The 85,074-nt window shown below is 46.3% G+C and carries 56 protein-coding genes; 23 read left to right on the forward strand and 33 right to left on the reverse strand.

Features of this window, described 5'->3' with window-relative positions; all coding sequences use genetic code 11:
* The 13 genes from DWW90_RS15335 to DWW90_RS15395 form a co-directional block, all read right to left on the reverse strand.
* The coding region (locus DWW90_RS15335; protein WP_122345583.1) for a FecR family protein at window positions 1-981 on the reverse strand (981 nt) is incomplete at its 3' end.
* Between the two features lie 64 nt (window positions 982-1,045).
* A complete protein-coding gene (locus tag DWW90_RS15340; protein WP_115498857.1) occupies window positions 1,046-1,585 on the reverse strand; it encodes an RNA polymerase sigma factor in 540 nt (179 codons plus the stop codon).
* Between the two features lie 210 nt (window positions 1,586-1,795).
* Window positions 1,796-3,391, reverse strand: coding sequence for a sulfatase (locus tag DWW90_RS15345; protein ID WP_122345624.1), 1,596 nt, complete (start codon window positions 3,389-3,391; stop codon window positions 1,796-1,798).
* Window positions 3,392-3,414: 23 nt separating this feature from the next.
* Window positions 3,415-4,947, reverse strand: coding sequence for a sulfatase (locus DWW90_RS15350; RefSeq protein WP_122345584.1), 1,533 nt, complete (start codon window positions 4,945-4,947; stop codon window positions 3,415-3,417).
* Window positions 4,948-4,981: 34 nt separating this feature from the next.
* Entirely contained in the window at window positions 4,982-6,466 is a 1,485-nt protein-coding gene (locus tag DWW90_RS15355; protein WP_122345625.1) for a RagB/SusD family nutrient uptake outer membrane protein, read from the reverse strand.
* Window positions 6,467-6,484: 18 nt separating this feature from the next.
* On the reverse strand, window positions 6,485-9,781 hold the full coding sequence (locus DWW90_RS15360; protein WP_122345585.1) for a TonB-dependent receptor: 3,297 nt from the start codon (window positions 9,779-9,781) through the stop codon (window positions 6,485-6,487).
* Between the two features lie 216 nt (window positions 9,782-9,997).
* Entirely contained in the window at window positions 9,998-10,993 is a 996-nt protein-coding gene (locus DWW90_RS15365; protein ID WP_122345586.1) for a FecR family protein, read from the reverse strand.
* A gap of 333 nt (window positions 10,994-11,326) precedes the next feature.
* Window positions 11,327-11,881, reverse strand: coding sequence for an RNA polymerase sigma-70 factor (locus DWW90_RS15370; protein ID WP_122345587.1), 555 nt, complete (start codon window positions 11,879-11,881; stop codon window positions 11,327-11,329).
* A 182-nt stretch (window positions 11,882-12,063) separates the two neighbouring features.
* Entirely contained in the window at window positions 12,064-13,038 is a 975-nt protein-coding gene (locus DWW90_RS15375) for a family 43 glycosylhydrolase (protein WP_115499329.1), read from the reverse strand.
* Between the two features lie 22 nt (window positions 13,039-13,060).
* Window positions 13,061-14,791, reverse strand: coding sequence for a RagB/SusD family nutrient uptake outer membrane protein (locus DWW90_RS15380; protein WP_122345588.1), 1,731 nt, complete (start codon window positions 14,789-14,791; stop codon window positions 13,061-13,063).
* Window positions 14,792-14,814: 23 nt separating this feature from the next.
* Window positions 14,815-18,036: a TonB-dependent receptor gene (locus tag DWW90_RS15385; protein ID WP_122345589.1), complete on the reverse strand. Its 3,222-nt coding sequence runs from the start codon at window positions 18,034-18,036 to the stop codon at window positions 14,815-14,817.
* Between the two features lie 48 nt (window positions 18,037-18,084).
* A complete protein-coding gene (locus DWW90_RS15390) occupies window positions 18,085-19,083 on the reverse strand; it encodes a FecR family protein (protein ID WP_122345590.1) in 999 nt (332 codons plus the stop codon).
* 135 nt (window positions 19,084-19,218) lie between these two features.
* On the reverse strand, window positions 19,219-19,833 hold the full coding sequence (locus tag DWW90_RS15395) for an RNA polymerase sigma-70 factor (RefSeq protein ID WP_115499325.1): 615 nt from the start codon (window positions 19,831-19,833) through the stop codon (window positions 19,219-19,221).
* 140 nt (window positions 19,834-19,973) lie between these two features.
* On the opposite strand from DWW90_RS15395, the gene DWW90_RS15400 reads away from it, so the two are divergent.
* Complete coding sequence (locus tag DWW90_RS15400; protein WP_122345591.1) at window positions 19,974-20,768, forward strand: phosphatidylinositol-specific phospholipase C/glycerophosphodiester phosphodiesterase family protein; 795 nt, start codon at window positions 19,974-19,976, stop codon at window positions 20,766-20,768.
* 125 nt (window positions 20,769-20,893) lie between these two features.
* Here DWW90_RS15400 and DWW90_RS15405 read toward each other — a convergent pair whose 3' ends face one another.
* The 15 genes from DWW90_RS15405 to DWW90_RS15475 form a co-directional block, all read right to left on the reverse strand.
* Entirely contained in the window at window positions 20,894-22,366 is a 1,473-nt protein-coding gene (locus DWW90_RS15405; RefSeq protein ID WP_233547775.1) for a sialate O-acetylesterase, read from the reverse strand.
* Between the two features lie 39 nt (window positions 22,367-22,405).
* Entirely contained in the window at window positions 22,406-24,118 is a 1,713-nt protein-coding gene (locus DWW90_RS15410; protein ID WP_122345592.1) for a right-handed parallel beta-helix repeat-containing protein, read from the reverse strand.
* A 139-nt stretch (window positions 24,119-24,257) separates the two neighbouring features.
* Window positions 24,258-25,928 (reverse strand): RagB/SusD family nutrient uptake outer membrane protein, encoded by a 1,671-nt coding sequence (locus DWW90_RS15415; RefSeq protein ID WP_122345593.1) that lies wholly within the window; start codon window positions 25,926-25,928, stop codon window positions 24,258-24,260.
* A 17-nt stretch (window positions 25,929-25,945) separates the two neighbouring features.
* Window positions 25,946-29,470 (reverse strand): TonB-dependent receptor, encoded by a 3,525-nt coding sequence (locus DWW90_RS15420; RefSeq protein ID WP_158582850.1) that lies wholly within the window; start codon window positions 29,468-29,470, stop codon window positions 25,946-25,948.
* Window positions 29,471-29,685: 215 nt separating this feature from the next.
* Window positions 29,686-30,630: a FecR family protein gene (locus DWW90_RS15425; protein WP_122345595.1), complete on the reverse strand. Its 945-nt coding sequence runs from the start codon at window positions 30,628-30,630 to the stop codon at window positions 29,686-29,688.
* Window positions 30,631-30,661: 31 nt separating this feature from the next.
* Window positions 30,662-32,659, reverse strand: a complete 1,998-nt coding sequence (locus tag DWW90_RS15430) for a hypothetical protein (RefSeq protein WP_122345596.1) — start codon at window positions 32,657-32,659, stop codon at window positions 30,662-30,664.
* 110 nt (window positions 32,660-32,769) lie between these two features.
* Complete coding sequence (locus DWW90_RS15435; protein WP_122345597.1) at window positions 32,770-33,327, reverse strand: RNA polymerase sigma-70 factor; 558 nt, start codon at window positions 33,325-33,327, stop codon at window positions 32,770-32,772.
* Between the two features lie 352 nt (window positions 33,328-33,679).
* Window positions 33,680-35,275, reverse strand: coding sequence for a glycoside hydrolase family 31 protein (locus DWW90_RS15440; protein ID WP_122345598.1), 1,596 nt, complete (start codon window positions 35,273-35,275; stop codon window positions 33,680-33,682).
* A gap of 10 nt (window positions 35,276-35,285) precedes the next feature.
* Entirely contained in the window at window positions 35,286-37,439 is a 2,154-nt protein-coding gene (locus DWW90_RS15445; RefSeq protein WP_122345599.1) for an alpha-N-acetylglucosaminidase, read from the reverse strand.
* Between the two features lie 60 nt (window positions 37,440-37,499).
* Window positions 37,500-38,411 (reverse strand): glutaminase, encoded by a 912-nt coding sequence (locus DWW90_RS15450; protein ID WP_115499315.1) that lies wholly within the window; start codon window positions 38,409-38,411, stop codon window positions 37,500-37,502.
* A 51-nt stretch (window positions 38,412-38,462) separates the two neighbouring features.
* Window positions 38,463-40,034, reverse strand: coding sequence for a DUF4832 domain-containing protein (locus DWW90_RS15455; RefSeq protein ID WP_122345600.1), 1,572 nt, complete (start codon window positions 40,032-40,034; stop codon window positions 38,463-38,465).
* Between the two features lies 1 nt (window position 40,035).
* Window positions 40,036-41,223 (reverse strand): family 16 glycosylhydrolase, encoded by a 1,188-nt coding sequence (locus tag DWW90_RS15460; protein ID WP_122345601.1) that lies wholly within the window; start codon window positions 41,221-41,223, stop codon window positions 40,036-40,038.
* An 88-nt stretch (window positions 41,224-41,311) separates the two neighbouring features.
* Window positions 41,312-42,784: a RagB/SusD family nutrient uptake outer membrane protein gene (locus DWW90_RS15465; RefSeq protein WP_115499312.1), complete on the reverse strand. Its 1,473-nt coding sequence runs from the start codon at window positions 42,782-42,784 to the stop codon at window positions 41,312-41,314.
* A gap of 34 nt (window positions 42,785-42,818) precedes the next feature.
* Window positions 42,819-46,298, reverse strand: coding sequence for a TonB-dependent receptor (locus DWW90_RS15470; RefSeq protein WP_115499311.1), 3,480 nt, complete (start codon window positions 46,296-46,298; stop codon window positions 42,819-42,821).
* Window positions 46,299-46,454: 156 nt separating this feature from the next.
* Complete coding sequence (locus DWW90_RS15475; protein WP_122345602.1) at window positions 46,455-47,435, reverse strand: FecR family protein; 981 nt, start codon at window positions 47,433-47,435, stop codon at window positions 46,455-46,457.
* A gap of 38 nt (window positions 47,436-47,473) precedes the next feature.
* Between DWW90_RS15475 and DWW90_RS15480 the strand changes: the two genes are divergently transcribed.
* The 8 genes from DWW90_RS15480 (at window position 47,474) to DWW90_RS15515 (ending at window position 58,953) form a co-directional block, all read left to right on the forward strand.
* A complete protein-coding gene (locus DWW90_RS15480; RefSeq protein ID WP_122345603.1) occupies window positions 47,474-47,656 on the forward strand; it encodes a hypothetical protein in 183 nt (60 codons plus the stop codon).
* 162 nt (window positions 47,657-47,818) lie between these two features.
* Window positions 47,819-48,436, forward strand: coding sequence for an SIS domain-containing protein (locus DWW90_RS15485; RefSeq protein WP_122345604.1), 618 nt, complete (start codon window positions 47,819-47,821; stop codon window positions 48,434-48,436).
* A gap of 4 nt (window positions 48,437-48,440) precedes the next feature.
* Entirely contained in the window at window positions 48,441-49,370 is a 930-nt protein-coding gene (locus tag DWW90_RS15490) for a carbohydrate kinase (protein WP_122345605.1), read from the forward strand.
* A 68-nt stretch (window positions 49,371-49,438) separates the two neighbouring features.
* Window positions 49,439-50,503, forward strand: a complete 1,065-nt coding sequence (locus tag DWW90_RS15495; protein ID WP_115499334.1) for a tyrosine-protein phosphatase — start codon at window positions 49,439-49,441, stop codon at window positions 50,501-50,503.
* Between the two features lie 125 nt (window positions 50,504-50,628).
* Entirely contained in the window at window positions 50,629-52,401 is a 1,773-nt protein-coding gene (locus DWW90_RS15500) for a DEAD/DEAH box helicase (RefSeq protein WP_122345606.1), read from the forward strand.
* 374 nt (window positions 52,402-52,775) lie between these two features.
* On the forward strand, window positions 52,776-54,281 hold the full coding sequence (locus DWW90_RS15505) for a M20/M25/M40 family metallo-hydrolase (RefSeq protein ID WP_122345607.1): 1,506 nt from the start codon (window positions 52,776-52,778) through the stop codon (window positions 54,279-54,281).
* 90 nt (window positions 54,282-54,371) lie between these two features.
* Window positions 54,372-57,524, forward strand: a complete 3,153-nt coding sequence (locus DWW90_RS15510; protein ID WP_233547776.1) for a TonB-dependent receptor — start codon at window positions 54,372-54,374, stop codon at window positions 57,522-57,524.
* A 37-nt stretch (window positions 57,525-57,561) separates the two neighbouring features.
* On the forward strand, window positions 57,562-58,953 hold the full coding sequence (locus DWW90_RS15515; RefSeq protein WP_122345608.1) for a RagB/SusD family nutrient uptake outer membrane protein: 1,392 nt from the start codon (window positions 57,562-57,564) through the stop codon (window positions 58,951-58,953).
* Window positions 58,954-58,981: 28 nt separating this feature from the next.
* Here the strand turns inward: DWW90_RS15515 and DWW90_RS15520 are convergent, their stop codons facing one another.
* On the reverse strand, window positions 58,982-60,265 hold the full coding sequence (locus tag DWW90_RS15520; RefSeq protein WP_122345609.1) for a DUF2851 family protein: 1,284 nt from the start codon (window positions 60,263-60,265) through the stop codon (window positions 58,982-58,984).
* Between the two features lie 111 nt (window positions 60,266-60,376).
* Here DWW90_RS15520 and dapB point away from each other — a divergent pair, with 111 nt between their 5' ends.
* Genes dapB through DWW90_RS15540 form a run of 4 tightly spaced genes read left to right on the forward strand, consistent with a single transcriptional unit; the run spans window position 60,377 to window position 63,998 of the window.
* The gene (dapB, locus tag DWW90_RS15525) at window positions 60,377-61,093 is read left to right on the forward strand and encodes a 4-hydroxy-tetrahydrodipicolinate reductase (RefSeq protein WP_115499332.1); all 717 of its coding nucleotides are present in this window, start codon (window positions 60,377-60,379) and stop codon (window positions 61,091-61,093) included.
* A gap of 16 nt (window positions 61,094-61,109) precedes the next feature.
* Entirely contained in the window at window positions 61,110-62,507 is a 1,398-nt protein-coding gene (gene lepB, locus DWW90_RS15530; protein ID WP_122345610.1) for a signal peptidase I, read from the forward strand.
* A gap of 4 nt (window positions 62,508-62,511) precedes the next feature.
* Window positions 62,512-63,366 (forward strand): signal peptidase I, encoded by an 855-nt coding sequence (lepB, locus tag DWW90_RS15535; protein ID WP_122345611.1) that lies wholly within the window; start codon window positions 62,512-62,514, stop codon window positions 63,364-63,366.
* Window positions 63,366-63,998 carry a WbqC family protein gene (locus DWW90_RS15540; RefSeq protein WP_122345612.1) on the forward strand — a complete coding sequence of 211 codons (633 nt, stop codon included), beginning with the start codon at window positions 63,366-63,368 and terminating at the stop codon, window positions 63,996-63,998. Before lepB (DWW90_RS15535) ends, DWW90_RS15540 begins: the two co-directional genes overlap by 1 nt.
* Here DWW90_RS15540 and DWW90_RS15545 read toward each other — a convergent pair whose 3' ends face one another.
* Window positions 63,999-65,168, reverse strand: coding sequence for an ATP-binding protein (locus DWW90_RS15545; RefSeq protein WP_122345613.1), 1,170 nt, complete (start codon window positions 65,166-65,168; stop codon window positions 63,999-64,001).
* Window positions 65,169-65,442: 274 nt separating this feature from the next.
* Here DWW90_RS15545 and DWW90_RS15550 point away from each other — a divergent pair, with 274 nt between their 5' ends.
* The 7 genes from DWW90_RS15550 to DWW90_RS15580 all read left to right on the forward strand — a co-directional run bounded on the left by DWW90_RS15550 (window position 65,443) and on the right by DWW90_RS15580 (window position 78,955).
* Window positions 65,443-67,158, forward strand: a complete 1,716-nt coding sequence (locus DWW90_RS15550; RefSeq protein WP_122345614.1) for a DUF6377 domain-containing protein — start codon at window positions 65,443-65,445, stop codon at window positions 67,156-67,158.
* Between the two features lie 206 nt (window positions 67,159-67,364).
* Window positions 67,365-70,580, forward strand: coding sequence for a TonB-dependent receptor (locus DWW90_RS15555; RefSeq protein WP_122345615.1), 3,216 nt, complete (start codon window positions 67,365-67,367; stop codon window positions 70,578-70,580).
* 22 nt (window positions 70,581-70,602) lie between these two features.
* Window positions 70,603-72,318 (forward strand): RagB/SusD family nutrient uptake outer membrane protein, encoded by a 1,716-nt coding sequence (locus tag DWW90_RS15560; protein WP_122345616.1) that lies wholly within the window; start codon window positions 70,603-70,605, stop codon window positions 72,316-72,318.
* 68 nt (window positions 72,319-72,386) lie between these two features.
* A complete protein-coding gene (locus tag DWW90_RS15565; protein WP_115499294.1) occupies window positions 72,387-73,190 on the forward strand; it encodes a family 16 glycosylhydrolase in 804 nt (267 codons plus the stop codon).
* Window positions 73,191-73,193: 3 nt separating this feature from the next.
* Window positions 73,194-75,437 carry a beta-glucosidase BglX gene (gene bglX / locus DWW90_RS15570; RefSeq protein WP_122345617.1) on the forward strand — a complete coding sequence of 748 codons (2,244 nt, stop codon included), beginning with the start codon at window positions 73,194-73,196 and terminating at the stop codon, window positions 75,435-75,437.
* 16 nt (window positions 75,438-75,453) lie between these two features.
* A complete protein-coding gene (locus DWW90_RS15575; RefSeq protein WP_122345628.1) occupies window positions 75,454-76,710 on the forward strand; it encodes a glycoside hydrolase family 5 protein in 1,257 nt (418 codons plus the stop codon).
* Window positions 76,711-76,714: 4 nt separating this feature from the next.
* Entirely contained in the window at window positions 76,715-78,955 is a 2,241-nt protein-coding gene (locus DWW90_RS15580; protein WP_122345618.1) for a glycoside hydrolase family 3 C-terminal domain-containing protein, read from the forward strand.
* A gap of 212 nt (window positions 78,956-79,167) precedes the next feature.
* Here the strand turns inward: DWW90_RS15580 and DWW90_RS15585 are convergent, their stop codons facing one another.
* A complete protein-coding gene (locus tag DWW90_RS15585) occupies window positions 79,168-80,685 on the reverse strand; it encodes a potassium/proton antiporter (RefSeq protein WP_115499291.1) in 1,518 nt (505 codons plus the stop codon).
* A 146-nt stretch (window positions 80,686-80,831) separates the two neighbouring features.
* On the opposite strand from DWW90_RS15585, the gene DWW90_RS15590 reads away from it, so the two are divergent.
* Window positions 80,832-83,489 carry a transglutaminase domain-containing protein gene (locus DWW90_RS15590; protein WP_199662204.1) on the forward strand — a complete coding sequence of 886 codons (2,658 nt, stop codon included), beginning with the start codon at window positions 80,832-80,834 and terminating at the stop codon, window positions 83,487-83,489.
* An 87-nt stretch (window positions 83,490-83,576) separates the two neighbouring features.
* On the opposite strand, the gene DWW90_RS15595 is transcribed toward DWW90_RS15590, so the two are convergent.
* Window positions 83,577-83,888: a type II toxin-antitoxin system RelE/ParE family toxin gene (locus tag DWW90_RS15595; RefSeq protein WP_122345620.1), complete on the reverse strand. Its 312-nt coding sequence runs from the start codon at window positions 83,886-83,888 to the stop codon at window positions 83,577-83,579.
* Window positions 83,879-84,238, reverse strand: coding sequence for a hypothetical protein (locus DWW90_RS15600; RefSeq protein ID WP_122345621.1), 360 nt, complete (start codon window positions 84,236-84,238; stop codon window positions 83,879-83,881). Before DWW90_RS15600 ends, DWW90_RS15595 begins: the two co-directional genes overlap by 10 nt.
* A 119-nt stretch (window positions 84,239-84,357) precedes the next feature.
* Between DWW90_RS15600 and DWW90_RS15605 the strand changes: the two genes are divergently transcribed.
* Both DWW90_RS15605 and DWW90_RS15610 read left to right on the forward strand, forming a co-directional pair.
* Window positions 84,358-84,621, forward strand: a complete 264-nt coding sequence (locus tag DWW90_RS15605; RefSeq protein ID WP_122345622.1) for a hypothetical protein — start codon at window positions 84,358-84,360, stop codon at window positions 84,619-84,621.
* Entirely contained in the window at window positions 84,618-84,932 is a 315-nt protein-coding gene (locus DWW90_RS15610) for a type II toxin-antitoxin system RelE/ParE family toxin (RefSeq protein WP_122345623.1), read from the forward strand. Before DWW90_RS15605 ends, DWW90_RS15610 begins: the two co-directional genes overlap by 4 nt.
* Window positions 84,933-85,074 lie beyond the last annotated feature (142 nt).

Here is an 85,074-nt window from a genome sequence, read left to right on the forward strand (position 1 = left end):
TTTAGAGATTATACTTATATGTTTTCCTTTCACATGATAGCTTATATGACTCAAGCGGGACAAGGCTTCCATTACATCCGTCACGGTTTCTTCCTGTATGACACCGTTGTAGCGGATATCTTCGCCCAGGCCGGATTGCAGCGTAATTTCCACATCATACCTTCTTTCCAGATACTTGCAGACAACCGACAACGGCATATCTTCCATGTACAGTTTATTGTCCAACCAACCATACGAATGGGACAATATGCCTCCCACCTGCTTGATCTCATTGGTATTCTTATCAAAGACGGCTATTTCGCCCGGCTTCATGATCAGTTTTTCTTTTCCGCTCTCCAGTTCGATGCAACCTTCGACCAGGGAAGCCTGGACAACCGAATCATCGGTATAGGCCTGCAGGTTGAAGGATGTTCCCCAAACTCTCACATTCAAACCGCCGGCCGTCTTTATCACAAAAGGCTCTTTGCTCTTAGACACATCAAAAAAGCCTTCCCCTTGAAAGGCGACCTCCCGTATTTTCTTTTTCGGGTCATAAGAATAAGCGACTTCCGATCCTGAATTCAGCTTGACGAGCGACCCGTCCGGTAAAACAATCTCCGAACGATTCCCATAATCGGCAGTCATACGTACCAACACATCCGATTTTTTTTGAAAAACGCCCATAAAAGAAAGGGTAAGAACGATTAATAACGAAGCAGCAGCACCGGAAACCGCATAGGATATATTCCGCAAATATTGCCGGGAACTCTTCTTTTGCCCGTTTATCGCATCCACCTTTTCCCAGGCAAGACCGGAATCATAAGCCCCGGATTCCGTATAAAGATGGGATTCTTCCCAAATCTTCTTATACAGATCGAAATCCTTCCTGTTTGATTCATCCTCCGCCAACCATTCCGCCAACACCGGATCGACGGCCTTTCCCGCATCCTCCTCCAACAGATAATCGACAATATAATCTTTGATATGTTTTTGTTCTTCCATTAATCCCGCTTTTATTATATGACACGACAAATAAAAAAAGGTCCTATCGAGGACCTCAATAAATTTATATTCCTTTCAATTCCAGGCAACGCTTCAGCTTCTGGAGTGACGACCAAATCTGATTTTTGATTGTTTTTACAGAGATTTCGAGTTTTTCCGATATTTCTTTCTGCTTCATTCCTTTTATCCGGTGAAGCAACAGTACTTCCCTGCAACGGTCCGGCAGATGGTCTATACAGCCATAAAGAGCGATCCTGAATTCTTCGGATTCGACCCTGTTGTCTTCATAAGAAAATTGATCCTGGCTCTCCGACAGATTATTAAAATGCACCTTTGAACGGAGATGGTTTAAGGCCAAATGTTTAGCTGCCCTATATAAATACCCGCTGACATTTTCTCTAATTTCAATCCGTTCCCGGTTCTTCCATAAAGTAAGAAATAAATCCTGCACGACATCTTCCGCATCGTCCTTGTCCATAAGAAGACTATAGACGTATTGGCAAAGACAAGCATAATAACGTTCGAACAGTTTATTATAACTAACGTAATCACTCTTCCCAATCGCTTTTATCAGCTTTTCATCTGTGGTAAATGTATTAGACATATTCCTCCGGTTTTATCTCCTCAGCCCCCAAATATACGATAAATTTCGGATTGCAATCGAATCAGCCTAAAGAATAGGCTTTTTATACAAACTGATCGACATATCTCTCTATTCCGGAAGGGAACTTATTGTAATCTATTTAACATGAAGATGTGCCATCCTTGTTTCCACACCTTTGGCACATCCTCATGTTTAGAAGGAGTAAGCTCCTTAATATTCATCAACTTTCTGATCCACTCTGAACTGATCCAGCTGTTTCTGCAAACGAGCGGTAACGTCGGCATAATCCGGGTTGCCGTACAGGTTGTTCAGTTCGTTCGGGTCGTTCTGCAAGTCATACAGTTCATCGCAGTTGATCGCCTCGTTGACCTCATTCTTATCGCCGTAGAAATGGATCAATTTATAGCGGCTGTCCCGCACGCCATCATGACGGCGCACCATGTGGATAGCCGGATAATCATAGTAATGATAATACAGGTATTGGCGCCAATCCTGCGGAGTCTCGCCGCCGAACAAAGGTGTCAAAGAGGTTCCTACCATATAATCCGGTTTCTCGATTCCCGCTATATCCAAGTAAGTCGGGGCATAGTCTATATTCTGGACCAGGGCCGTGCATTCGCTTCCCGCTTTGATCTTGGCAGGATAACGGATGATGAGCGGCGTACGGAAAGATTCTTCGTACATGAAACGCTTGTCGAACCAGCCATGTTCACCCATGTAGAAGCCTTGGTCGGAGGTATAAACAATCACGGTGTTATCCATCAGCCCTTCCTTTTCCAGATAGGCGATCAAACGGCCCACCTCATCGTCGATAGACTTGATGCAACGTATATAATCCTTGATATAACGTTGGTACTTCCATTTCACCAACTCTTCGCCTTTCAGGTTCTGGTTGATGAACTTTTCGTTACGGGGTTTATAGGAAGCGATCCAGGCTTCCCGCTGCTCGGGAGTCATACGGTCCAGGGAGCCGTCCCAGCCTTTCAGGTTCCACTCGTTTTGGCAAGCTTCGCTGTGTCTCAACTCATCGACCTTCAAGTCGTAGACTAAAGTCATATTTTTGTCGATACGCATTTCCTGCGTACGGGCGGCGTCGCAACGGGTGGCATAATCATCATTGAACGTATCGGGGTATGGAAATTCCACATCCTCATACAAATCCATATACTTCGTATCCGGCATCCAGTTACGGTGCGGGGCCTTATGGTGGACTAACAGGCAGAAAGGCTTATTCTTATCCCTTTCCTCGAGAAACTCGATAGCATGGTCGGTAGTCAGGGTCGTAGCATACCCTTCTTCCTTTATATACTTGCCGTTTGACTCTTTGCTCTTGAACTCCGGGTTGTAGTAATCCCCCTGGTCCCACAACACATGGTAATAATCGAACCCTTTCGGCTCGCATTGCATATGCCATTTACCGACAACGCCGGTCTGATAGCCGTGTTGCTGCAATATCTCGGAGAAGAAAGTCTTCGTCGTGTCGATACCTTTTCCCAACTGCCGTTGCCCGTTCTGATGGCTGTAAAGCCCGGTCATCAGGCAAGCCCGGCTGGGTGTAGAAAGCGAGTTCTCCACGAAAGCCTGGCGGAACAACATACCTTCTGCGGCCAAACGATCCAGATTAGGCGTAGGCGCCAACTTGCCCAAGGCATGTCCATAGGCGCTGATCGTTTGATACGAATGGTCATCCGTCATGATATGGATGATATTAAGCGGCTTCTCCGCCACCTCCTTTTGCCCCGTTCCGCAGGCGGAAAGCAAAAGGGCGGGAGCTAATAAAGCTCCGTAGTTGATTGTATTTTTCATCTCCATGTGAATTTATTAGATGCTTACCAATAATATTTCTTCGCGATTTCAGTCATCACCGGATACTTACTGTCCTCATCGTCATATTGGCGTTTTAATTCCAGAAGTTTAGTTTTCAGTTCCTTTATTAAAGCCTTATTTGCCGGGTCATTATAGATGTTTTTCATTTCCATGGGATCGTTCTCCAGATCGAACAGTTCCCATTCCGGTGTGATCGAGACATTCTTGGTGCCGGTCATGCCTAAAGACTCTCCATAATAGAATACCAATTTATAACGATCCGTACGGATACCGTAATTTGCGGTAACATTATGGTCGTTATCCGCGTTCATCCAATAGCGGTAATACATGGCTTGCCGCCAGTTGTCCGGAGTCTTGCCCTCCAAATTCGACCGGAAGCTTTCCCCTTGCATTTGCCCGGGTTTGCTCACCCCCGCATAATCGAGAAACAGAGGGGCGAAATCGATATTTAACGTAATGTCCTTGTTCTCCGTTCCCGGTTTAATCTCCTTGGGATAGCGGATCACGAACGGCATACGCAGGCATTCTTCATACATCAGCCGTTTGTCGAACCAGCCGTGTTCTCCCAGGAAAAATCCCTGGTCGCCCGTATAGATGATAACCGTATTATCCGTCAAGCCATTATCGTCGAGGTATTTCAGGATGCGCCCGACGTTCTCGTCGATACCGGCGATGCAACGCAGGTAATCCTTGATGTATATTTGATAAGCCCAATGGCGGAACTCATCCCGGCTCAGATTGGTCGGAAGGTCGGTCTTCACGTCGGACGGGCGGAAATTTTCCATGCTCATCCGAAGCAATTGCGCGTATTGCCCTTTGCCTTCATAGGTATCTAAGAGATTTTCCGGTTCCGGGACCGTCACGTCTTTCAGTAAATCCTTAAACCGTTCCGCCGGAGTCCACGGGCGATGCGGCGCCTTAAAATGGCACATCAGGAAGAAGGGTTTATTTTTATCCCTTCCTTCCATATATTTGATCGCCTGACTGCCGATCACATCCGTAGAGTGTCCCTTGTAGACTTCTCCTGCCCGTGGATCCGCCTTCGGATCATCCCCCCATTTTCCTTTTTCGATAAGCATCGGATCGATATAACGCCCTTGTCCCGGCAAGACATTATAATAATCGAATCCGGTAGGCTCTGCATGCAAATGCCATTTGCCGATAATAGCGGTCTGGTAACCGGCCTGCTGCAAACATTTCGCCACGTTCGGATGGTCCGGGTCCAGAGGGTCTTCCAACGTATATACCCCGTTCTTTTGGCTATACTGTCCGGTGATAATAGCGCCACGGCTGGGTGTACTGATCGAATTCGTAACGAAACAGTTCTGCAGGATTGCACCTTCATGTCCGATCCTGTCAATATTAGGGGTTGGCAAGATATCCGATAGGATTCCACCATAGGCACTTACCGCTTGCGAGGCGTGATCGTCGGACATGATATAAATGATGTTGGGGCGATCCCGGTCTGCGGCAATCATAGTTTGTGTGGCGAAAACGCCACACAAACATACTGTTGTCAGATTATTCCTTTTCATACGCTATATTTATTAGTCACCTGTTCAACTAATATCAATTCCATCCGGGGTTTTGAGTCAGCTCCGGATTCAAATCCATCTCATGTTGGGGGATAGGCATGAGGATCATGTGATCTTTTACGTTACTCGCAATGTCTGTCTTGTTACTTTCCGCGATGGAAGCTTCATAAGCGCTATGTTCCTTCATGCGTTCAACGAACTTGCCCATCCGTACCAGGTCGAACCAGCGATGTCCTTCCAACGGGAACTCCAGCCATCTTTCTTTCAGTATGGCATCCCGGAACGCATCCTTTGATAATCCTGTATAGTTACCGGAAGCATCCCCGTAGGCCCGCTCGCGAACCCTGTTCAAAACCTCGTGGGCTTTCGCCGATTCCCCCAGTTCATTCAAGGCTTCGGCATACATTAACAAGGCATCGGCATAGCGGATGATATGCATATTTATCTCGCATTGATTCTCCGCTTTCAGGCCTTCCTGCCAATATTTTCCGAACAGAGGGATCGAAGATTCCATCTCATGCCCGTTATTGGGATTCGTAAAATGTGTACGGAAATTAACCGGCCAGCGCAAATCATTCTTGTCATAAGCATTATACAACTCCATCGTCGGGATATCCGCCTCATTTGAACCGGCAACACCTATCGGTTCCGGGATAGAGTATTTAGGCCCCGCCAATCCCATTTCCTGGTTGAACACCAGCGGTTGCGGCTTAAACTCCACATACAGGACAGCCTCTTTTCCTGTTTCAGTAGCAGGATTCCAGTTATCCGCATAATTCTGATGCAAGCCATATCCATAAGTTCCTTCATTCTCGATCACTTCTGCCAGTGTGCTTTTCGCATTCGCATAATCCCCTTTAGTCAAGTAGACTTTACCTAACAATATCTTAGCCGCTCCTTTCGTGACACGTCCCAGATCGGTAGAGCTATAATCAGAGGAAACCGGCAATGCCTGAGATGCGTCCGTCAGGTCCGCAATTATTTGTCCATAGACCTGTTCTTTATCTATCCGGGGACCCATTGCATCATCTATATTGTCCAATTTCAAGACAAGAGGGACATCCCCGTAGAAGCGGACCAGGTTGAAGTAGAATAAAGCCCTTAAGCATTTCGCTTCACCGATCAGGCGGGCTTTCAAAGTCTCGTCCATCGTTACTCCCGGGATATTATTGATAGCGGCATTCGCCCTCATCACTCCCGAGTAATTGTTTTTCCACATATCCCGGACAAACGTATTTTCCGAATTATGACGCAGGAACTCCAGGTCTTGCAAAAAAGCATTCGGCATTCCCAATCCGTTCTTCATGGCATCCGTCGGTAAGTCGCACATCAAGTACATCTGACGCTTGTATATCTCATAAAATTCCTGATAAATAGCATCGACTCCTGACTGCGCATCCTTTTGATTCGTATAAAAGTTATTCGTAACCAGGCGATCTGTCGGATTCTCATCGAGGAAAGAACAACCGCTCAACAAACTGGCTGCTATCAAATAGCTATATAGAAATATTCTTTTCATGATCATATTAGATTTCATTTATTTAATATCAAGTTTTAAACCAACCATAAATGTCCGGGCTTGCGGATAACCTCCGTAATCCTCACCGGCTTCCAGTGTGGAGGCTCCCTTATAGCTCACTTCAGGGTCATAGCCGCGATACTTTGTCCAAGTCAATAAATTTTGTCCGGTCACATACACCCGCAAACCTTGTATATGCTTCAGTTTCAACTTGGAAAAATCATAGGATAAGGACAGCGTTTTCAATTTCAGATAAGAGCCGTCTTCCACAAAGCGGTCGCTAACCAATATATTACGGTTCGTAGAGGCTTTCGGATAAACATTACTCGGATGTTCCGGAGTCCACCGGTTCACCAAGTCTGCGTAGGCATTCGTACCTCCTGTCGGTGTTTCCAGCTCCATCGCGTTGTAGTTGTATATTTTGTTTCCTACGGAATACTGTAAGAAAACATTCAGTTCGAAACCTTTATAATAGAACGTATTCGTCATACCCCCGAAGAATTTAGGATTTGCATCTCCCAAGATTTCCCGGTCGTTGGTTGCATCCACCTTACCGTCTCCGTTCAGGTCTTTGTAACGTCTTAGCCCTACGCCGATCGGGGAAGCGGAAGAGGTTTGCTTTTTGCATTCTTCTTCATTCTGGAAAATACCGTCAAAGCGGTAGCCATAGAAGATACCGATCGGTTTACCCACGATAAGCCGACGAATGGCTCCGGTCTTCAAGTGCCCGTCTCCCTCGCTCATCTCTTTGTAATCTTCTCCGCCTAATTCCAGGACCTTGTTCCGGTTGAGTGAGACATTGAATGCCGTTGTCCAGGAGAAATCCCGTCCTGTGATATTATCACTCTCGATAGACAATTCCCAACCGTGATTCTCGACGCTACCGATATTCTTCAGCATGGTCTGATAACCGGAAGTATAAGGTATGGCAACATCATATAGCAAATCCGTTGTCTTCTTCTTATAATAGTCTGTCGTAATACGTAAGCGGTTATTCCATAATCCAATATCAAGTCCCACGTCGAATTGTCCTGTCCGTTCCCATTTCAAATCCGGATTGGGTATTCGATTGGGAGAGAAGCCTGTTACTTGTGAATCCCCGATCACATAGCTGTAAGAATCCAGTGTCGCCAATGATTGGTAAACACCAATCTCGGTATTTCCCGTAAAACCATAGCTGGCTCTTAACTTCAAATTAGGGATCAGGTCTTTTACCGATTCCATAAAAGATTCTTCGGAAATACGCCAGGCGGCTGATGCGGAGGGGAAGAAACCATATTTATTGTTCGATCCGAACCGGGAAGAACCGTCGATACGCGCATTGACCGAGAACAGATAACGATGATCGTAGGAATAGTTTACACGGGCCAGATATGACATCAGATTCCATTGGGTAGCGTTGGATTCCGGCTTGTTATAAACAGCCCCAGCTCCCAAGTTGTTATACAGCATAGCATCGTTCACAAAGTCCGAAGAAGAGGCTAAGGCATGTTCCGTATTGTTCTGCTGCATGGTAAATCCACCCAATACACTCAGATCATGCTTCTCGGCGAATGTCTTATTCCATGTCACCGTATTTTCATTCAGCCAGTTGATACTTTTGTTAATGCCAATATGAGCTGAAGCGGTACCCCGGGCCTGATAAATGGAAACCGGCGTGTACCGATTTACTTTGTGATACATAATATCCGCACCCGCTACGATCTTTACTTTCAGATCGGGTATGATTTCCCATTGCATATACATATCCCCTAATAAACGCGACGTTGCATTATTGAATTTCCGTTCTTTGGCTGTCCCGACAGGGTTTGGGATTAAAAGACCCGGCACATTTATCTGGGTATAAGTTCCCGCCAGCTCGTCTTCATATATAGGAAGCGCCGGATTCATTCTTAACGCACCGGAAACAGTTCCATCCTCTCCACCGGTATCCGTAGCTACTGCATTATTAATCGTGTGAGTTCCCGTAGCATGCGTACCGACCGTGAAATTACTAAAGATATTACGGTCGAAATTCAAGCGAATGGAGTAACGCTTAAAATCCGAATCTAAGATAATACCTTTTTGGTTGGTATAGTTTCCGGAAATGGAGTATTGCGTTTTCTCGTCACCTCCGGAGAAATTCAGTTGGTAGGTTTGGGTAAGGCCTGTCCGGTAAATCTCATCCTGCCAGTCCGTGCCATCCCCAACCTTGGCGATCTCCGCTAAATCGGTCGCACTATAATAGGGGTCCAAACCGTCGTTGGTATAAGCCTCATTGACTAACTTAACATAATCCTGGGCTTTCATCACGTCTATTTTCTTAGAGACATTAGACCATCCGAAAGAAGTCTCGAAAGAAATCACATCACGTCCCTTCTTACCGCTTTTCGTCGTGATCAATACGACACCATTTGCAGCACGCGCCCCGTAGATTGCCGTTGCGGCAGCATCTTTCAAGATTTCGATAGACTCGATATCCGATGGGTTTACGGTCGACAGGCCGCTCATCTGCGTCTTGCCACCGGTGTTACCGAAACCGCTACCGCTATAAACCGGGAAACCGTCGATAACATAAAGAGGCTCGTTTCCTCCCTGCAGAGAACTGCTACCACGTACCCGGATAGAGGCCACGGCTCCCGGCATACCGGATGTTTGGATTACTTGCACACCGGAAGCACGTCCAACAAGGCCCTGGTCGATGGAAGTCATCGGCGTCTGCTGCAATTCCGCTGTTTTGACGGAAGACACGGAACCGGTCAAATCGCTCTTCTTAACAGATCCGTAGCCGATGACAATCACTTCATCGAGCCCCTGCGAATCTTCCGCTAATTTGATAGCAAAGGAGTTTTTGTTGCCAACCGGGATTTCCTGTGTGAGGTATCCGATATAAGAAACCTGAAGTATGGAAGAAGCGGAAACACTGAGGCTGAAGTTCCCGTCCATATCGGTTATAATACCGTTTGTCGTTCCTTTTTCCACGATATTCGCACCAACCACAGGTTCACCTCTTTCGTCCTTCACAACACCTGTTACTTTTTTTACTTGGGATGGGGCGGATGCTTTTTTTGAAATAATAATATGACCGTTACTGAATGACACAGAACAATTCGTCCCTTCCAGGAGTTGTTCCAACACATTTTTCACGCTGTTTTCCTTCGGCAATTGTTTAATGACTTGAGAGTCATTCACCTCTTGTGTATTGTAGTCTACAAACAATTTTGTCTGTTGCTCTATTTGTTTGAAAGCAGACTTTAAGGTTAAACTATTTCCGGACAACCGGACTTGCTGATTTTGAGCAAACACAAACGAGCTGTTGATAAACAATGCTCCCATTATAAAAATACGGAAAAGAGTTTTTCCCGCTTTTATATGTATTAGATTCATAAAGTTTATATCTTTGTATGTTTGAAATTTATTTATTATTTATTTTTCAACGCTTTACGTTGAGTCCCAAAAAGTTATTATTTGATTTCAAACGCCGGAAAGAGGGATTTTCGCACTTTCGTTCTTTCCGGTTTTCTTTTGTTCATGGTCTTTTCCTCCTTTATTTTAGTTTATAAATACTACATTCTCTTTTATTTTATAATGAATACCTATTAATTGATGCAGGACGTTCAAGACATCCTCCAATGTTTCATGCGGAGCAAACTTAACGTTATAAGACTCACCGGCATACTTCTGTGAATTATAATGAATCGTCACATTAAACCTCCGTTCCAAAGAGGCCATCAGAAGACTGAAGGGTACGTTTTCATAAATCAGATAACCGCTACGCTTCAATCTATAAAGCGAAGCATCGACTGGCTGGACCGTCACAGTATGCGCCGTATGTGAATAAATCAACTGTTCATTCGGCTTTAATATCTCAGACTGATGCTCGTCGGATCTCACGTCGACCTTGATGCTCCCTTTTTCCAGAATAGCACTCGTGCATGAATCACCCGGATAGGAAACAACCGTAAAAAGAGTTCCCAATGCTTGTACTGCCAGATAGGTCGTCTTTACGATAAAAGGTTTTTCCTTATCTTTTTGCACGGCAAACGAAGCCTCGCCTGTCAGGTAAACCGTACGTGTTTCCGCATCAGTAAAATCTTTCGGGTAAACAAGCAATGAGCCGGCATTCACCCAAACACGGGAACTATCCGGAAGAATCACCTGCCGGCTTTTGCCATAGGGAACAAACAACTCTGCCATCTCTACATGCCGGGCGGGTTTCAGGCGGTCAGTAGCAAAGAAAGTCGCTGCTCCGGTCAACAACATTAACGCTATCACTGCCGCATATTTCAATTTCCGCTGAAACGACAAAACAGTTTGTTGAAAAACCGTCTCCGGCTGCAGGCATCTCAACAAGCCATCCCAATCCTCCAGGGTTTCCTCCGTCACATCAGTCACCGATTCTTCCCAACAGTTTTGCAACGCGGCTGTCTTTTCCTTCATTCCGTCTTCAGCCCGCAACCAGCGGCCAAACAGAATGCGCCCGGAACGGGAAAAACGCTTCCCGAAATAGAGTTGTATAAGTCGTTTTATATTGTTGTTTTCTTCCATAAAATCCCTGTGCTTTATAATGGAGTCGGCTTGCTAAGGAAATACACACAACCTAATATGCACTTTTTTTCAATTTCTTGTAAAACAGTCAGCAGATTACCTGTAAAATGGTATTGTAGTGCTTCATGGGGTTATTGTGCCGTAAAGGAAGGAACCACCCGGCAGATAGAATGAACGATGCGGAATGTGCGCCCCCTCCATACCGACCCGCTATTCATGTCACAGCCGTGAAACAGAAGAAATCCAACTGTAACATAGAAGGTAGACAATTGTGACATAAAAGGAATACAGCCGTAACATGCAATAGAGGACCGATGTTTATCCGTTATTTATTCAAATATTCATGACAAAGAATAGATAAAGGACTTTGCGAAGAATGGCAAGGGCGGCGGTCAGGTGGTTTTCCACTGTCCGTTTACTGATATCGAGGCGCATAGCGATTTCGTCATTAGACAAACCTTCCTCACGGCTCATCCGGTAGATTTTGCTTCGCTGGGGAGACATTTGATCGACCGTACGGTTGATGATCGATTGCAGTTCGCGAACGAACAAGGCTTCTTCCTCTGATTCGGCCGGAGAGGCTTCCTGCAGGTATTCATTCGTATATTTTTCCGATACAATGAGACGGTCGAAGTAGTCGTACACGGTAAAACGCGCCATCTGGAAAAGGTAGGAGGAGAAAGAACGGACATTTTTAAGTTTTTCGCGGTCTTTCCATAAAGAGCAAAACAAGTCCTGCGCCATATCGCGGCTGGCTTCCTTGTCGTGCGTCAAGCCAATAAGAAAATTTACCAACCTCGGCTGGTATCGGAAAAATAACCGCTCAAATGCAGCTACGTTTCCGGCTGCAATCTTCTTCAAGTCGTTTTGCTCTTCCGGTAATTTCATAATAAATGCGAAGTAGCGAAAAATATCAGAATAATCAAAACAAAAGGCCGAAAGCTTATCTGTCGCTGTTCCGGTTTTACTACGGGATCGTGAGAAAAACAAGTGTATAAAACAGATAAAGCCTATTATTCCTATGCTTCGAGAATTAGGAATAATAGGCCGAAAATACAATCTTTATTTACTTACTTCAGATAGGGTTTCCCATCTTTCCAGAAAACCTCTTCCTGTGTGATATACCAAGTTTTTCCATTATCGTTATTTCCCTGATAAAACAGATATGTCCGCCCATCCAGATCGGTAAATAAATGTGGATGTCCGGATTCACTGGAGTTCCATTCACCCGGTTTGCCATTCCGCAGAAAAGGTTCTTTCGAAAGGCGCTTCCAAACAATACCGTCTTCGCTTTCCGCAACACCTATTTGTTGGGGAGCGTTATTATAAGCTCCGGCATAGAACATAAACAGTTTGCCATCTTTTTTTGCAATCGAAGCACCTTCGATACACTTGCCTTCCCACGGATATACCGGATACAGAATGGAGGAGTCTGCCGCCTGTGTCCAGTCTTCCCGGTTGAAACCGGTGTTAGCCGGTGCGACAGCGACACCCTGCATCTGGATGTCATAATCTTTATCGCGGGTTGCGAAGTAAAGAAAGTAACGGCCTTTAAATTCACACACTTCCGCGTCTATGGCACGCCCGCAGGTCCAGTCTCCGGAAGGATGAAAGATCGGATTCGTCGGATTTCTTTTAAAATGTACGCCATCATCCGAAACTGCGTGGCAAATGGCATCATTCTTTCCATTTCCATACGTCTGGTAAAACAGATGCACCTGTCCATCCTTCACCAATGCACCGGGAGCACATAGTCCTTTTTTCTCATAATCGGCACCGGGAGCAGGCGTTATCTCACCAGCCTTTGTCCAGTTAACCAGATCTTTGCTCTCCGCAATCCCAATATTCCAGCCGGAAGCCTCATCTCCCTTTTTAGGAGGAATGGAATGATACATCAAATACCGTCCTTTAAAGTTTACCACATGCGGATCTTTCGAGTAGGGAACCCCGACTCGGGAAGTATCGCCGTACATCATGCGAGGATGTTGAGCCTGCCCCCAAAGGGGCAGACAAAGTGCTAACAAAAATAATAAACGTCCAATCATTTATTTCGTTTTTAATGAATAATCAATTACCATAACCCGGATTCTGTGTAAACTCTTCCGGATTTGATACATTTGTGAGCTGATCACGAGGTATAGGCCGCAAAACATGATATTCTTTGAATTTTCCGGCTGTAGCCGGGCTCATCTCCGGGTTATTCATTCGTTCATATAACTTTCCTGTACGTTTCAAGTCATACCAACGATGCATTTCCCCCATCAACTCACGAGCCCGCTCATCCAAGATAAAGTCAATTGTTACATCAGCCGGTTTTATTTCCATCTCTGCCTCATGCCCCGGAATAGCCGCACGATGGCGTATTACGTTAATATAGCCAGCTGCTTTCTGAGAGTTCCCAGACAAAAATGCCGCCTCCGCCGCCAATAAATAAGTATCCGCCAGACGGAAAACAAACACATCACGGGAACCGGGGGTCCAGTTAACCTCCGGGCGTAAAGGATCCAAATGCTTTACCAGATAGGCATACATCTTATAATTGGTAAAGCGTGTATTCGACGGCCATTCCGCATCTGGATTGTCTACAGACTGAACATCCTTTTGAGGATCGATCTGTTCACGCATATATTCCGGCTGGAATACAAGCACAGGCCATACCTCTTTGATCTGTTCTTTTGTCCAGGGACGTTTAGGATCAATCATTGCCAATTCTCCTTTTGTCCAAACTTTTTCTTCCATCTTTTTCGTGAATGGGCTAAAGATACTTTCTTTTACCGAATTTTCGGTTACATTCCAACGTGATATAAAGCAATCCTCCCAACGCTTGTCAATTGTTTCATCAAATAAATTCAATGCATAATCGGTCGAGCGTTCACGGCTCCAGGGCCTGCCATATTCAATAACACGTTTCACTGCCGGATGCTCTTCCGAATATGCGGAGCAGAAATACATATGTGCGGTATTTCCATCCCCATTTAATTCTGCATTTTGCGTATATAAAACAGGGAAAATAACTTCTGAATTACGTTTATTATTAATATCCCACAATTCAGCATGGGACTTCACCAATGCATATTTTCCCGAATTGATTACCTGTTCTACATAATCCAATGCTTTTTTCAAATCATCATCACTCCGTTTTACTGTAAGTAGGACTCTTGACAAATGATGCATTGCTGCATATTTGGTAATATGTCCGTATTCAGACACGGGATATGACTCAGGCAAATTGTCAATGGCAAATTCCAAATCCGAAATAATCTGTTTCCAAACTTCATCCGCATTTGTCTTATGTGCTGCCGTTTCAACAGATTCAGTGGGCTTCAACGGCATAGGAATATCATTAAACTGTTGAACCAGGTGATAATAATAATGCGCTCTGATAAACAGGGCTTCTGCCTGATAACGAATCCTTAAACTCTTATCCAAGCCGGGAATCTCATTATTCTCAAGAGCATCTAAAACAGAGTTGCACTGGTTGATAGACTTATAGCCATTATACCATAGGCTCCTAACATTACCATTTGTTGCATCTATCGTCCAGTTTCTCCATTGGTCACCACCATTATAAGCGTTCCAGATATCCGAAGGACCTTCACATAAATAGATCAAATATTCATTGATATACACATTCCTCAATGTAGAATACAATCCGTTCACACCATTTGTAACTCCCTCTTTGGTTGTGTAAAAATTACCGACTGTTACCTTGTTATATGCTGTCTCGTCCAAAAAATCACAAGCAGACAAAGCCAATAAAGATAACACACCAATTAAAATCTTATTTAGTATTTTCATATTCTATATTCCTCATTAGATGATTAAAAAGTTGCATTCACACCAAAAACAAATGATGTCAGCGGGCGATGGTCCGTATAAGCATTACAGTTTTCCGGGTCAAGCCCAACATAATCACTCTTTGTCCATGTATAAGGATTCTCAACCATGAAATACATCCTGAATTTCTCACTGTAGAATTTCCGGGAGATCTCCTTAGGCAGTGTATATCCTAAATTGATATTCTTTAAACGGATGAATGACAAATCCCGATAGGCATAATCACTGGAAGTCAATAAATCCTGCGGATTTGTAATGGCAGGCTTCGGACATTCATTTGCGGGATTATCCGGAGTCCAGAAATCAACATTCAAGTGATTATAACGGGTAGAGCCCGCCTCATCAGTCAAGATACCTAAAACCTGTCCGTATTTCTGACGCGTATAAAAATAGATATTCAAATCGAAATTCTTGTAGTAAAAGCCTGTAGATAAACCGGCTGTCCATTTCGGTATTTTATTATATGTAAATAAATCATCCTGATCATAGCTTCCATTATTATTTACATCTTCCACCTTGGGAGCTCCGGGTTCACGTCCATATCTTGCCGCCTCTTCTTCCTCGCCATACTGCCAAACTCCTGCATATTTATACAGGCGTTCCACATAAAGAGGTTCTCCGATAAACCATTTATTCCCCGGACTGTCTTCTTTTCCATTAAACAGTTCAACTATTTCATTCTTATTATAGCCGAAAGTAAGATCAACAGTCCATCTGAAATCTTTAGTCACGACAGGAACAGTGTTCAAGGCTATTTCTATACCGGAATTACGCGTTTTACCAACATTCTGCCAGGTAAATTCATAGCCAGTGTTGACCGGTAAATTACGTTTCATCAACAAATCGCTTGTATTCCGGATATATCCGTCAATCGAACCGCTAATCCGATTATTCAGGAATCCGAAATCTATACCGACATTATATTCTTCCGTACGTTCCCATCCTAATTGATTATTAGCCAATTCGGTAGGAAGATAGCCCATTGCCGATTGTTCCGTCGTTCCGAAATAATACACATATTTACCTAATGCACCCTGAGTTGCATATTCGGATATTGCCGTATTGCCGGAATTACCCCAGCTTAAGCGCAGCTTTAGGTTCGAAAGCCAATCGACCTCTTTAAGGAAAGCTTCATCATTCATACGCCAAGCCAATGCAGCAGAGGGGAAAAAGTCCCATTTATTACCTTTTGCCAAACGCGAAGAGCCATCATAACGGCCGGTCAAGGTCAACAGATAACGATCCTTAAACGTATAATTAATTCTTCCCATAAATGAAAGAAGCGCCCATTTTTTGATAGAAGAAAGACGCGTATAGACATCCGGTGCTTCATTTACATTATACCAAGAGCCAAAATACGGCATATCTTGTCCGGTCAGGCCCACCAACTCATTTCTGGATGTCTGCATATCGTGTACCAATGAGACATCAAACGCATGTTTATCCAGCACTTTCTTATAATTCAGTACATTGGTGAAAGTAATCTGTTGCTCATTCGTCTTTTTAAATTCAGCAGAAGATGAAGCTAATTGCCGGGATTGCGAAGTTGAGCTCTTATAAACTCCATTCTCAATAGAGGATAAACCATACGTCAAACTCGTGCGAAATTTCAATCCTTTGATTATCTCCCAGTCCGCATACAGGTTTAAAAGGACACGACTACGTTTTTCTTTATTATCCACATTGTTCTTATCAGTATCGAACATGGGATTTGAGTGTAATACAGTCTGATACCAACCGCTATTATAAAAACGCAAATCTCCGTTCTCATCATAAACCTGCGTCAATGGATCGAGTACAGTACCGTATTTCCATACACTGTTGTCCCCGTTATTGCGCGTCGTTAATGCCAACAATGAAGAATATCCGACCGTCAAATTCTTCGCCAATTCCATGTCACCATTGATACGGGCCGAGAAACGTTCATATCCCATATTGTCAATAATGCTTTGATCTTTATTATAGCCTAATACCAACATATTACGGTTACGCCCATTTGACTGGTTAATGCTAACATTATGATCCGTCTTATATCCCGTACCGCTAAACATCAAGTCCTGCCAGTCTACGAACTGCCCTGTATTCAATGCATTCAACTGAATATCGTCAAATATTTCCTTATCGGTCTTCCCGTAATTTGCCACTCTTTTCCAGTCCGCATACTTTTCACCACTCATCATATCGTAATTCTTGAATGATTTGGATACACCGACATAACCATCATAGCTAACAGACAATTTAGCATCTTTACGTGCACGTTTAGTTGTAATGATAACAACACCGTTTGCTCCACGCGAACCGTAGATGGCAGTAGAAGAAGCATCTTTTAAAACGTCGATAGACTCAATTTCTGCCGGATTAATCTCATCTATTTTTCCGCCGAACGGCGCATCATCTACTACGATTAACGGATCATTACCCGCATTGATCGAATTATATCCACGAATCACAATCGTAGAAGACGATCCCGGAGAATTTCCCATCGTAATATCCGCCCCTGCAATCTTACCCTGCAAAGCCTGCATCGGGTCCTTCATTACAGCCTGGTTCTGAATCGATGAAGATGATATTTGCGAGACAGACCCTGTTAAGTCACGTTTTTTGACAGAACCATAACCAACCACAACCACCTCATCCAACGCCTGCGTGTCTTCTTTTAGCTGCACATTCAAGGATGTTTGGTTTTTACCTATTGCGACGTCTTGATTCAGGTAACCGATATACGTCACACTCAACTTTGCACCTGCGGATACAGACAAGGAAAAGCCGCCGTCCATATCCGTAATCGTGCCGTTAGTCGTTCCTTTTTCTACTACATTCGCGCCGGCAACAGGATCGCCGTTTTCGTCTTTCACGATACCTTTTACGATGATCTGTTTTTGCTGGGAAACGGAGGGTTCAGCATTTCCTTTCCTGGATATAACGATCATTTTATCCTGAATGGAATAGGTCAATCCGTTGTCCAATATGGCAGACAGCACTTCTTCCAACGACGCGTCGTTAAAATTGTGCGTGATCTGTTTTCGCTCATTTACTTCGTCTGTCTTATAAATGATGGAGTACTGTAGTTCTTTCTCTACTTCTGCCAATACAGCTTTTAAAGGAACATTCTTAAACTGCCGGGTGATCCGCTGTGCATTCATGGAGGTAGCTCCAGAAAGCATCAAGGCAAGGATCAAAGCCCTTCCTACATGTTTTCTATACATAAACCAATAAATTAAAGAATTAGATTTAATAATATATTAACAATTGCGCTATTGTTTCTTGATATAAATATCCCTGCCCCGCCGTTCGTAGCGGATCGGAATGATCTCAGAAAGAGCCTGGAAAACATCTCCGACAGTTTCTTCATTCCTAAGCGAGACACGGAAAGCGACCTCTTTCTCCAAGTTGTCATCCAGATGAATCCGAACGTCGTACTTACGGGATAAGCGGATTGCCAGTTCGTTGAGCGTGATTTTATCATATTCAACTCTCCCCTCCGTCCACGATTTATATTGGGACGCCTGCACTTTCTGACGGGAAAAACTACCGTTCTGCTTATCGAGACTCAGCAATTCACCCGGTGCAACCGCTATATGTTTACCTTGATATAAGATATCGATCGCACCTTCCAGTAGAGCCGTCTTTGCCAGCATATCTTCAGGATAAGACGACACATTAAATTTGGTTCCTTTCACCAATACACTATAATGATCGGTATTCACCGTAAAAGGCGTGCCATCCGACTGCTTCATTACCTCGAAATAGGCTTCACCGATTAAAAAGACTTCGCGGTTTTTCGTATTGAAATTACCGGCATAACGTAAAGAAGAACCGGCATTCAGCCATACGACTGTGCCGTCTGCCAGAATCAGCTTGCTTTTCTCGCCATAGGCAGTTTCCATTGCAAAGAGATTGCCGGCGGTGTCTGCGGCCCGGTACTGGTAGAGACCGTACGTTCCTCCCAACAATAGGAGAAAAGCAATTGCAGCGACTGCGATAAATCGCTGCAATTGCTTGTGTTTAGGACTAAACACACTGCTTAATGACTGACGTACCTGCATCCGGCGTTGTAGCTGTCTCCATTCATTGGAAACTTCCGGGATAAGTTTACTGGAAAGCATCCATTCTTCTTCCCATCTGCGAAAAACATTCTTATTTTCAGGAACGACATTTACAAACCGGAAAAGAATTTCTTCTTCGGAAGGAGAAATACGTCCTTCAAAATAACGTATTGCCAACTGATGATTATCGATCTCCTGTTCTTTCATTACTTTTGCTTTCTATATGATGTAACAACTCAATTAAATTCTACCCAACCTATGAGGTTTGAATTTTACAAAAAAAATTCCATACCAAGATAAATGTCCAATTATCCTGATATGAAAACAATGACTTCACCCGCATTAATCAGCAAGAAGCCAGGCCAATATCGCAATATATATATCCAATGGATATTTTTCCTTGAAATGTACGGAAAAGCGGGCTAAAGCTTTGGCTATATGTTTTTCGACTGCCGTAGTCGATATCTGGAGAGCATCCGCAATCTCCCGGTTTTTCATTTTCCTGAAGCGGCTCATCTCGAAAACTTCGCGGCAACGCGACGGCAGGTCATTCATTACGATCTTGACCTGTTCTTGCAGTTCTTTATACAGAAGGGTATGTTCAGGTCCCAGATTAAAATCCCAATAATAAAGTTCTTCCTGCCCGGCCACCGCATCCAAATGTTCCAGGCTATGTTGCTCGACCAGCCGCAGATGTTTCAAATAATTGAGACAGGCATTCCGCACCATTGCAAAAAGAAGGGACGAGACGGAGACTGCTTCTATCAGATCGCGTTTCTCCCAGAACTTCAAAAAACTTTCCTGGATAATATCCCGGACAGCTTCGTCGTCATTCACAAAACGAGCAGCATATCCCCGCAATCGAGGATAATAACTGTTGAACAGGAACTCGAATGCTTCGCCGTTTCCGTCTTTTATCTCCTGCAATAATATTTTCTCGTCTGTGAAGTTCTTCATATCAGAATTTCTGCTTATCCCATGAGCGATACCTTATCTCCCTGCTCATGGTTTATTCGATTGATCAAGGCAAATGTAAACAATATTCTTATAAATCAAATAAATCTGTTTATCTTTACCTACATAAATAATCAACCAATATGAGACTCAGAATTATCTTGCTATTCATCAGCCTGCTCGCTTGTTCATTGCAAGCCCAGACAGTCCATTACAATGCATTCTCCCACAATGATTACGAACGTACTCATCCGCTATTCGATGCCCTTTCGTTTAACTTCAACTGTGTGGAAGCGGACTTGTGGCTCATAGACGGGGAATTGTATGTATCACACGACACGGTCGCCCCCAATCCGGATATCACATTCGATAAACTATATCTGCTGCCTTTGGTAGAACGGATCAAAAAAAATAACGGGAAAGTGTATCCCGGCAGCGACCGTCCGTTCTATCTGATGGTAGACTGCAAGACAGACGGTGAAGCGATGTATCTTGTCCTGAAAAAGAAACTGGAAGCATACGAATCCCTGTTCTGCCATGAGAAAGACGGGAAATTGCAGGAGGCGGCTATCCTGTTCTACCTGTCGGGCAGAAGCCCGCGTAAAGCAATTGCCGCCGAAACCAACCGTTTCATCTTCCTCGACGGCACAATCGACGATCTGGGAAAAGGGATCCCGGCTACATTAATGCCTGTTATCAGCGATAACTATTCAAAGTATATCAATTGGAAAGGCGATGGAGAAATACCGGCCGACAAACTCGAAAAAATGCGCGAATATATCCGCCAAACCCATGCAGAAGGAAAGCTCTTCCGCTGGTGGGGAGCGCCAGACAAACCTCTGTTCAAAAAACTCTTCATACAGGAAGGCGTAGACCTGATCGGAGCGGATGACCTGAAAGCACTGGATGAGATACTTCAACAAGCGCCAAAGCAATAACTATTCCGGACATAACGGGGAACTAATTCGGCACTTTCTCGCAATTTACGTATAGGAAAACTTTCAGAAATGTATCAGATAGTAAGCCCTAAGTCCCCGCACCCAGGGCGGGGACAGGCTACTATTTACTTAAACAATTCATCCGGCAATATCTCCCAGTCATCTGTACGAAATGGAGCCAGCGGTTGTCCGAAAGTAGTTTTTATGTTTGCATCAGAAAAATTCTTAAATGCATAACGAACAGCTATTGGCTCCGAAACTTCATCGGCACATACCTCTATTTGATTTTCAGACCAAAGCAAACGAGCTTTCGCCGGATAAAATTTTCGATCCGAACCTGCAATTTCAAACCCCTTTAGCGCAATCACTTTAAAATCTTCATCCAACCATGAAAAACTACGAGGATCTTGCTGGTCATTAGGCACTGCCATATTGTTAAAAGAAAGAATTGCCTTTCCATTCTTTATTTCCACTGATTTATATGTAGGGGCATCTGCCGGAACACCTTTGATTTTGTAATCACGCAATAAAGCCAAATAAGACAAACGTTCACCAATCACCAGTTTATTCGGCTCATGAATAATAGAATATAAACCAACATCGTTTGTCCCTACAATACCAGAATAAGATATTTCGGCCAACGCTTTGTATTGATTTTCTCTTAACAAAGCCATTGCCCGGTAATCGGCACCATCATAGCAATAAGGAGCAATTTGCACATAATAAAAAGGCATCTTAACATTACCCCAAGCTTCACGCCATTGACGTACCATTTCAACCATCATCGTTTTATAATCATAATAATTACGATGATTTGCTTCTCCTTGATACCAAATAAAACCCTTAGCGACATATTTTAATAAAGGATGTACCATTCCATTGTATAGTAATGAAGGGGTAGAATGCTCTTCAACCCAATTTTTTCGGATAAAATTCCGATCGACATTTATCCGCTCTAACGACTCTTCTGCCATCCAAGCTTCAATATTAGTACCGCCCCAACTTGTACAAATCAAACCAATCGGGATATCCAAATATTGGTTCAGACTACGACCAAAAAAATAACCTACTGCACTAAAAAGACCTACAGATTCCGGATCAGGGCACAACCATTCGCCTGAGCAATTAGATTGAGGTACTTTTTGTGAACTGCGCGCAACAGTAAACATCCGAACATCAGGATATTTTTTTGCGTCTCTCATTGTTTCGACTGATTCAATACAAGGCTGTCCGAAAAAACCCTGGACAGGCATTTCCATATTAGATTGTCCTGCACAAATCCAAACTTCACCCAAAAGAATATTCGATAAAACAATAGGTGTGCCATCACTAATAGTAATGGAGTAAGGTCCTCCTGCTTCTGTAGTAACCACATCTTGACTCCATTGTCCATCTTTACCTACTGCCGTTTCGTATGTATTGCTATCCCATGATACTGTTATTATGACTGTCGAAAGAGGAGATGCTTCACCCCACAATTTAACTACGGCGTTACGTTGAAGTACCATATTATCGCACAACAAAGATGGCAATACAACCTTAGCATCGCACAAATAAGAGACCATCAATAACATTAGTAATAATCTACATTTTTTCATCACAAGAATTCATTTTATATAAAAAGGAACTTTTAATTCTCAATAATCCAACACAACATTATCACAGTATTCAGTAACAAAACGTTTATTAGGATCACCATATGTATGATATTCATCAGATTGTATAATTGTATTATTCTTAAATACAAATCCATCAACACAATACAAATTAACAATACGGTTATCAAAGGACTTAAACACATTGTTCTCCACTGTAATATTTCGATGATAACGAGAATCTTTCTTCTCCGGAATACCGCTACCAACTGCAATACATGCATTTCCCCAATTAAGAGATCCATACATACAATTGTCAAATACATTATTCCGGATCATGACATTACGGACTCCCGATTGTTCATACCAGTAATTACCATCTCCTTCGAATAGAATTGCACTGCCTGGAGTATGAAATGTACAATCTTCAACAATAACCCGACCACGCGAACCAATAAGTAACCCTCGTGCCCGATTATTACCTATATAACATCCTTTAATCCATACGTCCGGATACTCATCATCCTCTGCCACAACATGTTTAACTGTTACATTATCTGGTATTTGCTGCTTAAAAGAAACTTCTGCATATTCCGAATTTAAATATTTAACAGTCTCCACTTGTAAACGGGCATAGCTTTCCATCGTATTATTATCTACAAACTCTAACATCATCCCCTTTTTGATAAATTCAATACCAAACTGACCACTATTACGCCAACGCAGCAACAATTTGTTTGAAGAAATAATACGATCAACAGACATATACCAACCATGAATATTTGTTGCGTCATCCTTTTGATTTCGAAAAACACAATCGATCAATCGTATATAACCTTTGCAATTTACAAAATGAGTTGCATCCGCTGATGCACTAATTATGCGATCCGAGTCAGAAGACGGAATAACGTTCACATGAGTCAACTCTATATCCCGACAAGCTTGTGCTATAACACCCATACCGCCACAATGATTAATATCCACATCTGCCAATTTAATACTATTACACTCCCATAAAGTAAAAGCCGGATTCAAACGTGCAGATGCTCCTAATACCATTGTATTCCCGATTCTTGCTTCACCAAAATCTTTTCGATAAATTCGATAAGTACCATTTTGTGTTTTTACAGCCGGATAAGTTCGGCCATAAATCCAATAATCATGTGCATGATAAGCAACTTCTTTACGATTCACATCAAATTCCAATAAACTGGAAAAAGGATATGTTATCCCTTGTTTATCTCTAACACGCAAAGATCCGTCATGTAAATCGACACGATAAGAATCAGGAAATCGTAATTCGAACCAACCATCACCGGCATCTACTATTTTAGACTCTAAAACAAATGGGTGTAAATAATCTATGGATAATCCTTTTATCACGATATTCGAACAGTCAACAAGGCTGAAGGCTGATATATATCCGGAAAAAAGGAGTTTGGTATTATTACCTTTAATAGTAAAGTTCTTGAAATTATTCAAATAAAACGCGATGCGTTTGATCGATGGATCATTATTACTGATATATTCATATCTTTCAAAAGCACAATCTGGCTTAAGATTCAAGATTCCTTCAGGCAACAACAATTCATCAGCATGAGTACGAGCACAATCTTCAAGAGCTTTTCGAATAGCAGGAGTTGCATCTATCGCAGAAAGTGTATCCGCATCTAAGTATTTTTGTAAATGAATCGTTTTTATGGCATTAGCACTTATTGCGCTAAGCCAAAAAGCTATAATCAATAATAGTTTCATAATATTCTAAGTTTTTATCTCTTATATAAGAAAGATCGAGCTATATAAAAACGGCTTTTGCCTACACTTATCAAACATAATCCTTTAATCCAATAAATGTAAACAAAAGCCATATAATTATATATCAAAGATGAATAGGTCACTCTCCAGTAAATGGGTTCTGATCTGCACTTGATATTTCCGTGTTCTTCGCGAACTCATCTTCTGGTATTTGCAAGAAATAATGATAATCATTTGGATTCATAACCGCAGATTTATTATCCGCCAAACGAGTTCCCCAATAATTTAATCCATAATTAATAAAATGGCCTGCATAATTATTTTCCACAGAAGAACCTATACGAATAGCTTTTTTTTGCAAGCGACAGTTATCATACATTCCTGTAACTCCTTCCCCTAACAGTTCTTTCCTGCGCTCCACATAAATTTCTTCCAATAACTCCTCTTTTATTGTGGAGGATGTTAAAACTGATACATTTCTTGCACTTTGCAAAGTCTTCAAATAAGTCAAAGCCCCTGTCACATTTCCAAGATTAGCCTCAGATTCAGCCATTATAAGCAACATTTCAGAAGCTCGAATAAGACAAATATCCGGGCGGCATTTATTATCAACACCATAATGTTTAAATTTATTATACGCCCATTTATGAGATACTTCAAAATCCGAATTACCACAACGATGCCACAACATAACAGATTTCACCTGACTATCAGTCAATTTCTTAGAAGGATCTGCCTCTATATCTTCAGGCGTAGTATTCAAACGGCTTGCGCGATAATCCGTTGGATCATTTTCAAATAAATCCACCCATTGTTGACTTACAAAATAACTATGAAAGCTATATATATTAGGAGAATAACCTTCAGAGTCTGCCAACTCAGGATCCGCATTAAACCACATGGCATGAGGACAACCATCTCCCACATTTGTCTCATCAGTATTTTGATAGCCCCAAATTAATTCTGCCACATTATTCTGAATCAAATCGTCAAAACCACTACACCATTCATCTTTATTCATGAGTGTTGAATGACTCTGATACGCCATTTTTGCATTTTCCAAAGCCTCATTCCAGTTCCCCATCACTTGATGTACACGAGCCAACCAAGCACAAACTACATCCGTTCTTATACGCCAAACATTGCCTGGATCATAATCAGACAATTCAGACTTTGCATCTTCCAAATCTTTCACAATTTGTGCATAAACCTGTTCTACTGTCGAAAAAGACATAAATTCGGAATCATCACTGTGCAAGCGAAGAATCACACCGCGTTTATTCTTTGCATAACCATAAGTCTGTTGATAATTCAAGATAAGCTGGAAGTATGATATCGCACGAATCGCTTTCGCCTGACCACGAATATGACCTTTTTCCTGATCAGTCCCTATTGCATTTTCCAATGCATCTATAATAATATTACAACGATTTATGTTATCATAAAATTGCCTCCAAATTGCTTGAGTATATCCCCCAATTGCCTGGGTTCTGGAATCAGCAAAACTATATGCCGTAAATTCACTCGTTCCTATCGTACTTTGAGCTGTAATATCCACCCCAGCCAAATCATAATACGAAAGCATGCCAGTCAAGCCAGAAAGTCCTCTATCTGCAGAAGGTACATTTCCTCCCATTAAAAGCCCTTTATAAGTAGCCAATAATACTTTATCCAAATTGGACGTATTGGAAAGTGCCACATCTTCATTTATATCTGTTGAGGAATTTGTTTCCAGAAAGTCACTACAACTTGTAAATAAAAATAATGGGACAAAAACAATTGCCAATACTGCTAAAAATATATTTTTCATTGTTCGACTATTTTGAATTAAAAAACAAGATTAACTCCAAACATATACAAACGACGGCCTCCACCATATCCTTCACTATCAGAGTTCCCATTGTATGTATTACCCGAAATACCCGTTTCCGGGTCTGTATAGTATTTCGTAGCTTCACCAAAAGTAAGTAGATTATCTCCTGTAAAATAAACACGAGCCCTTTCTATCCCGATTTTAGCCAAAATAGATTTAGGAATAGAATAACCTATGGTAAGATTACGCAAGCGTAAATAATTATTATTCAGGATATAGTAATCACTATAACCAATTGAAGCCTTTGAACGATTATCAAAGAAATTAACCGGAGTGTTAGCATCCGCATCTCCCGGTTCAGTCCAACGATCTTTTACAAGATCCCACACTGGAGAGCGACCACTGCCTATAGCCGCTAATTCAGACTTATTATAACAATACATCTTTCCACCTAAAGAATAATAAAGCATAAATGACGCATCAAAATTTTTAAATGAAAAACTGTTCGTTACAGCTCCATAAGCCTTTGGTAATGCCGATCCAATTTTCACATAATCCTCTTCCCTTACTAACTCGCTTGTAGAATTGACAACCGAGCCATCTGCCTTGTAATATGTAGCATAGCCTGTTTCGGCATCTACACCAGCAAAACGAGGTGCCCAGAAATCATATAAAGACCCACCTTCTTCAAGCTTATAATAAGCCACCACATTAGACCAGAAACCCACCTTTGTCGGCAAATAAGTTACCTCGTTTTTCAAAGTAGATACATTGGCATCTATACGCCATTGAAATTTTTTCGTATTAAAGATTGAAAAACCTAATGTCAATTCAACACCACTATTACGTATATTACCCAAATTAACATTCTTACCAGTCACATCACCAACTTGTGCCGATAAAGGAAAATCAAGGAAATAAAGTAATCCGTCTGATCCACGTGTATAATATTCGAATGTACCATTCAACCAACCAAATAGAGAAAAATCAGTAGCGACATTCCATTGTTTATTTTTTTCCCAATGCAAATCAGGTGCTGCAAAAGTCAATGGCTTAAGGCCTGCTTGATTCCAAAGATTATCACTTCCATAAACAGCTTGATAAGCATATAGATATTCAGATCCTGCTTTACCATTTGATTGACGAGAAATCAAACGGTCATTCCCTGAAGTACCATAAGATGCACGAAGAGACAAATTATCAATCCAATCTACATCTTCCAGATATTTTTCTTGTGACAAACGCCAGGAACCTCCAACAGACCAGAAATTTCCCCATCGATTTTCAGGAGAGAAACGAGAAGAACCATCACGACGGTAAGAGACTGAACCATAATAACGATCATTAAAATTATAATCCGCTTTAGCAATCCAAGACATTAGAGCATAACGATCACTATAAGAAGAAGCTTGAAAATAATCAGAAGCAGAAGCTATTTCAAATTGTCCTAATTGATAGATTCCTTCTCCATACCCATATGTATATTGGGTACGATAAGAATAAGTTTCTTGTCCCACCAACAGGTTTAGATGATGTTGATTAAATTCTTTATCCCAACTCAATATGTTACTATTGGTCACAGACATTACCTGATAAGTGCTACGGCTTGCATTACCTCCCCCTGGAAGAATTGTAAATCCATATGGTTCTGATTGTTGAGAGCCCCAAACAGCGGAGCTATAACCATAACTACGTGAGTTATTATCCCCTACATTCACCATTGATTTAATCTTAATATCATAAGGAAGCGTCAATTGAGCATAATAACTCGCATTAATTTCCGTACCATCAGAAGAGTTAAAACTTTCATCATTATCATTATCCCAATAATCGCCCAAAGAGCCAAATGGATGCGCCCCAAAATATCCCGTTGTATATTTACCGTATTGATAAACACGTTTACCTGTTTTTTCCGATACGACCCAATCTGTATTATCTGTATTACGCAAATATGGAGATGATAGAGTTGATGTATAATTCAGAGCACGAGTTTGTCCATTAGAATTCTGACGAGAATAAGAATAGCGTACATTCCCCCCCATAGATAACCACTTATTTATATCAGAGCTAACATTTGCATTAAACGAATAACGCTTATAATAATCTTTTCCTCCATAACCCTTATCATCAAGAAAACCTATTGATGTATAATACTTAGTCTTTCCATTAGCAGTTGCTCCAGACAAATCAACGCTATAATTCTGACGGAGTTTACGGCTATAGTATGTTCCAAACCAATCCCAATCCGATTCTTTCCAAGCATATTCCAAATTTGGATTAATATAAGGATTTCCATTTCCATCATTCAAAACCCAGTTTTCATCTATATGCTTAAATGGAGACACATATATACTATTACCGTTAGAATCAGAAACTTTCGAATGGAACACTTTACCCATAAGCCTTTCATTTGCATAATTAGCAGCATCTTGTTTCGAATAACCACCGGTATAATAGTAAGCATCATTATAAAGACCTTCCCAATACAACAATAATGTCTGTTTAGGATCAGCTTTTTTCCCATAACCGACCGCATTATCAGAAGTTCCCCACCCCGCATTTACACTGATTTTCGGAGTACCTTCTTTACCTATTTTAGTTGTAATAATAATAACTCCATTCGCAGCACGAGAGCCATACAAAGAGCTGGCCGCTGCATCCTTCAATACAGTCAAAGATTGAATATCATTCGGGTTAATCGAATTTAAAGAACCATCATAAGGAACTCCGTCTACTATATATAACGGGGTAGTTGTTCCTGACATATTCGTTATTCCTCGTATTGCAATACGAGCTTCAGCACCTGGATTATTTGCATCAACTGTCACATTTACCCCAGTAGATAGTCCTTGAAGAGCATCTGTAAACCCCGTACCAGAAAATTTCTCAAGTTGTTCCGTTTTTATTACAGAAGCAGAACCTGTATATGATGATTTCTTCGTCGAACCATAAGCAACGACAATAACCTCATCCAAGTCTTGAGAATTCTCTAATAGAGTCACATTTATTACTTTTTGACCTGTAAATTTTATTTCCTGCGTATTATAACCGATATAAGAAACCTGGACAATCGCTCCCGGAGCAATCTCCAACGTGAACTTACCATCCATATCGGTAATAATACCGTTCGTAGTACCCTTCTCGATCACATTGGCCCCGATAATCGGTTCACCCATATCATCCGTGACAACACCTGTAATCGTTTTTTTCTGTTGGGCAACGGCCGGAACGGAAGTTTCTTTCACCTTATAGCTGGACAACACAATGTAAGAGCCTTTTTGAGAATAGCTCAATCCTAACTGGGAAGACATATTATCCAGTACCTCCTTTATGGATGTACTAACCATATTCATGGAAATCTTCTTATTTACATTGACGCCGGCATCATAAATAAAAAGATATTCCGTTTGCTTTTCAATAGTATTCAAATAATCTTTCAGTGAAAGATTATCACCCTGCAGGGTGATTTTTTGCGATATCGCATTCTCTGCATGCAAGCAGAAAATGGCTGCAAATAAGAACATATAGGTTATTCTCATAATCCTAAATAAATGTTTATGTCGCGATTTTAGTGCAGGACAAAATCCCGACAAAGGTATTTTATTCATAACTTTGTGATATTAAAGATTAATACTTGTTTTAAGACACGTGTTAGTTGGAAGGCGGTGAATCTCGCACATTCATCGCCTTTTTTCATGTTGTTTTCTCTCTTATCCCATAGGCTTCTTTTGTTTTTAATTTAAGGTTACACATTTTACTTTATATAGATAATCGTATTATCGTCATTCCGGGAAAAAGTAAACCGCGTACTGCGCTGCAACACCTGCAAAATGAAATCCACGCCATCCGAGACACGGCATTTCCCACTGCATTTATAGTCATCCAGTCTTTTGTTTTGAATGACAATACGAATGTCATATGTCTTTTCAAAACGTTTCATTAAGTCGGCAAAACGAATGTTCTCAAAGCAAATCAATCCCTCTTTCCAACGATAATTGTCCAGGTTATGTACTGAATCTACAACCATTTCACTACCATTCCATTCTGCCTTCTGCATCGGAGATAGCCGAATTTTGGAGCCCTGCTTTGTCTTATTCGTCAATTCAATAGAGCCTTCCAACAAAGCAGCGGAAAACTCACAATCCAACTCCTCTGCCTGAACATTGAACTTCGTACCCAAGACCTTTATGTCGCAACTTTTTGTCTGCACGACAAAAGGATGTTTGGCATCTTTGGAAACATCGAAATAGGCCTCTCCTTTCAACGAAACATTACGGGTATCCTGCGTAAAAGAAGCCGGATAAGTCATCTCGCTACAAGCATTCAACCAGACATTCGTTCCATCGGACAACGTGATATTCGCACGTTGTCCCGGAGGGACGACAATCTTATTCAGGGCTACTGCAGGAGCCGGTTTCACCACCGTATTATATATGTACAGAGAAGAAACAATCAGTATGGAAATCGCAGCGGCAACCTTCAACGACTCCCTAATGACAGGAGGCAGGCCAAAGCGACGGACAGACTGAACCTTTTTGCTGTTCTTTATATTACGCAGCAACAAGATGTCAAAATACTTCCGTTCCCGGATCAGCTCTTCCCGGTTTTCATCGGAAGCATCCACCCAGTTACAAACAGCCTCTTCCTCTTCAAAAGAGGCTGTTCCTGCAAAAAAACGTTGTAAAACTTTTCTGTCCATATATTAATAAGCACCTCAGAAAAGAGACCCCCTAAAATTTTATACGAATATTTTCACCTTCTCTTATTTTCCGGTTACTGATGACTTTTCCATCGGTAGCAACGACGACTTGCAACTTGCCGTCAATACGCTTCACTTCAATATCGAATACTTTATCGAAAGCGCAGATCTTCCGCAAATTCATATGATCCCATTCCTGCGGAAGACGCGGAGTAAAGACGAACGAATTCAGGCCGGTCGGACGAATACCGAACATTCCTTCCGTGATAATCCGGCAATACAAACCGCTTTCGGCAGACAGATGTCGCTGGCTTCCTTCCGGCCATGCCTCGATTGCATACGGAACATGTTCGCCCAGCAGACGTTGATTCGAATAAAACTTCAGATAATCGGTTGCCTTTTCCGTTTCACCGCAAGCATACACACCCCGCAGGGCATACAGAGTCGAACGATCCCAGAACGTTTCACTTCCGGCCTGTGTCAGCAAGCCGTTTTCCGTCCACAGACGCGGAGAAAACAGGGCTTGTATGGTTGCATCTTTCCGGTCGTAAATTCCGACAGTCAACGGGATGCAAATCCAGGAACGCAGCACATCGTTACCTTCATAGTATTGATAGGTATTGAAGCCTTCAACCGTTCCGCCAAAATAGCGATCGATATTCTTCTTCAAGGTCTCCGCCTGCTTGGTATATCCAGCCAGCTGTGAAGACGGTTTGCCCAGATCCCTACCCAGATAAACGGCCGAACGCAACGCATCATAATAGAGGGAAGAGGTGCAAAGGTTCGCTTTCCCTGCCGGAAAACGCCCCTCCAATTCGTCGGCATCGGAAGCCACGACACCGCCTTCATTCAGATTACGCCGGCAATATTCGAGTGTCCATTCAATCAAAGGCCAAAGCTTCTCAGCTTCGGCTTTATCCCCACGCGACAGCGCATAACGCGAAGCGCCGTAGGCAACCATGGCAGCATCACCTCGATCACCTGCCCCGGCCCAGATATCCGTACCCTCGGCAATAATCGAACTGGGCAACGGCTTATATTCCGGATTCATAAAGCGGGCAAAATGTTCGTAAGAACACAACGCCGAATGATTCCCGATCTCATATCCCAGATAAGGGAAGAGCGGGTTAATATATTCCGCCTGGTCGTTTGCCCAGATAGCGGCATAGTAGGATTCTCCGCCGGGACCATGCATCAGGCCTCCCTTCGTATCATAAATACTTTCGGCCCCGCGTATCTTGGCAAAGGCAAACATGGTATTAATCACGGGATCGGGTGTTTCCAGTATCAGGTTATCCCAGAATCCGGCAATCAAACTTTGGCGTGCCTGCAATTCCCGGTCTATATCAAACACCTGTTCGTTTTCATTCTTTTTATACCCGGCAAAAGTAGCACTAAAAGAAAGCTCTTCACCCGGCTGTAGCTGACAGGCGGTCTGGCCTGCAATCGTAGCAACCAGTTTATAACTCCCGTCCACCCCTTTCGCCGCATCCGTTTCGACAACAGAACGGGAAGAAGGGATCTCGACCGATACCGCGGATTCGCCGACATTCCGCAATATATACTTTTCACAAAAAGCAGGACTCGCGACAGAAGGGAACAAAATACGGGTCAGTTCGAGTTTACCTTTACGGGGAAGCAGATATTCGCTTTGCACGACCATCGTTCCGTTCAAGGTAATATCTTTCACTTTTTCATTTAAAAGAGATTGCCCGTTCACCTCGACCATATCCGTCACATTCCAGGCAAAACGGCGCATCAGGCTGGCATGCGTATTATTCGGAATCGTACGCAGCATCGGCCAGACCATGCTACGGTTCAACATAAAAGCCCCGTTTGCATCGACTCCGTAACGGAGGACGGTCGACACTTTCAACCCACTCATTTCGATATGATCTTCATGCGGTATTTTTTCATTCACCTGCCAAGTGATGCCACCGGCAGAATTAATTGTCCAACGGTCAGCGGCCGAAAGGGAAATACAGCTAATCCACAGAAGGGACAAAAGACAATAGATTCGTTTTCTCATATTATTTACAAATATTGGTGATGTGTTTTTCAAGTTCCATATATTTATAAGCACCTCAACAAAGATACCCCCTAAATAAACAGATTGTTTTTTTGGAAAACGGTATTCTTTTACAGAAACAACATGATTGTCATATAATCTTTCAGCTTCACCTTCAGTATCTTCAAGGCTTTGGATATATGAAATTCGACACTTTTGACCGACAGGGAGAAATGGGCGGCAATTTCCGGATAAGTCTTATTCTCATAGCGGCTCATGATAAAGATTTGCCGGGTTTTATCGGACATCATCGCCAAAGCCTCGTCCACCAGGCGTTGGGCCTCGTCACTGAAAATTTCCTGCGGATCGCAGGCTTCGAGGGTGACAATACGCAGGTTAGTCACACGTTGCTGATGCTCCCGAAGACGTTGTTCCACATCTTCACGGACACGAAGGTGGCGGAGATAATTCAGACATTTATGTTTGATCGTTTCCAGGATATAGGCCGGAATATTCGAGTCGGAAGCAAGCGTATGGCGGTTTTCCCAATAGTACATAATTCCCTCGACAGCAATATCCTCAGCTGCCGCATCATCTTGAATATATGTGTTGGCGAAACGCACAAACAATCCATGATAATCAGCAAACAACTTATTAAAAGCTTTTATATCCGAGGTTGTTGTCTCCATGGCTTTTCTTTTGATCGATAAAGATATGACAATTTTTTGTAATTAAACATATTGCCCAAAAATCCATCATCAATTGCACCGCTCCAATCAAAGCCGCAGCCCCGAATGTAACATTTTGTTATTTTTTATCTAAGATGGCTTCCATCTGATTACAAACGGTGACATTCTGCACAAGAAGGGTTCCATCTGATTACAAAAAGATTTTTTCAGGATCAGAAGGGTTCCATCTATCTGTAATTTTTTCATTTTACAGCAAGAAGGGCTCCGTCTAAGTACAAATTTTTCATTTTGTCCTTAGACGGAACCCTTCCGGTCGCAAATTTTTCATTTTGCAGTAAGAAGGCTCCCCTCCCTACTTTATTTTCTCAAACCAGGGTAAACGTTCCAGCGATGCCGTTACTTCGATTGTTTTCGGTCCCTTGAACTTTTTGCCTGTATCGTCCAGCCATACGCCTTTTGGCAACCTGACTGTGCGGGTATGTTCTTTCGTCAGGACGGGAGCAACCAGATATTTGTCGCCCAACATAAACTGGTCCTTGCAATCGATGAAACCCTGATGCGGGAATACATATTCCATATGGCGGATGATCGGCTCGCCGGTCTTGGCGGCATGATGGGCCAGTTCGAGGATATAGGTCCCCATCTTTTCGTGCAGATGCGCATAGTCGCGACAGATAGCCAAATGTTTCTCGTCGAGGATGCGCCAGGGGGCTACCGAGAATTGCATCATCGGCATCAACGCGTGCACCTGGCAGGAACGGACGATCAGTTCCTGATCGAGCTTCGTCTGGTCCACACCTAAGAAAGAGCCGAACTGTCCTCCGCCGATCATATCCGGGCAAGCATACGCATAACCCAGCAATCCGGCGGCAATCATATCCGGCACAAGGAGGCCGACAGCCTTCCAGGAATAGTCTTTATCACCTAAGCGTTGCACCAATGCCTCACCGCCCATCTTCCATCCTGCACGATATTCATTGAACGGGAAGTCCAAACCGATCTTCGCCCAATATTGGCACATATCTACCGAAGTGGCCGACTTATCGTAAAACTCCAGCTCCGGATCATTATAGTGCCCGATGTCACCGGCGTCGAACTTGAAACCGTCCACACCGTATTTTTCCTGCATACCGCGCAACTGTTGTTTCAAATGTTCGGCCGCAGCCGGATTGCTCAGGTCATAGCAAGCACTGTATCCGTTCCACCAGGGAATGATCGCTGCGGCATTCGTCCCTTTCTTCTTGATCAGATACCCTTTCTGCTGAAGTTCGCGAAACTCGGGACTGTCCGGGCTGACAAACGGGCAAATCCAGAACATGATCTTGAAACCCTGACGGTGCAAACGGTCGATCATCCCTTTCGGATCGGGAAACCGTTCGGGCTTGAAGTCGAAATTACCGTAGTATTTCTGCCAGTTATCATCCACCATAAAGACGCCTACCGGGAATTTGTTCTCCAACACGTTATCCGCATATTTCAGGATATCCTCCTGATTCTGGTTGTACATCAGCTCAATCCAGGTATTATACTGCGGCATGGAGAAGAACAGCGGGTCCGGCAGCTGTCCCGAAGGCGGGAAATATTTAGTAGAGGCCGCCATATAAGCATCCCGTAATGTCCGCCCCGCCAGGACCGGCTCCATTTTCTCATAATCGGAATAGAGGCGCAGTTCCCCATTCTCCACCTTAAAAGAAAAAGGCTTGTCGCTCCAGATATACCGTCCTTCGGAAGAAAGCAGCAGCGGCACATTCTGGTTATTCAGGTTCTCGGCAGAGAGGTCGAACAGGCGCAAGTCACCTTCAAAAGGCATCTTCGAGCCTAAGGCGACCATGCCGCCCCACCACTTTTCTCCGGCAAGAGAAGATATTTTCGATTCATACTTGCTTCCGGCAAAGCAGGGCAATGCCAAAAGAGCCAGTAAAAGAAGATAAATTGTTTTTTGATTCATGATATAATGATTAGTCAAATATTTCTGCAAATATACGTTTTACCGTCGGAATACAATCGCCTTCCGGTTCGCTCGGATAGGCATTTGTCGCTTTTGTCCAGGGTTCTTCGATTGCATAAAAATCGATTTCGGCAGGATTCTTGCCTTCCAACCGCTGCATTTGATAGTCGAACCAGGTTTTCCAGCGCATATAATAAAAGTCTTTCAAGATACCGTTCCATTCCCGGTGGGCATAGTCGCGCAGGCCTCCGTCGTCGGCTGCATTGCGATTCCCCCAGGTAGTTATCTGTACACGGGCATTCCATTCATACAGGTCCTTTTCTCCGGCAGTATTTCCAAGACTGCGGGCACGGCCGATCCAAGTTCCAACCTTAAACTCGGAACGTGTTCCCAACAGTTCATCCTGTAGAAGGATCAGCCGCAGGAAGCGGTCGGCAGCTTCTTTATACAGCACTTTGTCGCCGGCGGCATAGGCCGCTTCCGCCACCTTTTCCGTCAGGCGTCCCCGCTCGGCAATCGCCTGGCGGACAATATCGACCAGATCATATTCGAAATTATTATTTCCTTTGAACTGATCGGCAACAGACACCATCAGGGCAGCAGCGCGGATCACATCGCTCGGATCATAATAATCCTTCATTTCCGACCAGCTTGAAACCTCATACGGGTGTTCGGTTGGACGGGCACAAAATACGGATTCATGCGTTCCCTGCTGCGTATTTGCATCCGGACAGTTATAAATGGAATTGCTCAACAAGATCCAGGCCTCCTGCACGGTCGGATTACTTTTCCCATAACGGGCTGCCGTGTACTCCTTCAACCACTGGTCCTTGTCGAAATGCTGCGGCCGCCAGGGCAGCTCGGTCAGCAGTTCGAACATCACCGGGTTGTTCTCGCTTCCTTCCATCGTCATGCCGACACCTTTCAAAGTCTTGCCGAACGGACTTTCCTTTGCTTTGTAGAACTCGTCGATCACATGTTTCATCTTCCCGTGCAATCCGACGTTTCCGCCGTAGTTCAGCAACATACAGTAAATCCAATCGTGCTGCCCGAAACCGTCTTTCCGGTACCAGGTCGATTCGGGATCGCCCCACTGGGGACGGCTTTCGGCAAACAAATCCAACGCGATCAGATCGCCGGCTTCCAGATTCCCGATCATTTTCGGGCGAGGGTTCGCCTGCCATGCCTGGGCCACCCAGACAGCTTTCGGATTATTCTTCTTCATCGCCTGCATAATCGCTTTTCCGGCGGCGTCCAGATCCACACCGGCTACACTTCCGCCTTCATGGAACGGGTCCATGCTATAATAGTTCGCTTTGCCGTACAGTTTGTTCATCTCCTTATAATATAAGGAAGCGATCTCCTGGAAACGCGGATCTGTCGGTTGCAGGAATGCGGGACGGCGATATCCGTTCCACAATCCCGGGTCCGAGACATTCAGCCCTAATTTTTCCTTTGCATTGTGGGGAACCATGCCGGAATAGCCCGGCAAGACAGGCTCGATGCCATATTCGCGCATCCGTCCGATGATACGTTTCTGAAGGGCTATCTGCTGCTTATACCAGCTGTCGGGATTCGGTCCGCCCCAACCTTCGAGGTTGTTCATCAACCACCAGGCCTGAAAACCCGGACCGGCCACGAACTCGTTGATCTCCTCTTTCGTATAGCCCAGTTTGCTCAGCACATTCTGCCAGACACCGTCTGTCCCGACCATTGCCAACGGCAGGTTGATACCGTGCAAGGCCATCCAGTCGATCTCTTTCTCCCACCGTTCCCAATCCCAGAACGCCATCGTATAGGAAAAGGTACAATAGTTAAAATCATACCGGTACTTCATATCCGTTTCACGACGTTCCTTCTGTTTCACAGCAGGCAGTACTTCAGGCAGTTTTGCCTGCATACCGTTCCAGGAAAGATGGACTCCGGCATAATATTTCAGATACCAGTTCAACCCGGAAGCGATACTCACATAGTTATTCCCTCGGATCACCACCTTGTCGCCTTTCTGGTCAAGTTCAAAAAAATCAACAGGCGATTTCACCTGTTCAATCACAAATTTACGCGACGCACCTTTATCAATGCGTTCCAACAGCCCTTCGATAGGAGAAGCGGCTTTCACGGCAAGCGCAATCAGCAACATGCCGAGGATATGAATAATTCTCATTCGAATATGTTTAGACAATCAATTATTATTACTACTAAGCCATTATTCCACTTTTGTTTATCAGAAAATCGAATCCTCCGTCTCCGTAGTCAACAATTCCAGCGCCTTGATTCCCATCACCGAGTTCCCTTTCTGATTCAACCGGGGACTCCATACTGCAACCGAATAACGCTGCGGATAAATAGCGGCAATGCCTCCGCCCACACCGCTCTTACCCGGCAATCCGACCAGATAGGAAAACTCACCCGCTTCGTCATAAAAGCCGCATGTTTGCATAATGGCATTCATACGTTTGACTTGTGAAGAAGTCAGCTTTATTTCCCCATACTCGAAAGGAGAATAATGTGCGAAAGCTAAAAACGCATTGGACAAATCATGACAACTCATCTCTATGGAGCACTGCAAAAAATAGAAATGAAGTACTTCTTCTATCTCCCCCTCTATATTGTGATGGTATTTCAGCAGATTGGCAATCGCTGCATTCAAATAACTTTTCTCCCGTTCAGACCGGGCCACTTCCTCATTGTAGGAAATAGAGTCATTCCCACACAGGTTCCGGACAAAACGAAGGAAATCTTCTTTCGGATGCTTCAAATGCTTCAGTAAGACATCGGCCAATACGATAGCGCCGGCATTAATAAACGGGTTACGGGGAATCCCCTTCTCCACTTCCAATTGGACTAACGAATTGAAGGCTGTGCCGGAAGGTTCTTTTCCTACCCTCCGCCACAGTTCTTCCCCTTCGAAACTAAGGCACATGGCCAATAAAAACACTTTCGATATACTCTGGATAGAGAAGCGGGTCGTCGCATTTCCTTGCATAAAGACCTCTCCCTGTACTGTGTTAATACACATACCGAATTGATCCGGATCGACGTTTGCCAATGCCGGGATGTAATCTGCCTGCTTGCCAACCTGTGCATAAGGCTGTATCTTCAGATAGATATTCTCAAGAATTTGTTGGTAATCCATGTCTTAGTCTGATGTTATTAAAGTTATCCGCCGATTTTCAGGAAATACTATTTATTGGATCGAGATATTATCCAACAATATGTTGACGCCATATTTTCCGTCAGGCGATACCCACCATTGCGTATCGCCATTCGCACAACGGATCGCAAAACGGTTATCATACAGCAAACGGCCGGAACCGTCCGGAATCCAGAGGCCGAGGCGATACGTCCCTTTTTCCAGGCCGGCCGGGATTTGCAGATCGGTCGAAATCGTATGTATCAACGGAGTGCATGCGCTATTATCCGGTTCATACGGCTGCCAATCGTTCACATTCGCATCTGTCAAGGCCGTATGGCAGACCTTGCCGGACATATCGACCAGAACCAAATAGACCGGATGCTCGTTAAACAAAGTCGAGAATCCCCGGTTAACCAGTGAGATCTCTACCGGATTCGCCTGGCCGGAAGCCAAAGCGGCAGGTGCTGTCATTTCCTGCAATTCGATACGATACCCAAGATGGTCACGAATATAATCGAACACATTCCGTTCTACAGCGGAACCATCTTTCTTTGTGAAATATCCATCCGATACCGGCATCTTGTTTTCTTCCAGGAATGTCCTGGAAACCGGAGTCTCCTTCCAGTACATCATAGAATATTTATCCTTCGTGTCCTTCTCTTTATAATTATGGATCGCGCTAAGCGAAGTGAAATGTTGCAGGAACAGGCGGCGCGCTGTCTGTAATCCGTCGATCACCCATCCGGCTTCGGGATTATCGGGGCCCTCGTTCATGCTCCAGGTTCCCCAGGGCAGTTCCCCGTCGACCGGCAGAAAAGGAGACTGCCGTACAATCTGCTCGTAAGCCGGTGTTCCCTCGGACATTCCGCCATCCCACTGGTGCTTCTTGATCACAATAAAATCGTCGTGGAAAGAAACACGCTTATAATCAGCCAAAGCCGGGTCCAGCAGGTTTTTATATTCAGGCACACGAATCTGCACGGCACGTCCTTCGGGTGTCATCCGGCAAATATGCTGCAATATGGTCCGTTTCGTATCGTCCGATTTCTCCAGGCCATGAAAAGAACTGTGCCATTCTCCCCAAGCACCGATCATGCCGGCTTGTACGACCTGGATCACATCTTTGTTCTTTTCGAGGAAAGGTTGGAGCTGCTCGGTATGACGGACGATATCTTCCAACGTCGGCCCTGTTGCCGCCCTTCCCATAAATTGGGTTTCGTAGGCAAAACGGAGTACTGCTTTTTTTCCAAGTTCACGTAATTTATCAAAGAAAACGTCCATCGTCCGGAAATCCGCCTCTGTCAAATCTTTCCCGACAGCACCTGTCAGATAGAAATAGGTTTGCACCAAAGAGACGCTGTCGGATGCATAAATATCAGACTGTTCTTCCAGATAAGAGGTGATATCCGGATATTTTTCCGGAGCCCAGACATAGTTCTTTTCCGTCACATCCAATGCCACTTCGAGCCGGAACCCTCTTTCGGGATTATATAGCCCTTCCATACCCGCCGGATCATCTGCATAAATGCCCCGGAAAGTACGATGCCGGACATCGGAACCGCAAGAGGCAAAGCTCCCAAGCGTCCATATAGCTGCCAGCATCAGGGTTGTTATGTTTTTCATATCAATCGTTTTTAGTCGTTGTTATTATTAATGTAGCCTCCCGTCCTTTCAGCAAAACATCCGGCAGGCCGGTAATCTTGCCATTTACGATGACTGTTCCAGCTTCCTGCACCCGGCGAAAGGCTGTATCGCTCAACGGTTCCCATTCGACAAACTGCTGTGTAACCGTACCGTCGTTATAATGAACATTCACAAAAGAAGGCGTGTACAACAATTCACGTGTCACATGTCCGTCAATGTCGCGCAAGGTAGCTTTTCCTTCGGACACCTGCAAGCGTGCCGGCTCAATGGATGTGATTTGCAACTCATTTTCCGGTACAGCCCGGTAACCTTCAGGGATCTTCTTGTACATACGGATATAATCGATGTCGAAACTTTTCGGATACGGAACAGATGGATCATAAGTTCCGGTCCAACCGTTCTTTGCTTTCCGGTTATCATAGAAAGAGATAATCTGGATCAGTGGATAGGTTATCGCCGCTTTATGCGTCATCACCTGAATGCCGTCCACATAGACGGTTACACCTTCAGGTGTCCAGTCAAAGCCATAGATATGAAATTCTTCCGCCAGTTTCTTATTAGCAAACCAGGGATGTTCCGTATGATACTTTATCGTCGAATCTTTCCAACTATGCACCGTTGACCAGATACGATCCACATCAGTTCCTAATATCTCGAAGATATCGATTTCGCAACTCTGGTTCGGATCATCTTCGAATCCGATCAACCACCAAGCGCAATGGACACCGCCTCCCGCCTGCATCTTGGCTCGCATCTCATAATATCCATACTGATTGATTTGCGTAGCTTCTGTTTTAATTTGATGAAGTGCTTTCCGCTTCGGATCATAGTGGTGCATACCGGTACGGCTGGCACTCATAAAACCGGAGATATACATACCTTTATCAAACTCATTTTTTGAGTTCTTATCGATTGTCAACCGGATTATGCCATCCTTCATTTCGTATGTCGGAGTACACACAGACCGGTCTTTCGGCCAAGAAGGCAAATATTCGGGAATCCATTTTGTCCGGTCGATCTCCTTACCGTCGAATTCATCATGGAAGATCAGCCGGTATCCCTCTTTTTCCAACGGGTTGGCCGGATAATCCTGTGCCTGTATGTGTAATAAGCAGCCCTGCAAGAAAAAGCAGGCCAGAAATGTTCTGAATAGATATTTGTTACTCATGATATTTACTTGTTAGCAGAGAGAAAAAAGGCCGCAAATGAAGCGGCCCTTTCCCTAAAATTAAATATAGACACCAAAGAGAATCGGATTAATAACCCGGATTCTGAATGATCTTTCCTTTACCTTCGTTGATAACGGCCTGAGGCAACGGGAAGAGAACGAACTCGTCTTTCGTTGTCGTGCAGCCGCGATCTCTTGCGTTCTGGATAAACTGTCCGTGACGGATCAGGTCGGAACGGCGAACACCTTCAAACCAAAGTTCATGTCCTCTTTCATCCAACACCTTCTGCAGGAAATCATCTACGCCTTTCACATCGCCCATTGCATACGGATTCAGTTTAGCACGAACACGAACCTGATTCAACAGATCCAACGCTTCGGAAGTGACAGCATTCCCTTTACGAACAATGGCTTCGGAAAGCAAAGTCAAAACGTCTGCATAACGATAGACAACTAAGTCGATCTGACTGCCGTCACCTGTAGATTCGGGATCTTCGCCATACTTTACTGGAACTGCACCAGAATAAAGAGTACCATGTTTAGCAATATCTGATTCTTCATTAAAAAGAACACCGTCAGTTCCTACATATTCGCCAACCAATACAGTCAGACGATCATCACCTTTTTCAAATGTATGATAGAAAGGCCAAGGCACCTTATAACCATCCCATTTCTGAATAGAGGTATTCTGAGTCGGATAGTTACCAGGCAGAGCATGGTCATGCCACAACTGCAGATTTGTACCTCTCGCTTCCGTGCAAGCAAAGATTATTTCTTTGTTTCCTTCATTTTCAAGCGTAAAGATATCAGCATAATTATCCATCAAACCGTAACCATATTCAGCCTTCATCAGCTCACGGCCACACTCTTCAGCTTTCGCCCAGTTCTTCTCATGCATATAATACTTCATCAAGACCGTATATGCCAAACCTTTATCGAAACGCCCGAACTCTGTTGTACGAGTCGGCAGGCCTTTCAATGATTCTGTCAATTCTGTTTCGATGAAGTTTGTCATTTCTTCCTGAGTTGCTCTCGGTTCTATGATCTCATCCAATGGGTTCTGTAAATCTTCCAATGTAGGAATTGGAATCGGACCATAGAAATCATACAACATGAAAGCTAACCAACCACGTCCCATATGAGTTTCAGCAACTAACAAGGCCTTTTTTGCATCGTCCATTTCCACATTCGAAATACGATCCAATGTCAGCGTCATTGTTCCCAAATATTTCGCATAATCCGTATAGTTGATAGTCGTATAAGAATGGTTGGGAGTCCAATTGTGAGTTGTCAGCGGAATCCAGCTATCATTTACCCAACAGCAGACAGCAATATCGGTTGACATATCTCCAATAACCTGGAAACTGTGAGCCGTACTGAACACACCGCTATATTCCGCACTACGGAAAGGAGCATAGACGCCTCCAACAACAAGTGCTTCCGCATCTTTCTCATTTGTTGGGAAAAAGTCCGGATTGATAGCATCGTATCTCTCCGAATCCAAATTAGTACATGAGGCTAATGCGCAACAGCACATTACTGTATATAATAATTTTTTCATGACTTTATCTTTATATTTTTATCTGTTTATACTATTAGAATGTGATATCCAAACCGAAACTATATGTACGAACATTCGGATAAGCCCACTGCAACTGTGACGGAGTGCTGTTGGCACTTGAGATATCTGTTTCAGGGTCAAGACCTGTATACGGAGTGATAATAAACGGGTTGTTTACATCGAAGTACACACGTACGTTTGACAAAATATGTTTGCTGGTCTTTATCGGAATGTTATATCCTAACGTAATATTACGGCAACGGATGAACCAAGTCTTTTCGTAATAATAGTCACCTGTTCCATAAGCGCTCTCTGTCTGGAAATAACCGGGCAGCGTTCCGCTTGTATTTACCGATGACCAAACATCACTGACAGAAGTCGGCTGGTTATAACCACGGCGCAAGTCATTTACGTTATTGCTAACCCAAGTTTTTTTGTAGCTACCGGCAGATAATTTATCAAACTGTCCGTAGAAATAGATATTAAAATCAAAGTGTTTATAACGGAAAGTATTGTTAAAACCGAACAGATAACCCGGGTCTGCAGAGCCATAAATTACTTTATCCGCATCGTCCAGTTTGCCGTCAGGTTTGCCGGTCTTCATCGGAATACCATGTTTGTCAACCTTGATAGAACCATCAGCTTCATATACATACCCATCGATATCTTTGATCTTTACCTGTCCAGGCAGTGCACCTGGCATATGATCGATTGTTTCACCCGGCTGAACCAGACCATCAGACAAATAACCGGAATAATAACGCATCCAGCCATTATATTCATCATAAGCACTCGGCTTCCAGTTCGGATCACGTTCTTTCCACTTATCACGATACAAAGAGAATGTCAAGTCAGAAGTCCATTCAAAATCTTTGTTGCGAATGTTAGTCGTGTTGATTGTCAACTCAAAACCCTGGCTCTGTGTCTTACCTACGTTAGCAATAATCTTGTTTACTTCATTATAAGAAAGAAGTTTACGCTCATTCAGCAAGTCAGAAATATTTTTATGATAATACTCAGCTGTTACATTGATGCGTCCGTCCAGGAAGCCCAAATCTAAACCGACATTCCATTCACGTGATGTTTCCCAAGTCAAAGCATTGTTACCCAGCTGATCCAGATAAACACCATTAATCATGGAGCCACCGAAGATATTGTTGCGTTCTCCCAATTTGTAATAACTATATGCAACATCACCCACATTAGAGTTACCGGTTTCACCATAGCTCAAACGCAACTTACCGTTAGACAAAACACTTTTCAACGGAGCCATAAAATCTTCTTCCAGGAATCTCCAGCCGGCGGCAACTGACGGGAAAACACCCCAACGGTTTCCCTCTGCAAAGTTTGAAGAACCGTCCGTACGGATAGTGGCTGTTAACAGATAACGATCCTTAAATGAATAATTCACACGACCGAAGAAAGAAGCCATACGAGATTTCGTTGCGCTTGAACCGACAGTCGGACGTTTTGCATTACCTGCTCCTAAGTTGTTATATAAGAAACCATCTGTAATAAAGTCATTACTTTTACCTGACAGCATTTCATATGTAAACAATTGATAGGAATGGCCTGCCAATACGCCAAAGTTATGATCGCCGATCTGCTTTGTATAGCTTGCCGTCAATTCCATCAAGTAGTCGGAGTTATCAGCCTGAGCCACATAAGCAGAACCATTTTCACGAGCTCCATATAAAGTGGTAGTCGGCATATACTGTTTACGTTTCTGATAGTTACGGTCGATACCGAAATTTGCTTTCAGCAGCAAATCCTGGATCGGACGAACTTCAAAGAAGACGTTTCCTAACAGACGTTCTTTCGTTGTCTTGTCTGTAATATCCAGCAGAGATACTGGGTTCGGAAGGAAAGAGGCATCCGAGTTCATGGAAAAATCACCATTCTCATCACGGATTGGCAGAGCCGGATTGAACTGGGCAGCAGAAACCAGGATACCCGAGTTTTCATTCTGTCCGTCTCCTAAAGGAATGTTATCATACTCATTACGTGAAACATTCAAGTTTACACCCATCTTCACATATTTACTCAATTTCTGGTCCAAATTAACACGAGCAGAATAGCGTTCCATCGCATTATTTTTGATTACACCGTCTTGTTTGAAATAATTGCCGGAAACCAAATATTTCGTATTGTCGTTACCACCGGTAACAGACAAGTTGTGAGAAGTCTGGAAACCTAAACGGGAAATTTCATCAAACCAGTTTGTATTGTTTGCCGGATTAGCAATCTGCGCGTCTGTATAAGTCGGAACAAAAGAAGTTCCAATCTCCGATTCAGACTTTCCACCATAAATGCCCACCTTATTCGTACGCAACCACAATTCACGGTTATAGTCATTGGTAGCCTTCATAAATTCGGAAGCATCCAGCATTTCATAAGACTTAGCGATGTCCTGTACGGAAACAGAACCTGAGTACTGTACTTTGGCAGCACCGCTCTTACCGCGCTTTGTCGTTACAATGATCACACCATTACCGGCACGCGCACCGTAGATAGCCGTAGAACTTGCATCCTTCAAGACTTCGATTGATTCGATATCGTTCGGGTTGATAGAACCCAGGATGTTATCTTTGTTTCCATCTTTATACTGGTTACCGCTACTCAAACCATCCGGTGCGCTTACCGGGAAACCGTCGATAATGATCAACGGATCGTTACCTGCCTTATCAGAAGAAGCAGCACCACGAACACGGAAAGTAGACTGACCGCCCGGCTGTGCACTGATCGTGCTTACCTGCAAGCCGGCTGCCTTACCAGCCAATGCATGGCTGACAGTAGAAACAGTACCAACTGGCGTATCATCCATCTTAACGGAAGCAACAGCACCGGTCAAGTCTTTCTTCTTCATCGTACCATAACCGACAACAACAACCTCTTCCAATGCCTGCGTATCTTCCTTCAACAGAACGTTGATCACGCTTTGATTCTTTACAGCTACTTCCTGCGGAATATATCCGATAAAAGAAATCTGCAAAGTAGCGTTGGCTGAAACTTCAATGGAGAAGTTACCGTCTATATCGGTAGTCGTACCGTTAGTCGTACCTTTCTGGACAACGTTTGCACCGGCAACAGGACCGAACGCATCGCTTACAGTACCGGTCACTTTGCGATCCTGCTGTGCAGAAGCGGCAGAAGCCGGAGCCGTTTCGGAAGTCAGGACAATGTGACGGTCCTTAATTGTGTATTTCAAACCCGTTTTGGCGGCAATAGCATCCAATACAGTCTGAATGTTAGCGTTCTTTTCATTAATAGAAATCTTTTCATTCTTATTGATCTCTTCCAGATTATAGAAAAACAGGAACTCGGACTGCTTTTCAATCTGTTTCAACACTTTTTCCAATGTCTCATTCTTAGCTGAAACATTTAGGGTGGCAGTTTGTGCATAGGTGGAAGCAACCACGCTCGACAGACAAAGTGCCAGCATTAACACGGTTAATTTCATGATTTTTATAGTTCTTTTCAGATTAAGAGAAACAACTATACGTTGATTATTCATATTTTTGAATGTTTGTTAAGATTAAACATATTCCCACGGCAATGGGAGTTTAATTGATTCACACTTTTAGAAGAGAAGATCCGGCAAGATTTTCTCTTCTTTTTTGTTTAAGACTAACTGGTGTTCATTTTTTCTAAGATTAGCAATTGTTTTTATTTAGATTTCAGATATTGTGACATGATGATCGTCTATCTTATAGCGGATCGGGATGGACAGGTGGATGATTTCCATTATATCCTTGATGCTCTGTCCACGATAGAAAGTACCTGTAAACGTACGATGGTTCAGTTCTTCAGACTTGACCGTGAACTGGACGCCATAAACATGGCTTAGCCTGTAAAGGATTGCTTGCAAGCTCTGTTCCGGAAAATAATAATACCCTGTTGTCCACGAAACATACTGGCTGGCATCGACAGGTTGTAGGGAGAAGGCTTGTGTTTTCCGATTATAAATAAATTGTTCGTTCGGTTTCAATACCGCCTGCTGGGCAAGGGCCGAAGTTGTCAATCGCACGGAACCTTCAAGCAGTGTCGTTGTCAAAAGCGAATCAGCAGGATAAGCTGTCACATTAAATTTCGTTCCGAGCGCTTCAATATCTTGTTCTTTTGTCCTGACGACAAACGGTTTATCCTTCTGTTTAGCGACTTCAAAATAGGCTTCGCCCTCCAGATAGACAACACGACGGGACTTCCCGTACTGAGCATCATAAGAAAAAGTGGTATGCGACCCCAAAGAAACACGCGACCCGTCCGGTAATTCCACGACATCCGCATTCAAACCGTCACCGCCTATATATCGGGTCGCCATAGTCTTCTCCTGCGAAGAAGACCACAAAAATAAAGACGAAGTAATCGCTGTTGCAATCATTGCAACAGCCGCATAAGTACTTATGCGCAGCCAGAAGGATTGTTTTTTATGCTGGCGTGACGTTCTCTTTTCAAGAAGTCGAAGCCAGCTATCTTGTATTTCAGATTTTTCACGGGATGGCGTACAGGCTTCATAAAGCGCTTTCGTTTCGAAAAACAGCTTTTTGTTGTCTGCACTTTCGTTCACCCAGACATAGAAATTGTCTAAGTCCCGACCGTGCAGCCGTCCTTGCAGATATCCGATGATTAATTCTGAATGTTCGTTTTCCATTTTCACTTATTTATTAGACGCAGATACAAAGTCGACACATGGTTAACTTGGTTCTTACATTTATACAACGAACGGGAAAAGAAAAGTACTCACAAGAAAAACCACTTTTTTTAAAAATTTTAGCCTCAACGGCTGAAACAAAAGTCTCAACGGTCGAAACTAAAGTTTCAGCCGAGGAAACTAAAATTTCAGCCGATGAAACTAAAGTTCCACAGGCATGAAACTAAAGTTTCAATAGCACGAAACTTCTGAAACTTTAGTTTCAAACTTTCGAGCGGTTGAAACTTAGTATAAAAAATAAGAGGGGGACTGTGTACATATGATTAAAATAGATACTTTTGTACTTTCATATTACATATATAATAGTAACGATTTTAAAAGCTATGATAAACGAAGCAATCTCGTCCATCCTGCAGCAAGAAGCTGAAGCAGTACGCAACATTCCGATAACAGACGGCTATGAAGAGGCTGTGACGCTCATCGTGAAACACGTGCACGAACTCGGTGGCAACCTGATCACCAGTGGAATGGGTAAAGCAGGGCAAATCGCCATGAATATCGCCACCACTTTTTGTTCAACCGGTACGCCCGCCTACTTCCTGCATCCCAGCGAAGCGCAGCATGGCGACCTCGGCATCGTCCGTAAGAACGATGTCATGTTGCTTATCTCCAACTCCGGTAAGACGCGCGAGCTGCTCGAGCTGGTGGAACTGACACGCGGTCTTGCCCCCGAAATGCAGTTCATCGTTATCACCGGCAACCCCGACAGCCCGTTAGCAGCCGAAGCGACCATCTGTTTGCCGACCGGCGCCCCGAAAGAAGTTTGTCCGCTGGGACTGACTCCCACCACCTCGACAACCGTCATGACCGTGATCGGCGACCTGCTGGTAGTGGGAACCATGAAACGGATTAACTTCAGCTACGCCGACTATGCCAAACGGCATCACGGAGGCTACTTAGGTTCCAAAAGCCGCGAACAGTGCAAAACCGTAAACAAATAACAACATGAGAAAGGTAATCGGCATCGGAGAAACCATCCTGGATATCATCTTCAAGAACAACCGGCCCCATGCGGCTGTGCCCGGCGGCTCGACTTTCAACGGCCTGATATCTTTAGGACGCCTCGAAGTTCCCGTCTCCTTCATCAGCGAATTGGGAAACGACCGCGTCGGCGACTTTATCCGCGATTTCATGGTGGAGAACAACCTCTCCACCGAGTTCGTAGACCGTTTCCCCGACGGGAAAAGCCCTGTCTCGCTCGCTTTCCTGGATGACGACAACAATGCCAGCTACACTTTCTACAAAGACTACCCGAAGCAACGCCTCGACGTGCCTCTGCCGGAGATTAACGAAGACGACATCTTCGTCTACGGCTCCTACTATTCGCTGAACCCCGTCCTGCGCAAACGGATGGTGGAATTTCTCGACTATGCACGCGAGCGCAAAGCGATCCTCTACTACGATCCGAATTTCCGCAAAGCGCATGCCGACGAAGCGATACGCCTCAGACCGACGCTGCTCGAGAACTTCGAGTATGCCGATATCGTGCGCGGGTCCGACGAGGACTTTCTCAACATCTTCGGGCAGGCAGACACAGAAAAGGTCTACACCAACCATATCCGCTTCTACTGCGACCGCTTCATCACTACGCACGGGGCCGACGGCGTCAACCTCTACTGCGGTGGCTGCCGCCAACACTACGATTCGCCCTCCATCCGCCCTGTCAGCACGATTGGAGCCGGAGACAACTTCAATGCCGGCATCATCTATGGTCTGTTAAAATATAATGTCCGCTACCGCGACCTCGCCAACCTCCCGAAAGAGACGTGGGCCAATATCATCCGATGCGGGATAGACCTGGCGACGGAAGTCTGCCAAAGTTATGACAATTACATTTCTAAAGAATTTGCTACCTCCTACCTCCGGCAGTCTTAAATATCATTAACCCGGGGTAGAAAGAAACTTGTTTTTCATTATCTTTGTAAGGTATGAGTAGTAGTAATATGATATTAGAACGATTTCTTTTCCTGTTTACCAGTGTGACCTTATTGGCAGGATGCAGCTCCGGCAGGGCACCTGAGATACACGCGCTCTGTCTGCGTGACGACATCGGTAACTACATTATTAAATGGGAAACCGATCCTCACACCGACGGGGCGATGAAACTGTATGTTTCCGACACTCCCGACTCTTTCGATATGTCCAATCCGTGCGGCTATGCCAACATCAACGACGGAAGGCTGACATATATCACCAACGACAACATCACCCGCAAATACTTCCTCCTGTCGTTCAACGACAAATATTACCGGACCGTCGGCGCCCGTTCCGTCCAGATGGACAGCGTGCAGAACCTGCGCGATATCGGCGGCTACTTCGATGAACACGGCAAACGGAAGACACAGTGGGGCAAGGTATTCCGTTCCGGCGAGCTCAAATCGCTGAGCCGCAACGACACGACCCGGCTGCAAAACCTGGGGATCAGGACTGTCATCGACCTCCGGGGAGAAGACGAGATAGCTCTCGCCCCCGAGAAATATGCCGGAGCAAACATCATCTCCATTCCTATTCCCGTAAGGGACAAAGAGCTTGTCCGCCACCGCCTGGAAGAAGGACGGATGCGCAAGGGAGACGGACTTGTCTTCATGCAGGACACTTACCTGCGCTACGTGACGGAAGACAGCGAACAGTTCGGCAAAGCCCTGAAAGTTTTTCTCGATAAGGACAACTATCCGATCCTGGTAAACTGTTCATTGGGGAAAGACCGTGTCGGTTTCCTGACCGCTATGCTCCTGTCCGCCCTCGACGTGCCGGAAGAAACGATTATGAAGGATTATATGGTTTCCAACAGCAATATAAACATCGGACAGCTTGCCTGCATGGCACGCGATCTCAATACGGATGCCCAGGAAACGATTACAGTCCTGCTCAACGCAAACGAGACATGGCTCGACCTGGCTTTCAATAAGATTAAAAAAGAGTATGGCTCGACCGATAAATATCTGTCGCAAGGGCTGCATCTTTCGGAAAAAGAGCGTAATACACTAAAAGATATTATCCTATACTGAAAAGTATCCGAATTATTTGCGTACCTTTGTGCCCACTCTGAATTTATTATATATACATATATCACATTTTGAAAACATTTGAAGAATTAGGAGTTGCCGCACCAATACTGAAGGCAATTCAAGAAATGGGCTATGAATCGCCCATGCCGGTACAGGAGGAAGTGATTCCATTCTTACTGGGAGACGACAACGACGTAATTGCATTAGCGCAGACAGGTACAGGTAAAACAGCCGCATTCGGCCTTCCTATCCTGCAAAAAATCGATGTAGCGACATATCAGCCCCAAGCACTTGTACTTTGTCCCACCCGTGAACTCTGTCTGCAGATTGCCGACGACTTGAACGACTATTCCAAGTATATCGACAACCTGAAAGTCCTTCCCGTCTATGGCGGTTCGAGTATCGAGAGCCAGATCAAGACGTTGAAACGCGGCGTGCACGTAGTAGTCGCCACTCCGGGACGCCTCCTGGACCTGATGAACCGCAAGACGGTCGACCTTCGCCTGGTGAAGAACGTCATCATGGACGAAGCCGACGAGATGCTCAACATGGGCTTTACCGACAGCATCAACGCGATCCTCGCCGAGGTTCCGGAAAACCGTAATATGTTGCTCTTCTCAGCCACCATGCCGAAGGAGATCGCCAACATCACGAAGAAATACATGAAGAACCCGAAGGAAATCGTGATCGGGAACAAGAACGAAGGGAACAAGAATATCCGCGATATCTATTATATGGTACAGGCACGCGATAAGTATCTCGCCTTGAAACGTATCGCCGACTTTTACCCGAACATCTACGGTATCGTCTTCTGCCGCACCCGCAAGGAAACGCAGGAGATTGCCGACAAACTGATACAGGACGGCTACAACGCCGACTCGCTGCATGGCGAATTAAGCCAGGCGCAGCGCGACTATGTGATGCAGAAGTTCCGCGTCAAGAATATCCAGTTGCTGGTCGCCACCGACGTAGCAGCCCGCGGCCTGGACGTAGACGACTTGACACACGTCATCAACTACGGTCTGCCCGATGAAGTGGAATCCTATACGCACCGCCGCGGTCGTACCGGTCGTGCCGGAAAGACAGGTATCTCCATCTCCATCTGCCACGTCAAAGAGAAAGGCAAGATCCGCGAGATAGAACGTATCATCAACAAGAAATTTGAAAAAGGCGAAATGCCTACCGGGCACGCGATCTGCGAAAAGCAGCTGTTCAACCTCGTAGACCAGATCGAAAAGGTGAAGGTGAACGAAGAAGAAATCGCATCCCTGATGCCCCAGATCTTCCGTAAGCTGGAATGGCTGGACAAGGAAGACATCATCAAGCGTGTCGTCTCTCTCGAGTTCAACCGCATGATCGACTATTACAAGGATGCCGACGAAATCCAGCAGGTAGACGAACGCGCCGCCCGCAGCGACAGAGGCGAACGTGGCGAACGCCGTTCCTTTGCCGCCGAAGAAGGCTATTCGCGCTTCTTCCTCAACTTCGGTAAGGCAGACGGCCTCTATCCGAACCAGCTGATCGAACTGGTCAACAAATGCGTCACCGGAAAAGTGCGCATCGGCAAGATCGACCTGCGCGAAAACTTCTCGTTCTTCGAAGTGGACGAACACGAAGCACAGCGCGTCATGGACAGCATGAACGGATTCGAAATCGACGGACGCCGTATCTCCGTCGAACCCGCACAGGGCAAAAAGGGAGAAGGCGAAGGTCGTGGCGGTAAACGCAGCTATGGCCGTAGCGAAGGCGGTTACAAAGGCAGACGTGACGGAGGCAAAGAAGGCGGACGCCGCTACGAACGCTCAGACCGCACCTTCCGCAAGGACGAACGCGACGGAGATCGCCCCTGGAAACGGACACCGGCAGCACGCGATGCCCGCAAGAAAAAACGTTTCTAAAAATAGCAACTGTTCTTTCATTGCAAATAGGAAGCAAAACACTTATTTTACCAAGCAAAAAGAAAGAACATATCTCGCATAACAAAGACTTTTGATGCAAATACGATAATATTTACATCAAAAGTCTTTGCTTGTTTAGCCGAAAACATCTTACAATCAGACACGAATCAGCCCATATTTTATTACATTTTAATACGAATTAAATAAAATCTAAAACAAATAGTAACAACTATTCATTTTACACCACACAAACTCATCTTTCCTTACTCTATATAAATACCTATTCATATATTTGCATCGTGTAGGTATTGAGAAGGTTTTAGGTTGCATTTTATTAGGCAATTAGATTTATAGTTATCAAAAACGTTTCAGTTATGAATAAAGTTATACTTTCTATTACAGCTCTACTTCTTCTGAATATGCCTGTAAAGGCTCAGAATGCGGAAACAATCAATCCTGAAATAAAGGCTCTGTATACTACCACAGAAACAGACCTCCGCGACTGGATGTCCTACTTAGTCTCTCCCGAATGCCGGGGAAGGCTGACCGGTGATCCCGGTTTCTTTCGGGCAGTAAACTACACTGCAAATCTGTTCAAAGAATGGGGATTGGAACCGGGAGGAGACAACGGAACCTATTTCCAGAACTTTCCCCATCCCTATACAGAAGTAAAAGAAGGGGGATATTTCAACCTGTATATACCGGTAAACAAAGACTGGATAGCCAAAGACTATCCTTACCCCGACCACTACATGGTTGGAGGTACATCCGACTCCGGTGAGCTGAAAAAGCTCGACCTCGTTTATATCGGTTATGGAATCACCGCTCCCGAATTGAATTACGACGATTATAAAGGCATTGACGTAAAAGGCAAGATCGTAGTCTGCGAACGCGACGTCCCTTATCAGGGAAAAGACCCGAAATTGCAGAAAAGCTGGACTCCCTACCAATATCATAACCGGAAAATGACGAACGCCGTCGAACACGGCGCCGCAGGCATGTTGTATGTAACCGTGACCGGTAACCCCAATCCCGGATGGAACAAAGACTTTATCTATGCTTGCATCAGCGACAGTGTTGCCGCCGACATCTTTGCCGGTACGGGGAAAGATCACCTGACAGTAAAAGCGAATATCGACAAAACACTCAAGCCGAATTCGTTCCCGATCAATAAGAAAGCCGATATCAAGGCTGTCACGGAATACCACCCCGACGGAAAAGGCTGTAACGTAATCGGCATACTGAGAGGCAGCGATCCCACGCTCGCCCCGCAGGTGATCGTAGCCGGCGGACACATCGACCACATCGGTATGATGCCCGTCCTGATGCCGGGTGCGCTCGACAATGCATCCGGTACGGTGATCGTAATGGGAGCCGCCAAGGCACTGGCCCAATCCGGCTACAAGCCCAAACGCACCCTTATGTTTGTGCTCTTCGGCGGTGAAGAAACCGGACTGATCGGCAGCGAATACCTCGCCTCGCACCCGGTCGTGCCGAACGAGAACATCAAGGCGCTCATCAACATCGACTGCTTAGGTACGGGTTACGGACTGGGAGCCAGGATCGCACCGAAACACAGCACTTTGTTCAACTATCTCGAAAAGGCTAACGACACCTACGTGAGACGTCCGTTCAAGGCAGTCCCCGGACGCGACGAAATCATCACCCGTCCGCGAACCGACGATGCCAACTTCTTTGTAAAAGGAGTACCCACCATCAGCCTGTTCTCTTTCGGGGCTACGGAACGGACCCCCTATCACCACCCCGGCGACGTGATAGAACTCATTCATTTCGACATCGTAAAAGATGCCGTCAAACTGCTTTCGGAAACAATGATAGAGATGGGCGACGCACCAGAGATCGAGGCGACCGCCCGCTAAGTACATATATCGCTTCAGAAGCGAGCCTATGCCTTTTTTAGATTAATACCTACACACTTTTCATGTTTAATCTAAAAAGAACAGAACGACATGGCTACAAAAAGAAGCATATTCTCAATTCTCGTTTTCTTCCTGATGGCAACCGCCGTCGCGTTTGCACAGAAGAAAATCACAGTGACCGGTACAGTAAACGAACCCGGTATGGGCCCTATCCCCGGCGCCACTGTTATCATACAGGGGACGTCGATAGGATGCGTAACAGACTTCGAAGGAAAATACTCGTTGGAGAGCCCGGCTGACGGTGTCCTCGAATTTCGCTTCATCGGTATGGAGACAAAAGTCGTACCGGTCGGAGGCAAGACAGTAATCGACGTGGATATGGAAAGCAACACCGTCGCAATGGATGAAGTGGTAGTGGTAGGCTACGGCACGCAATCACGCAGGACCGTCACCGCCTCCATCTCTACGGTACGGGCCGATGCGATCAAAGACATCCCCGCGGCCAGCGTAGACCAGGCCCTGCAGGGACGTGCCACCGGTATCAGCATCATCAACCCTTCGGGCGAAGTCGGACAGGCGCCGATCGTCCGTATCCGGGGTGTCGGCTCCATCACGTCGGGCACGCAACCCTTGTATATCGTAGACGGGATGCCGATCCAGACCGGCAACCTCTCTTACGGGGGTAACGTGAACGCGTTGGCAGACATCAACCCCTCCGACATCCTGTCTATGGAAGTACTGAAAGACGCTGCCGCAGCCGCTATGTACGGTTCGCGTGCCGCCAACGGAGTCATCCTGATCACCACCAAGAAAGGATCCAGCGAGAAGACCAAAGTATCGTACGACGGCTGGTTCGGCGTCACGACCCGTTCCAAATTCTTCGACGTGATGAATGCACAGGAATACGTGGACTTCAAGAACCAGGCCGTCCGTAACCGCTACGGGACGGACGAGATGTCGCTGACCGAAGGTTACACGTCGCCCTACGGCAACAAAGCCTTCAACATGTGGCAGCTCTCCGACGGCAGCTATGTGGACAGCGACTGGAAATCGGCCGCCTTCCAGACCGGTCTGCAGCACAACCACACCGTCTCCGTACAGGGTGGTTCCGAGAAGACGCAGTTCTACCTCTCCGGCAACTATACCGACCAGAAAGGAATGGTGAAAGGCGACAAGTACAACCGCCTCGGAACCAATGCCAGCGTATCCAGCCAGGCAACCGAATGGCTGAAAGTGGGAGCCAACGTCAATGCCTCCACCTCCCAAACCAAATATACCGACCGTTCGCGCAAAGGCGGTACGTTTGCCACCGAAGGCTTCACCCGTATGGCGATCATCAACCCGCCCAACGTCCCTATCTATAACGAAGACGGGACACCTTATTTAGGTGAAGGCGGTTACTTAGGCATGAGCCCGAACACGGTCAAGAACGGCTACACCAACCCCGCCGCCCTGCTGACCTACGGCAGCGGCGTACAGTCCGAGATCACCCGTATCCTGACCAGCGTATTCGCCGACATAAGTCCGGTCGAGGGATTGACACTCCGTACACAATACGGCATCGACCACTCGCGCGTGGAAGATAAGATCTTCAATACAGCCATGATGTTCGGCGACACCGAGAACGGCCATGCAGCCAACTATGCAGCCAAGAGCACACAGGCAACCTGGACCAACACCGCGACCTACACTTTCAGCCTGGGCGAACACCACTTCGACATCCTGGCCGGTATCGAATCATTCGAAAAGAAGCTGGATCGCTGGGGAGCCGCGCGCGACATCCTTTTAGACGATAAATACGAAGTCTTCCAGGGTCCCTTCGCTACCATCTCGGCAGACGGGAACGCCATTTCCGAAAGCAGCCTGCTCTCCTATCTCGGACGTGTCAACTACGACTACCAGGCCCGCTACATGCTTTCCGTCAACTTCCGCCGAGACGGTTATTCAGCCCTGAGCAAAGATCACCGCTGGGGTAACTTCGGTGGAGCTTCGGCAGCCTGGCGTATCTCGTCCGAAAAATTCTTCGAACCGCTATCCAAAGTGATAACCGACCTGAAGATCAAGGGCAGCTGGGGTATCGTCGGTAACACCAACGTGGCCGACTATGCCTCCAAATCCTACTATTCGAACGGTTACTACGGTGACAACGGGAGCTACCTGTTAGGACAGATCGCCGACTCGAAGAACCTGAAATGGGAGTCGAGCACGAAATACGACGTCGGTTTCTCCGCCCAGCTGCTGAACAATATCACGGTGGACTTCGATTACTACAAAACCGTCTCGTCCGACCTGATCCTGAATGTCCCGGTATCTCCCTCGAAAGGTATCCCCAACAACTACATCACCACCAATGCCGGCAAGATGAACAACACAGGTATCGAGCTGAACATCGGGGCGGACATCATCAAGACTAATGATTTCACTTGGAACAGCAGCTTCAACATCACCACGACGAACAATAAAGTGACGAAGCTTGCAGACGGCATCGACCAGCTGGTATCCGGAAGTTCCACCGAAACGACCAACATCACCGTGCCGGGCAAATCCATCGGCCAACTCTACGTCTATCCGACCGGCGGTATCGACCGCGAAACGGGACGCCGTATCTTCTACGGAAAAGACGGGACGAAGGTACTGCTCATGTACGAAAAAGACGGACGCTTCTTCACCGAGGACGGACAGCCGTATGCCGAGAGCGACATCGAGCCGGTCATCTGCGGCAATACGCTACCTACCTTCTACGGCGGGTGGACCAACAACTTCCGCTACAAGGACTTCGACCTCTCCATCCTCTTCCAGTATTCCGGCGGTAACTACATCTACAACGGGACAACGGCCACCAACAGCGACATGCGTTATTGGAACAACACCACCGACGTACTGGAGAACTACTGGACACCGGAACGCAAGGATGCCAAATATGCCTATCCTATCTATGGCGACAACTATTCCAACGGTTCCGCCAAGCCCATCTCCGACTGGGTGGAGAAAGGCGACTACCTGCGTCTGAAGAACATCTCGCTGGGCTATACGTTCAGCACGAAGAAATGGCCGAAGAAGTTAGGCATAAGCTCGCTCCGCGTCTACGCACAGGCGCAGAACCTGTTCGTCATCACCGGCTACAGCGGCCTGGACCCGGAAGCCCTGACCAACAACACGAATGCCAACCTGCGCGGCGGTACGGACAAGAACACCCTGCCCCAGGCCAAGGTCTATACATTCGGAATGAACGTCACTTTCTGACAATCCCTAATATGTTTAACGATAAAACACAGGAAATATGAAAACAACATTGATATATACCCTATCGCTCGGCCTGCTGGTGGCCACAACCGGATGCAGTGACTTTCTGGAAAAAGAACCTCCACTGAACATTACGGAACAAGACGTCTTCTCCTCCCCCGAACGTTTGGACGGAGCCGTACTCGGCTTGTACGGCAAGATTAAAAACCCGTTCATGGGAGCCAAGACATACGTCTGCATCGAGAATATCGGCGACGACATGGTGAACGTCTCCGGCAACGGATACGAGGCGCTGGCCTCCTACGAGATGAACGTCGGCATGTCTACACAGGACAACGTAGACACCTGGAACGCCGCCTACCAGGCCATCAACAGCGCGAACACCTTCCTTAGCAGCCTCGAAAATGCCAAAGAAACGGCCGGAAACAAGTACGACCAGTATGTGCAGGAAGCCAAATTCGTACGGGCTTTCTGCTATTACTACCTGAATATGCTATATGCGAAACCTTATAAACTGGACAACAATGCCAAATCGGTCCCACTCCGTCTGAAAGCGGAAAACGACCTGTCGGGCAATGATTGCCCGCAGTCGTCCGTCAAAGAGATATTCGAACAGGTACTCCGCGACCTAAGCGATATTTCCGCCCTGCCGGCAACGGGAAATACCTACGCTACTGTTACCCGCGCCTCGCAAGCGGCAGCCTGTATGCTCCGGATGCGCTGCTACATGGCTATGGAAGACTGGGACAAAGCGATCGCGGCCGGAGAAGCCATCAGCGGATATGCTTTGAGCCCGGACATCGCAACCGTTTTCTCGGCCCCTTACTATTGTGAAGAGACGATCTTCACCTTCCCTATGGCCAGCACCAACCAAGCCGGTATGCAGGCTGCCGTCCCTTATTTCCACTACAGTGGTTCGTCCTTGGTACTCGATGTCAAAAGCGGCATACAGGGCAAAGCGGGTTACGGATTGGAAAGCGATGCCCGTATCTCTAAGTTGACAGGCACGGCCAACTCGCAACCGATACTAAAGAAGTTCACCGACGGGGCGAGCTATCTGGACTGGGTGCCTATCTTCCGCTATGCGGAGACGCTGCTCAACCTGGCGGAATGCTACGCGATGACAGGCAATGAGGAGAAAGCCAAAAGCGCACTTGCCCAGGTACGCCATCGCTCCGTTCCCGCCGCTTCCGACCCTCTGGATATCGCTTCCCTCAGTGACGAACGCCTGAAAGAGGCAATCTACAACGAACGGCGGGCCGAGCTTATCGGCGAAGCCATCCGCGCACTCGACATCCATCGGCGGGCCGAGAATTTCGTCAAAGGACAAGGTACTCCCAAAGCCTTCACCGTAACCCCGACCACTAACGGTTACATCTGGCCGATACCGACAATCGAACGGGCGGTAAACAAACTGATCACGGATTAGTATAACCAACGGTATAAGCCGACAGCCCTCACCCGACAAAGGTGGGGGCTTGTTGTTTCAACATCCTGAACCCGATCCGGCAATACAGGCATTTCTTCTTCTCACAATATTCGCGCTTCAACTGAATCAGCGCCTGGCTGTCGCCCGCATGACGGACAGTGATGCCGGCATGGCAGAAGGTGGAAACAATGCTGTTCTTTTCCGGCGGAATGCTTTCCAGAAGACGGGTGGCCCGTTCGCAATATTCAGGCTGTTTGTTGCGGAGCCCATAAGCGAAAAGCATCGGGACAACCGTATTGATCAGCAGGATGTTCAAGGCATTCTCACCCATCGGTTTCTCTTTCCGGGGAGAGGCATAGCGGAAATGGTAGTGCGTTTCCCAATAGTCCGAAGGGGAAACACGGAAATACTTCTTAATATCCCCGGTACTGCCTGCTTCCAGGATTGCGGAAAAAAGGGTGTCGTGCTGTACCCAGAGAGTCGCTAACTGGGCCACTTTGAGATAGGGAAAGTTCACGGGCCGGGTACGCAGGCTCTTAAACACAAAATCATCCATTGGCGAAAGGCCGAACTTATGGCGCAGGAACTCGTATTCGCGTTGCAACAACCGGTAATAATGATCTTCATTCTCTTCTGCTAACATACCCGCCTGGCCGAAAAGCATCGCCTCCACCTGCGAAGAGCTGCTCCTCTGTTTCCGTATGCAACGGAGCGGAAGGCTCTTTGCTAATCTTTCGAACGCATCGTTATTCACGCCAAAACCGAAATTACGGGTTAAAGTAATATAAAAAACTTCATTCCAATCGTTGTTATAGGCATCCAGAAGGGTAAAGATGTCATGTGTCTTCCGTTCCAGCCGCTCGCTCAGCAATGCTTCCAGCCAGCAGTCTATGTGCAATGGCTCGATCTGCCGGATATAATCGAGGCACGGAAGGGAAGCCTCGCGGTAGAGCAGCCAGTCTATGCTCCGGGCGACAGTGTCGGGGACAGCCAAGACCAACTGCGGAATCGGTTCGCCATTCGTCCGGACAGGCAGGAAGTCATCCACACCGGTGACGTGCAGGACCACGCTGTCGTAAGCCTTGTCCGTATCATGATGATGCAGTAGCCAGTCGGAAGCTTTATCATGTATTTCCACACTTCCGGCCCATAACGTTCCGTCGATTTTTATTTTTGCATTGAAGAAGTCCGGTCCCGCATCCGTATTCTGCATTCCGGGGTCAATCACCTGGACAGGGCGTCCGTCTGTAGTAGCCAAAGAAGCGGCTGCGTAAAGTTTGTATTTCCAAACATAATGTAATAAACGTTCCATCTTTTTTCAGAGTTAAGATTTATGTCCCAAATCTAAGCATTATTCTTTATATTTGCAGCACGTTATCAATGGAAAGTTGAAAGTTAAAATTTGAAAGTTAAATATATAGAGATGAAGATTGCACTTATCGGTTACGGAAAGATGGGAAAGACCATCGAACAGATTGCACTTGGCAGAGGACACCAGATCGTGTCTATCGTAGATATAAACAACCCGGAAGAGATACACTCCGACAATTTCAAGAGCGCCGACGTCGCCATCGAATTCACCACCCCGGCTACGGCATTCAACAACTATATGCAGTGTTTTGCTGCCGGTGTCCCGGTCGTATCGGGCACGACAGGCTGGCTCGACCGGGTCGGAGAAATCAAGGAAATGTGCGAGAAAGAGGGAAAAACCTTCTTCTATGCCTCCAACTTCAGCATCGGCGTCAACATCTTCTTCGCCCTCAACAAATACCTGGCAAAGATCATGAACAATTTCCCAGCCTACGACGTCAAGATGATGGAAACACATCATATCCACAAACTGGATGCACCGAGCGGAACAGCTATCACACTGGCCGAAGGAATCCTTGAAAACGTCGACCGGAAAGAACGCTGGACGCTGGAAACAGCCGAAAAGGCAACCGACATCCCCATCCATGCCATCCGCGAAGGAGAAGTGCCGGGCATTCACGAAATCACATACGAATCGGATGTCGACACGATCAGCATCAAGCATGATGCCAAGAGCCGTGCCGGTTTTGCCTTGGGAGCCGTTGTTGCCGCCGAATTTACCGCCGGCAAGAAAGGGTTCCTCGGTATGGATGATATGCTTAAATTCTAATTAACAAAAAGGACACATGAAGAAGTTTTCAAAAAAACAATGGATTAAATTCAGCATAGCAGCCATCCTCTATCTGCTTTTTACGCTCTGGATGCAAAATGCGTGGTTGCTGCTCGGCCTGATCGTGCTGGTCGATATCTTCCTTACCCAATATATTCCCTGGGGAGCCTGGAAACGGACTAAGAACCCACAAGTGCGCAACGTACTGGAATGGGTGGACGACATCCTGTTTGCACTGATTGCTGTCTACTTTATCAATATTTTCATCTTCCAGAACTACCAGATCCCCAGTTCGTCACTGGAGAAGTCACTCCTGGTAGGCGATTACCTGTTTGTCAGCAAGTTGAGCTACGGACCGCGCGTGCCGAACACGCCGATCGCTTTCCCACTGGTACAGAACACTCTGCCGTTCTTCAACTGCAAGTCTTACTTGGACTGGCCGGAATGGGACTACAAACGGGTGAAAGGTTTCGGACATGTGAAACGGAACGATATCGTCGTGTTCAACTTCCCGGCAGGCGATACGATTGCCATGAAGGTACAGAACCCGGACTATTATTCATTAGTGAAAGATTACGGGCGGGAAGCGATCCTGCTGGACAAAGCCACATTCGGCGATGTCATCTATCGCCCTGTCGACAAGCGCGAGAACTATGTTAAGCGCTGTATCGGTATGCCGGGCGACACGCTCGAAGTCCGCAACAACCAGGTTTACATCGACGGCGTTGCCGCCAAGAACCCGGAAAAGATGCAGCTCAAATATCTCTTGGAGACAAACGGTTCGATGTTGAGCGAAGAACAATTCCGCTTGTTGGACATCAGCAAGGCCGACCGCGCGATGATCGACGGCAACAATAATACGTCCCTGATGGCATTCTTGGGGATCAAGCCGAATGAGAACGGACAATACAATCCGGTTTATCACATCCCGTTGACCAAAAAAGCGTTGGAGACTGCGAAAAAACTTCCGATTGTCAAAAGCGTATTTGTAGAACCGGACACATTCGGTGGCGATACCTATTATCCGGTAGGCTACGAAACCGGCTGGAGCCGCGACAACTACGGACCGATATGGATACCGAAGAAGGGCGCAACAATCCCGCTGACAGAGCGAAATCTGGCTCTCTATAAACGTTGTATTGTCAACTACGAGCATAACAACCTCGAAGTAAAAGACGGAAAAGTCTATATCAACGGCAAGCCGGAGACATCCTATACATTCAAATACGACTATTACTGGATGATGGGCGACAACCGCCACAACAGCGCCGACAGCCGCTCGTGGGGCTTTGTTCCGGAAGACCATATCGTTGGAAAACCGATTATGATCTGGCTGTCTTTGGATAAAGACCGCAGTCTGTTCGACGGTGGCATCCGCTGGAACCGTATGTTCCGCTGGGTACATCCTGACTAAAAATATGAAACAATTCCTGATATCCGCAATCAAATGGTTGGCAATGATCCTCGTCATTGTAGGAATTGTCATGTCCGTCCGCCACTTCTGCGTCGAGTCTTACCGGATATCGACAAATGCGATGGAGGAGGCTTTACACCAGGGCGATTACATCCTGGTAAACAAGTTGCCGCTCGAAGGAAATCCCGGGCGGAACAGAGTTGTCCTGTTTACCAGCCCGCTGTTGAAAGACACTGTAAGCAGTCCCCTCTTCCTGAGCCGTTGTATCGGCATGCCGGGCGACACGATCCTTATCAGCAGCGACGGCTACGAGGTGAACGGAAAACGGCTTCCTCACTCGCCCCGTTCCCTCAGCACCTATTTCATTACCCAAAAGAGTGCGGCCGATTTCCTGAAAGCATTGCAAAAGCTGAATATTCCCGTAAGAGACTGGAAAAGCGAGACGTTCGGCTATTCTCTTTCGCTCACCTCCTTCGAAGAATACCAGCTGCGTGAAGAGCTGACGGAAGAGATGAATATCCATTTCATCCGGAACCAAGTAGCGCCCTATAAACTGGTTCTCCCGCGAAAAGACCGGGCCTACCGCCTGGACGAGGCAGCCCTCACCGCCTGCAAGGAAGCGATCCGGGCACAGGCCGGCGACAAAGCTGTCTTTCGCGACGGTAAGCTCTATCTGGATGGACGGGAGACGACGTTCTTCTTCTTCGACCAGGATTATTACTGGATGCTTTCCGACAACGTGAACGAATCGGTAGACTCCCGGCACCTGGGCTTTATCCCCCGCGACCATATCATCGGAAACGCCTGGTTCTGCTGGTTCAGTGCCGATAAACAACGAATCTTTAAACCCGTACATTGATGCAATCCGCCTATATTTCAACGACCTATCTGGGCCCTGTCCAGCAATATTGCAAGCTGCTCCAATACCCAGAAATACGTTTGGAGACTGCTGAAAACTACCTGAAGCAGACCTATCGTAACCGCTGTACCATCGCCGCCGCCAACGGGCCTCTCGCCCTGTCCGTCCCCATCGTAAAGCCGGACAGCCTGAAATGCCCGACCAAAGATATCCGCATCTCGGATCACGGCAACTGGCGCCACCTGCACTGGAACGCGCTGGTATCGGCCTACAACATGAGCCCCTTCTTCGAATATTACGAAGAAGACTTCGCCCCTTTTTACCAAAAGAAATATGATTTCCTGTTCGATTACAACGAAGAACTGCGCGGATTGATTTGCCGCCTGTTAGACATACAGCCGAACATCATCTGCACGGAAGAATACCTGCCGGACGTCGAGCACGACTTCCGCGAAACAATCCGCCCCAAACACGAAGGAGAAGACCCCGAGTTCCGCCCGCAACCTTACTATCAGGTATTCCGGGACAAACACGGCTTCTTGCCGAACATGAGCATCGTAGACTTGCTGTTCAACATGGGACCGGAAGGATTATTAGTGTTGCGGGATTCGATCGAGACAAATATATTGTAGTCAATAATTCAAACCGAACCACCAAAGCGGAAGAATGTTACCGGCCGAAAATTCTATTTGGTCTTTTACGACATATCCTTCCTCTGCATTTTCAATCTGTTTCTTACCTTTGGATTTTCCTCCGACCTCGAATGTCCTCCGACCGATCTGGAAATCAGAAATAGAAGACGATATGACAGGATTCTTCACTCTAACCTGATTCAAAAAAAATGTCTCACGCAGATTTCCAACATTCACCTCATTCTCTGCAAGAGCATAAATCAAATTCGTGTTGTCAAGATATACCTTTTCTATTTTGCCGAGACCTCTGACTCCTCCTGTATCATCCCGCAATTGGGCTATCATACCGGCATCTTCGATATAGAGGAAATAGTCGGACATTTGATTACGACCGGCTCCAATCATTTCGGCCAATTTACTCATATTAGGCTTGAAAGGAACGCTTTTAGCTATTATAGCGAGCAGTTTTTTAAACTTACGCCCCATAGAAGCCGGCATATCTGCAAATATCGGGATATCGTTTTCCAGCGTCAAGTTGATAATCTGCCGCAGCTTTTCTTCAAAACTGTTTTCTTTTGCAAAAGGATAATAGCCGCGTTTCAGATAGTCTTCGAAGTAGAGTAGCGGTGTTTTCAAGTTTGTTTCCTCCGGCAACCTGTTGACTATTTCATCCAATGAAAAAGCCGGAACCGGAATATGCTGAAAAAGTGCAAGGTATTCACGGAAAGAAAGTCCATACAAGTGATAGACAACAGCTCTCCGGCTCAAGTCGGAAGCTCCCTTGTTCAAATCCAATACAGAAGAACCGGAAAAGACTACCTTCAATTCGCTATAATAATCATATATGAGCTTCAGTTCTTTTGACCAATCTTTATATTTATGTATCTCGTCAATGAACAAGTAATGCATTCCCCTCTGCACCAATTTTTCAGCAAGATCCAACAGTTTGTGTTCACTGAAATAAATATCATCAGCATTCACATAAAGCACATCGTCTGCCTCCAACTCTTTTTTAATATACTGCAGCATCAAAGTCGTTTTACCGACACCTCGCGGTCCTCTGATACCGACAATACGGTTATTCCAGTCTATCTCATGATAAAGATAGCGGTAAAAACTTGTATCCGTTTCGCGGAGTAATTTCTTGTAAATTCTGATTAGATTGTCCATATAATTATGCTTTGTGACAAAGATAACAAAAAAATGCACTTGACAAGTGCATTTTAGTATTATATTTGCACTTGACAAGTGCAGGACCAGAGAACAGGAGGTTCAAAACTTTTTATCATTGACTTGTACGGAAAAAAGATCGCAAGGAAAGGTAATGCTTACTTTTGTACAACAAACCTTATTTATTACCTTGATATGAACTATTTGTACTTGATCGATTTGCTCTTCCAGGATTAATCTTTATCTTTGTATCGAAGACCTTAGAATTAATATTATGCATTTCAAAGCAATCTTGTCAATAACAATAATTTGTCTTATTACCATCTCAAGGAGTGGCATCGCACAACCGGTATCTGCCAACATCGAGACAATGTTGAACCAGCTGGATTCCCTTCTGGCTCAAAAAGATAAGTTCGTCGCTATGAAAGCCAATAAGATAGAAGAGTTGAGAAAGATGAAGAGGAAGGCGATAACCGAAGAAGAAGAATTCTGGCTCAACAAACTTTTTTATGACGAATACATGGTTTATGACAGCGATTCCGCCTTGGCCTACATTTATAAAAACTTAGAAATAGCCTCTCATTTAAACAACCCGAAATGGGCTGCGCAATGGAAAATAGAACAGGCATTTATCTATACGGCCACCGGTTTCCTGAAAGAAGCGCTGGACGTCCTGCAGGAGATAAAAGCGGATGAACTACCGCCCCTTTTGAGAACCGATTATTACGGACAAATGATGTATCTTTATTCCCACTATGGACAATATTCAGGAGATAACTCACAACAAAGCGAATCGTATTACGCCAAAGAGAGATCGTACCGCGACTCTGTCTTCATCCATACGACCGATAATCACCCGCTCTACTTATGGTACAAAGGATGGCAATATTACGGGACACCCGAGGCCGGTAAAGTGATCGAACTTTTAAGACAGACACTGGCCACGTCTCCGTTCGACACAAGAAGGGATGCAATGAACGCTTATATCCTGTCTCTGTTATACCGGGAGAACGGTAACGAAGAAGAGTATCTTCGTTACCTCATTTTATCAGCAGTCGCTGATATCCGGTCGGCCAATCATGACATCGCTTCATTAGAGGAATTGGGCAAGATTCTATATGAAAAAGGAGACATAGACCGCGCCTATTCTTACCTTAACTATTGCTTAGGATGCGTACAACTGTACAAAAACAGGATACGCATGATCAGCCTTTCTTCCGTACTGGATACGATCCATAAAACATATGAACAACGCAACAAGATACAAGAGGCCAAACTGCACCAATATCTGTTTTTGGTAAGTCTGCTTTCCCTAATCTTATTGGCCGCCATCCTGTTCATCCGCATTCAGATCAGAAAAGTCAAAGAATCAAGGAGAAATCTGAACGAAATGAATCAAGTTCTAAACAAGCATGTGATAGAACTGGAAGAAGCCCAAAAGCAATTGGCCGATGCGAACCGGCAGCTCCAGCTGTTAAACAGCCAGCTTCAAGAAACCAATACCGAGCTGACGGAATCGAACTATGTCAAAGAAGAATATATCGGTTATATATTTAATATCTGTTCCAACTATATCAGCAAACTGGATGAATATAGAAAGAACATAAACCGGAAAGTTAAAACCGGAATGGTAGACGAAGTGAAGAAGATGACGGACGTACCTTCTTTCATCTCCAATGAACTGAAAGAGTTTTATCGCAATTTCGACGCTATCTTCCTTCATATTTATCCCGACTTTGTATCCGATTTCAACTCATTGCTGCAACCGGACAAACAAATCGTTTTGAAAGAAGGGGAATTGCTGAACACCGAACTGCGGATTTATGCCTTGGTCCGTCTTGGAATCAGCGACAGCGTGAAGATTGCCGAGTTTCTCCACTGTTCTCCGCAAACAGTGTACAACAGCCGGTTAAAAACACGCAGTAAATCGATTATTCCTAAAGAACAATTTGCAGAAACCGTAAAAGCATTAGGAAAAATAAAGAATTGAGCATCATCAAACATTCCTTTTAGCCTGTCGAATACTTACTTTTTTCATCTGCACAAAAACCACATATAATTAATTATCAACAATATACCACACACTCCAACTTACTTTTTTTACTTACCGACATATTGAAGCCGGCAAGAGTCATTTTACTTTTGCCAACACAAAACAATATTAATTTAGTTCGTTAACTTTAAAATGTATTCAGCATGAAAAACATTTTTTTAAGTAAAGGATTTCATAGAGGAATAGTGCCTCTATTGTTCCTCTTGTTATTCCCCGCATTCATATATGCGCAGAAAGTAACGGTCAGTGGCCAGGTAAAAGACGTGCAAGGGGAACCGATCATCGGTGCCAATGTAGTTATTAAAGGGACAACCATTGGCGTAATCACAGACCTGGACGGCATGTTCAGTATTCCCGATGTGGAAACCGGCGCAACAATCGATATTTCCTATATCGGTTACCTGCCGCAATCATTCATTGTGAAAGACATGAAACCGCTGTCTGTCACCTTAAAAGAAGATACACAAGCTCTTGAAGAAGTTGTCGTTATCGGTTACGGTGTCCAGAAAAAGAGCGTGGTAACGGCTTCCATAGCCAAAGTTGGTTCTGAAGAACTGGCTCAGACGGCTCCCGTCCGCGTGGATAACGCATTGAAAGGTCTGGCTGCCGGTGTACAGGTAACCACACAGAACGGCCAGCCGGGTACAGGTTCAGTCATCCGTGTTCGCGGAACAGGAACCATCAACACGGCCGATCCTCTTTATATCGTAGACGGCATGCCGATCAGTGGCGGCATCGATAACATTAACCCTGCCGACATAGCTTCTATAGAAGTATTGAAAGATGCCGCTTCAGCTGCCGTGTATGGTTCCCGTGCCGCCAACGGCGTAGTTTTGGTTACAACCAAGCAAGGTGCGATCGGTAAAGTGAGAGTTTCTTACGATTTCTCGTATGGCTGGCAGTCCGCCTGGAAAAAACGCAGTATGCTGAATGCCTCCGAATATGCGACGCTGATGAACGAAGCACAGCAGTATTCCAACGGTACCGACCGCTTTGCAGACACAAATCTGGGCGTAGGCACAAACTGGCAGGATGTATTGTTTAACGACGGAGCTCCCGTGCAGAACCATCAGTTAAGCGTCAGCGGTGCAAACGAAAAAGTAAGCTACTATTTTTCAGCCGGCTATTATAACCAGGAAGGTATTATCGGTGGAAACTACGACCGCTCCAACTACGAACGTCTTTCATTCCGCAGCAATACCCTTTATAACCTGTTCGACGAGACGAAAAACCGTAACTGGTTGAACAAAATGACCATCGGAGTCAATATGTCTTATTCCCGCATAAACAGCATCGGGGTCAGCGCCGGTAACCTGACAGGTTCTCCGTTGGGAGACGCTCTTTTCATGGATCCGACAATGGAAGTCTACGCACAGGATGAAGACCATGTAAACGGCTATACGGCAGATATCCGTAGCAAGTACGGCGATCCCGTACGTGACCAACTCACCGGACAGGTATTGCAGATTCCGGAAAACTTCAACGAAATCACAAACCCGCTGGGCCGTATGTCCGCACAACCCGGAACAAAAAACAATTCGGATAAGATCATCGCCAACCTGACCGCCGAACTGGGCATCTGGGATAATCTGAAGTATAAATTCTCTTGGGGTTCGGACCTCGCATTTTGGGGAGCCGACAGTTGGAATCATCCTTATTATTTAGGCAGGAACTGTAATCAATCCATTGCCGACGGACGTTCCAGCGTTACATCCGAGATGAATCGCGGTTATACCTGGCAGATTGAAAATGTGTTGACTTACGACAAAACAATCAGCCAGCATACTTTTAATGTGGTATTGGGACAATCGGCCGAACGCAACGCAGGCCGCCAGCTGTACGGGATGGCAAAAGATTTGATTGCCTACATGGACGACAAGGCCAATATCGACTTTACGACCTCCCTGCCGAATAACGGGAACCGGAATACGGAAGGCGGATTGACCGACCCGCACTCTTTGGCTTCCTATTTCGGACGTTTAAGCTACAACTTCGCAGAACGTTATATGTTGCAGCTGACTGTACGCCGGGATGGTTCATCACGCTTCGGTGAAAACAACAAGTGGGGTACTTTCCCTTCTGTTTCTTTAGGATGGAATTTAACAAACGAGCCGTTTATGGAAAAGCGTCCTGATTGGCTGACGAATACGAAGGTACGTCTCTCCTGGGGTAAGAATGGTAATGAGGCCATCGGTAACTTCCGCTACACAGCCAACGTGTCGATGAACAACAACTATCCTTTCGGTGCTTACGGCAGAGGTGAACAGATCATAATGGGTTCCAAGCCTTCAGGCACCCCCAATGCGGATCTGATGTGGGAAGAATCGGAACAATATGATGCCGGTATCGATTTCGGCTTCCTCGGTAATGCGCTGACCTTTACGGTCGACTACTACCAAAAGAAGACCAACGGCATGCTGAAAGAAATGGCAATCCCTAACTATCTGGGTGAATCGAAGCCTTGGGGTAATGTCGGTTCAATGAAAAACGAAGGTGTAGAGTTTGAAGTCGGTTACAAATACAGCCACAAGGACTTCCGCTTCGGAGTCAGCGCCAATGTATCTTATCTGAAGAACAAACTGGTAGACTTAGGAACGGCTGACGGTTTCGAAATGATGGACCAGGTACACATCCTGGGGAATGTCGGCCGTGCTGAAAACGGTATGCCTTATCCTTACTTCTACGGTTATAAGACAGCCGGCATTTTCCAGAACCAGGCAGAAATCGATGCTTACACGAACAGCAAGGGAGAAAAATTGCAGCCGCTTGCCGTCCCTGGTGATGTAAAATTCGTAGACTTGGACGGAAATGGTACGATCGACGATGAAGATAAAACCATGATCGGTAAAGGTACTCCGGATTGGACCTTCGGTTTGAATCTGACTGCTGCTTATAAGGATATTGACTTTTCAATGTTATTTTCCGGCTCATTGGGACAGGATATTATGGACGTAACCCGTCGCTTGGATGTATCTGCCGTAAATGTACCTCAGGAATTTATGGATCGTTGGCACGGAGAAGGTACTTCCAATATGATGCCTCGCTTCTGTTATCCAGGTGATGATATGAACGGCAACTGGAAAAAAGTATCTGATTTATATGTGCACAACGGCAGTTTCGCCCGTATCAAGAATATGCAGATCGGCTACACGCTGCCGAAGAACCTGACACGCAAATTCTTTGTCGACAGACTTCGTTTGTATGTCGCTGCCGAGAACCTGTTGACATTGACCTCCTATAAGGGCTTGGATCCGGAAATAAACGCCAAAGACGCTGCCGGAGACAAATCAAACGGTATCGACCGCGGCTACTATCCGCAAGCCCGTACATTTACAGTTGGCTTGAATCTTAATTTCTAATAATTTAAAAAATAGAATCGATATGAAAAAGAATAAATTATATACTTTTGTTGCTACCACAATACTTGCAACGGGACTTGTTTCGTGTGGAGACAGTTTCTTAACCGAAGAACCGGCAAGCAGCGTACCCATCACTGGCTATTATACCGATGATGCAAAAATGGTCGAAGCAATGGCGGCCGCTTATGATCCGATGCAGTGGTTCGACTACTACAATGGTTGGTTTCCTTTGAATCTGGCCTGGGACGCAGGAAGCGATGATATTTATCCGGGTGGAGGCGACACTTCCGACCAAGGTTATCTTCATGAAATCTCCTGGTATGGCTGTAGCCCTACCAATGATATAAAGGGAGCATGGACCGTAGCCTACTCCGGCATAAACCGCTCCATCCGTTTAATGGATAATGCGGAAGCCGCGAATATTTCCGAAGCAGACAAAAAAGCTTACAATGCGGAAGGACGGGTATTGCGCGATTGGTACTATCTGGTATTGTGGAAAACGTGGGGAAATGTTCCTTTCTATACAGAGAACCTGACATTCCCGTATATCGCAGAACAGTTGAAAGCCGATGAGGTATATAATAATATGGTAACCGACCTGGAAGACGTATTGGCATCCAATATCCTCCCGATGAAACGCGATCTCGCGTGGGCAGGCCGGATGACTCAGGCTGCCGCTGCCATGATTTATGCCGATTATGTTATGTATCAGAAAGATGAAAGCCGTTATTCAAAGGCATTGGGCTATATGAAAGATATCATTGCTTCCGGCCAGTATAAACTGGTTACGGACTACGATGACCTGTTCGCCTATGCAACGGAATGGTCCGATGAAATCATCCTTGATATCAACTACATCTCTGCCGGCGGTAAACGCGGCTGGGGCAATGCCGGTGCTTGCGGCGGTACTGTCATTCCTGCCATGATCGGTGTGGATGGATTGAATTATGTCGGCGGTTTGGATACGGGACATGGCCCGTACACTGAGTTTGAAGGCGGCTGGGGCTTCTGTGTCATCACGAAGGATGCCTATGATGCTTTCGAGCCGGGAGATATCCGCCGTGATGTTGCAGTATTGAATATTGACACTTACCAGGAAGAAATGATGAACAAAGGAATTGCAGTGAACTATACGGGCCGTTACCAGAATACCGGTTATTTCCTGCGCAAATATTTAGGCCGTCCGGGTGGTAAAGCCGACCAGGCAGGCGATGCAGACTTGAACTGGGAAAACAATTTCCACCTGTACCGTTATGCAGAAACACTGTTGAATGCGGCAGAACTGGCATGGCGTACAAATTCGGGAGAAGCGCAAAGCTATTTCGATCAGGTACGCGACCGTGCAGGTTTAGGTTCCAAGGCTATTTCCGAAGAAGCTATCATGCAGGAACGCCGTGTAGAATTGCTCGGTGAAGGTAAGCGATACTTCGACTTGATCCGTTTCGGCAAGGCATCGACAGTCTTAACACCGGGTGGCGGCGCCATCTATGAGACAAAAGACGAGCACCGTTATGTTTATACTGACGGGACCATCACGGATGAAAAGAAGAAAGGTGAAGTCAAAACGGATGAAAACGGCAAGCCGATAAATCTCGCGATTGGCGGAACACTGAAATGGACGGAAAGAGGCAAGGCTATTCCACAGCGCCCGCAATGGACGGAAAACAAGAAATACCTGCCGATTCCCCAGATTGAAATAGAATCTTCGCATGGAGCAACCGTACAGAATCCATATTAATTGATTAAACAACATGGGGATATCCACAGAATAAATTCTTAGGATATCCCCTTTTATTATATGATACCATGAATAAAGTTTGGATTTCATTTTTATGCATCTTCTGCACTTGCGGACTATTTGCCGCACCGGAAGAAACAGAGAAAGTTCCGCAGGGCTACACCTTAATTTGGCAAGACGAGTTCAACGACGCTTCTTCATTGCCGGATCCTGCGAAATGGTGGTATGAAAGCGGCGGTCACGGTTGGGGCAACCACGAACTGCAAACCTATGTGGAAGGTTTCCGGGGTACTGATACCTGCGCGGTGGTAAGCGACGGCACGCTAAAGATAATCCTCAAAAAAGCAGGTGATGACGTTTATTCCATCCGTATGAATACGTACGAAAGCTGGACATACGGCTATTTCGAAGCCCGTATGAAGCTTCCGGCAGGGAAAGGCACCTGGCCCGCTTTCTGGATGATGCCAAAGAACGGCAAGACGTGGCCCGGTGACGGTGAAATAGACATCATGGAGGAAGTAGGATACGACCCCAACGTCGTACATTCCACCATCCACTGCGAAGCCTACAACCACCGGAAAAATACGCAAAAAGGCAAGAACATACTTGTACCTGCAGCCCAGTCGGATTTCCATGTCTATGCTGTCGAATGGACGGAAGACATCATCAAAGGCTATGTCGACGGAGAATGTTACTTTACTTTTGAAAACGACAAAACCGGCAACAAAGACACCTGGCCTTTCAACACGCCTTTCTACCTGAAACTGAATCTGGCCTGGGGTGGCGACTGGGGAGGTGCGAAGGGTATAGACGAAACAGCGCTTCCCACTGTCTTTGAAATAGATTACGTACGTGTATATCAAAAAAAATAATCCATGAATATAAAACGATTATCTGCCTGCTTGTTGCTTTTGCCTCTTTTATCGTGCGCAGAACCTCAAGAGGCTAAAGAAGGAGATGTTGAAAGCCGGGTAGACGCTTTGCTAAAGCAAATGACCTTGCAGGAAAAGATCGGCCAGATGAACCAGTTAAGTCCTTTTGGTGGCATCGAAGAAATGGCAGGGCTGATCAAGGAAGGAAAAGTAGGTTCGTTGCTGAACCTGACCGATCCTGGATTGGTGAATAAGGCACAGGAAATAGCCGTAAAAGAGTCCCGCTTAGGAATACCACTTTTGATGTCGCGGGATGTCATCCATGGCTATAAAACAATCTTCCCGATTCCTTTGGGACAAGCGGCCACTTTCAATCCTCAAATAGCAAAAGACGGAGCCAGGGTAGCGGCTATCGAAGCATCGGCCGACGGAATCCGTTGGACATTTGCCCCAATGATCGACGTATCGAGGGATGCACGCTGGGGACGTATGGCGGAAAGTTGCGGGGAAGATCCCTACCTGTCTGCCGTGATGGGAACTGCAATGGTAATGGGGTTCCAGGGCGATTCCTTGAATGACCCCACATCCATGGCTGCCTGTGCCAAGCATTTTGTCGGCTATGGAGCTGTAGAAAGTGGAAAAGACTATAACTCGACATTCATCCCGGAACGCGTGTTGCGCAACGTCTATTTTCCTCCTTTCGAGGCGGTTGCCAAGGCAGGATGCGCGACGTTTATGACCTCGTTCAACGATAACGACGGAGTCCCTTCCACGGCAAACAAATTCATTTTAAAAGATGTACTCCGGAAAGAATGGAACTACGACGGCATGGTGGTGACAGACTGGGCCTCAGCAGCAGAAATGATCGCACACGGCTTCTGCAAAGATGAGAAAGAAGCAGCTGAAAAAGCGATCAATGCCGGCGTAGATATGGATATGGTAAGCAGCGTCTTCATTCATAACATGGAGGCATTGGTGAAAGAGAAGAAGGTTTCGGAAGCCACAATAGACGATGCTGTCCGCAACATCCTGCGGTTGAAATTCAGGTTAGGGTTATTTGAGAACCCATATGTGGACGCCGACCAATCGGTAAAATATGCAGAAGACCATTTGGCTAAGGCCAAGGAAGCCGCCATCCAATCGGCTATCCTGTTGAAAAACGACAAACAGACTTTGCCTCTGACAGATAAGATCCGCACGATCGTCGTAACAGGCCCGCTGGCGGATGCCCCGCATGACCAGCTGGGAACATGGGTTTTCGACGGGGAAAAGGAACATACCCAGACACCGTTGAAAGCATTGCAGGAAATGTATGGCGACAAAATACGGATTGTCTACGAACCGGGACTCGCCTACAGCCGCGACAAACAGCGCGAAGGCATCACGAAAGCAGTTGCCGCCGCCCGGAACGCCGATATCGTATTGGCCTTCGTTGGCGAAGAAGCCATCCTTTCAGGAGAAGCGCATTCTTTAGCCGATTTGAATTTGCAGGGAGCACAGGCTGACCTAATCTCCGTCCTGTCACAAACCGGCAAACCCGTCGTGACAATCGTCATGGCCGGTCGGCCACTGACAATTGGAAAGCAGGTGGAAGAATCAGCAGCCGTCCTCTACTCGTTCCACCCCGGCACAATGGGTGGTCCGGCCTTGGTCGACCTGCTGTTCGGAACAGCTGTCCCAAGCGGAAAAACTCCGGTTACCTTCCCTAAAATGACAGGACAGTCACCTATATATTACGCGCATCATCACACAGGACGCGCTCCGAGCGAGCAGGAAATCCTTATAGATGAAATACCTTTGGAGGCCGGACAAACATCGTTAGGCTGCACCTCTTTCTATATGGATGCCGGCTTCGGCCCTTTATTCCCGTTCGGATACGGACTGAGTTATACGACTTTCCAATACGACCGGATAAACATCTCCGCAGATAAACTGAAGACAACCGATACACTGATTGCCAGCGTCGACATTACAAACACCGGGAAATATGCCGGAACAGAAGTCGTACAGCTTTACATACAGGATAAAGTCGGTTCCGTCACCCGTCCGGTTAAAGAGCTGAAAGGGTTCAAGCGCGTCGACCTGCAACCCGGGGAAAAACAGACTGTCACGTTCTCTCTTCCTGTCAGCGAACTGGCATTCTGGAATATCGATATGCAAAAAGTCGTCGAACCGGGCGATTTCACCATTTGGTTAGGCACGAACAGCCAGGAAGGGCTTTCTGCCGATTTCGAAGTTATTAATTAAGTAATCAGAGATGAACATGAGAAATATTATAATTTACGCATTACTGATCATAGGATGTTTAGTTGCGTGCCAACAGCAAACACAGCAAGAGCCGACAATTACGCCTGCGCCCGAATCCTTCATCCGCATAGACGGACAGAATCTCATCCTTCCGAATGGAAGCAAGTTCCTGATAAAAGGGACGAACTTAGGCAACTGGCTGAATCCGGAAGGATATATGTTCGGATTCAACAAGACCAATTCTCCGGGCCGGATCAACCAGATGCTTTGCGAAATGGTCGGACCGGACTTTGTCGCCGAATTCTGGAAACAGTTCAAGGACAACTACATCACCCGGGAAGACATCGAGTTCATTGCTTCCACAGGCGCAAACACCATACGCCTGCCGTTCCACTATAAACTGTTCACGGATGAAGACTATATGGGACTGACCGCAGCGCAAGACGGCTTTGCCCGCATAGACAGTGTCGTCGGCTGGTGCCGGGACAACCATCTTTACCTGATACTGGATATGCACGATGCACCGGGCGGACAGACCGGCGATAACATCGACGACAGCTACGGTTACCCCTGGCTGTTCGACAGCGAACCAAGTCAACAACTGTTTTGCGACATTTGGCGCAAGATAGCCGATTACTATAAGAATGAACCGGTAATCTTAGGATACGAACTGATCAACGAACCGATCGCCCCTTATTTTGAAAACATGGAAGAGCTGAATGCCACGCTGGAACCACTCCACAAACGGGCGGTCGCAGCCATCCGTGAGGTAGACCGCAACCACATCATCCTGTTGGGAGGCGCCCAGTGGAACGGCAATTTCCGTCCCTTCACCGATTCGACTTACGACGACAAGATCATGTACACCTGCCACCGCTACGGGGGAGAAGCGACTCAAGCCGCCATCCAGGAAATCATCGACTTCCGCGACCGGGTGAACCTGCCGATGTATATGGGCGAAATAGGCCACAACCGGGAAGCCTGGATGAACGCTTTCTGCCATGTCATGGAAGAGAACAATATCGGATGGACCTTCTGGCCTTACAAGAAAATAGACAATTCCGCATTTGCCGGCATCAAGGCACCGGAGGACTGGGAAAGTATAGTCGCTTTCTCCGAAGCTCCCCGAAGCACTTACAAAGAAATCCGGGATGCACGGCCAGAACAGGAAAAGGCCAAAGCGACCTTGCTTGAGTTTATCCGGAACAGCCGGATCGAGCAGTGCATCATCCAAAAAGAATATATTCAATCACTCAATCTAAAAGTACGATAACAATATGGATATCATCAAAAGTATAGCTTGTGCGTTCTTATTCCTGCCGGCTCTGGCTAACGCACAACAGCAGGAAGTCCCGGTTTATCTGGACAACAGTAAACCGGTGGAAGAACGGGTGGAAGACGCTCTTTCGCGGCTGACACTCGAAGAAAAGGTTGCGCTGACGCACGCCCAGTCCAAATTCAGTTCGACCGGCGTTCCCCGTCTGGGAATCCCCGAATGCTGGACCACCGACGGCCCGCACGGTATTCGTCCGGAAGTGCTTTGGGACGAATGGGATCAGGCAGGATGGACCAACGACTCGTGTGTGGCCTTCCCGGCCCTCACCTGCCTGGCAGCCTCCTGGGATACGGAAATTGCCCGCCTTTACGGGAAAAGTATCGGTGAAGAGGCCCGTTACCGCAATAAAAATATGCTGCTCGGACCGGGTGTCAACATCTATCGGACTCCGTTGAACGGCCGTAACTTCGAATACATGGGTGAAGACCCCTATCTGGCCGGCCGGATGGTCGTCCCTTACATCCAGGGCGTACAGGCGAACGGCGTTGCTGCCTGTGTCAAGCACTATGCACTGAACAACCACGAAGTGAACCGTCATACTACAAACGTTATCGTCGATGACCGGACTTTATATGAAATCTACCTGCCTGCGTTCAAAGCTGCCGTCACCGAAGGCAAAGCATGGGCCATCATGGGGGCGTACAACCTGTATAAGAACGAGCACAACTGCCATAATCAGTTCTTGCTAAACAACATCCTGAAAGGGGAATGGAAATTCGACGGCGTGGTTGTCTCAGACTGGGGCGGCACGCATGATACCGGGGAAGCCATCCGGAACGGACTGGACATGGAATTCGGCAGTTGGACAAACGGACTTTCGAACGGTTCCAGCAATGCCTATGACAACTATTACCTTGCATTGCCCTATCTGCAACTTATCCGCGAAGGGAAAGTTGGAACCGAAGAGCTGGACAACAAAGTCCGTCGCATTCTCCGTCTGGCTTTCCGCACCAACATGAACCCCCAACGTCCCTACGGCGCCCTTTGCTCGGACGAACACTTCGATGCGGCCCGCCGGATCGGCGAAGCGGGGATCGTCCTCTTGCAGAACCGCGACAACGTATTGCCTATCGACACCGATCAAGCCAAACGTATCCTGGTCGTAGGTGAAAATGCCATCAAGATGATGACCGTCGGAGGCGGTAGTTCATCGCTCAAAGCCAAATATGAACTCTCGCCCCTCGACGGACTCAAGAAACGTATCAACGGCCGTACGGAAGTACTTTACGCCCGCGGCTATGTAGGGGATCCGACCGGCGAATACAACGGAGTAATCACCGGCCAGAATCTTCGGGACGACCGGTCGCCCGAAGCCCTGATCGACGAAGCTGTCGAAATAGCCCGCACAGCCGACTATGTCATCTTTATCGGCGGACTAAACAAAAGCACGGGACAGGACTGCGAAGATTCCGACCGAGCCGGCCTCGCCCTGCCTTACGACCAGGATCGGGTAATCCGTGCCCTCGCCGCAGCCAATAAGAAACTCATTGTCGTAAACATCTCCGGTAACGCCGTTGCCATGCCCTGGCTCAAGGAAGTGCCGGCAGTCGTACAAGCCTGGTATCTCGGAAGCGAAGCCGGAAATGCTCTCGCCTCTATCCTGCTGGGTGATGTCAATCCTTCCGGTAAATTGCCTTTCACCTTCCCCAACGCATTAGAGGAAGTACCTGCTCATAAATTAAACACCTATCCGGGCAAGCCTCGTGAAGACGGCAGCCATATCGTCGACGTGGAATATAACGAAGGACTCTTTGTCGGTTACCGCTGGACGGACAAGGAAAAGATCCGTCCCCTCTTCCCCTTCGGACACGGATTGAGCTATACGACATTCGAATATGGAAAAGTGACGGCAGACAAGAAAGTGATCAAAGCCGGCGAACCGGTCACCTTCACCGTCAGCGTCCGGAATACAGGGAAACGGGAAGGTGCGGAAATCGTGCAACTCTACATCAGCGATAAGAAATCATCCTTGCCCCGTCCGGTAAAAGAGTTGAAGGGTTTCAGCAAAGTACGCCTGCAACGCGGCGAAGCGAAACAGGTCTCCATTACTGTCAACACCGATGCTTTGAGCTTCTTTGACGACAGCAAGCACGAATGGGTAGCCGAACCGGGAGAGTTCGAAGCGCTGATAGGAGCCTCCTCCACTGATATACGCGACCGGATTAAGTTCGAGTTGAAATAAATCGACCAAGGCGTTCCACAAATACCGTTTGTGCCGTACAGGAGTGAACAACCCGGCAAACAGAACGGTTTATGCGGAATGCCTTGTGTTTTTATAAACACCCGTTATTCATGTCACAGCTGTAAAACAAAAGAATGACAACCGTAACACAAAAGGAAGACAGTTGTAACATGAAAAGAATACGGATGTGACATACAATAGAAGAGGGGGAATCAGTTCTTCTTCAACGTGTAATCCGTCACACCCAACGACTCGTATGCCTGGAGCAACGCCTCGTCGTTGTCGGATATCATCAGGAGTTTGTCGTTCTCTTTCAGTTCCGTGTTGCCTTTCGGGATGAAATAGAGGCCGTCGCGTTTCACCATAACGGCCAGCGTATGGTCGGGCAAGGTAAGCTCCATCAGCCTGTTGCCGTGTGCAAGGACGGCCGGGGTAATATCTATTTCGCTCATGGCACTCTTGATCTCTTCCGGCAGTTCGATCCCAAATTCGTTTTTCCGCTCCGGCTCGTCCACCAGCCCAAGCCATTTGGCCGCCTGTGTGACGGTTGTGCCCTGTATCAGGAGGGAAAGGATCGTGATAAAGAAAACCACATTGAAGATCGTGCCGGCATGCTCGATCCCAGCAATCATCGGATAAGTAGCAAAGATGATCGGCACGGCTCCGCGAAGCCCCACCCACGAGATATACAGCTTGCCTTTCACCGAAAAATTCTTGAACGGCAGCAGGCAAAGGAAAACACTCAGCGGACGGGCCACCACAATCATAAAGAAACCCACCGTCAACCCGATCGGCGCTACCGGAAGCAACTCGTGCGGATTAACCAGCAAGCCCAGCGTAAGGAACATCACTATCTGCCACAGCCAGGTGAAGCCATCGAAAAACGTCCTCATACTCTTCTTATGCACAATCTTAGCATTCCCGACCACCAGTCCGGCAATATAAACGGCCAGGTAGCCGTTGCCCTTGCACAGGGTCGTCACCGAGAAGGTGAAAAACGCCGTTGTCAACAACAGGATCGGATACAACGACTCATTGTCGATATCGATATGATTGATAATATACACAGCTAACTTCCCTAACAGGAAACCGGCGACAGCCCCGACGGAAAGCTGGATAATCAGTTGCAACACGGCGTCTTGTAAGTTCATGCCTCCCACCTGGATATAAGCGATCAGAAGAAGCGTCAGCATATAGGCCATCGGGTCGTTACTACCGCTCTCCAACTCGAGCGTCGGCCGCAACCGTTCTTTCAGGTAGACGCCTTTGCTACGCAGGATCGAGAAGACGGAAGCCGAATCGGTTGACGACATGACCGCCGCCAACAGCAAAGACTCTGCAAACGGCAGCGCCTCATATCCGGTCGCAAGGATGGAAATATAGTAGATAAAGCCGCCCGTAATAAACGTCGTAGCCAACACCCCCACCGTCGCCAGGATGATACCCTGCGTCGCAATCGGTTTCACTTCGGACACCTTCGTGTCCATACCACCCGAAAACAGGATGATACTCAACGCCAGCATACCGATGAACTGGGCGATATTCGGATTACTGAATTGTATCCCTAACCCGTCGCTGCCGAACAGCATGCCGACACCTAAAAACAACAACAAAGCGGGAAGCCCGAAACGGAAACCGGCCTTACCGGCAAAAATACTGAAGAAAAGAATGACAGAAGCAATCAGCAAGATTCCTTCCGCACTGTGAAACAATTCGAATTCGTGGAACATAGGCTTATAACGGTTTACTCTTGTAATTTATCACTTCAAAGTAAAGAAAAAATAACGATATGCACAACAGGTTAACACTTAAAAGCCAGTCTTACCGGCTGACTAATAAATATATTCCGTATATTTGTGCTGATAAAATTAACGCTATGATTAAAACAAATCTATTCCTGCTATTGTTCGTTCTCCTCGTGGGAACTTCATGCAACAGACAACGACATTTCATTTCGGACGATACGTTTCGCGCCGAAGTAGAACAGGACTTCCAGGCCAAGAAGGCTGCCCTGCCCAGCGGGGACCTGTTTTCCGTCTTCAACCAATCGATGACACCCGACGAGAAGGAGGCGCTGACCTTCCTTTATGCCTATATGCCGATCGGGGATATTACGGATTACAACGGACAACTCTATCTCGACAATATCCGCAGCTCCTTCCGGGCGCGGGTGGAAATGCCGTGGGGCGACAGTATCCCGGAAGATATATTCCGCCATTTCGTGCTTCCCGTACGTGTCAACAACGAGAACCTCGACGAGAGCCGCATGGTCTTCTACGAAGAGCTGAAAGACCGGGTGAAAGGCCTGTCGCTCTATGACGCCGTACTCGAGGTGAACCACTGGTGTCACGAGAAAGTGATCTATACGCCTTCCGACGCCCGCACAAGCTCGCCGTTAGCCTCCGTCAAGACGGCCTACGGACGTTGCGGCGAAGAGTCGACCTTCACGGTGGCCGCCCTTCGCTCCGTCGGTATCCCGGCACGCCAAGTCTATACGCCGCGTTGGGCGCATACCGACGACAACCATGCCTGGGTGGAAGCCTGGGTGAACGGCAAATGGTACTTCATGGGGGCTTGCGAACCGGAACCGGTGCTCAACTTAGGCTGGTTCAACGGACCGGCCTACCGGGGTATGCTGATGCACACGAAGGTATTCGGCAAATATAATGGCCCGGAAGAGGTCATGGACGTGACCGACGGCTACACTGAAATCAACGTGATCGACAACTACGCCCCGACCGCCAAAGCGACCATCACGGTTGTCGACGCGGACGGCAAACCTGCTGCCGGAGCCGACGTCGAATTCAAGATATACAACTATGCCGAGTTCTACTCCGTAGCCAACAAGAAGGCCGACGCACAAGGCAAGACCTTCCTCTCCGCCGGTAAAGGCGATATGCTGGTATGGGCGACCAAAGACGGCAAGTTCGGCTACAGCAAAGTATCATTCGGAAAAAATGACAACGTGACGATCACGCTCGACAAGAAGCCGGGCGACATCGAAACGGTCACCCTCGACATCATTCCTCCGGTAGACGGCTCCATCGCAGCGGAAGTCACCGACGAGCAGAAAGAGGCCAACGCCAAACGCCTGCACGAAGAGGATGTAATCCGCAATAAATATGTAGCGACCTTCTACACCGAAGAGAAGGCGAAAGCCCTCGCCAAAGAGTTAGGTATCGACCCGCTGAAGACGGCAGATTTCCTGATCGGTAGCCGCGGCAACTGGCGCGAAATCGAGAAGTTCCTGCGCGAAGCCCCGGCGGACAAGCGTCCTATGGCAATGGACCTGTTGAAGGCAATCTCTTCCAAGGACCTGCGCGACACGCCGGCATCCGTCCTGGCCGACCACCTGAACAACACGCCGTCCGTGCAAAGTTCCCTCTTCACCGAGTATATCCTCAACCCGCGTGTGGCAAACGAGTTCCTGACTCCGTACAAGCGGTTCTTCGCCTCCAACATCGAACCCGAGCAGGTGCGAAAGGCAAAGGCCGACCCGCAGGTATTGGTCGACTGGGTGAAGCAGAATATCACGATCAACGACAGCCTGAACCCGCAACGCATCCCTATCATGCCGATGGGCGTATGGAAATCGCGTGTGGCCGACAAAGGCTCCCGCAATATCTTCTTCGTCGCCGTCTGCCGCAGCTTGGGTATCCCGGCACGCATTGAGCCGGTAGCGGGAAAAGTGCAGTATGCCAAAGGCGTGAACTGGGTGGATGTGGACTTTGAAGCAGCCGAACAGACGACAGCCAAGCAGGGCAGGGTAATCGCCTCCTACCAGCCGATCAAGGCCTTGCAGGACCCGAAATATTACAGCCACTTCACCATCGCGAAAGTATTGCCGACCGGCAAGCTGCAAACCCTGAACTTCGAGTCGGGCGACGTAGACATGGGCGGTGGCGACACCTGGAGCGCCTTGCTGAAGAAGCCGCTCTCATTAGACGAAGGTAACTATATGCTCGTAACCGGTACGCGTATGGCAAACGGTAGCGTGCTGGCAGAAATGACTTTCTTCAACGTAGAACCGGGCCAGACAAGCAACATCAAATTAGAGATGCGGGAAAGCGAAGACGACATCCAGGTGATCGATAACTTCAACTCCGAAAACACCTTCAAGCGCGCCGACACGGGCGAAGAGACGAGCCTATTGGCCACCACCGGCCGCGGCTACTACATCGTCGCCATCCTCGGCTCCCGCCAGGAACCGACCAACCACGCCATGCGCGACATCGCCGCCGTCAAGAAGGACCTCGAGGAATGGGGACGCGGCATGGTCTTACTCTTCCCTGACGAGAAAGGCTTCCAGAACTTCGACCCGAAAGAGTTCGGCGACCTGCCCGGCACCATCACATACGGCATCGACACCGACAAAACAATCCAGAAGGAGATCGCCGCCGCCATGAAGCTGCCGAACGCCAACACCCTCCCGATCTTCATCATCGCCGACACCTTCAACCGTGTCGTCTTCGTCTCCCAAGGCTACACCATCGGCCTGGGCGACCAGTTGATGAAGGTGATACATAAGTTGTAAGAGGAGATAACACCCCCGTTCCCGCGCTCGACGCGGGATCGCAAAAGAACAGGCCGTATCAATACTCTTTTGACACGGCCTGTTCTTTTACTTTATATGATCCCCCAAAGACGCCGGGTCCCTGCGAGTATCGAAAAGGGCGACAATATGGATTATCTCTGCTTCGACATAATAGACCAGTTTATAATGACGGTGCACAACCAGGCTTCTGAAATTTTGCGGACGTCCGGCCAAAAGAGGTTCAAGTTCTCCCATATAGGGATTATTTGCCAACCTTAGTTCATTCCCCAATAGCTTTTCATAGAAACGTTCAGCCGCACGTTTACCAAAAGCACAAGCTCCATATTCTAAAACAGAGCCAAGCTCATCACGAGCATCCTCTGCCCATATTACTTGCATAAGAAAGGGAATTTTTCTTCCATTTGTCGATGCACTTCAGCCGAAGTGTAGACACGGCCTTCTGCTATATCTTGGAGTGATTTGTCAATGTGGGCATTCAGCTCTTCTTTCGTAAACTGCAAAGCCGGAATCCCACCGGGCATCAAGTCTTCCTCCTCCCGTCCCAACGTGCGCAGGAAATCCACAGCCCGCGACAGCCGGTCTGTATCAAAGATATTCATAAGCTCGTCGATCGCTTCAAGCTTCAAGCTCGCAACACTCCGGGATGCGGCATAAGAAACCGCCGGTTCAGAGACGCGCTGCGGTTCGCGAGTGTCGTCTTCATCATATTTATAAGGCTTTGTTGTCATACGGAACTCCTTTCTTCTTTAGTTAGTAAATACGTACTGCACACAAAGATATAGCAATAATCCGAGATATCCGCTTAAATCACTATCTTTGCAATCATCATCCATTAATCGGAAGTAATATGACAGCATTAGAGTTACAAACCAGCAAACAAAGCCTTATCGAATCCATTCTTTCCATAGAGGATGCCGAGACGATCGAGAAGGTTAAGAAATACGTTCACCGTATACGCAAGTCGGCTACGGCAAAAACAGAAGACCGTCCAGGCCCTTTAGTCATGACCGATGAAGCATTCAGGGAAACCGTTATCCGCTCGACCCAAGAGTTCCGCAACGGAGGCAAGACCTATACACAAGAAGAGATGCGCAAAATAGCAGAACAATGACCTACACCGTTATCTGGCTCGAAAAGGCAAAGACCGCTTTCGAGCAACAAAAGAACTGGTACCTTAACACTATGGGCAGACATGCCGCTAAAAAGTTTACAGATGCCATATTAAAGGACGCGGACCGCCTGGCGAAGTCCCCTCACCTCGGTCAAATCGAGCCTATATTGGAAGACCTGCCCGAACGCTACCGCTCGTTAGTCTGCGGTAAACACTTTAAGCTTGTATATTTCATAGAAGAGACAACTATCTACATCGTTGCAATACGGGATTGCAGACAATCACCTGGCAAGTTAAGAGAAATCATTTAAGGAAGATGTTCCCTTGTCCCCGCACTTGATGCGGGGCTGCAAAAGAACCGGCCGTGTCAATTCTTCTTTGATACGGCCGGTTCTAATGAGATCCCGCGTCAAGCGCCATAGCCGTCAAGCTAATGTCTCTAAATAGCAAAAA

This window comes from Parabacteroides sp. AF17-28, assembly GCF_003479205.1.
Lineage (GTDB): Bacteria > Bacteroidota > Bacteroidia > Bacteroidales > Tannerellaceae > Parabacteroides > Parabacteroides acidifaciens.

Excerpts from the sequence above, each read along its gene's own strand:
- DWW90_RS15470 (WP_115499311.1), bottom strand. The coding sequence starts at position 46,298 with ATGAATAATCAACGTATAGTTGTTTCTCTTAATCTGAAAAGAACTATA.
- DWW90_RS15490 (WP_122345605.1), top strand. The coding sequence starts at position 48,441 with ATGAGAAAGGTAATCGGCATCGGAGAAACCATCCTGGATATCATCTTC.
- DWW90_RS15605 (WP_122345622.1), top strand. The coding sequence starts at position 84,358 with ATGACAGCATTAGAGTTACAAACCAGCAAACAAAGCCTTATCGAATCC.
- DWW90_RS15440 (WP_122345598.1), bottom strand. The coding sequence starts at position 35,275 with ATGAATCAAAAAACAATTTATCTTCTTTTACTGGCTCTTTTGGCATTG.
- dapB (WP_115499332.1), top strand. The coding sequence starts at position 60,377 with ATGAAGATTGCACTTATCGGTTACGGAAAGATGGGAAAGACCATCGAA.
- DWW90_RS15555 (WP_122345615.1), top strand. The coding sequence starts at position 67,365 with ATGAAAAACATTTTTTTAAGTAAAGGATTTCATAGAGGAATAGTGCCT.
- DWW90_RS15485 (WP_122345604.1), top strand. The coding sequence starts at position 47,819 with ATGATAAACGAAGCAATCTCGTCCATCCTGCAGCAAGAAGCTGAAGCA.
- DWW90_RS15580 (WP_122345618.1), top strand. The coding sequence starts at position 76,715 with ATGGATATCATCAAAAGTATAGCTTGTGCGTTCTTATTCCTGCCGGCT.
- DWW90_RS15500 (WP_122345606.1), top strand. The coding sequence starts at position 50,629 with ATGGGCTATGAATCGCCCATGCCGGTACAGGAGGAAGTGATTCCATTC.
- DWW90_RS15425 (WP_122345595.1), bottom strand. The coding sequence starts at position 30,630 with ATGGACAGAAAAGTTTTACAACGTTTTTTTGCAGGAACAGCCTCTTTT.
- DWW90_RS15370 (WP_122345587.1), bottom strand. The coding sequence starts at position 11,881 with ATGAAATTACCGGAAGAGCAAAACGACTTGAAGAAGATTGCAGCCGGA.
- DWW90_RS15430 (WP_122345596.1), bottom strand. The coding sequence starts at position 32,659 with ATGAGAAAACGAATCTATTGTCTTTTGTCCCTTCTGTGGATTAGCTGT.
- DWW90_RS15575 (WP_122345628.1), top strand. The coding sequence starts at position 75,454 with ATGAGAAATATTATAATTTACGCATTACTGATCATAGGATGTTTAGTT.
- DWW90_RS15350 (WP_122345584.1), bottom strand. The coding sequence starts at position 4,947 with ATGAAAAGGAATAATCTGACAACAGTATGTTTGTGTGGCGTTTTCGCC.
- DWW90_RS15345 (WP_122345624.1), bottom strand. The coding sequence starts at position 3,391 with ATGAAAAATACAATCAACTACGGAGCTTTATTAGCTCCCGCCCTTTTG.
- DWW90_RS15405 (WP_233547775.1), bottom strand. The coding sequence starts at position 22,366 with ATGAAAAAATGTAGATTATTACTAATGTTATTGATGGTCTCTTATTTG.
- DWW90_RS15365 (WP_122345586.1), bottom strand. The coding sequence starts at position 10,993 with ATGGAAGAAAACAACAATATAAAACGACTTATACAACTCTATTTCGGG.
- DWW90_RS15600 (WP_122345621.1), bottom strand. The coding sequence starts at position 84,238 with ATGACAACAAAGCCTTATAAATATGATGAAGACGACACTCGCGAACCG.
- DWW90_RS15340 (WP_115498857.1), bottom strand. The coding sequence starts at position 1,585 with ATGTCTAATACATTTACCACAGATGAAAAGCTGATAAAAGCGATTGGG.
- DWW90_RS15385 (WP_122345589.1), bottom strand. The coding sequence starts at position 18,036 with ATGTATAGAAAACATGTAGGAAGGGCTTTGATCCTTGCCTTGATGCTT.
- DWW90_RS15400 (WP_122345591.1), top strand. The coding sequence starts at position 19,974 with ATGAGACTCAGAATTATCTTGCTATTCATCAGCCTGCTCGCTTGTTCA.
- DWW90_RS15475 (WP_122345602.1), bottom strand. The coding sequence starts at position 47,435 with ATGGAAAACGAACATTCAGAATTAATCATCGGATATCTGCAAGGACGG.
- DWW90_RS15445 (WP_122345599.1), bottom strand. The coding sequence starts at position 37,439 with ATGAGAATTATTCATATCCTCGGCATGTTGCTGATTGCGCTTGCCGTG.
- DWW90_RS15395 (WP_115499325.1), bottom strand. The coding sequence starts at position 19,833 with ATGAAGAACTTCACAGACGAGAAAATATTATTGCAGGAGATAAAAGAC.
- DWW90_RS15510 (WP_233547776.1), top strand. The coding sequence starts at position 54,372 with ATGGCTACAAAAAGAAGCATATTCTCAATTCTCGTTTTCTTCCTGATG.
- DWW90_RS15420 (WP_158582850.1), bottom strand. The coding sequence starts at position 29,470 with ATGAGAATAACCTATATGTTCTTATTTGCAGCCATTTTCTGCTTGCAT.
- DWW90_RS15415 (WP_122345593.1), bottom strand. The coding sequence starts at position 25,928 with ATGAAAAATATATTTTTAGCAGTATTGGCAATTGTTTTTGTCCCATTA.
- lepB (WP_122345610.1), top strand. The coding sequence starts at position 61,110 with ATGAAGAAGTTTTCAAAAAAACAATGGATTAAATTCAGCATAGCAGCC.
- DWW90_RS15460 (WP_122345601.1), bottom strand. The coding sequence starts at position 41,223 with ATGAGTAACAAATATCTATTCAGAACATTTCTGGCCTGCTTTTTCTTG.
- lepB (WP_122345611.1), top strand. The coding sequence starts at position 62,512 with ATGAAACAATTCCTGATATCCGCAATCAAATGGTTGGCAATGATCCTC.
- DWW90_RS15410 (WP_122345592.1), bottom strand. The coding sequence starts at position 24,118 with ATGAAACTATTATTGATTATAGCTTTTTGGCTTAGCGCAATAAGTGCT.
- bglX (WP_122345617.1), top strand. The coding sequence starts at position 73,194 with ATGAATATAAAACGATTATCTGCCTGCTTGTTGCTTTTGCCTCTTTTA.
- DWW90_RS15360 (WP_122345585.1), bottom strand. The coding sequence starts at position 9,781 with ATGGGAGCATTGTTTATCAACAGCTCGTTTGTGTTTGCTCAAAATCAG.
- DWW90_RS15465 (WP_115499312.1), bottom strand. The coding sequence starts at position 42,784 with ATGAAAAAATTATTATATACAGTAATGTGCTGTTGCGCATTAGCCTCA.
- DWW90_RS15550 (WP_122345614.1), top strand. The coding sequence starts at position 65,443 with ATGCATTTCAAAGCAATCTTGTCAATAACAATAATTTGTCTTATTACC.
- DWW90_RS15540 (WP_122345612.1), top strand. The coding sequence starts at position 63,366 with ATGCAATCCGCCTATATTTCAACGACCTATCTGGGCCCTGTCCAGCAA.
- DWW90_RS15595 (WP_122345620.1), bottom strand. The coding sequence starts at position 83,888 with ATGCAAGTAATATGGGCAGAGGATGCTCGTGATGAGCTTGGCTCTGTT.
- DWW90_RS15505 (WP_122345607.1), top strand. The coding sequence starts at position 52,776 with ATGAATAAAGTTATACTTTCTATTACAGCTCTACTTCTTCTGAATATG.
- DWW90_RS15610 (WP_122345623.1), top strand. The coding sequence starts at position 84,618 with ATGACCTACACCGTTATCTGGCTCGAAAAGGCAAAGACCGCTTTCGAG.
- DWW90_RS15375 (WP_115499329.1), bottom strand. The coding sequence starts at position 13,038 with ATGATTGGACGTTTATTATTTTTGTTAGCACTTTGTCTGCCCCTTTGG.
- DWW90_RS15455 (WP_122345600.1), bottom strand. The coding sequence starts at position 40,034 with ATGAAAAACATAACAACCCTGATGCTGGCAGCTATATGGACGCTTGGG.
- DWW90_RS15585 (WP_115499291.1), bottom strand. The coding sequence starts at position 80,685 with ATGTTCCACGAATTCGAATTGTTTCACAGTGCGGAAGGAATCTTGCTG.
- DWW90_RS15380 (WP_122345588.1), bottom strand. The coding sequence starts at position 14,791 with ATGAAAATACTAAATAAGATTTTAATTGGTGTGTTATCTTTATTGGCT.
- DWW90_RS15560 (WP_122345616.1), top strand. The coding sequence starts at position 70,603 with ATGAAAAAGAATAAATTATATACTTTTGTTGCTACCACAATACTTGCA.
- DWW90_RS15495 (WP_115499334.1), top strand. The coding sequence starts at position 49,439 with ATGATATTAGAACGATTTCTTTTCCTGTTTACCAGTGTGACCTTATTG.
- DWW90_RS15435 (WP_122345597.1), bottom strand. The coding sequence starts at position 33,327 with ATGGAGACAACAACCTCGGATATAAAAGCTTTTAATAAGTTGTTTGCT.
- DWW90_RS15520 (WP_122345609.1), bottom strand. The coding sequence starts at position 60,265 with ATGGAACGTTTATTACATTATGTTTGGAAATACAAACTTTACGCAGCC.
- DWW90_RS15565 (WP_115499294.1), top strand. The coding sequence starts at position 72,387 with ATGAATAAAGTTTGGATTTCATTTTTATGCATCTTCTGCACTTGCGGA.
- DWW90_RS15590 (WP_199662204.1), top strand. The coding sequence starts at position 80,832 with ATGATTAAAACAAATCTATTCCTGCTATTGTTCGTTCTCCTCGTGGGA.
- DWW90_RS15480 (WP_122345603.1), top strand. The coding sequence starts at position 47,474 with ATGGTTAACTTGGTTCTTACATTTATACAACGAACGGGAAAAGAAAAG.
- DWW90_RS15450 (WP_115499315.1), bottom strand. The coding sequence starts at position 38,411 with ATGGATTACCAACAAATTCTTGAGAATATCTATCTGAAGATACAGCCT.
- DWW90_RS15515 (WP_122345608.1), top strand. The coding sequence starts at position 57,562 with ATGAAAACAACATTGATATATACCCTATCGCTCGGCCTGCTGGTGGCC.
- DWW90_RS15545 (WP_122345613.1), bottom strand. The coding sequence starts at position 65,168 with ATGGACAATCTAATCAGAATTTACAAGAAATTACTCCGCGAAACGGAT.
- DWW90_RS15390 (WP_122345590.1), bottom strand. The coding sequence starts at position 19,083 with ATGAAAGAACAGGAGATCGATAATCATCAGTTGGCAATACGTTATTTT.
- DWW90_RS15355 (WP_122345625.1), bottom strand. The coding sequence starts at position 6,466 with ATGAAAAGAATATTTCTATATAGCTATTTGATAGCAGCCAGTTTGTTG.